This window comes from Nonomuraea mesophila, assembly GCF_004352805.1.
GTDB lineage: Bacteria > Actinomycetota > Actinomycetes > Streptosporangiales > Streptosporangiaceae > Nonomuraea > Nonomuraea longispora.
Genome location: NZ_SMLD01000016.1, coordinates 1 through 95,620 on the forward strand (window position 1 = coordinate 1; position 95,620 = coordinate 95,620).

76 protein-coding genes and 1 pseudogene are annotated in these 95,620 nt (G+C 72.2%); 38 read left to right on the top strand and 39 right to left on the bottom strand.

All coding sequences use genetic code 11. The features are described 5' to 3' along the window. Window positions 1-101: 101 nt before the first annotated feature. A complete protein-coding gene (locus E1295_RS08930) occupies window positions 102-1,640 on the bottom strand; it encodes an AMP-binding protein (protein WP_132629474.1) in 1,539 nt (512 codons plus the stop codon). Between the two features lie 416 nt (window positions 1,641-2,056). Between E1295_RS08930 and E1295_RS08935 the strand changes: the two genes are divergently transcribed. Then, a complete protein-coding gene (locus E1295_RS08935) occupies window positions 2,057-2,941 on the top strand; it encodes an alpha/beta hydrolase (RefSeq protein ID WP_246079930.1) in 885 nt (294 codons plus the stop codon). Between the two features lie 68 nt (window positions 2,942-3,009). On the opposite strand, the gene E1295_RS08940 is transcribed toward E1295_RS08935, so the two are convergent. From E1295_RS08940 to E1295_RS08975, 8 genes are all read right to left on the bottom strand, one after another. Further along, entirely contained in the window at window positions 3,010-4,152 is a 1,143-nt protein-coding gene (locus E1295_RS08940; protein ID WP_132629476.1) for an NAD(P)/FAD-dependent oxidoreductase, read from the bottom strand. A gap of 11 nt (window positions 4,153-4,163) precedes the next feature. Beyond that, entirely contained in the window at window positions 4,164-4,970 is an 807-nt protein-coding gene (locus tag E1295_RS08945; RefSeq protein ID WP_132629478.1) for an ABC transporter permease, read from the bottom strand. Further along, entirely contained in the window at window positions 4,967-5,818 is an 852-nt protein-coding gene (locus E1295_RS08950; RefSeq protein WP_132629480.1) for an ABC transporter permease, read from the bottom strand. The genes E1295_RS08945 and E1295_RS08950 overlap by 4 nt, the downstream gene beginning before the upstream one ends. Continuing rightward, on the bottom strand, window positions 5,815-6,939 hold the full coding sequence (locus E1295_RS08955; protein WP_132629482.1) for an ABC transporter ATP-binding protein: 1,125 nt from the start codon (window positions 6,937-6,939) through the stop codon (window positions 5,815-5,817). Before E1295_RS08955 ends, E1295_RS08950 begins: the two co-directional genes overlap by 4 nt. After that, window positions 6,936-7,979, bottom strand: coding sequence for an ABC transporter substrate-binding protein (locus E1295_RS08960; RefSeq protein WP_132629484.1), 1,044 nt, complete (start codon window positions 7,977-7,979; stop codon window positions 6,936-6,938). Before E1295_RS08960 ends, E1295_RS08955 begins: the two co-directional genes overlap by 4 nt. Then, a complete protein-coding gene (locus E1295_RS08965; RefSeq protein WP_132629486.1) occupies window positions 7,976-9,028 on the bottom strand; it encodes an ABC transporter substrate-binding protein in 1,053 nt (350 codons plus the stop codon). The genes E1295_RS08960 and E1295_RS08965 overlap by 4 nt, the downstream gene beginning before the upstream one ends. Then, window positions 9,025-10,155: an N-methyl-L-tryptophan oxidase gene (solA, locus tag E1295_RS08970; RefSeq protein WP_132629488.1), complete on the bottom strand. Its 1,131-nt coding sequence runs from the start codon at window positions 10,153-10,155 to the stop codon at window positions 9,025-9,027. Before solA ends, E1295_RS08965 begins: the two co-directional genes overlap by 4 nt. A gap of 80 nt (window positions 10,156-10,235) precedes the next feature. Next, a complete protein-coding gene (locus tag E1295_RS08975; RefSeq protein ID WP_132629490.1) occupies window positions 10,236-10,970 on the bottom strand; it encodes a GntR family transcriptional regulator in 735 nt (244 codons plus the stop codon). A gap of 126 nt (window positions 10,971-11,096) precedes the next feature. Between E1295_RS08975 and E1295_RS08980 the strand changes: the two genes are divergently transcribed. Beyond that, window positions 11,097-12,140: an aminotransferase class V-fold PLP-dependent enzyme gene (locus E1295_RS08980; protein WP_132629492.1), complete on the top strand. Its 1,044-nt coding sequence runs from the start codon at window positions 11,097-11,099 to the stop codon at window positions 12,138-12,140. A 10-nt stretch (window positions 12,141-12,150) separates the two neighbouring features. On the opposite strand, the pseudogene E1295_RS52375 reads toward E1295_RS08980, so the two are convergent. After that, window positions 12,151-13,529, bottom strand: a pseudogene (locus tag E1295_RS52375) (serine hydrolase domain-containing protein). 79 nt (window positions 13,530-13,608) lie between these two features. Here E1295_RS52375 and E1295_RS08995 point away from each other — a divergent pair. The 14 genes from E1295_RS08995 (at window position 13,609) to E1295_RS09060 (ending at window position 31,748) form a co-directional block, all read left to right on the top strand. Further along, the gene (locus tag E1295_RS08995; RefSeq protein WP_132629498.1) at window positions 13,609-14,613 is read left to right on the top strand and encodes a LacI family DNA-binding transcriptional regulator; all 1,005 of its coding nucleotides are present in this window, start codon (window positions 13,609-13,611) and stop codon (window positions 14,611-14,613) included. Window positions 14,614-14,799: 186 nt separating this feature from the next. After that, complete coding sequence (locus tag E1295_RS09000) at window positions 14,800-16,020, top strand: CaiB/BaiF CoA transferase family protein (protein WP_132629500.1); 1,221 nt, start codon at window positions 14,800-14,802, stop codon at window positions 16,018-16,020. Window position 16,021: 1 nt separating this feature from the next. Continuing rightward, a complete protein-coding gene (locus tag E1295_RS09005; protein WP_132629502.1) occupies window positions 16,022-16,924 on the top strand; it encodes a hydroxymethylglutaryl-CoA lyase in 903 nt (300 codons plus the stop codon). Window positions 16,925-17,209: 285 nt separating this feature from the next. Then, the gene (locus tag E1295_RS09010; RefSeq protein ID WP_220448618.1) at window positions 17,210-18,559 is read left to right on the top strand and encodes an ABC transporter substrate-binding protein; all 1,350 of its coding nucleotides are present in this window, start codon (window positions 17,210-17,212) and stop codon (window positions 18,557-18,559) included. A 284-nt stretch (window positions 18,560-18,843) separates the two neighbouring features. Further along, the gene (locus tag E1295_RS09015; protein ID WP_132629504.1) at window positions 18,844-19,797 is read left to right on the top strand and encodes a carbohydrate ABC transporter permease; all 954 of its coding nucleotides are present in this window, start codon (window positions 18,844-18,846) and stop codon (window positions 19,795-19,797) included. Further along, the gene (locus E1295_RS09020) at window positions 19,787-20,584 is read left to right on the top strand and encodes a carbohydrate ABC transporter permease (protein WP_132629506.1); all 798 of its coding nucleotides are present in this window, start codon (window positions 19,787-19,789) and stop codon (window positions 20,582-20,584) included. The genes E1295_RS09015 and E1295_RS09020 overlap by 11 nt, the downstream gene beginning before the upstream one ends. A 13-nt stretch (window positions 20,585-20,597) precedes the next feature. Next, on the top strand, window positions 20,598-21,677 hold the full coding sequence (locus E1295_RS09025; protein ID WP_132629508.1) for a glycoside hydrolase family 172 protein: 1,080 nt from the start codon (window positions 20,598-20,600) through the stop codon (window positions 21,675-21,677). A gap of 96 nt (window positions 21,678-21,773) precedes the next feature. Continuing rightward, complete coding sequence (locus E1295_RS09030; protein WP_132629510.1) at window positions 21,774-22,775, top strand: LacI family DNA-binding transcriptional regulator; 1,002 nt, start codon at window positions 21,774-21,776, stop codon at window positions 22,773-22,775. Between the two features lie 191 nt (window positions 22,776-22,966). Then, the gene (locus E1295_RS09035; RefSeq protein WP_132629512.1) at window positions 22,967-24,382 is read left to right on the top strand and encodes an L-fucose/L-arabinose isomerase family protein; all 1,416 of its coding nucleotides are present in this window, start codon (window positions 22,967-22,969) and stop codon (window positions 24,380-24,382) included. Beyond that, window positions 24,372-26,774 carry a glycoside hydrolase family 172 protein gene (locus E1295_RS09040; RefSeq protein ID WP_132629514.1) on the top strand — a complete coding sequence of 801 codons (2,403 nt, stop codon included), beginning with the start codon at window positions 24,372-24,374 and terminating at the stop codon, window positions 26,772-26,774. The genes E1295_RS09035 and E1295_RS09040 overlap by 11 nt, the downstream gene beginning before the upstream one ends. Then, window positions 26,771-28,279, top strand: coding sequence for a sugar ABC transporter ATP-binding protein (locus E1295_RS09045; protein ID WP_246079932.1), 1,509 nt, complete (start codon window positions 26,771-26,773; stop codon window positions 28,277-28,279). Before E1295_RS09040 ends, E1295_RS09045 begins: the two co-directional genes overlap by 4 nt. Next, window positions 28,276-29,334, top strand: a complete 1,059-nt coding sequence (locus E1295_RS09050; RefSeq protein WP_132629516.1) for an ABC transporter permease — start codon at window positions 28,276-28,278, stop codon at window positions 29,332-29,334. The genes E1295_RS09045 and E1295_RS09050 overlap by 4 nt, the downstream gene beginning before the upstream one ends. Continuing rightward, the gene (locus tag E1295_RS09055) at window positions 29,331-30,308 is read left to right on the top strand and encodes a substrate-binding domain-containing protein (RefSeq protein ID WP_220448619.1); all 978 of its coding nucleotides are present in this window, start codon (window positions 29,331-29,333) and stop codon (window positions 30,306-30,308) included. The genes E1295_RS09050 and E1295_RS09055 overlap by 4 nt, the downstream gene beginning before the upstream one ends. Next, window positions 30,309-31,748 carry an FGGY-family carbohydrate kinase gene (locus E1295_RS09060; protein ID WP_132629518.1) on the top strand — a complete coding sequence of 480 codons (1,440 nt, stop codon included), beginning with the start codon at window positions 30,309-30,311 and terminating at the stop codon, window positions 31,746-31,748. Between the two features lie 49 nt (window positions 31,749-31,797). Here E1295_RS09060 and E1295_RS09065 read toward each other — a convergent pair whose 3' ends face one another. Continuing rightward, window positions 31,798-32,463 (bottom strand): IclR family transcriptional regulator, encoded by a 666-nt coding sequence (locus tag E1295_RS09065; RefSeq protein ID WP_132629520.1) that lies wholly within the window; start codon window positions 32,461-32,463, stop codon window positions 31,798-31,800. Window positions 32,464-32,720: 257 nt separating this feature from the next. Further along, window positions 32,721-33,983 carry a pectate lyase gene (locus E1295_RS09070; protein WP_246079933.1) on the bottom strand — a complete coding sequence of 421 codons (1,263 nt, stop codon included), beginning with the start codon at window positions 33,981-33,983 and terminating at the stop codon, window positions 32,721-32,723. 261 nt (window positions 33,984-34,244) lie between these two features. Between E1295_RS09070 and E1295_RS09075 the strand changes: the two genes are divergently transcribed. Further along, window positions 34,245-34,820, top strand: a complete 576-nt coding sequence (locus E1295_RS09075; protein WP_132629522.1) for a TetR/AcrR family transcriptional regulator — start codon at window positions 34,245-34,247, stop codon at window positions 34,818-34,820. 183 nt (window positions 34,821-35,003) lie between these two features. Beyond that, entirely contained in the window at window positions 35,004-35,372 is a 369-nt protein-coding gene (locus E1295_RS09080) for a luciferase domain-containing protein (RefSeq protein WP_132629524.1), read from the top strand. A gap of 68 nt (window positions 35,373-35,440) precedes the next feature. On the opposite strand, the gene E1295_RS09085 is transcribed toward E1295_RS09080, so the two are convergent. Continuing rightward, the gene (locus E1295_RS09085; RefSeq protein WP_132629526.1) at window positions 35,441-38,836 is read right to left on the bottom strand and encodes an ATP-binding protein; all 3,396 of its coding nucleotides are present in this window, start codon (window positions 38,834-38,836) and stop codon (window positions 35,441-35,443) included. Window positions 38,837-38,946: 110 nt separating this feature from the next. Here E1295_RS09085 and E1295_RS09090 point away from each other — a divergent pair, with 110 nt between their 5' ends. Both E1295_RS09090 and E1295_RS09095 read left to right on the top strand, forming a co-directional pair. After that, window positions 38,947-39,822, top strand: a complete 876-nt coding sequence (locus E1295_RS09090; RefSeq protein WP_132629528.1) for an alpha/beta fold hydrolase — start codon at window positions 38,947-38,949, stop codon at window positions 39,820-39,822. Between the two features lie 91 nt (window positions 39,823-39,913). After that, complete coding sequence (locus E1295_RS09095; RefSeq protein WP_246079934.1) at window positions 39,914-41,965, top strand: alpha-glucuronidase; 2,052 nt, start codon at window positions 39,914-39,916, stop codon at window positions 41,963-41,965. 12 nt (window positions 41,966-41,977) lie between these two features. On the opposite strand, the gene E1295_RS09100 is transcribed toward E1295_RS09095, so the two are convergent. The 5 genes from E1295_RS09100 to E1295_RS09120 are packed head-to-tail and all read right to left on the bottom strand — an operon-like array spanning window position 41,978 to window position 48,698. After that, a complete protein-coding gene (locus tag E1295_RS09100; RefSeq protein WP_132629530.1) occupies window positions 41,978-42,661 on the bottom strand; it encodes a DUF624 domain-containing protein in 684 nt (227 codons plus the stop codon). A gap of 14 nt (window positions 42,662-42,675) precedes the next feature. After that, window positions 42,676-44,310 carry an ABC transporter substrate-binding protein gene (locus E1295_RS09105; protein WP_132629532.1) on the bottom strand — a complete coding sequence of 545 codons (1,635 nt, stop codon included), beginning with the start codon at window positions 44,308-44,310 and terminating at the stop codon, window positions 42,676-42,678. Between the two features lie 46 nt (window positions 44,311-44,356). Further along, a complete protein-coding gene (locus E1295_RS09110; protein WP_246079935.1) occupies window positions 44,357-45,232 on the bottom strand; it encodes a carbohydrate ABC transporter permease in 876 nt (291 codons plus the stop codon). Then, window positions 45,229-46,221, bottom strand: coding sequence for an ABC transporter permease (locus E1295_RS09115; RefSeq protein WP_132629536.1), 993 nt, complete (start codon window positions 46,219-46,221; stop codon window positions 45,229-45,231). The genes E1295_RS09110 and E1295_RS09115 overlap by 4 nt, the downstream gene beginning before the upstream one ends. Further along, window positions 46,218-48,698, bottom strand: coding sequence for a beta-xylosidase/alpha-l-arabinosidase (locus E1295_RS09120; RefSeq protein ID WP_132629538.1), 2,481 nt, complete (start codon window positions 48,696-48,698; stop codon window positions 46,218-46,220). Before E1295_RS09120 ends, E1295_RS09115 begins: the two co-directional genes overlap by 4 nt. A gap of 242 nt (window positions 48,699-48,940) precedes the next feature. Between E1295_RS09120 and E1295_RS09125 the strand changes: the two genes are divergently transcribed. Further along, window positions 48,941-50,185: an endo-1,4-beta-xylanase gene (locus E1295_RS09125; protein ID WP_220448620.1), complete on the top strand. Its 1,245-nt coding sequence runs from the start codon at window positions 48,941-48,943 to the stop codon at window positions 50,183-50,185. 118 nt (window positions 50,186-50,303) lie between these two features. Here the strand turns inward: E1295_RS09125 and E1295_RS09130 are convergent, their stop codons facing one another. From E1295_RS09130 to E1295_RS09145, 4 genes are all read right to left on the bottom strand, one after another. Next, the gene (locus E1295_RS09130) at window positions 50,304-51,074 is read right to left on the bottom strand and encodes a SigB/SigF/SigG family RNA polymerase sigma factor (protein WP_132629540.1); all 771 of its coding nucleotides are present in this window, start codon (window positions 51,072-51,074) and stop codon (window positions 50,304-50,306) included. A gap of 182 nt (window positions 51,075-51,256) precedes the next feature. Next, window positions 51,257-52,975, bottom strand: a complete 1,719-nt coding sequence (locus tag E1295_RS09135; RefSeq protein ID WP_132629542.1) for a heparinase II/III domain-containing protein — start codon at window positions 52,973-52,975, stop codon at window positions 51,257-51,259. Then, on the bottom strand, window positions 52,975-53,982 hold the full coding sequence (locus tag E1295_RS09140; protein WP_132629544.1) for a hydroxyacid dehydrogenase: 1,008 nt from the start codon (window positions 53,980-53,982) through the stop codon (window positions 52,975-52,977). Before E1295_RS09140 ends, E1295_RS09135 begins: the two co-directional genes overlap by 1 nt. Beyond that, window positions 53,979-55,013 (bottom strand): LacI family DNA-binding transcriptional regulator, encoded by a 1,035-nt coding sequence (locus tag E1295_RS09145; RefSeq protein WP_132629546.1) that lies wholly within the window; start codon window positions 55,011-55,013, stop codon window positions 53,979-53,981. The genes E1295_RS09140 and E1295_RS09145 overlap by 4 nt, the downstream gene beginning before the upstream one ends. A gap of 302 nt (window positions 55,014-55,315) precedes the next feature. On the opposite strand from E1295_RS09145, the gene E1295_RS09150 reads away from it, so the two are divergent. From E1295_RS09150 to E1295_RS09190, 9 genes are all read left to right on the top strand, one after another. Next, window positions 55,316-56,599, top strand: coding sequence for an ABC transporter substrate-binding protein (locus E1295_RS09150; RefSeq protein ID WP_132629548.1), 1,284 nt, complete (start codon window positions 55,316-55,318; stop codon window positions 56,597-56,599). Continuing rightward, on the top strand, window positions 56,596-57,576 hold the full coding sequence (locus tag E1295_RS09155; protein WP_132629550.1) for a carbohydrate ABC transporter permease: 981 nt from the start codon (window positions 56,596-56,598) through the stop codon (window positions 57,574-57,576). Before E1295_RS09150 ends, E1295_RS09155 begins: the two co-directional genes overlap by 4 nt. After that, window positions 57,573-58,394, top strand: coding sequence for a carbohydrate ABC transporter permease (locus E1295_RS09160; RefSeq protein ID WP_132629552.1), 822 nt, complete (start codon window positions 57,573-57,575; stop codon window positions 58,392-58,394). Before E1295_RS09155 ends, E1295_RS09160 begins: the two co-directional genes overlap by 4 nt. Before the next feature lie 80 nt (window positions 58,395-58,474). Next, a complete protein-coding gene (locus E1295_RS09165; RefSeq protein ID WP_132629554.1) occupies window positions 58,475-59,464 on the top strand; it encodes a hypothetical protein in 990 nt (329 codons plus the stop codon). Between the two features lie 54 nt (window positions 59,465-59,518). Next, window positions 59,519-60,463: a cucumopine synthase-related protein gene (locus E1295_RS09170; RefSeq protein ID WP_132629556.1), complete on the top strand. Its 945-nt coding sequence runs from the start codon at window positions 59,519-59,521 to the stop codon at window positions 60,461-60,463. Then, window positions 60,460-61,554: an NAD(P)/FAD-dependent oxidoreductase gene (locus tag E1295_RS09175; RefSeq protein WP_166427152.1), complete on the top strand. Its 1,095-nt coding sequence runs from the start codon at window positions 60,460-60,462 to the stop codon at window positions 61,552-61,554. The genes E1295_RS09170 and E1295_RS09175 overlap by 4 nt, the downstream gene beginning before the upstream one ends. 3 nt (window positions 61,555-61,557) lie before the next feature. Beyond that, a complete protein-coding gene (locus E1295_RS09180; protein ID WP_132629560.1) occupies window positions 61,558-62,778 on the top strand; it encodes a cytochrome P450 family protein in 1,221 nt (406 codons plus the stop codon). Window positions 62,779-62,925: 147 nt separating this feature from the next. Then, entirely contained in the window at window positions 62,926-64,116 is a 1,191-nt protein-coding gene (manA, locus tag E1295_RS09185) for a mannose-6-phosphate isomerase, class I (RefSeq protein ID WP_246079936.1), read from the top strand. Between the two features lie 59 nt (window positions 64,117-64,175). Then, window positions 64,176-66,464, top strand: a complete 2,289-nt coding sequence (locus E1295_RS09190; protein ID WP_132629562.1) for an ATP-binding protein — start codon at window positions 64,176-64,178, stop codon at window positions 66,462-66,464. Between the two features lie 93 nt (window positions 66,465-66,557). Here E1295_RS09190 and E1295_RS09195 read toward each other — a convergent pair whose 3' ends face one another. After that, window positions 66,558-68,135: an FAD-dependent oxidoreductase gene (locus E1295_RS09195; protein ID WP_132629564.1), complete on the bottom strand. Its 1,578-nt coding sequence runs from the start codon at window positions 68,133-68,135 to the stop codon at window positions 66,558-66,560. Window positions 68,136-68,225: 90 nt separating this feature from the next. Between E1295_RS09195 and E1295_RS09200 the strand changes: the two genes are divergently transcribed. After that, on the top strand, window positions 68,226-68,807 hold the full coding sequence (locus E1295_RS09200; RefSeq protein ID WP_132629566.1) for a helix-turn-helix domain-containing protein: 582 nt from the start codon (window positions 68,226-68,228) through the stop codon (window positions 68,805-68,807). A gap of 34 nt (window positions 68,808-68,841) precedes the next feature. Here the strand turns inward: E1295_RS09200 and E1295_RS09205 are convergent, their stop codons facing one another. Together E1295_RS09205 and E1295_RS09210 are read right to left on the bottom strand one after the other, a co-directional pair. After that, window positions 68,842-70,329 carry a DUF11 domain-containing protein gene (locus tag E1295_RS09205; RefSeq protein ID WP_132629568.1) on the bottom strand — a complete coding sequence of 496 codons (1,488 nt, stop codon included), beginning with the start codon at window positions 70,327-70,329 and terminating at the stop codon, window positions 68,842-68,844. A 175-nt stretch (window positions 70,330-70,504) separates the two neighbouring features. Beyond that, entirely contained in the window at window positions 70,505-71,086 is a 582-nt protein-coding gene (locus E1295_RS09210) for an Rv1733c family protein (RefSeq protein WP_132629570.1), read from the bottom strand. A gap of 253 nt (window positions 71,087-71,339) precedes the next feature. Between E1295_RS09210 and E1295_RS09215 the strand changes: the two genes are divergently transcribed. From E1295_RS09215 to E1295_RS09225, 3 genes are all read left to right on the top strand, one after another. Then, window positions 71,340-71,612, top strand: a complete 273-nt coding sequence (locus E1295_RS09215) for a TIGR04222 domain-containing membrane protein (protein ID WP_132629572.1) — start codon at window positions 71,340-71,342, stop codon at window positions 71,610-71,612. Continuing rightward, window positions 71,609-71,869: a hypothetical protein gene (locus E1295_RS09220; protein ID WP_132629574.1), complete on the top strand. Its 261-nt coding sequence runs from the start codon at window positions 71,609-71,611 to the stop codon at window positions 71,867-71,869. Before E1295_RS09215 ends, E1295_RS09220 begins: the two co-directional genes overlap by 4 nt. Window positions 71,870-71,950: 81 nt before the next feature. Then, entirely contained in the window at window positions 71,951-72,868 is a 918-nt protein-coding gene (locus tag E1295_RS09225) for an LLM class F420-dependent oxidoreductase (protein WP_132629576.1), read from the top strand. A gap of 61 nt (window positions 72,869-72,929) precedes the next feature. On the opposite strand, the gene E1295_RS09230 is transcribed toward E1295_RS09225, so the two are convergent. The 5 genes from E1295_RS09230 to E1295_RS09250 form a co-directional block, all read right to left on the bottom strand. Beyond that, window positions 72,930-73,799 carry an LLM class F420-dependent oxidoreductase gene (locus E1295_RS09230; RefSeq protein WP_132629578.1) on the bottom strand — a complete coding sequence of 290 codons (870 nt, stop codon included), beginning with the start codon at window positions 73,797-73,799 and terminating at the stop codon, window positions 72,930-72,932. Between the two features lie 72 nt (window positions 73,800-73,871). Continuing rightward, window positions 73,872-77,552, bottom strand: a complete 3,681-nt coding sequence (locus E1295_RS09235; protein ID WP_166427153.1) for a S8 family serine peptidase — start codon at window positions 77,550-77,552, stop codon at window positions 73,872-73,874. 296 nt (window positions 77,553-77,848) lie between these two features. Next, on the bottom strand, window positions 77,849-78,736 hold the full coding sequence (locus E1295_RS09240) for an ABC transporter permease (protein WP_132629582.1): 888 nt from the start codon (window positions 78,734-78,736) through the stop codon (window positions 77,849-77,851). 82 nt (window positions 78,737-78,818) lie between these two features. Beyond that, on the bottom strand, window positions 78,819-79,406 hold the full coding sequence (locus E1295_RS09245; RefSeq protein WP_132629584.1) for a TetR family transcriptional regulator: 588 nt from the start codon (window positions 79,404-79,406) through the stop codon (window positions 78,819-78,821). A gap of 103 nt (window positions 79,407-79,509) precedes the next feature. Then, the gene (locus E1295_RS09250) at window positions 79,510-80,346 is read right to left on the bottom strand and encodes a hypothetical protein (RefSeq protein ID WP_132629586.1); all 837 of its coding nucleotides are present in this window, start codon (window positions 80,344-80,346) and stop codon (window positions 79,510-79,512) included. Window positions 80,347-80,559: 213 nt separating this feature from the next. On the opposite strand from E1295_RS09250, the gene E1295_RS09255 reads away from it, so the two are divergent. Both E1295_RS09255 and E1295_RS09260 read left to right on the top strand, forming a co-directional pair. Further along, window positions 80,560-81,312: an HAD family hydrolase gene (locus tag E1295_RS09255; protein WP_132629588.1), complete on the top strand. Its 753-nt coding sequence runs from the start codon at window positions 80,560-80,562 to the stop codon at window positions 81,310-81,312. Continuing rightward, complete coding sequence (locus E1295_RS09260; RefSeq protein WP_132629590.1) at window positions 81,309-84,215, top strand: pyridoxamine 5'-phosphate oxidase family protein; 2,907 nt, start codon at window positions 81,309-81,311, stop codon at window positions 84,213-84,215. The genes E1295_RS09255 and E1295_RS09260 overlap by 4 nt, the downstream gene beginning before the upstream one ends. 124 nt (window positions 84,216-84,339) lie before the next feature. Here E1295_RS09260 and E1295_RS09265 read toward each other — a convergent pair whose 3' ends face one another. The 4 genes from E1295_RS09265 to E1295_RS09280 form a co-directional block, all read right to left on the bottom strand. Beyond that, on the bottom strand, window positions 84,340-85,227 hold the full coding sequence (locus tag E1295_RS09265; protein WP_132629592.1) for a universal stress protein: 888 nt from the start codon (window positions 85,225-85,227) through the stop codon (window positions 84,340-84,342). A gap of 105 nt (window positions 85,228-85,332) precedes the next feature. Beyond that, the gene (locus E1295_RS09270; protein WP_132629594.1) at window positions 85,333-86,433 is read right to left on the bottom strand and encodes an esterase-like activity of phytase family protein; all 1,101 of its coding nucleotides are present in this window, start codon (window positions 86,431-86,433) and stop codon (window positions 85,333-85,335) included. 214 nt (window positions 86,434-86,647) lie between these two features. Further along, window positions 86,648-88,399, bottom strand: coding sequence for a DUF6528 family protein (locus tag E1295_RS09275; protein WP_132629596.1), 1,752 nt, complete (start codon window positions 88,397-88,399; stop codon window positions 86,648-86,650). A 74-nt stretch (window positions 88,400-88,473) separates the two neighbouring features. Next, entirely contained in the window at window positions 88,474-89,292 is an 819-nt protein-coding gene (locus tag E1295_RS09280; RefSeq protein WP_132629598.1) for a putative protein N(5)-glutamine methyltransferase, read from the bottom strand. Between the two features lie 224 nt (window positions 89,293-89,516). On the opposite strand from E1295_RS09280, the gene E1295_RS09285 reads away from it, so the two are divergent. Beyond that, the gene (locus E1295_RS09285) at window positions 89,517-90,281 is read left to right on the top strand and encodes an NAD-dependent epimerase/dehydratase family protein (protein WP_166427154.1); all 765 of its coding nucleotides are present in this window, start codon (window positions 89,517-89,519) and stop codon (window positions 90,279-90,281) included. Between the two features lie 6 nt (window positions 90,282-90,287). On the opposite strand, the gene E1295_RS09290 is transcribed toward E1295_RS09285, so the two are convergent. The 5 genes from E1295_RS09290 to E1295_RS09310 form a co-directional block, all read right to left on the bottom strand. Further along, entirely contained in the window at window positions 90,288-91,490 is a 1,203-nt protein-coding gene (locus E1295_RS09290; RefSeq protein ID WP_132629602.1) for a cytochrome P450 family protein, read from the bottom strand. A gap of 285 nt (window positions 91,491-91,775) precedes the next feature. Then, the gene (locus tag E1295_RS09295; RefSeq protein ID WP_132629604.1) at window positions 91,776-92,348 is read right to left on the bottom strand and encodes a TetR/AcrR family transcriptional regulator; all 573 of its coding nucleotides are present in this window, start codon (window positions 92,346-92,348) and stop codon (window positions 91,776-91,778) included. 72 nt (window positions 92,349-92,420) lie between these two features. After that, window positions 92,421-93,284: an SMP-30/gluconolactonase/LRE family protein gene (locus tag E1295_RS09300; protein ID WP_132629606.1), complete on the bottom strand. Its 864-nt coding sequence runs from the start codon at window positions 93,282-93,284 to the stop codon at window positions 92,421-92,423. A gap of 72 nt (window positions 93,285-93,356) precedes the next feature. Next, a complete protein-coding gene (locus E1295_RS09305; protein ID WP_132629608.1) occupies window positions 93,357-93,995 on the bottom strand; it encodes an NAD(P)-dependent oxidoreductase in 639 nt (212 codons plus the stop codon). Between the two features lie 5 nt (window positions 93,996-94,000). Beyond that, on the bottom strand, window positions 94,001-94,897 hold the full coding sequence (locus E1295_RS09310) for an EamA family transporter (protein ID WP_132629610.1): 897 nt from the start codon (window positions 94,895-94,897) through the stop codon (window positions 94,001-94,003). Between the two features lie 77 nt (window positions 94,898-94,974). Here E1295_RS09310 and E1295_RS09315 point away from each other — a divergent pair, with 77 nt between their 5' ends. Then, a complete protein-coding gene (locus tag E1295_RS09315; RefSeq protein WP_132629612.1) occupies window positions 94,975-95,478 on the top strand; it encodes a MarR family winged helix-turn-helix transcriptional regulator in 504 nt (167 codons plus the stop codon). Window positions 95,479-95,620 lie beyond the last annotated feature (142 nt).

A 95,620-nucleotide genomic window follows, 5' to 3' on the forward strand; every position in this document is an offset into this window, starting at 1 on the left:
GCCGCCACCCCTGACCGGCCGTCGGCCCGTCGGGTCCGTCCGCCGGTCCGCCCATCCGTTACCGGGCCGGGGCGGGGCCGGCGGGCCGGGCGCCGGCCGGGTCAGGCGCCGGTGAGCCGGGCGCGGTCGACCTTGCCGGTCGGGTTGCGCGGCACCGACGGCACGAACACGATGTCGCGCGGCACCTTGAAACCCGCCAGCTCCGCCTTCACCGCGCTCTTGAGCTCGTCGGCCGACAGGGTGACGCCCTCCTCGGCGACCACGTACGCCGCCAGCCGCTGGCCGTACTCCTCGTCGGGCACGCCCAGCACGGCCACGTCGGCGACGCCCGGCCGGCAGGCCAGGAGGTTCTCGACCTCCTGCGGGAAGACGTTCTCACCGCCGGAGACGATCATGTCGTCGTCGCGGCCGTCGATGAACAGCAGCCCTCGCTCGTCCCGGTGCCCCAGGTCGCCGGTGCTCATCAGCTCGCCCGCCCGCGCGCCGAACGCCAGCCCGCCGCCGACCAGGACCCGCCCCACCTCGCCCGGCGGCAGTTCCTCCCCGTCCGGTCCCGCGATCCGCACGGTGGCGCCGCGCGGCGGGCGGCCGATCGTCTCGGGGGCCTCCCGCAGGTCCTCGGGCGTGGCGAGGGCCGCCCACCCGGCCTCGGTGGAGCCGTACAGGTTGTGCAGCACCTCACCGTAGGCGTCCATGAACGCGGTGGCGAGGTCGGGCCGGAGCGCGGCGCCGCCGGAGACCACCACGCGCAGGGCGGGCAGGTCATGGGGCTCGCGGGCCAGCAGCCGCGCCAGCATGGCGGGTACGGCGACCAGCGCGCCCGCCCGGTGCCTTTCCAGGGCGTCGAGCACGGCGTCGGGATCGAAGCGGCGCATCAGGACGACGGGGCATCCGAGCACGAGCGCGACCGCGTACCAGAGGATGCCGAGCCCGTGGAACAGCGGCGGCGCGATGAGCATCGGCTCGCCGCCGCGCACCGGCACGGTGGCGAGCATCGAGACGAACGGCTCGGCCAGTTCCGCCACCGACAGCCGCCGGGGCGCGCCCTTGGGCAGGCCGGTCGTGCCCGAGGTGAGCAGCACGAGCCGTCCCGGCCGCCTCGGCACCGGAGCGGGCGGGGCGCCGGAACGCATGAGCTCGCCGAGGTCGCCGGCGCGCTGCCCGGCGAAGTCCACCGGCGGCAGGCCGGGCGCGGCGATGAGCACGCCGACCCGTTCGCGGCGCAGCACGTCGCGCAGGGCCGGTCCGGCCAGCCCGGTGTTGAGCAGCAGCAGGTCCGCGCCCAGCCGGGACACGGCCGCGACCGCCTCGGCGAATCCCCGGTGGTTGGGCCACATGACCGCCACCGTGGTGCCCGGCCCCACGCCGAGCCGGTGGTGCAGGGCGCTTGCCAGCGCGGCGGCGCGTTCGTCCAGCTCGGCGAACGTGAGCGCGCCGTCCTCGTCCAGGATCGCCTGCCGGTCCGGCCAGCGCGCCGCCGCCATCGCCAGCCCGGCGGCCGGGGTCACGTGGAAATGCCGGTACGCCTCCACCACCCGGGCCAGCGCGGCAGGGTGGGCCGGGCGCAGCAGCCCGTTGCGGGTGAGGGCGACCGCGGCCTCCGCGCCGAACTCGCCCAGCTCGATCAGCCTCTCGATCATCGATGTACCCCCAGGCCTTTCTCACCGGAGGAAGTACGCGTACCCGCTCAGCCAGTACGGGAACCCCGCGGTGCCGGGATCAGCCGCAGCCGGTCCCGGCGCCGCGGCGTGGCCACGCACCCGGCGCTTGACACCGCACGGACGGCACCGTTGTAATGCTCGACGTGTCGTGTGACGCCGCCAGGTGGACGGCGGCGGGTGGGCGGCACCTGACACCCGGGGGTTGATCTTCATGCGCACGGACCTCACCTGATCCTTCCGCGCTCCGCGTGACGTCTCCGTGCCCCTGACGGCGCCCAGCGCCCGGCACGGACCAGCATGAGCCTCCCCCGGCTCATCCCCGCGTGCCCGCGGCACCGATGCCGCCGCCACGCCATGCTCACCCACGCTCGTCCACCTGATCGAAGGGATCCTTCGTGCAGCTCGCACACGTCTCCATCACGCCCGAAGCCAGGGCCGCCGTACGCGCCCGGCTGGGAACGCTGTTCACCGACCCGCCCACGCTCGACGCCGACGCCGACGTGACCCCCGTCCTGCCGCGGACCGGCGACGTCCCCGGCATGTGGGTCACCGCGCCCGGAGTGACGCTCGATGCGGGCGTCACGATCTACGTGCACGGCGGGGGCTTCTCCCACAGCAACCCGGCCATGGAGCAGATCATGGCCCATCGCCTCTCCCGGGCGACGGGCCGCCCCGCCTTCGCCGTCGACTACCGGCTCGCGCCGGCCCACCCCTACCCCGCGGCCGTCGATGACGTGGTGGCCGTCCACCGGAGCCTGCTCGCCCAGGACGTGCCCGCCGGGCGGATCCTGCTCGCCGGCGAGTCGGCCGGCGGGACGTTGCTGCTGTCGGCGCTCCTGGTTCTCGCCGACGCCGGCGACCCCCTGCCCGCGGGCGCCGTGGCGGTCTCCCCCATCACCGACTTCACGGATTCGAGCCCGTCCATCCGCACCAACAAGGGCCTCGACCTCATCGACCCGGACATCATGGGCCCCATCGGCGAGCAGTATCTCGCGGGGGCCAGTCCCGACCAGGCGCCGCAGTCACCGCTCTACGGCGACCTGCGCGGGCTGCCGCCCCTCCTGATCGTCGCGGGCGGCGACGAGGTGCTCCTCGACGACTCCCGGCACTTCGCCGAGGCCGCCTCCGCCGCCGGCGTCGACACGGCGTTCGACGTCTATGACGGCATGCCGCACGCGTTCCACGCGGTGGTGTTGTCCCCGTACGACGCTCACCTGCCGACCGCGACGACGTTCCTGCGGCGGGTGGCGGACTGGACGGCCCGTCTTCCGGTCGCGTGACCTCCGCGTCCCGGCCCGAACCGGACCCGAACCGGACCTGAACCGGCCGGAACCCGGCCGGGCCCCGGTCACTGCTGGCCGGGGCGGCGGGCCGGAGCCGGGGCGGGACGTACGGCGCCGCCGGCGAAGCGGCCGGGACGGAACGGCGCCAGCAGCGCGGACTCCTCCCCGAACAGCTCGCCCGCCACCTCATCCATCAGCAGCGGCGCCAGCGTCACCCCGCTGTGCGTGGCCACGGTGTACACGCGCCGGCCGGCGTCGGCGAAGCCGGCCACGGTGAGCCCGTCGCCCGGCATCGCCCGCTGGCCGACGACCGCCCGCTCGACCGTGGCGCCCTCGGTGGCGCGCAGCACCTTCGGCAGCAGGCCGAGGATCTCGTCCACGACCTCGCCCGGCACCGGGAGCGCCGGGTCGGCCAGCCCGTCCAGGTGCAGCGCCTGCAGCAGCAGCCGGCCGCCGCCGTCGGGGCGCAGGTTGAGCGCGCCGGTGGTGAGCACCCGGGACAGCCGGGCGGGCACCGGCGACGTGGTGACCAGGAACCCGTTGGTGACGGTCCCGGACACGGCCGGGTCGAGCATGGGCACGTCCACCCCGGCCAGCGCGGCCACCTGCTGCGTCCAGCGGCCGGCGCACGTCACCACCACGTCGCCCGCGAACGTGCGCCCGTCGGCCAGCGTCACCTTGGCGCCCGCGCCGGACGTCTCCACGGCGGTGACCTCGGCCCCGCACTCGACCACCGCGCCCCGGTCGCGGGCCTCGCCGAGCAGCCGGCCGAGCAGCCGCAGCGGCAGCACGTACGCCTCGCCGGGGTAGAACACGTACTCGGCGTCGCCGGGCGGCGGCACCAGGTCGGGCTCCAGCGCCCGAGCCCGCCGGGCGGTCACCCGCTCGACGGGGTAGCCCAGGGCCAGCAGCCGCTGTACGCGCTCCTCCAGCAGGCCCTTGTGCTCGTCGGTGACCGCGCATTCGAGGTTGCCCGTGGGGACGTGCCAGTCGCCGGGCAGCTCGTGGTGCGCCCAGACGGCGGCGTGGTTGAGGTCGAAGTACTCCTTCGGGGTCTTGTTGTTGGCGTTGACCCAGGCGACCGAGGTGGACGTCGTACCGGAGCCCGGGGCCCGGGCCTCCAGCACGGTGACCTGCGCGCCGCGCCGGGTGAGACCGGCCGCGATCGCGGATCCGACCACCCCCGCACCGATGACGACGACTCGCACAGTGGCTCCTCTCACTTGTGGTCGGTGTCGGCGCCGAACAGCCTGGCCACGCCGACGAAACGTTCGATGACGACGACCGCGACCACGGCGAACAGCACCATCAGCGTGCCGATGGCGGTGACGGTCGGGTCGTAGTCGTACTGCATGTAGTTGAAGATGCGCACGGGCAGGGTCTGCAGGTCGGTGGTGACCACGAACAGAGCGACGGTGAGATCGTCAAAAGAAGTAATGAACGCGAAGAACGCGCCCCCGACCAGCGCGCCGCGCACGGCGGGCAGCGTCACGTGCCAGAACACCAGGAACGGCGGCGCGCCCAGCCCGGCGGCGGCCTTCTCCGCCGACCGGTCCAGCCCGGCGAGCCCGGCGAGGACGAGCCGCACCGCGTACGGCACGGTCAGCACGAGGTGGGCCAGGAGCAGCGTGAGCGGGCTCGACGCCAGCCCCATCTGCGCGAACCACTGCAGCAGCCCGATGCCGAGCACGATCGTCGGCACCGCGAACGCGCTGGACAACACCGCCTCCAGCGCGCCGCGGCCGGGGAAGCGGTAGCGGTGGATGGCCAGCCCGCCGGCCAGCCCCACCACCGCGGAGATCGCCGCCGCGGCCAGCGCCACCCCGGCGCTGAGCACGAACGACGACAGGAACTCCGGCTTGCCGAACACCTCCGCGTACCAGCGCAGCGTGATGCCCTGCGGCGGGAACGTCACGTAGGAGGTGGTGGTGAGCGAGGAGGCCACGGTGACGGCGACGGGCGCGATGAGGAACAGCCCGACGAGGACGGCGAAGGCCGTGCCGAGCGCGCGGGTGAGCCGGGTCATCCGAACACCACCTCCCCGCGTCCCCTGCGTAGCAGCCGCGAGTAGCCGAGCAGCAGCCCGGTCGTCACGACGACCAGGACGAACCCGATCGCGGCCGCGTACGGCCAGTCGAGCGTGGTCGTGGCCTGCGTGTAGACGAAGTACGGCATGAGCTTCACCTTCGGGCCGCCGAGGATCGCGGGGGTGACGAAGCTGGACGCGGTCAGGCTGAACACGATCATGGCCCCGGCCAGCATGCCGGGAGCGGACAGCGGCAGCGTGATCCGCCAGAAACAGGTCCAGCCGGACGCGCCCAGCCCCTTGGCGGCGGGCACGAGCGTCGGGTCGATCCGGTCGAGGCTGCCCATCAGCGGCAGCACCATGTACGCCAGCATCACGTGGACCATGCCGATGAGCACGGCCGTGTCGTTGTAGAGCAGCTGGGGCGGGGTGATCCCGAACCACGTCAGCACGCCCGCGACCGGCCCGTTGGGCCCCAGCACCACGAGCCAGCCGTACGCGCGGATGACCATGCTGATCAGCAGCGGCGACAGCAGCAGCAGCGCCAGCCAGTTGCGCACCCGGGATGAGCGGCCGCGCATGTAGAGGGCGAACGGGTAGCCGATGAGCAGGCAGCCCACCGTGGTGAGGGCGGCGACCTTGAGGGTGTTCCACAACACCTCCCGGTAGAAGGGGTCGCCGAGGAAACGTGCGTAGTTGCCGATGGTGAACGCGCCCGTCTGCGTCCTGAAGCTGTTGGCCACCAGCGTGAACAGCGGCGCCACGAACAGCAGCGCGAAGATGACGATGGCGGGCAGCGCGAGCAGCAGGCCCGTACGCCGTCGCGGGCGGCCTGCGGGTCTGCTCACCTGGTCGCCAGTGAGGCGTCCGACGGCCGCCATGCGCAGGTCACCTCCTCCCCTTCCGCGGGCACCCGCGCGTCGAACGGCAGGGCCGCCGTCACGTCGCCCGCCCCGGTGGCGACGACGCAGCGGATGCGCGAGCCGAGGAAGCGGGTCTCCCGCACGGTGCCGGGGAGCCCGTCGCCGCCGGTCCGGACGCGTACGACCTCGGGCCGCACGTAGACGCGCACGCCGGCGCCGGGAGCGGGCGGGTGGCCCACCGGGGTGGCGCCGACCCGCGCCCCCGCGATCTCGCAGGCGTCGCCGCCCGTCGCGGTGCCGTCTAGGGCGTTGACCTCGCCGATGAACTGCGCCACGAAATCCGTGGCCGGCCGCAGGTAGATCTCCCGCGGCCGGTCGAGCTGGTGGATGACGCCGTCGGCCATGACCGCGATCCGGTCGGACACCGCCAGCGCCTCCTCCTGGTCGTGGGTGACGAGGATGGTGGTGGTGCCGACGCGCCGCTGCAGCGCGACGACCTCCTCGCGCAGGCGCACCCGCAGCTGCGCGTCGAGGTTGGAGAACGGCTCGTCGAGCAGGAGCAGGTCGGGCTGGATGACCAGGGCCCTGGCCAGCGCGGCGCGCTGCTGCTGGCCGCCGGACAGCTGGCGCGGGTGCCGGCCGGCCATGCCCTCGAGGCCGACCATCTCCAGCACCTCCTCGACCTGCCTCCTGCGCCCGGCCGCCGGCACCTTCCGCATGCGCAGGCCGAACGCCACGTTGTCGGCGATCGTCATGTGCGGGAAAAGGGCGTACGACTGGAAGACCATGCCCATCGAGCGGCGGTGCGGCGGAGTGCCGGTGACGTCGGTGCCGTCCACCTCGATCACGCCGCCGTCGGCGCTGAGATGCCCGGCCACCATGTTGAGCGTGGTCGTCTTGCCGCAGCCGGACGGCCCGAGCAGGGTGAGGAACTCGCCCGGCTCGGTCTCCAGGTCCACCGCGGAGACGACCTCCTTGCCGCCCAGCACCTTGCGCACGCCGTCCAGGCGCAGCCGCCCGCGCCGGGCGGACGAGTCCGCGGGCGTCCCGGTGGTGCTCGTGCTCATCGAGCGTTCACCGTCCTTCCGGGTGGTGGGGGTCTTCACGACCGCTCAACCTCCTTCGTCCACCGGTCCGTCCACGCGGACCGCGCGTCGTTGACGGCGGTCCAGTCCAGCGGCTTCATCTCGGCCGCCTGCTCGGGGCCGACGACCCGTTCCGCCACCGCCGGGTCGAGCTCGGCGTCGGTGACCGTCGGCCCGTCGTAGCCCTCGGCGGCCAGCTTGCGCTGGATGCCCGGCTGCAGGAGGGCGTTGACGAACTGCTGCGCCAGGTCGGGGTGCGGCGCCTTGTTCACCACGTTCGCGGTGGCCAGCAGCGGGATGGCGCCGCCCTCCGGGTGCACGAACGCGATCGGGAAGTCCTTGTCCGCCAGCGTCTCGACCCGCGACCCGCCCCAGACGGAGGCGACGGCCTGCCCCTGGAGGAAGTAGTTGGACACGTCGGCGGTGGTGTCGAACGTGAACGCGTTGGCCGCCACCTTCTTCACGCCCTCGAAGCCGGGGCCGATGTCCTGCTCGGAGCCTCCGCCGGCACGGGCGGCCAGCATGAGCGCGCCCACGCCGTACGTGTTGCTGATCGACGGCAGCACGACCTTGCCCTTGAGCCTGGGGTCGGCCAGGTCGGCCAGGCGCTTCGGGGCGGGCACGCCGTGCTCGGCGTACCAGTCGCGGTTGTAGGCGAGCCCGGTGGCGGTCAGCGCGAAGCCGACCCCGACGTCCCCGTCGAGCCTGGCCACCTTCTCCACCTTCTCCAGGCGGGTGACCTTGGCCGGGTCGAGCGCGGCCAGCAGCCCGGCCTCGGCCGCCTGGGCCTGCGGCCCGTCGTCGATGAGGGCCACGTCGATCTGCGGCGCGTCCTGCTGCGCCTTGAGCTTGGCCACGGTGTCGGTGGAGCTGCCGGCGATGTAGGTCACCTCGCAGCCGCAGGACTTCTCGAAGCCGGGCAGCACGGCCTGCTCGAAGGCCTCCTGGTACGAGCCTCCGTAGCCGGCCACCACGAGCCTGCCGGGCGAGGCGGCGGGGGTGGGCGGAGCGCAGGCCGCGAGCCCGGCGAGGGCCAGCGCCGCGGCGAGCAGCCTGGTCATGAGGATTCGATCTCCTTGTTCCAGCGGTCGGTCCACGCGGAGCGGCTCTTGTTGATCGTGGCCCAGTCGAGCTTGCGCAGGTCGGCGGCGCGCTCCTGGCCGACGACCTGCTCGGCGAGCGCGGGGTCGAGGGTGACGCCCTCGACGACCGGGCCGTTGAAGTTGGAGGCGGCCATGGCCTGCTGCGCCGACGGTTCCAGCAGCGTGTTGACGAACTTCTGCGCCAGGTCGGCGTGCGGGGCCTTGTTCACCACGTTGACGGTGGCGATCAGCGGCAGCGCGCCCTCCTCCGGGTAGACGAACTTGATCGGGAACCCCTTCTTGGCCAGCGTCTGCACCCGCGAGTTGCCCCACACGGTCGCGACGGCCTGCCCCTGGAGGAAGTAGTTGGACACGTCGGCGGTGGTGTCGAACGTGACGGCGTTGGCCGCCACCTTCTTCACGCCCGTGAAACCGGGGCCGATGTCCTGCTCCGAGCCGCCGCCGACCTTGGCCGCCATGAGCAGCGCGCCCAGGCCGTACGTCTGGGTGATGGACGGCATGACGAGCTTGCCCTTGAGCTTGGGGTCGGCGAGGTCGGCCAGGCGCTCGGGGGGCCGCAGGCCGTGCTCGGCGTAGTAGTCGGTGTTGTAGGCCAGGCCGGTGGCGTTCAGGGAGAAGCCGACGCCGACGTCGCCGGGCAGGCGGGCGAGGTCGATCACCTTGGGCAGGTTCGTGACGGTCTTCGGGTCGAGTTCGGCGAGCAGGCCCGCCTCGACCGCCTGGTTCTGCACGCCGTCGTCGATCAGGGCGACGTCGATCTGCGGCGCCGCCTTCTGTGCCTTGAGCTTGGCCACGGTGTCGGTGGAGCTGCCCGCGATGTAGGTGACCTTGCACGAGCAGCTCTTCTCGAAGCCGGGGATGACCGACTGTTTGAACGCCTCCTCGTACGAGCCGCCGTACCCGGCGATGACCAGCGTGTCGGGTGCGGCGGACGGCGTGGGCGGGCCGCAGGCGGTGAGGGCGAGGGCTCCGGCGAGGAGCACGGCGGTCAGCGATCTGGGTGTCATGGCGACCTCCGCAGGGTGCGGTTCGGGGCTAGGTGGCCGATGTCGCGCGCGGTCGCGCCGGTCTCGACCAGGTCGGCGACGATGTCACCGAGGACGGGGGCGAGCTTGAACCCGTGCCCGCTGAACGCCGCGGCCAGCACGGTGCGGCCGTGTCTGCCGAGCAGTCCGTGCCCGTCGGGGGTGAAGGCGTCGCAGTACGTCGCCACCCGCACCGGGTCGGGGCCGAGCCCCGGCAGCGTCCCGGCGACGGCGCGTGCCACCTGCCGGACGTAGGCGGCGGGCACGCTGCGGGTCAGCGCGGCGGGCGAGGCGATCTCCTGCCAGGGCACGTGCAGGTTGATCTTGACGCCCGCGCCGTCGACCGCGGGGAAGCACGAGTAGGCGGGCTCGCCGACGCGGATGGCGACCGGGCACCGGCCGGGGTCGAACAGGCTCTCGTTCCGGCGCGGGAACCACGTCGAGGTGATGGCCCTGGTGGTCAGGGCGCGGGCGAGCGGCTCGGGCAGCAGGCCGCTCGCCGCCGCCCACGGGCCGGGCGCCAGCACCGCGTGGGTGAAACGGTGCTCGCCGTCCTCGGCCAGGACGGTGACGCCGCCGGCGTCCTCGCGCAGTTCGCGCACGGGCGTGTAGCGGGCCACGCGCGCGCCCGCCCGCTCGGCGGCGGCGGCCGCGGCCCCGACGGCGGGTTCGGGACGCAGGTAGCCGGCGTCGTGGTCGACGACCATGACCTCGCCGTCGCGCAGCGGGTGCTCGGGGACCCGCCGCCGCGCCTGCTCGCCCGCCAGGACCTCGACGGGCAGGTCGTGGGCGCGGGCGGCGTCCAGCACCGCGCGCACCTTGGGGTGCTCGCGGGGCCCCGCCGTGACCCCGCCGACCGGGGTGAGCAGGCGGCGTCCCGCGGATCGCTCCAGCTCGGCCCACAGGCCGCGGGCCTCGCGCAGCAGCGGGACGTAGCGGGGCCCCTCCTTGTAGGCCGTACGGAAGATGCGGGACTCGCCTCCGGCGGCCCCTCGGTCGTGGCCGGGGGCGTAGGCGTCGAAGCCGACGGCGTGGATGCCGCGCTCGGCCAGCCGCCACAGGGCCATCGAGCCGACGGTGCCGGTGCCGACGACGGCGACTGAGGTCATGGCTCCACTCCTTACGGGGGATGGGGGTTTTCCGGCGTGGCGAAGACCAGGCCCGGCGCCGGGCCTGTCAGGGGGATGATTCAGCTGTGGTCGGTGGAGCCGCTCAGGTCCGTCTCCACGTAGAAACGCTCCGAGCGGGGCGGGACGATCATTTCCACGAGCTCCGCGATCTCGCCCTGCCTGGTCCAGGTCTCACGCATCCAGCGGAACGCCGGCGTGCCCGCGGGCAGGCCGAAGGCCTGTGCCTCGGCGCCGCCGAGGACGTACGGTTCGACGTACATCCTGGCCCGCACCAGCTCGGTCCCTCGGTCGCGCAGGTAGGCGTGCGTGGTGAGGGGCTCGAGCGGCTGGTCGAGCAGGTCGGGCGCCAGCCGGAACGGCAACACGTGCAGCTCGGTGTTGATCACCTGGCCGGTCGTGTCCATCTTGTGGCGCTCCATCTGGACGACCGCCTCCTCGTCGGGGACGCCGGGCAGCCGCAACCGCGCCGCCTGCGCGGGCATCACCCGCGCCGAGACGACCTTGTGGTCGCCGTGCGTCTCCGGCCCCTGGATCAGCAGGCCGGTGAAGCGGAGCAGGTTGTGCCGGCCGACGGCCTGGGCGACGAAGCTGCCGCGCCTGCGGAAGCGCACGATGAGCCCCGCGTCGGCGAGGTCGCGGAGGGCCCGCTGCACGGTGATGCGCGAGACCTCGAACTCCTGGCAGAGCTCGGCCTCGGTCGGGATCCGGGTGCCCGGACCCCAGTGGCCGCCGCGGATGCGTGCCTCCAGCGCCCTGCGGATCTGCACATGGAGCAGGAGGTCACGTTCCGACATGCCAAAATACTCGTTGTAGCGTTTAGTTATGTCAATAGAAGATTTGATATAACTTATCCGCGTATCTCGTGGTGAGACGGTCAGTGATTCGTCTGACGGACGGATCGGGCGTCCTACGCTGATCTCATGGACGCCGAACTCATCGCCACGGCCGGCGAACTCTGGGACGCCGATCCCGGCTGGCTCAACACCGCCTCCTACGGCCTGCCGCCGCGACGCGCCGCCGACGAACTCCAGGCGGTCCTGACCGACTGGCGGCACGGCAGCAGCGACTGGGCGCCCTGGGACACCTCCGTCACCCGGTCGCGCACCGCCTTCGCCCGCCTCATCGGCGCCCCCGTGGCCGACGTGTCGATCAGCTCCACCGTCTCCCAGATCATGTCCACGATCGCCACGGCACTGCCGCCGGACGCGCGCGTCGTCGTACCCGAGGTCGAGTTCACCAGCAACCTGTTCCCCTGGGCGGTGGCCGCCCAGGTGGAGACCGTCCCCGCCGACCGGCTGGCCGACGCCGTCGACAATTCCACCAGCGCCGTCGCCTTCAGCCTCGTGCAATCCGCCACCGGCCAGGTCGCGCCGCTCGCCGACATCGTGGCCGCCGCCCGGGACTGCGACGCGCTCGTCATCGCCGACGGGTCGCAGGCCTGCGGCTGGCTGCCGGTGGACGTCACCGGCGTGGACGCGCTGGCCTGCGCGGCGTACAAGTGGCTGATGGCGCCGCGCGGCGCCGCCTTCGGCTACCTGTCACCCCGTCTGCGCGAGCGCATGCGGCCCCTCGCCGCGGGCTGGTACGCCGGCGCGGACGAGGGCGGCTCCTACTACGGCCCGCCGCTGCGCCTCGCGCCCGACGCCCGCGCCTTCGACCTGTCGCCCGCCTGGTTCTCGTACGTCGGGGCGGCCCCCGCCATCGAACTGCTGAACGAGCTCGGCGTCCAGCGCGTGCACGACCACGACGTGGCGCTCGCCAACCGCTTCAGAGCCGGCCTGGGCCTGGCGCCCTCCGACACGGCCATCGTCTCCGTGGACGCCCCGGGCGAGCGGCTACGGGCGGCCGGGGTCCGCGCGGCCGTACGGGCCGGGAAGGTGCGGGCGAGCTTCCACGTCTACAACACCCCCGGTGACGTCGACCGCGCACTCGACGTGCTGACCCAGAGGACCCTGAGCGGATAGGCGGCCCTCGTCATCGCCCTGGGCAGAGCACCGCTTCCGCGGCCTTACCGACCATCGGCCGCACCCCGTCGTTCCGGACGTTGAGCGTGACCGACATGGCGAGCTGCAGGCGGCCATCAGCCGACACGTAGGTGGGCGCGTGGAAGCCGGGCGCGCCTCCGACGATCTCACGCAGCTCGAACAACCCGCCGCAGAGGCGCTCGCCGTCCGGCGGACCGGGGCGCTCGCGCCCGTCGATCACCTCCTGAAGCCGGGGCGGCAGCAACGTGCCCTGCGTGTAGGCGCGGTGGAAGTCGCTGACCTCCTCCGCGGTGGAGACCACGCCACCCGCCGCCCACAGATGGCTGGCGTTGATCCGGTCCACGTCGTGGAGCCGGCCCTGCTCGTCGGGGAGGTAGCCGTGGTTGTGCGGGCCCCTGATCCCCTCGGGAGGTTTGGTGGGCAGGTAGGTACGGCGCATCTCCAGCGGGGTGAACAGCCGGCGGTCGAGCTCGTCGGCCAGGGTGTGGCCGGTCAGCCTCTCGGTGATCATGCCGAGGAGGATGTAGTTGGTGTTGAGTAGGAGGACTTCTCACCGGGCTCCTGCTGCCTGGGCACGCCGCGGGCCAGCCTCACCAGGTCGGCGGGCCGGACGTAGGTCGTGAAGTCGAGGGGGTCGATCTTGCCCGACTCGAAGTAGTTGGGCACGCCGGAGGTGTGGTCGATCAGCTGCCGGACGGTGATCTGGTCGGCCAGCTCGACCAGGTCCTGCTCCGCCGTCTCCGGCAGCACGCCGGCGAGGGTGTCGTCCACGCGCAGTCTGCCCTCGCCGACCAGTTGCATGACCACCGTGGCGACCATCAGCTTGGTCTGTGACCCGATGCGGTAGCGGGCGCCGCTGGGGACCGTCCCGCCCTCGCCGTCCAGCAGGCGTGAGCCCGCGGAGCCCCTGCCCGCCCGCTTGCCGTCGACGTACAGCTCTCCGAGAACGCCCACCACCTCGTCGGCCGCCGCCAGGGTGTTCAGGGCCCGCTGCACGTCCCCGAACCTGGGCCGGCCGTCGGCCGTGGCGGCGGCGGGCGGCACGGCGGCGCCCAGCGCCAGCGCGGCGCACGCCAGGCCGGCTATTCGAGCAACGATCGCACGTTTCATACCGAAGTCCTCTCCGATCGAGCGGTCCCGGGAAGCCCGGCGGCCGCACGCAGATGATGAGGGCCGTTGTAGCGCGAGCGCTGTTTCGGCACCGTTTCCCGCCGTAGCGCGAGGACCCGCACCGGCCGCAGCGCGCACGTCCGCAGGATCGGCGCCCGGTCGGGGATCGGACGGCATGAGGTCGCCGGCCATCGCGCGTCCGGGATCGCGCGGCACTGCGCCCCGCCCGAGGGCATACTTCAAGGAAAGTCGAAGCATGACAAGATGATCAAGGATTCCCCTGTTGGACGCCGAAGGCCCGGGAACAGGGCCCCGGCGCTGGTAGAAACTTGGTGCGATGCCCACTATCTACGATGTCGCCCGCGAGGCCGGCGTGTCCGCGGCCACCGTCTCCCGCGTGCTCAACGGTGCGAGAACGGTCGATCCCGCCATGGTCGCCCGGGTGCTCACCGCGGTCCGCGAACTCGGCTACCGCCCCAACGCGGTGGCCCGCAACCTGCGGCGCAGCCGCACCACGCTCTGGGCCGTGATCATCTCCGACATCGGCAACCCGTTCTTCACCGCCACCGTCCGGGGCATCGAGGACGTCGCCCAGCAGGCCGGCTACTCGGTCGTGTTGTGCAACAGCGACGAAGACCCGGCCAAGGAGGAGACCTACGTCGCGGCGGCGCTGAGCGAGCAGATGGCCGGTGTGATCATCTCGTCGTCGGGGAGCGCCAAGGCGGCCAAGAGCCTGCTCGACTCCCCCATCCCGGTCGTCGCCATCGACCGCCAGCTCCCGCGCGGCGAGGCCGACACCGTCGTGGTCGACAACGAGGCCGGCGCGGGCACGGCCACCCGGCACCTGCTCGACGCCGGCTACCGGCGCGTCGCCTGCATCACGGGTCCTGAGGGCGTGAGCACCGCCGACCTGCGCCTGCGCGGCTACACCTCGGCCCTGTCGGCGTGCCAGCCGCCGGGAGAGCCGCTGATCGTCAGGACCGACTTCCGCGAGCAGGGCGGCTATGACGCCATGGGGTCGCTGCTGTCCTCCGCCGAGCGCCCCGACGCGGTGTTCGTGGCCAACAACCTCATGACGGTGGGCGCGCTGCGGTGCCTGGCCGACCACGACGTACGGGTGCCCGCCGAGATGGGGGTGGTCGGGTTCGACGAGATTCCGTGGGCCGACCTCGTCCGCCCGTCGCTCACCACGGTGGCCCAGCCGACGTACGAGCTCGGCCGGATGGCCGCCCGCCTCCTCGTCGACCGCATCGCCACCCCCGCGGGCCGGCCCGCCAGGGTCGTCCTGCCCGCCGAGCTGCGTCCCCGCCAGAGCAGCGCCTTCCAGCACAACGCCCGCTGACCACCTCGCACCGGCACCCCGCGGTGATGCGGCCCCGCACCCCTAGACCCACCTAAACGCCCGGCCACGGCGACCTTATGGGGCGCGCTCCCCTTGTTTGTCCATATATGGGTCTCTATCGTCGCAAATAGGCTCTCATTCTCGCTAATTGAGCAGTATTACTCATTATTTGAGAAAGGCACTGTTGTGGACGAAGGAGACCAACCGCCGCTCGCCGGGATCCGCGTTCTCGAACTGGGCAGCTTCATCGCCGCGCCGTTCGCCACCCGGATCTTCGCGGACTTCGGCGCCGAGGTCGTGAAGATCGAGCGGCCCGGCACCGGGGACGAACTGCGCGGCTGGCGGCGCGGCAGGGGCCGGACGTCGATGATGTTCCGGACCATCGCCCGCAACAAACGTTCCGTCACCGTGGACCTGAGCACCGGCGAGGGCCGCGACATCGCGCTCGGCCTCGTGCGCCACTGCGACGTGGTCGTGGAGAACTTCCGCCCCGGCACGCTGGAGCGCCTCAGGCTCGGCTCCGACGAACTGACCGCCGCCAACGCCGACGTCGTGCTGGTCCGCATCTCCGGGTACGGGCAGACGGGGCCGTACCGGGACCGGGCCGGCTTCGGCGGAGTGGCCGAGGCGTTCGGCGGCCTGCGGCACGTCACCGGACACCCCGACCGCGAGCCCGTCCGGCCCGCCGCGCCGGTCGGCGACGCCCTGGCCGGCCTGTACGGCGCGATCGGCGCGCTCATGTTGCTGCTGGCCAAGGCACGGGGCCGCCCGCACGAGGGGTCGCGGGTCGTGGACGTGGCACTGTACGAGTCGGTGTTCATGGCCATGGAGTCGCTGGTCCCCGACTACGACGCCTACGGAGTCGTCCGCCGCCGCACGGCCGGCAACCTGCCCGGCGTGGTGCCCAGCGGCATCTATCCCACCAGCGGCGGCGGATCCGTGATCATCGCGGGGAACTCCAGCGGCGTGTTCGGGCGGCTCATGACCGCCGTCGGCCGCCCCGATCTCGGCGCGGACCCCACGCTCGCCGACGGCTCCGCCCGCGACGCCCGCGAGCCCGAGCTCAACGGGGCCATCTCGGCCTGGACCGCCCGCCACACCGCAGCCGAAGCGGTCGACCTGCTCAGCCGTGCCGGGGTTCCCGCCGGGCCCATCTATGACGCCGCCGACATCGCCGACGACGAGCACTACCAGGCCCGCGACATGTTGCGCCCGATCAAGGTGGCCGTCGACGGCGAGGCCGAGGAGATCCGCTTCCCCGGCGTGGTGCCGCGCGTGCCGGGGGCGCCGGGCGACGTACGCTGGCCAGGCCCCGACCTGGGCGCGCACACCGACCAGGTCCTGGGCGACCTGCTCGGCTACACGACCGACCGGCTCGGCGAACTGCGGGCCAGGAAGGTGATCTGACATGCCCTCCCCCGGGCTGCACCAGGAGGGGGACGTGCCGCCTCCCGGCGACGTGACGATCACGGACGTCGTGCTCAGAGACGGGCTGCAGGACGAACCCGTCGTGGTCGCCGTACCGGACCGCGTCGCCGTCGCCGCCGCGCTGGCCACCGCCGGGCTGCGCGCGATCGAGGCCGCCTCCTTCGTCAACCGGGCCAGGGTCCCGCAGATGGCGGGCGCGGAGGAGTTGTTCGCCGCGCTCCCCCGCGGCGGCCGCGTACGTTACAGCGCGCTCGCGCTCAACGCCCGGGGCGTCGCCCGCGCGGTGGCGGTGGACGTCGACGAGATCGTCCTGGTCGTGTCGGCGGGACAGGGGCACAGCCGGGCCAACGCGGGACGCGCGGCCGAGGATGTGCTCGCCGGCTTCCGCGACGCGGTGGCCGGCCACCCGGAGGCCGTGTTCACCGGGGCCGTCTCCACCGCGTTCACCTGCCCGTTCGACGGCGAGATCCCTCCGCACCGGCTGCTCGACGTGGCCCGCGGCCTGGCCGGGATGGGCGTGGCCCGCATGGTCCTGGCCGACACGCTCGGCACGACCGACCCCGAGCGGATCGCCCGTACGCTGGCCACGGTCCAGGAGGCCCTGCCGGACGTCGAGTTCGGGCTGCACCTGCACGACGCCAGGGGCCAGGCGCTCGACACGGTCGACGCGGCGCTGGAACTGGGCGTGACCCGCTTCGACGCCGCCGCCGGCGGTTACGGTGGTTGCCCGTTCGCCCCGGGCGCGCACGGCAACCTCGCCACCGAGCGCCTGGTGGCGCACCTGCACGCCCGCGGGGTGCGTACCGGCATCGACGAGGACGCCCTCGCGGACGCGGTGCGCCTGGTCAGGCAGTGCCTGGCCCGCGGCACGCCCCTGAGCTGAACGGACGACCACCGACGCGGCAGAACCGGCCCGGTCCAGCTCACCCGGCGTCCGGAGGTCCCGGCGAAGGCGCCGGCCGCGCGGGAAACGGGCGGGAAATCGCCCGGGAGGCCGCGGAGCGGACGAACGGCCGTACGGGAGGCGTCCGCGCAGGTCACGCGGAGATATCGATTCCTTTATTCGGCAGGCGGTGACGCAGGGTCCTTGACGCTGGGCAGGCCGACTTCTACATTCTCGGAGAAATCGATTGCTCGTCCTGAGCACTCAACTCCTGGAGGATGCGATATGTCGGCCTTCGCGAGGGTGACCCGCCGATCGCTGCTGCGCGGCGGGGCCGTCATGTTAGGTTCGGCCATGGCGGCGCCGCTGCTGTCGGCATGCGGGGGCGGCGGCCAGGGCGGCAACCCGAAGGAGTTGACGTTCTGGAACTTCTACGGCCCCAACCCGCAGGCCGACGGGCAGAGCAAGTGGTTCACCGACCTCGTCGCGCAGTGGAACGCCAACAACGACGTCAAGGTCAAGCTGCACTACGTCCCCGTGTCGGAATACCTGGCGGGCAGGGCGTTGCAGACCGCGTTCTCCGCCGGGCAGGGGCCGGACATCTTCCTGCTCAGCCCGGGTGACTTCCTGCGCTACTACAACGGCGGCGTGCTGACCGACCTCACGCCGCACCTCAAATCCGACCAGATCGCCGACTTCGCGGACGGCGTGCTCGACACCCGCAAGGTCGACGGCAAGATCTACGGCCTGCCGATGGAGCGCGAGCCGCTGGCGGTCTTCTACAGCGTCGACGCCTTCGAGCAGGCGAAGTTGTCGGAGGGTGACCTGCCGGCGACCTGGGACCAGCTGCTCGACGTCGCCGGCAAGCTGACCTCGAAGGATCGGTTCGGCCTGCTGTTCGAGACGATCCCCGGCTACTACCAGAACTTCACCTGGTATCCGTTCATGTGGATGGCGGGCGGCTCGGCGGTGCCGGAGAACGGCGGGCCCGGCTTCGACTCGCCCGCCGTGCACAGCGCGCTGAAGCTCTGGCAGGACGGCATCAATGCCAAGGTCTGCCCGCGCAAACCGCAGGGCGATGGCGGCACCGACACCCCGGCCAACCTCGGCGCCGGGTTCGCCGCCATGCAGCAGACCGGCATCTGGGGCGTGTCGCAGCTGGCGCAGAACAACAAGGACTTCCGGTACGGCGTCTTCCCGCTGCCCGTTCCCGAGGGCGGCACCTACACGACCTCGGTCGGCGGCTGGGCGTTCGTGGCCAACGCCAAGGGGGCCAACCCCGAGGCCGCGGCCACGTTCATCGCCTGGGCCCTGGGAGCGAACGACGCCGAGGGCGTCGAGCGGGGCCGCCGGTGGAACACGGTCGTCAAGGCGAACCTGCCGGCCCGTGCGTCCGTGCAGGAGGCCGCCAGGTCGGCCGGCGCCTTCGATGACCCCGCGCTCAAGGTCTTCCTGGAGAAGGTCGTCCCCGATTCCCGGGGTGAGCCCCGCTACACCCCGGAGGTCTACAAGGCCGTGTCGGACGCCATCCAGGCCACCCAGCTCGGCGGCATGGATCCGGCGAAGGCGGCGGCCGACGCCGCGGCGAAGATCGACACCTTCCTGAAGGGCTACAAGGGTGCGGCGATGTTGTGACCGGCGTCCGGGGCGCGCGAACGTGCCCGCCCGGACGCCCGGCGATCAACCTGAGAGAGGCGATAGAGCGTGACTCCTCCGCTCCCTGAAGGGAACGGCTTCTCGCCCCGCTTGCGCGGGAGACGACGGCCAAGCCCTGACCGATGCCCGCAAGCACAAGCTCGATCCTATCCTGAGGAGGCGACAATGTCTGAGGTTCTGCCACTGCACGCTCGTGCCTTGGCGACCCTCCCGCTCCCGATTCCCCCACCGTCTGAAGGCGACGGTCCCCTCAGGAGGCTCTGATGGCGACCGTGGCCGACCCGGGCACGGCGGTGCGCCGGCCGTCCGGCGCACCGCCGCCCCCGGTGTGGACCAGGCGCAGGCGCGAGGCGCTGGCCGGCTACGCCTTCGTGGCGCCCGACCTGCTCGGCCTGATGATGTTCGTCGGGCTGCCCATGGTCCTGGCGATCGGCGTCTCGCTGTTCAGCGCGGACGGGTTCGGCGGCTACACCTACGTCGGCCTGGACAACTTCCGGCAGATGGCCGGGGACACCCAGCTCTGGCAGAGCGTCAGGGTCACGGTGACGTACACGGCGGCGTTCGTGCCGATCTGCTTCGTGGTCAGCCTCGGCCTCGCGCTGCTGGTGCGCGACCACTTCCCCGGCGTCGGGCTGGTGCGGACGTTGTTCTTCGTGCCGCACGTCATCAGCCTCGTCGTCGTCGGCATCGCCTGGCAGTTCCTGCTGGTGGACAAGCAGGGCGCGGTGCCCGCGCTGCTGCGGCCCGTGGGGCTGGGCGACACGTCGTTCCTCGGCGATCCGTCGCTGGCGCTGGGGTCGCTGGTGGCGATCAGCATCTGGTTCCTGATGGGCTACAACATGCTGATCCTGCTCGGCGGGCTGAAGGACATCCCGAAGGAGTACGAGGAGGCGGCCGCCATCGACGGCGCCGGCGCGTGGCAGACCTTCCGCCACGTGATCTGGCCGCTGCTCCGGCCCACCAGCTTCTTCGTGCTGGTCAACTCGGTCGTCGGGTCCGTGACCGGGCTGCAGGCCTTCGACCTGGTCTATGTGCTGACCCAGGGCGGCCCCGCGGGCAGCACGTCCAGCGTGGTCTTCTACATCTACCAGCAGGCCTTCACCTTCAACAATCACGGCTACGCGTCGGCTCTGACCACGGTGGTCGTCGGGTTCCTCGTCGCGGCCACGGGCACCATGTTCGGGCTCACGAAGGGAGGCCGGTTCGATGCCGGTTAGGCTGCGCGCGATCGTCGGATACGTGCTGGCCATGGTCACCGTGGCCCCGCTCGTCTGGCTGCTGGTGGCGGTGCTGAGACCGGCCGACGAGCTGTTCGAGGTGACGCTGCCGAGCCGGCTGACCCTGGACAACCTGCTCTACGTGCTGACCGAGGTGCCGATCGGCCGCTACATGCTCAACAGCGCCATCGTCTCCGTGGCGGTGACGGTGATCGCGCTCGTGCTGCACTCGATGGCGGCGTACGCGCTGGCCCGGCTGCGCTTCCCCGGGCGGCAGGTGATCTTCTCGATGATCGTGTCCACGCTGCTGGTGTCGCTGCCGGTGATCCTCGTGCCGTTGTTCCTGGTGGCCAGGGAGCTGGGGCTGCTGGACACGTACGCGGGGCTCATCCTGCCGGCGATCTTCCACGCCTTCGGGATCTTCCTGCTCCGGCAGTACTACCTGACGATCCCGCGTGAGCTGGAAGAGGCCGCGGACCTCGACGGGTGCGGATATCTGCGGCGCTGGTGGCAGGTGGTGGTGCCGCTCAGCCGCCCGGTGCTCTCCTCGCTCGCCGTGCTGTTCTTCCTGGCCAACTGGAACGCCTTCCTCTGGCCGCTGACCGCCACCCGCGACCCCGAGCTGCGCGTGGTGCAGGTCGGGATCTCCACCCTCCAGGGCCAGTACGGTTCGGCCTGGAACTATGTCCTGGCCGCGACGGTGATCGCGGCCGTGCCCACCTTGGTCGCCTTCGTGCTCGGCCAGCGCCGGCTCGTCGAGGCGATCAAGACCTCCGGATTGAAGTAAGGATGGAACCAGCATGACCTATGGCGACTTCGGCAGCAGCCTGCGCGACCTGCCCCGGCTGCGGGCCTCCAGGCGCAGGCGCGTCTCCAGCTATGACCGCACCGGCGGCAACGACGACCGGCTGAAGGTGGAGGCGGGCACCACCGTCACCCTGGCCGACGTCGAGGGCCCCGGCTCGATCAACCACATCTGGTGCACCGTCGCGCTGCCCAAGCAGGACGGGCCGGACGCGGCGGACCTCGACTACCTGCGCCGTCTGGTGTTGAAGATCACTTGGGAGGACCAGGAGCACCCCAGCGTGCTGGTGCCGCTGGGCGACTTCTTCGGCATGGGCCACGCCAGGACGGCGAACTTCGTCTCGGCGCCGCTCCAGATGAGCCCGCAGGACGGCAAGGGGTTCAACTCGTGGTTCCACATGCCGTTCGCGAGCCGGGCGAAGGTGGAGCTGGTCAGCGAGCTGTCGTCCCAGCCGGTCTTCTTCTACTACTACATCGACTACGAGGTGTTCGACTCCGCCGCCGACGACCTCGGCTACTTCCACGCGCAGTGGCGCTGCGAGCGGCCGACGGACGGGATCGAGCAGGGCGCGCAGAGCAACCGCGAGTTCCAGGTGGAGGGCGTCAACGACACCGGTGACGGCAACTACGTCATCCTGGACGCCGAGGGGCGCGGCCACTACGTGGGCTGCGTGCTCAACGTCCGCAACCTGCGCGAGACCAGCGACTGGAACTGGTACGGCGAGGGCGACGACATGATCTTCATCGACGGGGAGCCGTTCCCGCCGTCGTTGCACGGCACCGGGACCGAGGACTACTTCAACACCGCCTGGTGCCCGACGCAGACCTACCACGCCCCGTACCACGGCATCACCATGCCCGGCGGCGACAACTGGAGCGGCGAGATCTCGCTCTACCGCTTCCACGTGGAGGACCCGATCACGTTCACCGAGTCGATCAAGGTGACGATCGAGCACGGCCATGCCAACAAGCGCTCGGACGACTACACGTCGGTGGCCTACTGGTACCAGACGCTGCCGCACAAGCCGTTCGGGATCGCGCCCGTCGAGCAGCGGGTTCCGTTCCCACCCCAGTAGTAATCGATTTCCAAGGCCCGCGCTAGACTGCCGTAGCACAGCCGCCGGGACTTGCCTGCCACGAGCGGGACTTGCCTGCCACGAGATGGGACGAGGTTGCTCAAAATCCAAGATGTCGCGCGACATGCCGGTGTCTCCGCCGCGACGGTCTCCCGCGTGCTCAACGGCCGTTCCACGGTCAACCCCGAGCTCGCGGCCCGCGTGCACGCCGCCGTCAGGGAGCTGGGCTACCGGCCCAACGGCGTCGCGCGCAACCTCAGGCGCCGGCAGACCACGCTGTGGGCGGTGCTCATCTCCGACGTGGGCAACCCGTTCTTCACCTCGCTGGTGCGCGGGGTGGAGGACGGCGGGCGGCAGTTCGGCTACTCGGTCGTGTTGTGCAACACCGACGAGAACCGCGCCAGGGAGGCGGAGTACATCGCGGTGGCGCTGGCCGACAACATGGCCGGCGTGATCATCTCCCCCGCCGACGACTCCACCGACATCAGCGCCCTGGTCGCCGCGGGCACCGCCGTGGTGACCATCGACCGCGAGCTGACCGAGACCGAGGTCGACGCCGTGCTCGTGGACAACGAGAAGGGCGCGGAGATGGCCACGGCCCACCTGCTGGAGTCGGGCTACCGCCGCATCGCCTGCATCACCGGCCCCCGCCGGATGTCCACGGCGATGCGGCGGCTGCGCGGCTACCAGCGGGCGCTGCGCGCCTTCGGGCTGCCGTCGGACCGTTCCCTGGTCCGCCACGCCGACTTCCGCGAGGAAGGCGGTTACTCGGCCATGGCGGCGCTCCTGGACGAGGGGGTGGAGATCGACGCGGTGTTCGCGGCCAACAACCTGATGACCGTGGGGGCCGTGGAGTGCCTCACGGAGCGCGGCGTGGCCATCCCCGCGCAGGTCGGCGTCATCGGGTTCGACGACATCCCCTGGGCGCGGCTGTTCAGGCCAGGGCTGAGCACGGTGCGGCAGCCCACGTACGAGCTGGGGCGGGCGGCCGCGCAGCTGCTCGCCGACCGCATCGACAACCCGGCCAGACCGGCCGCCCGGATGGTGCTGCAGACCGAGCTGCACCCCCGTGAGAGCTCCAGCCCCCGCGCCTGCTGAACCTCCCGAGCCCCTTCGCTCACCCTGCCGCTCGTACGTGGTAGCGCTACCAGAACGCGGCTTCCGACACCGGCCTTCACTGTTGTCATTCTGTGACGTGAAGCGGCATTGACGACCCCCAGGGTGCGATCTAGCTTGGGTGGAAATCGATTTCCGAGCAATCGATTTCCGAACCTGGAGGTCAAACACCCGTGGCACGTATCGGAGTGCTGAGCATCTCGGACGGACGTGACTTCGTCGCCCGCGATCTCGTGGATCACATCGGCACCGCCACCACCGCCCTGGCGGAGGCGTTGCGCAAGGAGGGGCACGAGGTGATCGTGGCTCCGGAGATCGTGTGGACCAGCGAGCTGGCCACCTCGCAGGCCCGCTGGCTGGCGGACCGGCGGCCCGACCTGACGATCTTCAACTACGCGGTCTGGGCCTTCCCGCATTTCACGATGCTCGCCGCCGAGGCCACCGCCGGCCCGCTGCTGCTCATGGCCAACATCGACCCCGCCCAGCCCGGCATGGTCGGCATGCTGGCCGGCGGCGGCGGTCTCGACCAGATCGGCCGGGTGCACGCGCGGGCCTGGGGCGACATCGAGGACCTCGCCGTGCGGAACCGGGTGCTGACCGAGGTGCGCGCCGCCCGGGCCGTCCAGGGGCTGCGCGGATCGACGTTCGGCCGGATCGGCGGCCGGCCCATGGGCATGTACACCGCCGTCGCCAACACCGACCAGTGGATGCGCACCTTCGGCGTGGACGTCGAGGAGATCGACCAGTGGGAGATCGTACGCCGCAGCGAGAACGCGTCGCAGACCCGAGTGAAGGAGGCCCGCGCATGGCTCGAGACCAAGGGCAACGTCCACTACGACGGCAAACAGCTCACACCTGACCTGCTCGAACGTCAGATCCGTACGTACTACGCGATGCGCGAGCTCATCGACGAGTGGCGGCTGGACTTCTCCGGCATCAAGGGCCAGCCCGAGCTGACCACCCACTTCTGCACGATGGACATCGCCGAGGCCTTCCTCAACGACCCCTACGACTGGGAGGGGCCGAAGGAGACCCACGTCTGCGCGACCGAGGCCGACATGGACGGCGCGCTGAGCATGCAGATTCTCAAGCTGCTGAGCGGCGACCCGGTCCTGTTCGCCGACGTGCGCCACTACCACGCCGACAAGGACGTGTGGGACCTGTGCAACTCCGGTCAGCACGCCACCTGGTACGCAGCCCGCTCCGACGACCCCGCCGAGAACCTGGCGAAGACCCACTTCCACCCGGAGGTGTTCTTCTTCCCGGCCGGCGGCGCCAGCGTGCACCATCTGGCCGCGCCCGGCGCCGCCACGTTCGCCCGGCTGACCCGCAGGGACGGCCGCTACCGCATGCACGTGATGCGCGGCGACTTCGAGCTGTACGACGACGCCACGAACGAGGCCATGGCCAGGCAGTCGACGTTCGAGTGGCCGCATGCGTTCACCAGGCTGCACGTGCCGGCCACCGAGTTCCTCGGGCGGTTCGGCTCCAACCACATCCACGCGGTGCCCGGCGACCACGTCGCCGAGCTGCGGGCGGTCTGCACCCAGCTGGGTGTCGAGTTCGAGGGGTTCGGCGATGCGGCTTGACAAGGTTCTGCTGGCGGCCGTCCTGGCGGCCGGGGCGTTAGCGGCACCCGCGCAGGCGCAGCCGGCGACGGGCAAGGGACCGGTCGGGTGGGAGATCTACCGGCGGCTCGACCGGCTGCCGGAGCTGACGACCGGCGTACAGACCAAGCAGTTCTCCAGCTTCGACCGCACGGCCGACAACAACGACGGGTTCGAGGGCACGTACTCGTGCCTGAGCACCTCGGAGAGCGGCTGCGTGATCGCCGAGCACACCGGCGCCGGCGAGGTGCAGGCCCTCTGGTTCACCAGGGACGGCGGCGACGTCACCAGGACCGGCACGATCACCATCGAGCTCGACGGCCGCAAGGTCGTCGAGGCGAGTCTGCAGGACCTGGTGAACGGCGAACTCGGGGCGCCGTTCACCTATCCGCTCGTGGGCAACGCCGACCAGAGCTCCGGCGGCGTCTACGTCGAGGTGCCGATGCCGTACCGCACGTCGATGCGCATCACCACCGAGCACAACCCGCTCTTCTACCACGTCTCCTACCGCACGTTCGCCGACGCCGAGGGCGTGCGCACGTTCGACCCGTCCGACCAGGCGCGCGACGTCATCGACCGGCTCAAGGCCGGCGGCGACCCCAAGCCCGCGCTCCCGGGCGCGCGCACGCAGGACACCGCGATCGACCTGGCCCCCGGCAGGTCGATACGGCTCGCGAGGACGCGGGGCTCCGGCCTGCTGTCGCAGATCAGGTTGCGGCTGCCCCAGGCCGAGCAGGTGCTGCCCGAGACCGAGGCCGACGAGGGGCGGGCGTTCGGCAAGGGAGGCTCCAGCGCGTTCACGGTCGCGATCGACCCCGGCAACGACGGGGTGCGGCTGACCCGGCGCATCGACCCGGCCATCGGCAAGCAGGTCGCCAAGGTGCTGGTGGACGGCGAGGAGGTGGCCCAGTGGCCGCCGAGCACGACCGGCGCCTCGGGGATGTGGGCCGAGGAGTCCGTCGACCTGCCGGCGAGCGCGACCCAGGGCAAGTCGAAGATCACCGTCAAGAACGTGTTCCACTCGTCGGACCTCGACTACAACGAGTTCACGTACTGGGTGGACAGCGGCGGCGAGCGCACGGACACCGTGGACGTCGGTGACGCGGCGGACGAGGCGGCGCACGGCTACACGATCACCGGGCAGACCTGGCAGGGTGAGCGGACCTTCGCCTTCCCGATGGAGGAGGAGCAACTCGCCAGGGTCAAGGCCGCGCAGGAGGTGCTGCAGAAGCTGCGGCTGAGGATCACCTTCGACGGCGAGCGCACCGTGGACGCGCCGGTCGGCGAGTTCTTCGGCAGCGGGCACGCCATGATGCCGGTCAGGTCGCTGATGTACGCCGTCGACGCCGGGACGAGCACGATGTCGGCCTGGTGGCCCATGCCGTACCGGAAGGGCGCGACGGTCGAACTGCACAACGGCTCGGGCCGGGCCGTCGAGGGAGAGGCGTCGGTCACGTCGGCCCACCGCCCCATGGCAGGAAATGTCGGTTATTTCGGTGCGCAGTCGCATGCCGGCGCCACCACGCCCGGCAAGAGCTGGCCCTTTCTCAAGGCCACCGGCCAGGGCAAGTTCGTCGGCGTCAGCCACACCATGCGCGGCCCGACCAACCGCAACTACCTCGAAGGCGACGAGCGCGTCCACGTGGACGGCTCGCGTACCCCGCAGATCCACGGCACCGGCAGCGAGGACTTCTACCAGGCGGGCTGGTACTTCAACCGGGAGACCTTCAACACCCCCTTCCACGGCAATCCCGTGCACCTGGCCCCCGCCACCGGCTGCCCCGGCGAAAGCGACTGCACCAGCGCCTACCGGCTGATGATCGGCGACGCGGTGCCGTTCGGCAGCTCGATCACGTTCGACATCGAGCACGGCTGGACCAACAACGTCGAGGGTGTCTACTCCTCCACCGCCTACTGGTACGGCTCGGGCAGGGCCTCCGCCAGGCGGACCGACGCGCTGACGGTCGGCGACCCGGCCAGCGAGCGGGCGCACCGCTACACCGGCGAGGGCGAGGTCACGACGCTGGAGTCCGCGTTCGAGGGCGACCTGGACAACGCGGACACGATGAAGGCCACCCAGCGCGTCACCGAGCGGCCGCTCACCTTCCGGCTGCGCATCGAGCGCGGCAACCACGGCGTCGAGCTGCGGCGTACGAGCGACCAGAGCCTCGCCGGCCAGCGCGCCGAGGTCACCGTCAACGGACGCCGGCTGCCCGACTGGGTGCAGCCGCTCGGCAACGACAACCGCAGGTGGCTGGAGGACACCTACCAGATCCCGGCGAGCGCGACCCGGGGCGAAGGCGAGATCACGGTCCGGCTCACGCCGAGGACGCCCTGGTCGGCCGCCTCCTACACCGCCTGGAGCCTGCGGTGACCGTGCTGGCGATGCGGGCCATCGGCAAGTCCTTCCCCGGTGTGCGGGCCCTCGACGGGGTCTCGCTCACCGTGGCGGAGGGCGAGGTGGTGGCCCTCCTCGGAGAGAACGGCGCCGGCAAGTCGACGCTGATGAACATCCTGGCCGGCGTGTTCAAGGACTACGAGGGCGAGATCGAGATCGGCGGGCGGGTGGCGCACATCCACTCGCCCAAGGACGCGCGCCGGCACGGGATCGCGATGATCCACCAGGAGCTCAACCTCGTGCCGGAGCTGTCCATCGCCGACAACATCTTCCTCGGCAGGGAACGCGCGATCCTCGACAGGAAGGCCATGGAGGCGCGGACCGCGGAGCTGCTGCGCGGTCTCGGCCTCGACCTGTCGCCGCGCCGGCTCATCAAGCAGTGCAAGATCGCCGAACGCCAGCTCATCGAGGTGGCCAAGGCGCTGTCGCAGAACGTGCGCGTCCTGGTCATGGACGAGCCGACCTCGGCCCTGGCCGACGCGGAGGTGCGGCGGCTGTACACGGTCATCCGCGACCTGACCGACCGCGGCGTGGCCGTCATCTACATCTCGCACCGGCTGGAGGAGCTGGAGGAGATCGCGGACCGGGTGGTGGTGCTGCGTGACGGCGCCTACATCGGCGAGCGCTCGGAGGTCGACCGCGACGAGCTGATCCAGATGATGGTCGGCCGCCCGCTGGGCGAGCTGTTCCCGCGGGCGGACGGCGGCGGGAGCGGCGAGGAGCTGCTGAAGGTCGAGGGGTTGTCGGTGCCGGGCGAGCCTGGCTCAGGGCGTACCCCGCTGCGGAGGATCAGCCTGTCCGTGCGGGCGGGCGAGATCGTCGGCGTGGCCGGCCTGATGGGCGCGGGCCGCAGCGAGCTGCTGGAATCGCTCTTCGGCCTGCACCGGGCGGCCGCGGGCTCGATGAGCCTGGGCGGCCGGCCCTACCGCCCGCGAAGCCCCAAGGCCGCGATCCGGCGCGGCGTCGCCCTGGTCGCCGAGGACCGGAAGGCGCAGAGCCTGGTACTGAGCGCCAGCATCGCCTTCAACGCCGGTCTGCCCTCGCTCGGGCGGTTCCTGCGCTTCGGGACGGTGGACGCCCGCCGCGAGCACAGGGCCGTCGAGCGGCAGGTGAACGAGCTGCGCGTCAAGGCGCCCGGCATCCGGTTCACCGTCGGGAACCTGTCCGGCGGCAACCAGCAGAAGGTCGTGCTGGCCAAGTGGCTGCTGACCTCGCCGTCGCTGATCCTCATGGACGAGCCCACCCGCGGGATCGACGTGGGGGCCAAGGCGGAGATCCACGCGCTGATGTCCTCGCTGGCCGCCGGCGGCAAGGGCGTGCTGGTGGCCTCCTCGGAGCTGCCCGAACTGCTCGCCATGTGCGACCGGATCCTCGTGTTGTGCGAGGGCCGGATCACCGCCGAGTTCTCGCGGGAGCAGCGGCCCACGCAGGAGGCGATTCTCGAAGCCGCCATGGCACGACACAAGGTGACGACCCTATGACGACCACGACCGAGCCTCCCCCACCCGCTCAGGCTCCGGGCGAGAACCGGCTGCGGCGCACGCTCTCCGCACTCGGCGCGGCGCAGGCCTACATCGGCCTGGTGCTGATCCTCGCGGTCGGGATCGCGACGAAGGGCGAGGTCTTCCTCAACGAGACGAACCTCACCAACGCGGTCGGCGCCTTCGCCTCGCGCGGCATCCTGGCCGTCGGCGTCACGCTGGTGATCCTCACCGGCGGCATCGACCTGTCGGTCGGTTCGCTGCTCGGCATCGCCTCGATGACGGCGGCGATGATGTTGTCGAAGTACTCCCTGGAGCCGTGGCAGATCGTGCCGATCTGCATGGTGGTGGGCGGGTTCTTCGGCTTCCTCAACGGCGCGGGCACGGCCTGGCTGCGCATCCAGTCGTTCGTCATGACGCTGGCCATGCTGTCCGTCGTACGCGGCCTGGACCGGCAGGTCAGCGACAACGTCAGCGTCGGCACCCAGATCGCGGGGCCCGACGGGAAGCTGACGCCGCAGGCGGAGGCTTTCCAGCTGTTCGGCACGCCGGGGCACAACCTGTTCGACCGGATCTACTATCCGGTGCTGGCCTTCATCGTGGTCTGCGTGGTCTTCCACCTGATATTGACGAAGACCCGGTTCGGCCGGCACGTGTACGCGGTCGGCGGCAACCCCACCGCGGCCCGCCTGTCCGGTGTCAACGTCACGGCGATCACGATCGCGGTGTTCACGCTGTCGGGCATGCTCGCGGGGTTCGCCGGGCCCATCGACGCCGCCTACAGCGCCTCTGCCGATCCGCAGGCCGGGCAGTCGTACGAGCTGGACGCCATCGCGGCCGCGGTCATCGGCGGCGCGTCGCTGGCGGGCGGCAAGGGCACCATCGCGGGCACGTTCGTCGGCGCCCTCATCCTGACGCTGCTGGACAACGTGCTGGGGCTCAACGCGGTCAGCGACAACTGGCAGCTCGTCATCAAGGGCCTGATCGTCGTCGTGGCGGTGGTCCTGCAGCGTCCCGATCTCTTCAAGTTCTTCCGAGGAGGGTCTCGATCGTGAAGAAGGCCATCACCGTCGCGCTCTGCGCGGTTCTCGCCGCGGCGTGCGCGTCCAAGGCGCCCGGCCCGTCCACGCCGGCGGACGGCGGTGCGAAGAAGACGTTCGTCGTCGGTTACTCGCAGTCGAACAACGCCGAGCCGTACCGGGCGCAGCTCAACCTGCAACTGCAGCACTATATGAAGAAATATCCGGACATCGAGCTGCTGCCGATCGCCGACGCGAAGCAGTCGAGCGCCACGCAGGTCTCCCAGGTCCAGAACTTCGTCACGCAGAAGGTCGACGCGCTCATCGTCTCGCCCACCGAGCCCGCGCCGCTGACGGCGGCCGTCGAGCAGGCGTGCCAGGCCGGCATCCCCGTCATCATCCTCGACCGCACGGTGAACACCGACTGCTACACCGCCTTCATCGGCGGCGACAACGTGCTCATCGGCAAGAAGGCGGGCGAGGAGGCGGTCAAGCTGCTGCCCGATGGCGGCAACATCGTCGAACTGCGCGGCATCATGTCCAACCAGCCGCAGATCGACCGCGACAAGGGCTTCCGCGAGGCCATCGCGGCCAACCCCAAAATCAAGATCATCGCCGACCGCGAGGGCAAGTGGCTGAAGGAACAGGCCACCCCGATCATGCAGCAGTGGCTGGCCCAGCACGAGAAGATCGACCTCGTGTACGGGCACAACGACCCCATGGCGCTGGGCGCCTACCTGGCGGCCCAGGCCGCCGGCAAGGCCGGGCAGATCAAGTTCGTCGGCATCGACGGGCTGGCCATCCCCGACGGCGGCATCCGCGCCGTGCAGCTCGGCCAGCTCTCGGCCACGTTCATCTACCCGACGGGCGCGGAGGAGGCGGCCGAGACCGTCAACAAGATTCTCCACGGCGAGAAGGTGGACAAGAAGCAGGTGCTCGGCACCACGCAGGTCACCAAGGACAACGCGGCCGAGCTCTACAAGAAGTACGACCTGTCCGGGCAGGGCTGAATGTTCCTCGGCATCGACATCGGCACCTCCAGCTCCAAGGGTGTGCTGGTGACGCCCGACGGGACGGTGGCGGCCACGGCGGTCCGCGAGCACCGCACCGCCACGCCCAGGCCCGGCTGGTTCGAGCACGACGCGGACACGATCTGGCACGCCGACTTCCTGGCCATCACCCGTGAACTGGCCCGCCCCGGCGTCTCCGCCGTCGGGATCAGCGGCATCGGGCCGTGCGTGCTGCCCTGCGACGCCGCAAGCACGCCGCTGCGGCCCGCCATCCTGTACGGCGTGGACACCCGCGCCACCGCCGAGATCGCCGCCCAGACCGAGCGCTACGGCGAAGCCGCGATCATGGACAGGTGCGGGTCGCCGCTCACCTCGCAGGCGGCCGGGCCGAAACTGGAGTGGCTGCGGACCCACGAGCCCGGCGTGTGGGAACGCACCCGGCGGATCTTCATGGCGCACTCGTGGCTGACGTACCGGCTGACCGGCGCGTACGTGCTCGACCACCACGCGGCCAGCCAGTGCACGCCCCTCTACGACACCCGCACCCACACGTGGATCACCGAGTGGGCGGACGACCTCGCGCCGGGCCTCGAACTGCCCGAACTGGCCTGGAGCGGGGAGGTCGCCGGCACGGTCACGGCCGCCGCCGCGGCGGACACCGGGCTGCCCGCCGGCATCCCGGTGGTCGCCGGGACCATCGACGCCTGGGCGGAGGCGTGCAGCGCGGGCGTCACCGCGCCGGGCGACGTGATGCTGATGTACGGGACCACGATGTTCCTCGTCGAAGTGCTCGCCGCCCGAGCCGCCTCGCCGCACCTGTGGGGCACGGTGGGGATCGCGCCGGGGACGTACAACCTGGCGGCGGGGATGGCCACCTCCGGGGCGATCACCGGGTGGCTGCGCGACCTGACCGGCGCGTCGTTCGAGGACCTCACCGCCGAGGCCGCCGCCATCGGGCGTGGCGCGGAGGGTCTGCTCATGTTGCCGTACTTCGCCGGGGAGCGCACGCCCCTTTTCGACCCGGACGCGCGCGGCACCCTGATCGGGATGACCCTGCGGCACGGGCGCGGCCACCTCTACCGTGCGGCGCTGGAGGCCACGGCCTTCGGCGTGCGGCACAACCTGGAGACGATGCGGGCCGCAGGCGGGACGGGCGGGCGGTTGGTGGCGGTCGGCGGCGGCACGCAGGGCGGGTTGTGGACCCGGATCGTGTCGGACGTGCTGCAACAACCGCAGGTGCTGCCCGCGCACACGGTCGGAGCCGCGTACGGCGACGCCATACTGGCCGCCCGGGCGTGCGGCGTGGCGAGCGAGGGGTGGAACCCGGCCGTCGCCACGGTCGAGCCCGATCCCGGCGCGGCCGGTGACTACGACCGGCTCTACCGCCTCTACCGCGATCTCTACCGGTCGACCCGCCACATCGCCCACACACTCGCCTGAGCGGTACGCCCGGCCGGACACGGGCACGTCGGTGAGAGGCCGGCCCGCGTCAGACGGACATGATGAGCTTCTCGATGCGCTCGGCGCCCGCCACGACGAGGTCGCCGTACTGGTGGCCGGGCCCTTCCTTGTCGACCCTTGACAGCGGGGCGGACAGGCACAGGGCCGCCACCACCTCGTCGTTGAGCCGGACGGGCGCGCTGACCGAACTCAGCCCCAGCATGCGCTCGGAGACGCTTTCGAGCCAGCGCCGCTCGGGATGCGCGGGGTCCGGCGGGTCACCGGCCTCCAGGATGCGCGCCGCCGAGCCGCGCCCCGCCAGCGGCACGCGCGAGCCGACGGGAAGAGAGGCGCGCAGCTCGGCCTCGGACTCCGCGCAGGCCACGCAGAGCCGGTGCTCGCCGCGGCGCACCCAGACGGCCGCCGTCTCGCCCGTGCGCGCCCGCAGGTCGTCGAGCACCGGTCCGGCGACCGTGATCAGCCCCGAGGAGGTGAAGCGCCTCCCTACGTGGTAGCGCCCGTGCCGGTCGCGCCGCAGCAACCCGTGCTTGACCATGGACGCGGCCAGCCGCTGCGCGGTCGGGACGGACAGGCCAAGGTGGCGGGCCAGCTCGCTGGCGCCCATCGGGGTGCGCTCGACGGTGTCGAGGATGGCCACCGCCCGGTCGATCACCCCGACCCCTGTGACCAGGTTTCCCTGCTCGTCATCCCTCACGTCACGACCTTAGCCCCGCCGGGCAGGCCGCGCCACGACACCGGCCGGTTCGTGATCCGGTGAGCCGGTGCTCGCCGAGGACGCCCACTCCGGCGTACAGGAACCGTCCGAGCCCTTGGGCGACGAAGTTCCACGGGCGCTGGAGCTCGCCGCCCGCCAAGCGGCGAAGCCCCGAACGCCCGTGACGAGCACGTGGGGCAGGGCACGTGGGACAGGGTGGCTCCGCCGGAGCGTTGATGGCCGGGGTCCCGCGAGAGCTAGCGCCAGGTGATGTCGGAGGAGGAGTAGAGGCAGTTCACGCCGTCGGCGCCCTCGCCGATCTTCTCCGGTTCGTCACCCTTCGGAACGCCCCGGTACTTCTCGCAGATCGTGGTGTCGTCGCCGTACACCGTGATCCTGCTGAAACGGGCCGTGTCGCCCCAGTTCGTGTTGATGCCTGCCAGCACGTCGGTGGAGCGGGCCGTGACGCCGTCCATGACCACGTGGCGCCGGTAGGAGGTGGAGCAGTTGCCGCAGGCGCGGTAGAGCTTGCCCGCGTTGTGCACCTGGAAGTCCCTGATGGTCAGCGTCCCGGCCCCGTTGTGCTGGAACACCTTGTCGGAGGCGGACCTGGCGCCGCCGCCGTCCACCAGGTACGTGGCCGACGAGCTGGACGACCTGAACGTCGCGGCGTCCTCCCCCACGTCGTTCCACCACACGTTACGGATCGTGCACGAGCCCTCGCAGTGGATGCCGTCGCCGGCCGGGGCGTCGATGATGACGTTCTGGATGGTGCCGCCGTTGTCCACCACGAACATCGGGTCCTGGCTCTCGCCCTGGCCGCCGTCGCCGATGCCGTAGTAGCGCTTCATGCCGCCGTCGAAGAACGTGCCGACGTCACGGGTCTCGGTGATGTGCACGCTGCCGGTGTCGGAGGGCCACTCGCCATCGCCGCCACCGTCTCCCCCGCCCAGCTTGACGAGCCGCCACTGCTGGTTGGCGCCGCCGAGGTCGTCCCACTGGGAGATCCTGGCGCCGTCGCCGGTGGCCCACTCCCAGACCTCCAGGGCCTTGCCGCTGTTGCGGTTGATCAGCCGCACGTGGCCGCCGTCGGAGTCGGCCAGGCGGAACTGCTGGTTGGCGCCGTTCAGGTCGGCCCACTGGACGATCTGCGCGCCGCCCTCGGAAGACCATTCGTAGACGTCCAGCACCTTGCCGCTGTGGCGCGATTTGAGCCGGTAGTAGCCGTCGCCGGAGCTGACGAATTGCCACTGCTGCTGGTTGCCGTCGTTGCGGGCCCACTGCACGATCGGCGCGCCGTCGGCGGTCGCGAAGTCGTACAGGTCGAGGGCCTTGCCGCTGTGCCGGTTGACCAGCACGTACCACGCGCCGGTGTCGACGGAGGCCGCCTGCGCGGGGAGCGGAGTCACGGCAATGGCGCCCACGACGGCCGTGAGCATGGCCGTCAGCATGGCCGTGAGCATGGCGGCGAGGGTCGCCGGCGGCCGGCGCCATCGCCTGGAGCGGGGGGTTCGGTTCACGGTCGTTCCTCCTTCTGCGGTAAGCGCTTTCCCGGCGGGTGCGACGCCGCCGGTCCGGCTGAGTTCGTTGGGAGGCCCGCCTTATTCGCAGGCCGGTCGTCGCTGTTCGAGCTTTGATCGCACGTCCGGGAGCCACCGTCAACGGGACTTCTGCAAGCACGCTCGCCGACCTGCGGCTTCCGCCGGTGAAACTTTCATCCCGGCGGTACGCCCGGCGATCGACGGTGAAAAGCATACGAGTGTTGGCCTACAATTGTTGTCATGGCTTTCACCGAACGGTCGGCCGCCACCCGGACCTCCATCCTCACGGCCGCCAGGAAGCTGCTCGTCGAGCGGGGCTTCGAGGGCATGACGATCAGGGCCGTCGCCGAGCGGGTGGGCGTCGACCCGTCGATGGTCATGCGCTACTACGGGAGCAAGGCCGGGCTGTTCAGCGCCGCCGTCGACGTCGACCTGCGGCTCGACCAGGTCGAGCAGCGGCCGCCGCTCGACCGGCTGGGCGAGCTGCTCGTACGCCATTTCCTGGCGCGCTGGGAGGGCGACCTGTCCGACGACGTGCTGATCCTGCTGCTCCGCTCCGCCAGCACCAACCCCATGGCCGCCGAGCGCATGCGCGAGGTGTTCGCCGGTCAGATCGCCGCGCAGGTGGCCCGGCTGACGGGGGCCGGCGACGCGGAGCACCGGGCGGGGCTGGTCAGCACGCAACTTCTGGGGCTGGCGCTCACCCGATATGTCCTGCGATTTCCGCCCATGGTGGAGGCCGACACCGAGACCCTGGTGCGGGAGATCGGCCCGGTGGTGCAGCACTACCTGACGGGGTCGGGCATCACGGCGTGACCTACCGCCAGACATATCACTACTTTCCGTGTATGTATGATGACCTAGTGTGAGCACGCAAGAGACAGAGATTTCCGTTCCGTACGCGCTGCGGGAGCGGTGCGGTGAACGTCCCGGCACCTACCCCGAGATCCCGCACCAGCAGCTCGACCAGATCGCGCCGGTGGAGTTGCAGGAGGAGTTGTGGCGGCGGATGGCCGGGCTCGGCCACGTACGCACACCGGCGCCAGCGTCGTCTCCCTGCCGGAGACACGCGCGCTGCACCTCGACCCCGAGCACGCGCTCGGGCCGGCCACGGCGTTCGTGCGCGACAGCACCGAGTTCGCCCACCTGCACGGCCCGTTCGACGGGAGCCTGCACCTGCTGCTGCCCGAACGTGAGGCGGCCGAGGCCGTGGCGCGGGGCTGGGGCGAATTCCACCCGCTGGTGGTCGAGGGCCGCTGCCCGCCGACCCTGATCATGGTGTACGGCCCGCGCGACGGCGGCGAACTGGAGACGGTGTGGGAGCTGGTGCGCCGCAGCCATGCCTTCGCCTCCGGCCAGATTCTCTGACCGGAGGTGCGGCTCCGCGAGCGGCCCGCCGGGCCCGGCGCCGGGCCGGTGGGATCACGGCGTAGAGGTCAGTCCGGCCGTTCGCCGAGCCCGCGCAGCGCGTCGCGAGCCGCGGCGATCCAGTGCGGCGCCCCCGCCCTGGCGGCCAGCACGCCCGCCTGCCGGTAGTGCTGCGCGGCGGCGTCTGGCCGCCCGAGCGCGCCGGCCAGCCGGCCGAGGAATTGCGCGACGGGGCCGAGCGTGAGCAGGCCGGTGCCGGCTCCGGCGAGCTCTCCCCGGGCGGGGAGCAGCCGGCTGTAGACACGTTCCATCGCGGGCCTGTCGCCGGTCTCGATCGCGGCGAGGGCGTGCAGGCAGCTCCTGGCCTCGAAGAGCAGGTCGCGCGGGGAGCCGGGGACGGCGCGCGCGGCGGCGATCGCCCGGTCGCGCTCGCCACGGGCGAGCAGGGCCAGCGGCCGGGCCCAGCTTTCGTACGGCCCGTGATCGGCGGCGCTCACGCGGGACGGCATGGTGGTGGAGGCGTCCAGGCAGAGCAGGGCGAGCGGGAGGAGGCCCGCTTCCATTCCGGGCATCCCGGCACCCGAGAGCCGGGTCGCCGCCGCGCGGTAGGCGGTGCGCGCCTCGTCCTCGCGGCCGGTGACCGCCAACCGGAGTGCGGCGTACCAGGCGGTGAGGACACCCACGAGCGGCAGGTCGTGGCGGTCGGCGAGCCGGCCGGCCGCGGCGGCGTGCCGGTCCGCGGCCCGCAGGTCGGCGAGCGCGGCGCTGCACTGGACGAGGATCAGGTGCCCCAGCACCTCGAACGTCACCAGGCCGTCGTGGCGGGCGGCCAGGTCGACGAGTTCCTCGCCGAACCGGGCACGCTGCGGGGCGAGGCCCGCCCGCTGGAAGGTCTGCAGGTAGCGGCCGTTGAGCGCGCACGCCAGCAGCACGGGGTCGCCCAGCCTGCGAGCGATGTCCTCCGCCTCGCGCGCCGCCTGGTCCCCCCGCGGTCCCGGGTCGGCCCGGCGTTCCATCGCCACAGTGATCAGCAGGCGGGCGCGCTCGGCGTCATCGCCCGGTGAAAGGGCGGCCAGCGTGCGTTCGGCGGCCGCGACGAGGCGGGCGGACAGGGCCTCGTCGTCGTTCGTCGTCCAGATCGCGGGCACGTCGAACGCGCCGATCACGTGCGCGGCCGGCACGGGATCCCCGAGCTCCTCGGCCGCTCCGGCCGCCTCGGCGCGGTGCCGTCTGGCCTCCCGCAGGTCACCGGTCACCGCCAGCGCCCGCACCATCCCCATGACCGCCTCCAGCCGTTCACGGGCGCCGCCGTCGCGCTGAGGAGCCGCCCCGCCCGCGCGGTCCAGGGCTTCGATCGTCGCCCGCCACAGCCTGGCCGCCTCGCGCGGCGCGAACCGGTGCTCCGAGCGCATGGCGGCGGCACGCGCGTAGTGCGCGGTGCGGGCCGGGGCAGCGCGGCCTCCGGCCTTGAGCAGGTGGTGGGCGATGGCCTCCACGTCGCCGGGGCTCGTCCGCTCGACGATCGCGGCCACGGAGGCATGCCATCGGGCCCGGCGCGGGCTCGCGACGTCGGCGTACAGGCTCTCCTGCACCAGGGCGTGGGCGAAACACAGGCGGTCGGCGTCGCCGTCGACCAGGAAACCTGCGCCCATGCCTTCCTCGACGGAGGCGAGGACGCGCTCCTCGTCGCCGGCGAGCCCGATCAGCACGTCGAGGCCGGGCTCGCTGCCGATGACGGCCGCCTGACGCAGGTGGGTGCGCGCGGTCTCGGAGAGCGCGGCCAGACGGTGGCGGATGACGTCGCGAACGCCCGCGGGCACGGACCGCAGGGCCGCGTCGCCGTCGCTCTCCCAGACCCGGGTGAGTTCCCGTACGAAGAACGGGTTGCCCCCGCTGCGCGTGTGGATCGTGCGCGTGCTCTCCGCCGAGGGCTCCCGGCGGGTGACGGCGCGCACCAGTTCGCGCACCTGGGGCTCGGTGAGGCCGCCCAGATAAATCCTGGCGGGCTCGGCCCGGGCGGCGCGGCCCAGCGTCTGCGCCAGTCCGGCGGAGATCTCGGTCGAGCGGTAGGTGCCGACGATCAGTACGGGGCCGACGTCGAGGTCGGTGGCCGGCGCGGTCACGAGGGCGAGGGTCTCCTCGTCCGCCCAGTGCAGGTCGTCGAAGACCAGCAGGACCGGGCCGTTCGCGGAGACGGCGGCCAGGTGGGCGCCGATCACCCGCTGCCGCCGGAACCGCGCCGTGACGGGATCCTCCCCGGCGGCCTCGTCGTCCTCGTCAGCCGGTTGCGCGGCCGTGGGCACGAGGACGCCCTCGGGGACGGGCACCATCGGGGTGTCCGTCACGGCGTCCTTTCCTCCCGGGGCGGTGTCTTCGGTGCGGGAGGGGAGACGGGAGCGTATCTGTGTCCATGGCCAGGCTGCCGGGGCGCCCGGCGGTTCCGGGCTCGCGCCCCACGCGACAGTCCATCCCGCCTGCGAGAGGCGCCGGGTGAGCGCCCTGGCCAGGGCCGTCTTGCCCGCGCCCGCCTCCCCCGACACCAGCGCCAGCCCGGACTGGCCGACCGCCGCGACGGTCGCCGCCGCCCGCTCCAGCTCGGCCAGCTCACGAGCACGCCCCACGAACGGGTGGCCGGCCACACCCGTGGGGCGGTCCGAGATCAGGACGGCTGGGCCCCGCAGAGGTGTCAGGTGGGGAGCTTGAGCGAGGATGTCGGATTCCAGGGCGCGCAGTTCCGGTCCAGGATCCACGCCGAGCTCGTCGCGCAGGACCCGGCGGGCACGGCGGAGGGTGGCGAGGGCGTCGCCCTGACGACCCGTGCGATACAGGGCCAGCGCCAGCAGCCGCCACCCGTCCTCGCGCAGCGGGTGGGACGCGACGTGCGCCTCCAGATCGGGCACCGGCTCGGCTGCGAACGCTGCGAGCGCTGCGGGGCCTGAGGCCAGGGCCGCTTCGGCCCGGCGTTCGACGGCCAGCAGCCGTAGCTCTTCCAGCCGGGCCGCCTCCCCGCGAGCCCAGGGCAGCTCGGCGAACTCCGCGTACGCCGGCCCCCGCCACCACATGAGTGCGTCGCCCAGGAGACGGCCGGCCTGGCCTGGTTCGCCGGCGGACATCAGGCGGGCGGAGGTGGGGAGGGCCTCCTCGAAGCGCCAGGCGTCCACGGTCTCGGGAGCGGCGCGCAACGCGTAGCCGGGCGCGGCCGTGACCAGCAGCCGGGCGGGCGTGCGGGGCGGGCGGCCCGGCTCGATGGCCTTGCGCAGCGCGCCGACGAAGGTCTGTACGGCGCCCAGCGCGCCCTCTCCCGGGGACTCCCACAGGTCGTCGATGAGCCGGGCGACCGGCACGACCCGGCCTCTGGCGACCAGCAGCCGGGCCAGCACGGCACGGTGCCGCGGGCCTTTGAGGTCGATCGGGCCGCGCTCGTCGCCGGCCTCCAAGGGGCCCAGCACTCCTATCCGCAGCATCGCACCCCAATGTATCCACCCTGGTGAGGCCCGCTGAGCCGGCGCTGATCGGGTGCTGATCGGCGGGCGGGAGGGTGTGGGCGTACGGCAGGACACAGGAGAAGGACGAGATGACACCGACGATCACCGGGTTCGCCCAGCGGCGCATCACCGTCGCCGACGGCGTGGCGCTCAACGTCGCGTGGGGCGGGTCGGGCAGCCCCGTCGTGCTGCTGCACGGCTTTCCGCAGACCCATCTGATGTGGCGGCACGTCGCCGCCGACCTGGCCGCCGACCACACGGTCATCTGTCCCGACCTGCGCGGTTACGGCGCCAGCGACAAGCCCGCGGGCACCGGGGAGGGCTATTCCAAGCGCACCATGGCCGCCGACGTCGTCGCGCTGGCCAGGGCGCTCGGGCATGAGCGGTTCGCGCTGGCCGGCCACGACCGGGGCGCCCTGGTCGCCGTCCGGGCCGGGCTCGACCACCCCGGGACGATCACGCACCTGGCCGCGCTGGACGTGCTGCCGACCCTCGACACGTGGGACGTCATGCACGGCGTCTCGGCCGCCGTCGGCTTCCACCTCTATCTGATGGCCCAGCCGCCGGGCCTGCCCGAAGCCATGATCGGCGCCTCGGCGGACGCGTTCTTCGGCCACTTCCTGGACGTCTGGGCGAACGACCCGCAGGCGATCCCCGCGGACGTGCGCGCCGCGTACCTGAAGGCGTCGCGCGAGGCGGTCCCCTCGATCGTGGCGGACTACCGGGCCTCGGCCACCATCGACATCGAGCACGACCTGGCCGACCAGCGGGCGGGCAGCCGGCTGCGGATGCCGGTGACCGTGCTGCAGCAGGACTGGGGTGCCGCGCTCGGCTTCGACGCCGCCGCCCGGTGGCGGGCGTGGGCGCCGGACCTGGTGCACGAGACGGTGTCGTGCGGGCACTTCATGGCGGAGGAGGCCCCGGCGGAGGTGACGAGGGTGCTGCGGGATCTGCTGGCCAGATAGGCCTGGGCGGGCCGGCCGAAGGGTCCTACGTGATCTGTTTTCGGTAGATTCACGAGAGATCACCCCATCGTCGAGCGGACACGAGGAACACGTGAGCATTCCCGACCTGACCGGCGTCCATCCCGCGTGGCTTCCTCCAGGCGCGTTCCGCGCGATCGGCGCGCGCCGCGTCCTCGTGCTCGGCGACGGGCTCCTCACCGGCACCGTACGCGCGGAGGCCGAGCAGGCGTGTGCCCGGCACGGCGGCGCCCTGGAGCGGGACGGGACGGGATCCCCCGACCTCGTGCTCGCCCTGTCGGCGGCGGCCGGCCAGGCGCCCGCCGCGCGTGAGGTGCTGACCGGGCAGGGCGGCTCCGCCATCGGCGAGGAGGGTTACCTGCTCTCCCGCCGCGACGGCGTCACGGTGGTGCTGGCCGACGACCCCGCCGGCCTGCTCTACGGCTTCTTCCACGTGGTCAGGCTGGGCGAGGAGGCGTTCACCGGCGAGCGCCCCGGCGAGCGGCACCGGCCCGCCGCGCGCCGGCGCATGCTCGACCACTGGGACAACGTCGACGTGCACCCGGTGATGGGCCAGGTCGAGCGCGGCTATTCCGGCGGGTCGATCTACTGGCGGGACGGCGGCCCCCGCGGCGACCTGGCCAGGGTGCGGGCCTACGCGCGGCTGCTGGCCGCGACCGGGGTCAACGCCATCACGGTGAACAACGTCAACGTGCACGCCACCGAGGCGCACCTGCTGACCGACCGGCTCGGCGACGTGGCGGCCATCGCGGACGAGGTGCGCCCGTACGGGATCCGGGTGCACCTGTCGGTCACCTTCGCCTCGCCGATCAGGCTCGGCGGGCTGCCCACCGCCGACCCGCTCGACGAGCGGGTGCGCGCGTGGTGGGCGCGCGCGACCGAGCACGTGTACGCCACGATCCCCGACTTCGGCGGCTACGTCGTCAAGGCCGACTCGGAGGGGCAGCCGGGCCCGTTCGCGTACGGGCGCAGCCACGCCGACGGCGCGAACACGCTCGCCGACGCCCTGGCCCCGTTCGGCGGGGTGGTGCACTGGCGGGCCTTCGTCTACAACCACCGGCAGGACTGGCGTGACCGCTCGACCGATCGCGCCCGCGCGGCCCACGACCATTTCGCGCCGCTCGACGGGCGGTTCAGGGACAACGCGATCCTCCAGGTGAAGCACGGCCCGATGGACTTCCAGACGCGCGAGCCGGTGTCGCCGGTGATCGCGGCCATGCCGTCCACCCGGCTGGCGGTGGAGTTGCAGGTGACGCAGGAGTACACCGGCCAGCAGCGGCACGTGTGCTATCTGGCGCCGATGTGGAAGGAGATCCTCGGGTTCGGGCCGTGGGGCACGGACGGGCGCACGGTGGCCGACGTCGCCACCGGCGCGTCGGGCGACGGCGGCGGCCTGGTCGCGGTCTCGAACGTCGGCGACGACGCCTACTGGACGGGCCATCCGCTCGCCCAGGCCAACCTGTACGCCTTCGGCCGTCTGGCCTGGGACCCGCGGCTGGAGCCCGACGCCCTCCTCGACGAGTGGATCGACCTGACGTTCGCGCCGGCGGCGGGCGGCGACCCCGGGCCGCTGCGGCGCACGCTGCACGCGATGATGGACGGCTCGTGGCGCACGTACGAGCGGTACACGGCGCCGCTGGGCGTCGGGTTCATGGTCCGTCCCGGCCACCACTACGGCCCCGACGTGGACGGCTACGAGTACACGCCGTGGGGCACGTACCATTTCGCCGACCGTGACGGCGTCGGCGTCGACCGCACCCGCGCCTCCGGCACCGGCTTCACCGGCCAGTACCCGCGGCCGTGGTCCGACGTCTACGAGTCACCTGACACCTGCCCCGACGAGCTGCTGCTGTTCTTCCACCACGTCCCGTACGGGCACGTGCTGCACGACGGCACCACGGTCATCCAGCACATCTACGACACCCATTTCGCGGGGGCCGAGGAGGTGGCCGAGAGCCGGCGGCTGTGGGAGCGGGCCGACCCCGGGGATGCGGCGCTGCACGCCCGGGTGCAGGAGCTGCTGGACGAGCAGCAGCGCTGCGCGGAGGAGTGGCGCGACCAGGTCAACGCGTATTTCTTCCGCAAGTCGGGGGTGCCCGACGCCCGGGGGCGGCGCATCCCGTGACGCGCCGGCGCGTCAGGCGGTGAATCTCTCCCTGACCTCGTCGATCACCGGGCGGCTGTTGCGCAGCAGCGCCGCCACGAACACGGCGGCCAGCAGGGTCGGCGCCGCCTCGGTGGCGACCATCGTCAGGCCGGCCGCCACCACGAGGAGGCAGAGGTTGCTCACGGTGACGCCGGGGAAACGTACGAGCGAGTAGGAGGCCAGCCGGGCGACGTCGGCCGCCCGGAACGTGAACAGCGAGGTGATGACCAGCGCGGCGGCGGCCCAGAGCGCCGCCGCCACGGTGACCGCGACGAGCAGCACCGCCCACCAGCCGGGAACGCCGGCGGCCGAGAAGTTCGCCAGGTTCGTCCCGACGATGGCCAGCCCCGCCAGCCACGGCGCCCAGATCTTCAGGACCCCCGCGACGTTGCCCCGGTAACCGCGCCAGAACGCGGCCGCGGGACGCAGGTCCGTCAGGTCGGAGCTCCGGTGACGCAGCGCGTAGAGGGCGGCCGACAGCGCCGGGCCCGCCGGCAGCGCGCACAGCGCGGCCAGCGGGATGTTGCCCGCGTCGCGGTCGAGCAGGACGAGCGCCGCCAGCCCGGGCGCGGCGGTGAGCAGGAACAGCAGCTCGACGACCAGCAGCGTGTAGACGAGCGCGGCGACGCGCGAGAGCGGCCCGGTGCCGAACCGCCCCGCGGTGGCGTCGCTCATCGGGAGCCCTCCACTCAGCCGTGTTCCTTCTTGAACCGGTCGTAGGCGGTGTTGACCAGGTTGATGTAGGAGGCCATGTTATTGCCCTCCAGTTCCTTGACGTAGGCGTCCCATTCGCTGAGGTCGCGCTCGCCGAGGATGAACTTGAGCGTCTGCTGGGTGACGAAGTCCTTCAGCGGCGTCTCCCACAGCGTGGCCTGCTCGCGCTCCTCCTCGTTGAACGGGTGGGGCGGGTCGACCGGCCAGGCCTTCCTGGCGTTCATCACCTTCTGGAACTCCAGTTCCTCCTCGGAGAAGGTGGACTCCAGCAGCTTGGTGGTGCCGCCGTAGGAGAACACGCCGTTCTGGAAGCCGAAGTCCTTCTGCAGGTGCTTGGAGGCGTCGGGGTTGAGCCCGACGAAGTCGACGTCGTCGGCCAGCTTGTAGCCGCCGGAGGCGTCCTTGGTGAACGTCGTGCCTTCGACGCCCCACTTGGCGAACTCTAGGCCCTGGTCGGAGTACCAGAGCCAGTCGACGAACTGCATGAGGGCGACGAAGTTCTTGTGCTCCAGCGCCTGCTTGGAGATCATGACGCCGTTCTCGAGCCGGGTGCCGATCTTGTAGTCGCCGACGGGGCCCATGGGGACGGGGATCTTGGCGATCTTGGCGTCGGGGTTGGCCTTGGTGAGCGGGCCACGGAACTCGTTGACCAGGGTCTGCGCGTTGCAGCTGATGACGAACGACTTGCCGGAGATGAGCTTCTGGTCGGCCTGCTCGTCCTGCTGGGTGAAGGCCTCGGGGTCGAGCAGCTTCTCGCTCACCAGCTTGTGCAGATATTCGATCATCTGCTTGTACTGCGGCATGGCGCCGGTGTAGACGAACTTGCCGGCGGTGGCGTCCCAGAAGGCGTGCTGGTACTCCCAGCCGCCCTTGGTGCCGTACGCCTGGGCGACGAGCTTGAGCAGGTTGCCGCCCGGCGTGGGGATGCCGAACCGGTCGGTCATGGGGTACAGGTCGGGATATTTGGCCTTCATGGCCTTGAGCACGGTGTAGAGCTCTTCCCAGGTCTTCGGGACCTCCAGGTCGAGCTCCTCCAGGATGTCCATGCGCATCGCGAGGGTGTAGTCGACCCAGACGTTCTCGTGCATGCCGGGCAGCAGGTAGATGCGGCCGTCGGCCTGCCGGAGCGTGTCGAGCTCCGGCTCCATCTTCCACTTGGCGACCTTGTCCTTGAGGTTCGGCATCAGGTCGAAGTACTCGCTGACCGGCAGGACCGCGCCGGAGGCCACGAAGGCCTCCTCCTGCGGGTGGTACGTCTTCGGGATGATGAGCGGGGCGTCCCCTGCGCCGATCATTAAGCTGCGCTTCTTCTCGTAGTCGCTCAGCGGCACCGCGACCGGCTTGAGCGTCACGTTCGTACGCTTGGTCAGCTCTTCCCAGAACAGCCAGTCGTTCTTCAGCGGATAGAACGGGTGGTTGTTGTAGAGCACGTCGAACGACAGGGGTTCGGTGGCCTTGAACTGCTGGGCGACACCGTAGTTGGCCATCGCGCCCGCCTTGTTCGCGGTCTGGGCGGCCTGCTTCGGGGCTTCGTCCTGCCCGCAGCCGGCGAGGACGAGGGTGAACGCACCCAAACCGATGATCGCCTGACGCCGTGAAAGTTCGCGCATTGGGGTTCCTTTGCCGTGTCCGGGGGGTTGTGTAGGCGTGAGGAGGCTAACCCTTGACCGCTCCGAGCATGACTCCGGAGACGAAGTACCGCTGGACGAAGGGGTAGACCGCGAGGATGGGCAGCACGGTGAGCATGATCGTCACCGACTGGATGTTGGCCGCGACCTGCGTGAGATCCGCCGCTCCCGCGCCGGCGTTCTCGGCGCCGGTGGCGCCCGCGATGATGTTGCGCAGATAGACGGTGACCGGGAACAACTCCGTCCTGTTGAGGTAGAGGAACGCCGAGAACCACGAGTTCCAGAACGAGACCGCGTAGAACAGCACCATCGTGGCGATCACCGCCTTCGACAGCGGCAGCACGATCCGCCACAAGATGCCGTAGGTGTTGAGCCCGTCGATGGCGGCGGCCTCTTCCAGGTCGCTCGGCAGGTTCTCGAAGAACGCCTTCATCACCAGCAGGTTGAAGACGCTGATCGCGTTGGGCAGCACGATGGCCCAGAGTGAGTTCGTCAGCCCGAGGCTGTTGACCAGCACGTAGTTGGGGATGAGTCCGCCGTTGAAGAACATCGTGAAGACGGCGACCCAGATGAGGAACGTCCTGCCCTTGAGGTGCCTCTTGGACAGCACGTACGCGTAGCAGGTGGTCAGCACCATCGCGATCGCGGTGGCGACGACGGTGTAGACCACCGTGTTGCGGTAGTTCGTCCAGAACATCGGGTCGGCGACCACGATCTGGTACGTCGTCAGGTTGAACCCGCGCGGGACGAGGTTGACCTCGCCCGACAGGATGTAGCGTTCCTCGCTGAAGGAACGGGCGATGATGTTGACGAACGGATAGAGCGTCACGATGACCACGCCGGTCAGGACGACGGCGTTGACGACCTGGAAGGCGCGGTAGCCCCGGCTCTTGGCGAGTGTCACCACAGGCTCGTCCCTACTGCTCGGCGGGAGATCAGGTTCGCCGACAGGATCAGGGTCAGCCCGATGATGGCCTCGAACAGGCCGATAGCGGCGGCGTAGCTGAAGTTGCTGGACTCCACGCCCATCCGGTAGAGGTAGGTGGAGATCACGTCGGCGGTCGGATACGTCAGGGGGTTGTAGAGCAGCAGCACCTTCTCGAAGCCGACGGCCATGAACGTGCCGATGTTGAGGATCAGCAGGGTGACCGCCGTCGGCCGGATGCCGGGAAGAGTGACGTGCCAGATCTGCCGCCACCGTCCGGCGCCGTCGATCCTGGCCGCCTCGTAGAGCTGCTCGTCGATGGTGGTGAGGGCGGCGAGGTAGAGGATGGTGCCCCAGCCGACGGTCTGCCAGATCTCCGACGAGATGTAGATCGTGCGGAACCACTCGGGTTTCTGCATGAACGCGACGGGATCGTCGCCGAAGGCCCGGACGATCTGGTTGATCGGCCCGTCGATGGAGAGCGTCTGCATGACGATGCCGGCCACGACCACGATCGACAGGAAGTGCGGCAGGTACGACACCGACTGCAGGAACCTCTTCAGGCCGCGGTTGCGGACCTCGTTGAGCAGCAGCGCCAGCACGATCGGCAGCGGGAAGCAGAACAGCAGGGTCAGCCCTCCGAGGATCGCGGTGTTGGTGAAGACGTTCCAGAACGTGGGGTCGTTCAGGAACAACTTCACGTAGCGCAGGCCGACCCATTCCTCGCCCAGCACGCTGCCGCCGGGCTCGAACTTCCGGAACGCGATGATGTTGCCGATCATGGGGGCGTACCGGAAGACGGCGAAGAACACCAGGGGCAGGATGGCCAGCGAATAGAGCTGCCAGTGGCGGCGGAACGCCGCGCTCCAGGAGGTGGCGCTGGGAAAGCGCTTTCTTCGGCGGCGTGCGGACGGCCCGGTTTCGAGGGTGTCCGGTGGGGGGTTCATGGTCGTGGGGGTGGTGCTCATCCTCTGTCCTCCGGTGCGATGCGCTCGATCCGCGCCCGTGGCCGCATCCGTCGTTCGTGGCCCACTTCTCGTACGTCGCCGGTCAGGCGCAGCGGCACGGTCCCGGCCACGTCGGCGCTCGACCGCGCGAAGCGCAGCTCGACCTCGCCCGGCTCGACGATGCGCCGCCCGCGTACGCCGGTGAACGAGGTGAGGTCGGCCGGCACGTCGAACGTCACCCGCGCGGCCTCGCCGGGCTCCAGCGGGACGCGGGTGTAGCCGACCAGGCGGACCACCGGCCGCGTGGTCTGCGCGACCGGGTCGTGCAGGTAGAGCTGGACGACCTCGGTGCCGGGCCGGGTCCCGGCGTTGCGGACGGTGACGGCGACGCTCACCTCGCCGTCGACCGGCCAGTCCGCGCGCTCCCCCGGCTCGCCGGGCCCCGTCACGTCGCTCCAGTCGAACGTCGTGTAGCCCAGCCCGTGGCCGAACGGGAAGGCGGGGGTCGGGTCGACGGAGGACACCTGGGAGCGCCGGCCCAGCCACGGCGACAGGTACGTGGCCGGCAGGCCGCCCGCGTCGCGCGGCACGCTGACGGGCAGCCGTCCCGACGGGTTCACCGCGCCGGTGAGCACCTCGGCCAGGGCCTGGCCGCCGCGCTGGCCGGGGAAGAAGGCGTAGACGATGGCGGCGGCGTCGTCGACCTCCTGGCCCAGCGCGTACGGCCGCCCGGCCAGCAGCACGAGCACCACGGGGGTGCCGGTGGCCAGCACGGCCCTGACCAGCTCGGGCTGCACGCCCGGCAGGCGCAGGTCGGTGGCGTCGCAGCCCTCGCCGGAGGTGCCGCGGCCGAACAGCCCGGCCCGGTCACCCACGGCCAGCACGCACACGTCGGCCGCGGCGGCCGCGGCGGCCGCGGCCTCGATGCCGGAGGTGTCGTCGCCGGTGATGTCGCAGCCGGGCACGTGGGCGAGGCCGGGGACCAGCGCGCCGAGCGCTTCGCGCAGTGTGGGGATCTCCAGCCCGAGCCCGTGCTCGGGGTGCGCGCCGACGTGCGCGGGGAAGGCGTAGCAGCCGAGCATCGCCATCGGGTCGTCGGCGACCGGCCCCACGAGAGCGACCCGCCGGCCGGGGGCCAGCGGCAGGATGTCCGCGGTGTCGCGCAGCAGCACCACCGATTCGCGGGCCAGCCGCAGGGCGATGTCCCGGCTCTCGGCGTCGTCGAGGCGCAACCGGCCGGCACCGCCGGAGGAGCCGCCTGGGGAGTCATCGGAGGAGTCGCCGGCGAAGTCATCGCAGGAGTCACCGGAGGAGTCGCCGGACGCGGGATCGGGCAGGCTCTTGGACAGGCCCTCGGGGATGCACTGCCAGCCTTCGTCGAGCAGGCCGAGCTCGGCCTTCTGGGTCAGCACCCTGCGCAGCGCGCGGTCGACGAGCTTCTCGTCGACCGCGCCCGCCTTGACCGCCTCGACCAGCGGCTCGCCGAAGGTGTCGACGGTGGGCAGTTCGACGTCGATGCCGGCGCGCAGGGCGAGCCCGGCGGCCTCGGCGCCGTCGGCGGCCACGGCGTGCAGTTTCTGCAGGAACCGGATCGCGAAGTAGTCGGCGACCACCGTGCCGGTGAAGCCCCACTCCTCGCGCAGCAGCCCGGTCAGCAGGCCGTCGTCGGCGGCCACGGGCACGCCGTCGATCTCGGCGTAGGAGTTCATCACCGAGCGGGCGCCGCCCAGGCGCAGCGCCATCTCGAACGGCGGCAGGACGACGTCGGCCAGTTCCCTGCGGCCCATCGGGACGGGGGCGAGGTTGCGGCCGCCGCGCGAGGCGGAGTAGCCGGCGAAGTGCTTGAGCGTGGCGACGACGCCGGCGCCCTCCACCCCGCGCACGTAGGCGGCGCCGATGGTGCCGACGAGGTAGGGGTCCTCGCTGATCGTCTCCTCGGTGCGGCCCCAGCGGTAGTCGCGGGTCACGTCGAGCACCGGGGCCAGGCCCTGGTGCACGCCGGCGGCGCGCAGGGAACGGCCGATCCGCCCGGCCATCTCCTCGACCAACCCAGGGTCGAACGTCGCGCCCCAGCTCAGCGGCGCCGGGTAGACGGTCGCCCGCCAGGCGGCGAAGCCGGTCAGGCACTCCTCGTGCACCTGGGCGGGGATGCCGAAGCGGCTGGTCGCGACGATCTCGGCCTGGGAGGCGGCCAGCGACCGGGCCCCGGCGGCGGGGTCGACGGGCGCGGTGCCGTACGGCCTGGTCAGCTGGCCGAGCCCGTGCCGGATGACGCTGCTCCACTCGGTGCCGCCGGCCATCTCGGTCTGGTGCGGGGCGACACCCTCCCCCGAAGCGTCGGCGCCGACCCACACCCCCACCAGCTGGGCGACCTTCTCCTCCAGCGTCATGAGCGGGATGAGGGCCTCGGCCCGCTCCGAGGGAGTCAGCGTTGGGTCCCGCCACCGCGTGCCGCCGTCCGGCGTGGGACTTGTGTCGATCGGTCCGTGGCCCGTCATGCCATCCCTTCGGGGCTTATAACGGCAACATCCCACGCGGATTGCGGTATGTGAAGCCGAAACTTTCAAGGAAAGCCGCTTAATATTGCGGCAACATAAGGCGGTTCACGGAAAGCTGTCAAGAGCGCCTTCAACTGCTATGTTGCAGATCTGGTCGGCGCGCTACGCCCGAGTTCACCGGCTTTGTCGGTCGTTGTGCGACGATAACTTTCCTGAAACTTTCGGCATGACGAGAGGTCGCCGTGACCCTGACGAATCTGGACGCCTCGATCAGGAAGAACCGTACTGCGAATGCCGCGATCACCGTCACCCTGGACGGCGATCCGCTGCCGGATCGGGACGTTCTCGTCGCCCAGCGCGACCACCGGTTCCTGTTCGGCTGCACGGGGTTCGACCTCGTGCCCTTCGCGGGCGGCGAGCTGACGGGCGAGGCCGCCGCCAGGGCCGAGCGGCTGGCCGAGCACTGGCTCGGGCTGTTCAACTTCGTGACGCTGCCGTTCTACTGGGGGCAGTTCGAACCGGTACGCGGGCAGGCCGGGACCGCGCGGCTCAGGAAGGCGGCGGCGTGGTTCCGCGAGCGGGGGCGGCCGGTCAAGGGGCATCCGCTCGCGTGGCACACGGTGACGGCCGACTGGCTGATGGACCTGCCGAACGAGGAGATCGCCCGCGCGCAGGTGGACCGGATCCGGCGCGAGGTAAGCGATTTTTCCGGACTTATCGACATGTGGGATGTCATCAACGAGGTCGTCATCATGCCGATCTTCGACAAGTACGACAACGGCATCACCCGCCTGTGCCGCGAGATCGGGCGCATCCCGATGGTCAGGATGGTCTTCGACGCCGCCCGCGAGGCCGACCCGCACGCGACGCTGCTGCTCAACGACTTCGACATGTCCGCGGCGTACGAGTGCCTCATCGAGGGCCTGATCGAAGCCGGCGTGCGCATCGACGCGCTGGGCCTGCAGAGCCACATGCACCAGGGCTACTGGGGCGAGGAGCGGACGCTCGCCGTGCTCGACCGTTTCTCGCGGTACGGCCTGCCCCTCCACTTCACCGAGACCACCATCCTGTCCGGCGAGCTCATGCCGGGGCACATCACCGACCTGAACGACTACCAGGTGGCGTCCTGGCCGAGCACCCCCGAGGGCGAGGAGCGCCAGGCCGACGAGATCGTACGTCACTACCGGACGCTGCTGTCGCATCCGTCGGTGGAGGCGATGACGTACTGGGGGATGGCCGACGGCGGCTGGCTCGGCGCGCCCGGCGGGTTGGTCCGCGCCGACGGCAGCCCCAAGCCGTCGTACGAGGCGGCGCGGGCGCTCGTCAAGGGCGACTGGTGGTTCCCGCCCACCACCTTGCGCACCGACGCGGAGGGGCGGGTGCGCTTCACCGGGTTCCTCGGCACGTACGAGGTGTCGGCGGCCGGCCGTACGGCGGCCTTCCGCCTGGACAATCCCGGCGAGACCCGGGCCGTCGCCGCGATGTGAGACCGCGACGTGAGGCCGCGATATGACGCCGCCCGGATCCGGCACGTAAGGCCGGGATCCGGGCGGCGTCAGGGCGGGCCAGGTCTGGTCGGGTCGGGGTCTGGTCGGCCGGGTCTGGTCAGTCCTGCAGGGCGGTGCGCAACTTGGTCAGCACGGCGCGCAGGATCCGGGAGACGTGCATCTGCGAGATGCCGAACTCCGTGGCGATCTCCGACTGGGTCATGTTGCCGTAGAAGCGCATGAGCAGGATCGTGCGCTCCCGCTCGGGCAGCGCGTCGATGAGCGGCTTGATCGCGTGCTTGCCGAGCATGTTGTCCAGCGAGTCGTCCTGCGCGGGCAGGAAGTCCCCGAGGTCGGCCGCGTCGTCCTCACCGCCGACGGGCGCGTCCAGCGACAGGGTGCTGTACGCGGCGGAGGCGTCGAGGGCGAGCAGCACGTCCTCCTCGGAAATGCCCATCTTGCCGGCCAGTTCGGCGACCGTGGGGGCGCGGCCGAGGGTCTGGGTGAGCTCGCTGGTCACCTTGTTCAACTCCAGGCGGCGCTCCTGGTAGACGCGCGGCACCCGGATGGCCCAGGTGCGGTCGCGGAAGTGCCGCTTCACCTCTCCGACCATCGTGATCATCGCGTAACCGCGGAAGTCGTGCCCCAGCGTGGGGTCGAATCCGTTGATGGCCTTCATCAGGCCCACGTACGCGGCCTGGCGCAGGTCCTCCATCGGCTCGCCGCGGTAGCGGTAGCGTCGGGTGACCTCGCCCACCAGCGCGTCGTACATGGCCACGACCCGCTCACGGATCCGTACCTTCCGCAGCTCCGGCGTCTCGGGCCGGTTCATCTCGGTGAGCAGCTGCTCGGCGGTCATCTCTTCGAGTGCGATCTCCAGGACGGCCATCTGATGCTCCCAAAGCTCAGTTCATGGCTGCCCCTGCACAGCGAAAAAGCCCAGGCAGAGGCACGCCACGTATAACGCGTGGGTCGAAGCCCTCTGCTGGACTTCTGGATCAGAGTATTCCCCATGACTGGGCATTTATCAACATATCGAGGCACAAATTTCCGCCCTTGCCTCCGCGACCGTCAATCCACGGTGAAGACGAAGGCATGCGGGCCGGACGGTACGGCGGCGCTCAGGCGTACACGGTGCACGGTCTCGGGAACGCCGTCGTGGCCGCGTACCTCAAGGTCCTCGGCCGTGACGCGCCACGGGGGCGGGACCCGCAGCAGGACCGGCCCCCAGCGGACCGAGTCGCGGCGCACCTCGGGGCGCACGCGGGAGACGAACGACTCCGTCACCGGGCACTCGCCTCCCGTGACGTCGAAGGTGTCGGTGAGCTCCAGCCGGGCCGGCCGCCAGGCGAAGGCGCGGGTGAAGCGGACGAGCCGGGGCGCGTCGTAGGCGGCGGTCAGGTCCAGCGTCCACTCCACGGTGCCGCGGCCGGCCGCGTACCGGACGGTCTCGGCGCGGCGGTCGCGGCCGGGGAGTTGCGCGGCGCCGTCGATCAGCGGGACGGAGTGCCACTCCGCCGAGGCCTGCGGCACCGCGTAGCGGCCGGGGCCGAAGTAGTCGCGGGTGTACTCGGGGGCGCCCAGGTCGTCCAGCACCGTTCTGCCGTGGGCGTGCAGGACGAAGTGGCCCAGGTCGAGATGGTTGTGCGGCTCGTCGTTGTGGCCGCCCTTGGCGGCGAAGGCCGTGCCCTCCGCCCTGGCGACCACGATCGCGGCGTCCGGCAGGCGGTCGTGCGAAGCGAGCGGGGCAGGCGGCACCGGCGGCTCCGTGAGCGATGTCGGCGATGTCGGCGATGTCGGCGATGTGGGTGCCGTGGGTGCCGTGGGTGCCGTGGGTGCCGTGGGTGCCGTCCACCACAGGGTGCGGCTCAGGTGCGCCCAGCGGTAGCAGTGGTCGTCGTGGAACGACGGTTCCCGCCGCCGCGGCGGCACGGGCACGCCCAGGCGCTGCGCCAGGCGGTCCAGCAGGCCGGCCGGGTAGGCCCCCGTGCCGGAGGAGTCGGCGAAGGCCGGCCGTGTGCCGTCGCCGAGGTCGATCCTGGCGGGGTAGGCGGCCATCTCGCGGACGTGGGGGTCGTCCAGCATGTCCCTGCCCGTACGCTCGCGCAGCGCCTCGGCGAAGTAGACGAAGTAGCCGAAGCCGTAGGACCAGTAGTCGGGTCCCTCCAGGCAGGCGCCGTCCTGGCCCGCGCCCGCGAGGAACGACCGCAGGGCACGCTCCAGGCGGGGCAGGAGCGCGGGCAGGTGCTCTGAGTCGAGGGCGAGGGCCGCCATCCCGGCCGCGCCGGCGCAGACGGCCGCCCAGTTGTGCCGGGCCGACTCCCACCACAGGGCGGGCGTCGCGGTCCGGAGGGGGCGCAGGACCCTGCGTTCCACCTCCGCGCGCGCCCGGTCCCGTACGCGGGGGTCGAGCCACCCGCCGAGCAGGGCCACGGCCTCCGCCAGCGTGTGCCCGGTCTCGGCGGCGAACAGGTCGACGTACGTGCCGACCGGCCGGTCACGCGGCTCGTGGGCCGGCAGCACCCAGGTGTACTCGTCGCACACCGCCCACAGCAGGTCGTCGAGCGCCGGGTCGGGGCGGCCGTCCAGGTGCGCGGCGAGCATGAGGGCGGCCAGGCGGCGGCGCCGTTCGAAGTAGACGCGCTCGTAGGCCCGGCGGTCGCCGGTGTCGGCGTAGCGGCGCCACAGGGCGAAGGTCAGCGCGGGCAGCGGTTCCGTGCGGGCCCTCGCGGCCTCCTCCCGTACCTGCCGTACCAGCGACGCGGGCGCGGGAGGCCGGCGGGCGGGCATCAGGCGATGCGGTTGAGGTCGGCAGGGCGGACGGCGCCCCGGAGCGGGCGGCCGCGGACCAGGCGCTCCACCTCCGCCACGGCGAACTCCCCCAGCCGCCGCAGCTCCCGTCCCCGCGCGCCGCTGATGTGCGGGGTCACCAGGACGTTGGGCAGGGCCAGCAGCGGATGGCCGGGGGGCAGCGGCTCGGGCTCGGTCACGTCGAGGACGGCGGCGATGCGGCCGCCCGCGCAGTGGCGTACCAGGGCGTCGGTGTCGACGATGGCGCCGCGGGCGGTGTTGACCAGCACGGCCCCGTCGCGCAGGAGCGACAGCCGCCGGTCGCCGAGCAGGCCGCGCGTCTCCGGCAGCTCGGGAGCGTGCACCGTCAGCAGGTCCGCGCGCCGGCACAGCTCGTCGAGGGGGACGAGTCCCGCGCCGAGCGCGGCGGCCTCCTCATGGCTCGTGTACGGGTCGCTGAGCAGGATGTGCGCGCCGTGGGCGCGCAGGCGTCCGATGACCAGCCGGCCCACCCGCGAGGCTCCGACCACGCCGACCACCGCGCCGGTCAGGCCGCCGCGCTCCCCCGGCGTGGCCACGCCCGGCAGCGCGTCGCCCGACCAGCCTCCGGCGGCGTACGCGCGGGCGCGGGCGAAGACCTGCTTGGCCGCCAGCACGAGCATCGCCATCGTGTAGTCGGCCACCGGCACCGCGTTGGCCTGCGCCGCGGAGGAGACGACGATGCCCCGCTCGAACACCTCCGCCGTCACATGGCCCTTCACGCTGCCCGCCGCGTGGACGACCGCGCGCAGCCGGGGCGCGGCGGCCAGCACGCCGGCGTCGATGCGCGGGCAGCCCCAGCCGGTGATCAGGACGTCGGCGTCGAGCGGCTCCTCGAAACGGTCGAAGACGCGCTCGTGCACCCGGGCCACCTGCGACAGCCGGCGCCGCAGGTCCGGCGGGAACAGCTCGGGCAGCAGCGACGGCCGCAGCGCGAAGGCCGCGAGCGGGCCGGCCGGGAGGGTCATCGGGGGCCGAGCTGCCGGACCGAGCCGCGCACCACGATGTGCGTGCCGAGGATCAGCGGGCTGGAGGTCACCCGGCCGAGCGCGAGGCGCACGGCGGCCCGGCCGAGCTCGTCGTGCGGCAGGTGCACGGTCGTCAGGCGCAGGTCCTGGGCCGGCGGTACGTCGTCGTAGCCGACGATCGAGACGTCGGCGGGCACGCGCAGCCCGTGCTCGTCCAGCGCCTGGATCGCGCCCGAGGCCACCAGGTCGTTGCCGGCGAAGACGGCGGTGAAGCCGGGCGGCCCCTCGGCCAGGCGGCGTTTCATCGCGTCGTACCCCGCCTCCCTCGTGAACTCCGCCTCCACCTCCAGCGCCGGGTCGGCGGGCACGCCGTGCTCGGCCAGGGCGCTGCGGTAGCCGGCCACCCGGCTGTCGGAGGTGGTGTGGCCGGGCCGCAGCCCGAGGTAGAGAATCCTGCGGTGGCCGGCGGAGAGCAGGTGGGCGGTCACGGCGTGGGCGCCGCCGGTGTTGTCGTAGCCGACGACCAGGGCCGGCACGCCCTCTCCCAGCGGCGGGCGGCCGCACAGCACCAGGCGCGAGCCGGCGGCGGCCAGCGCGTGCGCGTACTCGGTCATCCGCTTGCGGTATTCGTCGTCGAGGACCACGCTGCCGACCAGGATGACGGCCTCGGCCCGCTGCTCGCGCAGGAGCTGCACGATCGACAGCTCGCGGCCGGTGTCGCCGCCGGTGGTGCAGATCAGCGACAGCCGGCCTTCCTGCGCGGCCTGTTCCTCCACGCCCTGGGCGATGTAGGCGTAGTAGGGCATGGCGACGCTGTCGACGACGATCGCGATGGCGCCGGGGCGGGCCGCCGACAGAGCCCTGGCGTGGGCGTTGGGGACGTAGTCGAGCTCGCGTACGGCCCGCATGACCTTGTTGCGGGTGACGGCCAGCACGGGGTAGCCGCCGGCCAGCACCCGGGAGACGGTGGCCACGGACACTCCGGCCCGCCGCGCCACGTCGCGGATGGTGACCCGGCCCGGCGTGCTCACCGGGCACCTTCCGGGGTGGCGGGCTCCCGGGGAGGGCCGGTGCGCGCGGAGGCGGCCCGATCGGCAGGCGGCAGTCTCACGGCTGGCCTCCAGGAAGGTAACCGGTTACATGGTGAACGCCCTGGACGCTAGGAGATCTGTTACGGCCCGTCAAGACCGGATTCAGCGGCTTTGTAACGAAAAGTTAACAGCGCATTGACGGCACCTGCCGGGCGCGTCTAACGTCCGCCTCACGACGTCAGAAGTAACCGGTTACCTCGCATCGGCACCGATCTCACCCCCCTGAACGAGAGGTGGCCCCGATGGACAGACCACTCAGCCGCCGCGGACTGCTCAAAGGCTCCGTGCTCTTCGTCGCCGGCGCCGCCGTCTCCGCGTGCGGCGGCGACCCGCTGGCCAAGACGAAGACCGCACCCGCCGCGGGCACCGCCAAGATCACCCTGAACCACTGGTACCACGAGTACGGCGAGGAGGGCACGCAGCAGGCGGCCCTGCGCTACGCCGCCGACTTCACCAAGGCCAACCCCGACATCGCGGTCAAGGTGTCCTGGATACCCGGCGACTACGGCACCAAGTGGACGGCCGCCGTGCTGACCCCCGACGGCCCCGACGTCTACGAGGTCAACGACGTCAGCCCCGACATGGTCAAGGCCGAGCAGGTCACGCCGCTCGACGACGTCCTCGGCGCGGAGAAGTCCGACTTCGACGCCAAGGTGCTGGAGCCGTACACGTGGGGCGGCAAGGTCTACGCGGTGCCCATGGTCGTGGACCCGATGCTGGTGTTCTACCGCCCGTCGCTGTTCCAGAAGGCCGGCGTGGCGGTGCCGACCAGCTTCGCCGAGTTCGCCGCGGCGGCCAAGACGCTCACCGCGGGCAAGCAGAAGGGCCTGTTCGCCGGCAACGACGGCATCGGCGACCTGGGGATGCTGGTGTCCTGGTCCAACGGCAACCTGCTGGTCGAGGACCGCGAGATCGTCTACGACGACCCGAAGGTGGTCGAGGCGCTGACCGCGCTCAAGGGCCTGCACGACAGCAAGGTCACCCTGCAGGGCTACTCCACCGACTGGTGGGACCCGGGCGCGCTGATCACCGGCGCGGCGGCCATGCAGTGGGTCGGCATGTGGGCCGTCCCCGGCATGGTCGCGGAGCTGGGCGACGACTTCGGCTCCTTCCCCCTGCCGGCCTTCGGCCCCGGCGGCCGTCAGGTGGTCAACATGGGCGGCTGGGTGCAGGTCGTCAACGGCAAGAGCGCCCACCTGGAGGCGGCCAAGAAGTACGTACGCTGGTTGTGGGTGGAGAACACCGCGGCGCAGACCGACTGGAACCTGGGCTACGGCTTCCACATCCCGCCCCGCACCAGCGCCGCCAACGCCGCGGACAAGCTGCGCACCGGCCCGGCGCAGAAAGTGATGGAGGCCGCGAACGCCCACGGCGTCAAGCAGCCCGCCCTGTGGACCCCCGAGGTGCGCCAGCCCTACACCGACGCCGTCACCGCCATCGTCAAGAAGGACGCCGACCCGGCCAAGACCCTGGCGGAGGCGGCCAAGCGGTCCCAGGACATCCTGGACAAGGTGCCCACGCTATGACGACCGCCGCGCCCGCCCGCCCTCGCGCCGGCGGGCCGCACCGGGCCCCCGCCCGGTGGGCCTCCCGGTGGCCGGCCTGGCGCGCGTTCCTCCTCCTCACCCTGCCGATGGTGGCCGGGCTGCTGCTGTTCAAGTACATCGCCATCGGCTGGGGCCTGCTGCTCAGCTTCAACGACGCGCGCGGCACCATCAGCCTCGGCTCGTGGAACGGCCTCGACAACTACCGGCGGCTGCTGGGGGACCCGGCCTTCACCAGGTCGCTGGTCACCATCCTGGTGTTCACGCTCTTCATCGTCCCGGTGACGTTCGCGCTGGCGCTCGGCCTGGCGACGCTGGTCAACCGGCTGCGCGGCGGCCGGGCGATCTTCAGGACCACCTTCTTCATCCCCACGGCCGTCTCCTACGTGGTCGGGGCGCTGGTGTGGAAGATGAGCCTGTTCAGCGGCACACCCTCGGGCGTGGCCAACAGCCTGGCCTACCTGCTCGGCTACGAGGAGAGCATCGGCTGGGTGGCGACCGTGGACCCGCCGCTGTACTGGATCGTGCTGGTCACGGTCCGGCTGTGGCTGCAGACGGGCTTCTACATGATCCTGTTCCTGGCCGGCATGCAGCAGATCCCCGCCCAGCTGTACGAGGCGGCGCGGGTGGACGGCGCGCACAGCGAATGGCAGCTGTTCCGGCACATCACCTGGCCGATGCTGCGCAACACCTCGGTCGCCGTGACGCTGCTGCTGATCATCAACGCGTTCCAGGCGTTCGACGAGTTCTACAACATCCTCGCCTCCAACCTGTCGGGGCTGGGCGGCGCCGACGGCAGGACCCCGCTGATCTACCTGTTCCAGACGGCGCTCGGCGAGCAGAACTACGGCGCCGGCTCCGCGGGCGCGTTCGTCGTCACCGCGCTGATCGTGGTGTTCACGCTGCTGCAGGGCCGCTTCGCCGGGTTCGGCAGGACCGAAGAGGAGGAGGGGCGATGAGGAAACGGCACCTCGGCTCGTACGCGGCGGCCATCGTCTTCGCGGTGCCGTTCCTGCTGCCGTTCTACCTGCTGATCCGCAACGCCTTCATGACCAGGCGGGAACTGGGCTCGCTCGAATGGCAGTGGTGGCCGGAGGAGATCAGCTTCCAGGGCTTCGCCGACGCCTTCGGCAACGAGGCGGTGCCGCTGGCCAACGCCCTGTGGAACTCCACGCTCATCGCCACGATCTCGGCGCCCCTGTCGACGCTGCTGGCCTCGATGGCCGGATACGCGCTCGCCCGCATCCCCGTGGCGGCGTCCAAGCCGGTGTTCTACTTCGTCATCGCCACGATGATGGTGCCGGGCGCGGCCACGTTCATCCCGACGTTCGTCGTGGTCGGCTCGATGGGAGGGGTGAACACCCTGTGGGGGCTGATCGCCCCCGGCCTGTTCAGCGCGTTCGCCGTGCTGCTGTTCCGCGGCTTCTACCTGCGGTTCCCCCGCGAGCTGGAGGACGCGGGCCGCGTGGACGGCCTGAGCCACCTGGGCCTGTACGCGCGCCTGGCGCTGCCCAACTCCGGCGCCCTGTTCGCCTCGCTCGGCATCCTGTCCTTCATCGAGCACTGGAACGCCTTCCTGTGGCCGCTGGTCATCGGCCAGGACCCGGAGTACTGGACCGTGCAGGTGGCGCTGTCCACCAACCTCAACCAGCAGGCGGTCAACCTTCCCGCGCTGTTCGCCGGCGCGCTCGTGGCCATCCTGCCCCTGGTCGCCCTCTTCCTCATCGCCCAGCGCTGGATCGTCAGGGGCGTCCTGCTCTCCGGCATCAAAGGCTGACCGGCCCCGGCCGGGGGTTCTCGCCCGGCCGCCCGAAATCGCCTCGCGGGTGGGGCGGGGCGTTCGTTACATTTGCGTACGTGCCGGAATCTCCCGAAGTGACGTGCGACGAGTCCGGCGCGGAGGGCGAGAAGCTCGTCGGCGGCAACACCAACGTGTTCGCCCACGCCGCCATCCTGATGAGCCGGCGGGCAGCCGAAGAGTGCATCGGCGAGCTGCGCGCGAGGGCGCCCACCCCGGCCGGCCAGTACGCGGCCTGCCACGTCCTGCGCGGCAAGCACCGGGCCACGCTCACCTGGCTGCTCGGCCCGTCGGGGCCGCTGCTCGGCCGCGCCCACGTGTTCCTGGCCGACAAACCCTTCCTCGCCGTACGCAAGATCGTCGCGCTGATCGACGACGGCCACGTGCCGGGCATCGGCCTCGACCTGGACCCGCGGACCAGCGCCAGGGCGCTCACCCTCTACCGCGAGGGCCCGCGCGCGTTCGGGCCCGCACGGTGGACGGCCTTCCTCGACTCCTTCAACTACCTGCTGCGCGCCAAGAACGGCCAGGGCGTCACCATGTCCGTCGACGACGCCTTCCTCCTCGTCGACGAGCTGCGGGGACCTGGGCCCGCGGGCGAGGTCATGGAGCTGCTGTGGCAGGCCAGGCCGCAGGTGGCGGCCTTCAGGGAGCGGCTGCTGCGGACCCCGCACGTCTTCCCCGCCCTCGACCCCCTCATCCCGGCCATCGTGCGGGCCGTGCAGTTCTGGGACCGCGGCGAGCCCGTCAGGATCGTGCACGACCGGCAGACCACGCTCACCGACGAACGCATCGCCCGGCTGCGGCAGATCCTGGACGGCCGGCTCGCCGCGCTGCGGCCGGCCGAGTCGTCCCTCGACCTGCGGGTCCAGCTCGCCGACGTCGTCGTGGGCCTGGCCCGCAGGATCGCCGAGGACGAGCTGACAGGGCAGGGCGATCCGGTGCTCACCGCGCTGCTGCGGCCGTACGTCGACGAGCGCTCGATCTGGGGCGACGCCCGGAGCGGGGCGATGCTCGGGCAGCACCCAGATGCGGTCATGTCCGGGTAAATACCCTGACCACGGCCTGTATCGCCACAAAACGCGACGATACAGTGACGTACTGTGAACGAGACCAAGCGTGTGGAAATAACCTGGCCCAGCCTCGGCATCACCGTCGCGGCCCAACTCGACGAGCGCAACCCCGCCCTGGCCCAATGCCTGTGGGACGCGCTCCCCTACCGCAGCCTGCAAGGACACGCCCTGGTGGCGGGATACCACCTCTACCACGTGGCCCCGGTCCACTCGCTGCTGCACGCCCCCGCGGAATACCGCGTGGACCGCCGCACCGTGCCCGACGGCACCCTGTTCTGCTCGCGCCTGCAACACCTGGGCATCAAGTACGGCGAACTCACCGAACCCATGACCGCCACCCCCGTCGGCCAGGTCGCGGAGGAGGACCTCGACGCCCTCATCCAGGCCGGCCACGACGTCTGGAACGCCGTCTACACCACCAAAGAGCCCGTCATCGCCGAAGTACGCCGCGCCGGCCAGGACAGCGGCCACGTCCTGCCCCGCCTGCCCATCGGCGACCCGCAGCTCAACGAACTCGTCAAGGACGTCCACGCCGAGACCGAACGCATCTGGCTCGACCCGCCACGCGAGCTCGTCGCCCTGCACGAGGGCCGCATCCCCTCCGGCGCGGGCAGCTACGAGACGGTCCTGACCACACTCCTGTTCGTCAACGGCGAGACCCGCCCGCTCGGCTACAGCTGCTACGGCGGCCTCGTCCGCGCCGCCCTCGACGGCATGCCCATGCCGTGGCTGCGCCAGATGACCCGCCAGCTCGCCGCCACCCCCGCCGAGTTCCTCGGCTACTGCGGCCTCGACACCCTCTGGGACTTCACCCAGCGCCTCCTGTCGGGACTCGAACGCCTCGACAGCCACGAGGACTTCATCTCCGTCATGGCCCACATGGCCCTCTACTGCAACTGCCTGGGCGGCTGGAACCTGCACCTGTTCCCCTGGCAGGCCGGCGAGAGCCTGCGCGCCGTACGGGAGCCGGCGTGAGCGGCGGCTCCCGGGTGGTGGTGGTCGGCGGCGGAGTCATCGGCCTGTCGATCGCCTACCACCTGGCCGAAGCCGGCGTGGACGTCACCCTCCTCGAACGCGGCACCCTCGGCTCCGGCGCCTCCCGCGCCACCGCCGACGTCGTCCGCTCCTACTTCGCCGGCAACCCCGTCAGCTCCGCGCTGGCCGTACGGAGCCTGCGGGCCTACCACGCCTTCCCTGACCGGCCAGGCATCGACCTGCCCCTGCGGCAGGTCGGCTACCTGATCCTGTTCACCGAACCCGAGCAGCTGTCCACCTTCCAGGCCGACCTGCCCGCCCAGCACGCCGCCGGCGTCGACGTCCGCCTCATCACCGCCGAGGAGGCGCGCGAGCTCAACCCGCTCGTCGGCGACGACACACCGCTGCTGGCCGCCGCGTACTCGCCGCAGGCCTACATCTCCGACACCACGGCCATCGTCACCGCCTACGCACAGGCCGCCGAGAAGGCCGGCGCCGTCCTGCGCACCGGCTGCCCGGTCACCGGCATCGACGCGCAAGCCGGCCGCGTCCGCACGGCCAGCGGCGAGATCGGCGCCGACGCGATCATCTGCGCCGCCGGCGCCTGGTCCGCCTCGCTCGTCCGCTGCGCGGGCGTCGACCTGCCGCTCACCGAACCCATCGAGCAGGAACTGCTCACCACCGACCCGCTGCCACCCGGCACACCCGACGTCCCGGTCACCCTGCACGCCGCCACCGGCCTGCTCATCCGGGTCCGCGACCACCGCATGCTGATCGGCATGGGCTACCCGGGACCCGACCGGGAGGCCTGGCGGCGCGACGTCGCCCGGCGGGTCTCCGAGGTCTACCCGAGCCTCGCCGAGCTCACGCTGCACACCGCCGTCACCGGCCTGCGCGACGCGAGCCCCGACCGCACCGCCTTCATCGGCCACCAGCCGGGCCCGCCCGCGTTCCTGTACGCCACCGGCTTCTCCGGCCACGGACTGTGCAACGCGCCCGCCGCCGGCGAGCTGGTCCGCGACCTCTACCTCGACCAGGACCCCGGCTTCGACGTGACCGCGCTCGCGGTCAGCCCACGACGAACGGGATGACCCATGACCGACCACAGCCGCTTCATCCTCGACCCGGCCACCAGCGACCTGCACGGCGACGACGACAGGCTGCGCGCCGCGGGACCGCTCGTCCCGGTGACCGCCGAAGGCGTGCACACCTGGGCCGCCACCCGCTACTCCACGCTGCTGGCCGTACTGACCCACCCGGACCTGTCCAGGGAACTGCGCTACTGGAAGGACCGCGACAGCGCCCCGCCGGGCACCGCCATCACCCGCATCGTCACCGACACCTCGCTGCTCAACGCGGAAGGCGACGAACACCGCCGGCTACGCGCCCCGCTCACGCCCGCCTTCACCCCCCGCCGGCTCAAAGGGCTGCGCCCGAGGATCGAGGAGCTCACCGCCGCCCTCATCGACCGGCTCGCCGCCATGCCGCCCGACCAGCCGGTCGACATGCGCAAAGAGTACGCCTACCCGCTGCCCCGCGACGTCATCTCCGACATGATCGGCATCCCGGTCGCCCACCAGGACAGACTCCACGAGCTGACCGACGCCGTCGCCCAGGTCGGCGGCAGCCTCGACGACACACCCGACGTGCGCCAGGCCCTGCACGTGCTGCTCGGCCGGATCATCGACGAGCGCCGCGACAGCCCCGGCGAGGACCTCATCACCGACCTCATCACGCTGCGCGAGCAGGACGGCGGCAGGCTCACCAACGAGGAGCTGTTCGCCACCATCGAGCTGCTGTTCATCGCCGGCCACGTCACCACGGTCAACCTCATCACCAACGCCATCGGCGCCCTGCTCCACGTGCCCGACCAGGTCGAGCTGCTGCGCGCGGGCAAATGCCCCTACAGCGCGGCCGTCGAGGAGACCCTGCGCTGGGACTCGCCGATCGCCTACTTCCCCATGCGCTACGCCCGGCGCGACGTCGAGATCGACGGCGTACGGGTGCGCGCGGGGGAACCCGTCCTGGCCTGCTTCGCCTCCGCGGGACGCGACCCCGGCCAGTACGGCGAGGACGCGCACCTGTTCGACCTCACCGACCCGCCGGCCGGCCACCTGTCCTTCGGGCACGGCCCGCACTTCTGCCTCGGCGCGCCACTGGCCCGCCTCGAGGCCGAGGTGGCGCTGTCGGCGCTGTTCGACGCGTTCCCGGAGATCGCGCCCGCCGTATCGGCGGAAGAACTGCGCCCGCTGGACACCCTGCTCGGCAACAGCACCCGCACCATGCCCGTGCTGCTCGGGCCGCGCGCACAGTGATCCCAGCAGCAGCGACCCGAGCAACAGTGACCCGCCGCGGGCCCGCCTGAACAGGCGGGCCCGCCGCCACGACGCGGAACGGCACCCGGGTACCCACCGCCGCCGGTCGCGTTCTAATCTCCATGGACGACGATTGGAGCCGACGCCGTGCCACACCCCGACCTGCCACCGACCGACGCGCCCATGCGCCTGGTCACCACCATCCGCCCCTACGACTGGGGTTCGGTCACCGCCCTGCCCGAGCTGTTCGGGACGGAACCCACCGGCCGGCCGCAGGCCGAACTCTGGATGGGCGCCCACCCCGGCGCCCCCTCGACCGTCGCCGGCATCCCGCTCAACGACCTCATCGCCCGCGACCCCGCCGCCACCCTCGGCGAACGGTCCACCGCCCGGTTCGGGCCCGCACTCCCCTACCTGCTGAAGGTCCTCGCCATCGAGCGGCCGCTCTCCCTCCAGGTCCACCCCACCACCGCGCAGGCCGAGGCCGGGTTCGCCGACGAGAACGCCCGCGGCATCCCCCTCGACGACCCTGCCCGCACCTACAAGGACACCTCGCACAAACCCGAGATGGTCTGCGCCATCACCCCCTTCCACGGCCTGTGCGGGTTCCGCGACCCCGCCGCCACCGCCGGCCTCCTCGACCGCCTCCACCTGCCGGACCTGCGGTCCTGGACCACCGCCCTCCGCTCCGCCGAGCCGCGCACCGCCCTGCGCACCGTGTTCGCGCAGATGCTCGACGACGCCTCCCGGCCGCTGCGCGACCAGGTCGAACAGGCCCTCCTCAGTACGGACGACGACGAACTTGCCCCCTACGCCGGCATCGCCCGCGCCTGCCCCGGCGACCCGGGCATCGTCGCCGCCCTCCTCCTCAACCACATCGACCTGCTGCCCGGCCAGGCGCTCTACCTCGGCGCAGGGGTGCCCCACGCCTATCTGGGCGGCATCGGGGTGGAGATCATGGCCAACTCCGACAACGTGCTGCGCTGCGGCCTCACCACCAAGCACGTCGACGTCCCCGAGCTCATGCGCGTCGTCGAGTTCACGCCGGCCGCCCCGCACGTCGTCCACCCCGGGGACGACACCGCGGGCGAGCACCACTACCGGCCGCCCGCCCTCGAGTTCGCGCTCAGTCGCTACGACCTGACCGGCGAAGCCGCCCACACCCTGCCCGGCGGCGTGCCGCAGATCGTGCTCTGCCTCGACGGCGAGACCCGCCTCGGCGACGACCTCGTCCTGCGGCCGGGGCAGTCGGCATTCGTGCCGGCCGCGGCCGCGCCGGTGCGGGTTTCCGGCAAGGGGATGGCCTATCGCGCCGAGCCCGGCGCCTTTACATTGTAGATTCATATCGGAGGCATGGGCGGCCGAGCCCGGCTTGACCTGGCACGTTATCGTGAACCATGGTGCCGAAACGGACCGACGGCAACCTGCCGCTCGAACTGTCGAGCTTTGTCGGCCGCCGTCACGAACTCGCCGAGGCGCGGCGGCTCATGACCCAGACCCGCATGCTGACGCTGACCGGCGCCGGCGGCGTCGGCAAGACCAGGCTCGCACTGCGCCTCGCCGCCGACACACGCCGGGCGTTCCGTGACGGCGTGTGGCTGGTCGACCTCGCCCCCCTCCACGACGCCGAGTATCTCGCGCCCACCGTCGTCGACGCCCTCGGGTTCCGCGACGAATCGCCGCGCCGGCCCGACTCCGGCCTGGTCGAACTGCTGGAGTCCCGACAGCTCCTGCTCGTGCTGGACAACTGCGAGCACATGCCGCTGGCGGTGGCCGTACTGGCCGGCAAGCTGCTGGGCGCGGCCCCTGAGCTGCGGGTCCTCGCGACCAGCCGGGAGACCCTCGGCGTGGAGGGCGAGTGTGTGTTCACCGTGCCACCGCTCACTCTCCCCCTGCCCGGGCAGTCAGCGGACCTCAGCGAGGCGGTGACCATGTTCGCCGAACGGGCCGCGGCCGTACAACCGGGTTTCACCCTCGGGGACGACGGCGAGCGGGTCGCCGAGCTGTGCCGGCGGCTGGACGGCCTCCCGTTGGCCATCGAGCTCGCCGCGGCGCGGCTGAGAGTGCTGCCCGTGGCCCAGATCCTCGACCGGATGGACGACCGGTTCCGGCTCCTCACCGACCGCCGGCAGACCGCCGTGCCCAGGCACCGGACGCTGCGCACAGCGATCGACTGGAGCTACGACCTCTGCGAGCCCGCCGAACGCGTTCTGTGGGCCCGGTTGTCGGTGTTTCCCGGCGAGTTCGGCCTGGAATCCGCCGAGCAGGTCTGCTCCAGCGACGAGATCGCCGCGGACGAGGTGTTCGACCTGCTGGGCGGGCTGCTGGACAAGTCGGTCCTGACGCGGACAGAGCGGGCCGGACGCGCGCGCTACCGTATGCTCGGCAACATCCGGGAGTACGGTCAGGACATCCTGGCCGGCTCCGGCGAGCAGCCCGCGCTGCGCAGGCGGCACCGCGACCACTATCTGAGCCTGGCGCGACGGGCGCGGCAGGAGTGGTTCGGGCCCGACCAGGCGGAGTGGGTCGCCCGGCTCCAGTGCGACCAGGACGGGATCAGGGCCGCCCTGGAGTTCAGTCTCGGCGAGCCCGGCGAAGCGCCCGCCGCGCTGGAGATCATCAGCTCGCTGTGGAACTACTGGCTCTTCACCACCGGCTCGTTCGGTGAGGGCCGCCGCAGGCTCGCCCAGGCCCTGGAACTGGCTCCCGAGGCCACCCCGATCCGCGCCGACGCGCTGTGGGTGGCCGCCTGGTTCGCCCTCAGGCAGGGCGATGTGGACGCGGCCAAGCCCCTGCTCAGCGAGGGCCGCGACCTCGCGCAGCGGCTGGACCTCCCGGCCGCGCTCGCGAGCGTCACCCATTTCTCCGGGCTGGCCGCCCATCTGGGAGGCGAGCACCAGGAGGCGCTGGCGCTCCTGTCGGAGGCGCGCGAGCGCTACCTCGCCACCGGCGACCAGGCCGGGATGTGGATGACCCTGTTCCACCTGGTCATCGTCTGCTCGGCGTCGGGCGACAGTGATCAGGCCGCTGCTCACGCGGCGGAGTGCCTGGCGATGTGCGAGGGCCGCAGCGCCTACCTGTCCAGGTCCAACGCCCTGTGGGTGGCCGGCCTGGCGCACTGGTTCCAGGGAGCGCAGGACCAGGCGGCGGCGCTGGTCAAGAAGGGGCTCGACGTCATGCGCCGCCACGACGACCGGTGGGGCGTCGCCGAGAGCCTGGAGGTGCTGGCCTGGATCGAGGCGGCGCACGGCCGGGAGGAGCGGGCGGCCACCTTGTTCGGCGCCGCCTCCGTGGCCTGGCGGTCGATCGGCACGGCGACGCCCGGGCTGCGGCCCTTCACCGACTTCCACAACCTCTGCGAGACGCGGGTGCGCGGCGCCCTGGGCGTGGACGCGTACGTGAGCGCCTTCCACCGGGGCGCCGGCCTGTCCCTCGACGAAGCCGTCGACCACGCGCTCGACGTCGACCGGAGCCCGCCGGCGCAACGCCGGCGGCCCTCCGTCCTGACTCCACGCGAGCAGGAGGTCGCAGAACTCGTCGCACAAGGGCTGAGCAACAAGGAGATCGCCGCCCGGCTGGTCATCGCGCAGCGGACCGCCGAAGGGCACGTCGAGCACATCATGACCAAGCTGTCTCTGTCCTCCCGGGTGCAGATCGCGACGTGGTTCACCACCCACGGCCGTTAGGCGGCACGCCGGCCCCGTGAGCCGATCACCTCCGGGCGGGTCAGGGTCACCTCCACCCCTGCGGGACCGGCCTCCTCGCCGTGCGCCGGCCGGTCAGCGAAGGCGGCGGACCTTCAGCACGTTGTCGGTGCGGGTGCCCGGCCGGCCCTCGTGGTCGTGCTGGCTGCGCTCGTACTCCTCGCTGCGCAGCACCTCCCACTCCCCCTCGGGCAGTTCGAGCGCGTCGAGCACCTCCTGCGTGGTCGGGAAGTGCACGCCGGGCATCGGATCGTGCTCCCAGCTCGGCCAGCCGCCGTGCCCGAGGACGATCAGCACCCCGCCGGGCGCGACGGCCGCCGCGGCGGAGCGCAGGATCTTCTCGCGCGGCAGCTCGCTCTTCGAGTGCAGGAACGAGGCCGAGACCAGGTCGTAGCGCCCGTCGGGGAACGTCCGGCCCAGGTCGTGGCGTTGCCAGTCGATGCGGTCGGCCACCTCCGCGGCCTTGGCGTGCTCGGCCGCCCGGTCGAGCGCGACGCCGGAGATGTCGGTGGCCGTCACCTGCCAGCCCCGTTCGGCGAGCCAGATCGCGTCGGCGCCCTCGCCGCACCCGAGGTCGAGCGCACGGCCCGGCTCCAGGTCGGCGGCCTCGCGCACGAGCATGACGTTCGGCTTGCCGCTCCAGATCTGCGGGCGCTCACGGTAGAAACCGTCCCAGTACTCCTCCGGGGGCAGCTGGCCGGCCGCGTGCGCCCGCTGTACGGCGACGGCCCGGCGGGTCTCCCCTGCGATCAGGTCGGCGTTGATGGCCGCGCCCGCCCTGACACCCGCCGCCGCCGAGCCGATGACCTGCTCGACCAGGTTGGTCACGTTCCCCGCCACCCAGACGCCGGGCACGCTCGTCGCGCCCGTCGGGTCGGCGGGGACGTGGGTGCCGATCACGTGCCCGAGGGATTCCTGCTCGGCCGTCTCCACCCCCAGCCCGGCGAGCACGGCCGAGCGGGCCATGAGCCGGGTGGAGACGGTCAGGGCCCGCCGCGGCACGACCAGGTCGCCGACGCGCACGCCGCTGAGCCGGCCCTCGGTCAGCTCCAGCCCGGTGATCCGCCCTTCCACGACCGTGATGTTTCTGGCGACGAGCTGCTCGACCTCCTCCTCGCCGAACTCGGGCGCGGTGTGGCGGAAGAGCGTCACGTCCTCGCTCCACTGCCGCCACAGCAGCGCCTGGTGCACGGCGAGCGGGCCGGTGGCGATGACGCCGATCGCCTGGTCGCGCACCTCCCAGCCGTGGCAGTACGGGCAGTGCAGCACGTCGCGGCCCCACAGCCCGGCCAGCCCTGGGATGTCGGGCAGCTCGTCGACCAGGCCGGTGGTCACCAGCAGCCGGGCGGCCTCGACCTGTGACCCGTCGGCGAGCCCGAGCCGGAAACCCTTGCCGATGCGCTCGGCGGTCTCGACGGTGCCGGTGACGATCTCGCCGCCGTACCCGGCCACCTCCTCGCGGCCGGCCGCGAGCAGCTCGTGCGGCGGCACGCCCTCGCGCCCCAGGTAGACGTGCACGCCGTCGGCGGGCGCGTTGCGCGGCCGGCCCTCGTCGATCACCAGGACCCTGCGGCGCGCCCTCGTCAGCGTGAGCGCCCCGCTCAGCCCGGCAGCGCCGCCTCCGATGACCACCACGTCATATCTCGTGTCCATTGCCGCTCCTCTTGTCCGTGTGGTGCGGCCACTGTCCGCGACACGACGCCAACTTGACAAATTTCATTGCCGAAGTGGCAAAGTGGGGCCATGGAACTCGATGAAGTGCTGCAGGCGGTGGGGCCGCGGCTGCGGGCGCTGCGGCAGGAGCGCGGCGTGACGCTGGCGCAGTTGTCGACGAGCACGGGCATCTCCGTCAGCACGCTCTCGCGCCTGGAGGCCGGGCAGCGCAAGCCGACGCTGGAGCTGCTGCTCCTACTGGCCAGGGCCCATCAGGTGCAGCTCGACGAGTTGATCGACGCGCCCGTCACCGGCGACCCCCGGGTGCACATGCGGCCGGTCAAGCTCAAAGGGGGCAGGACGTACATCCCGCTGACCCGCCGGCCGGGCGGGTTGCAGGCGTTCAAGCAGATCTACCCGCCGCACTGGCCGGGCTGCGAGCTGGAGCAGCAGGTCCATGAGGGTTACGAGTGGCTGTACGTCCTGTCGGGGCGGCTGCGGCTGCTGCTCGGGCGGCACGACGTGATCCTCACCCCGGGCGAGGCGGCCGAGTTCGACACGCGGACGCCGCACGCCTTCGCCAACCCCACCGACGAGCCTGCCGAGGTGCTGGCCCTGTTCGGCCCCCAGGGCGAGCGCATGCACGTCAGGGCAAAGCCCGCCCCCGCGTGAGGGCGGGCAGGGTCGTCGCCGGCCGGGGGTTGGCTCAGCGCAGGACGCGGATCCTGAAGGACGCCGTGGTGGCGCGCGGCTCGGGGTTGAGGTGGGTACGCTCGACGGCCACGCGGAAACGGTGGCTGCCCGGGGCGGCGTCGCCGGCCGCGATCCGCAGGTTGAGCTCGACCGTCTGGCCCGGGTAGATGGCGTCGATCATGCAGGTCACCTCACCGCGCGAGCCTTCGCAGTCCGACTCCGGGTCGGGCACCAGGCGGAACCCGCGCGGCAGCCAGACGGTGACGGGCACGCCCGCCGCGCCGCTCAGCCCGCGCATGGCGACCGTCAGGGTGGCCGTGGTGCTCTCCCCCTGCTCGATCGTCCCCTCCGCCACGTCCGCGCTGATCGACAGCTGGTCGTAGACGCCGTGAGGGTCGGCCGCCCGCACGACGGCGCCGTAGGAGTCGATGCCCATGGCCGTGGCGGTGGTGCTGCCGTTGTCGCCGTGGTGCGACCGGCCGGTCGAGGTCACGCCGACCAGGCCGCTGCCCGGGGCGCGCACCATCCACGGTCCGCCGTTGTCGCCGTCGGCCGACTGGCAGTTGTGGGTGGTCAGCCCGCCGAACCGCACGTCGTGGCGGCGCGGCTCGTAGGGGCGGGACGGCCGGGTGCGGCCCAGGCACCACAGCTGGTCCTTGCCCTGGTAGCCGTGGTCCTCGTGCACGGCGGGGTAGCCGATCATGTTGACCTTGAAGGCGCCTCCCTGGTTGCGCAGCACGGTGTAGGCGCCCACCCGGTCCTGCAGCGTCTGGTCGGTGTAGACGTTCTCCACCCGCACCAGCGCGAGGTCGTACGGGGAGTTGGCGTCCCCGCCCTCGTGGCCGGTGTAGGCACTCGGCTTCCACGCGCGCACCGCACCCCAGCGGCTGTAGGGCTCCCTCTCCCCGTCTCCGTCGTAGCCGGGCACGAACAGCAGGTGGTGGTGCCAGCCGTGCCCGTGCGGATCGCGGCGGTCCGCCCCTTCGTGATGCTCCTCGGGGGTGCCGTACACGCACTGGGCAGCGGTGGCGATCAGCGACTCGTCGCGCGAGCGCACCACGGAGGCCGTGCAGGACCTGAGCTTGCCGTGGGTGTCGACGAAGAACAGCCGGCCGGTCGCGCGGGTGTGCGGGAGCTTGCCGTAGGGACGCCGGACCTTGGCGTAGCCGTTGCGGTCACCGCCGGGCGTCAGCCGCTGCGACGAGGGGACTCCGGTGACCCGCGCCGCCCCCTCCCCGTGGGGCGGATCCAGCTCGGTCTCCGGCAGGGGCGCGCCGAGCGCGGCCTTCATGCGGGCGGGCGTCCAGAATTCGCTGGACGTGTGGGCGTCCATCCGCGGCGACTCGTCCGCGCCGTGCGGCCACCGCGGGCGTGTGTCCGCGGGTGCCCCCGCCACGGGCGAGGCGGCCCGCCCGGCCCCCGACGCGGCGGCCACCGGCACCGTGAGGCCGGCCAAGGCCAGGGCGGCCGCCGCCGTGATCGGGATGGTCCGTGTTCTCATCTGTCCCCCTGAACAGGTGATGACTGAAAATGATGGGGAAACTGTAAGTCATCGCCACGACACCCTCCGTGCATGCCGCCGGGCCCACGCGACACCTGCGCCGGTTACGGCGGTTGCGCGGTGCCGGGCGTGTCGGCACCCGGTGGAGGTCAGAGACCTCGGCCCCTTGCCGGGCTCATGAGCGGCGGCGGCGCCGGCGTTCGTCGGCCAGCGACCAGGCGTCCTCCCACGCGCGATACCTGACCCGGTCCACCAGCCACCGGAAGGCCGCCAGCGCGATCAGCACGGCGCTCACCGCGCCCAGCATGACGAGCAGCCCCGTCACCACGCCCGTGATGCGGACCTCCAGTGCGCTCGGCGGCGGGAGAGCCGGCCGGCCGGTCTCGTCGACCCAGATGCGCACCGTGGTGCCCGACTTGGCGAGGGCGGGAGCGCGTACCTGGCCGGTGTGCTTCTGCCCTGAGGGCATCGTCCACCGTGCGTCGACCGGACCGCCCCTGGACATCGCGCCGAACGACGTCGGGCTGACGGGCGCGTCCGCCAGCAGCGTCGCGTCCACCTGCAGCCGCCCCCCGGTGCCCGCGCTCTCGGCGCCCTGGTACGCCTGCCGCCCGGCCGCCACCGCCGGCCACGCGCTGAGGAGCACCAGCAGCACGGCCACCAGCAGCGCGAGACTTTCCAGGCGGTCGGATCGGCGGCGCAGCGGATTGCGGTCGAACCGGTATCTCCGCACTTGTCGCATCACCGAGTCGCGCATCACGAACACCCCCTGACGGCTCTCCCCGGGTGGCGCCATCATGTCCGGCAGAGGCTTGGCTCTCTCTTAGGTCCCTGCCCGCCCGAGCCCCGCCATACCAGGATATTTCCAGGTCAAACCCCCTTTAGGGTGCGCCGGCGGCGGCACTTCTGCTCGTTCTGCCAACTCCCGGGGAACCGCCGGGCCGACCGGGAACGTCTTCCAAGCACAGGGGGCCGCCTGTTTCATCATTTCTCTGCACAAGAGGAGACACATGGACGGGGTTTCCTACACGATCGCCCTCTCACTGGTCGCGCTCATCGCGCTCGTCGCCACGCGCGCCCACCTGGCGTTGTCCTCCGCGCGATCGCGGTCGACGTCCGCCGCAGGCCCAGGACTCGACCTCTACGAGGCCGCCTGTCTCGCGGGCGGGCCGCGCCGGGTGATCAACACGGCGCTGGTGTCCCTGGCCGCTCAGGGCGGGGTACGGGTGTCCGGGCGCGGCGGCGTACCGGCCTGCTGGTCCTGCTCACCGCGCTGGCGATGATCGCGGCCGCCGCGGGCGGAGCCCTGCACGGCCCCGACGGCGCGATCGCGATCGCGGCCGTGGCGGCCGTGGTCGCGTACGTCTGCTCCTACGTGCTCCGCCGGCGGCTGGCCGACCCGCTCACCATGGCCGGACGGGTGGCGCTGGAGCGGGCGGACACCGGCATCCTCGCGACGGGCGAGTGGCACAGTTCCGAGGACCTCGGCCCCGGGGCGGGGGCACAGCGTACGGATGGCCGGGAACTCGGCAAGTCATGAATCGGGCCTTGCGCTATGCGGACGATACGCCGCATAGCGTGGTGGCCTGGGTGACAGGTGACGACCAAGGTGGTGACTCCGATGCCGGAGGCGAGCATCGACGTGGCGGCGCTGAAGCGGCGCATGGGGCGGGTAGGCGTCTGGAACTCGACGCTGACCTCGGAGTCGGCCCCGGTCGAACGTGACGCGGCGGCCGAGATCGAGAGCCTGGGCTTCGGGACGTTGTGGTTCGGCGAGACCCCGGCGGGCAAGGAGTCGCTGGTCCATGCCGCGCTGCTGCTCGACGCCACCCAGAGCTTGATGGTCGCCACCGGGATCGCCAGCATCTGGGCCCGCGACGCCACCGCCGCGGCGAACGGCTCGAACGCGCTCGCCGAGGCGTACGGCGGGCGGTTCGTGCTCGGGCTGGGCGTGAGCCACGCACCCGCCGTGGAGATGCGCGGCCACGACTACAGCAGGCCGGTCTCGGCGATGCGCGACTATCTCGACGCCATGGACGCGACCCAGTACAGCGGCCCGCTGCCCGCGCCGCCGCCGCGCGTGCTGGCGGCGCTGCGGCCCCGGATGCTGGAGCTGGCCGCCCAGCGTACGCAGGGGGCGCACCCCTATTTCGTGCCCGTGGAGCACACCGCCCGCGCCCGCGCCGTTCTCGGCCCCGACCCCGTGCTGGCGCCGGAGCAGACGGTCGTGCTCGACACCGATCCGGAGCGGGCGCGGCAGATCGCCCGCCGTTTCATGTCGATCTACCTCGGCCTGCCGAACTACGTGAACAACCTGCTCGACCTGGGTTGGAGCGAGGACGACGTCAAGGACGGCGGCAGCGACGCGCTGGTCGACGCCATCGTCGCGTGGGGCGACCCGGAGACGATCATCGAGAGGGTGCGCGACCACCTCGAGGCGGGCGCCGACCACGTCTGCGTCCAGCCGCTCGCCGCCACCCCCGACGATCTGCTGGAGCACCTGCGCGTCCTGGTCGGCGCCGGCCTGGCCTCGATCTGACGGGCGGGGTCGGCTCGCCCGGTCACCCCGAGTGCGACGGCCCTCGATCTGACGGGCGGGCTCAGCTCCCGCCGAGCCCGAGTGCGACGGCCGCGGTGGCCAGGGCGGCGATGTGCTCGTCGACCGAGCCCAGCCCCGCGTTCATGGTGTTGACCGCCAGGTGCGTGGCTCCGGCCTCCCGCCACCGGGCGGCCAGCGCGCCCACCTCGTCGGCGTCGCCCTTCCAGCTGACCCGGCCCTCCATGCCGAGGCCGGCGGGGTCGCGTCCCGCCTGCGAGGCCGCCTCCTCGACGATGGCCCTCGCCTCGTCCAGCTTCGGGCCGGGGGACATCTGCGGGAACCACCCGTCGGCCAGCCGGCCGGCGCGGCGGTAGGCCGGAGGCGACTGCGCGCCGAACCAGAGCGGGATCGGCCTGCTCACCGGCAGCGGCGCCAGGCCCGCCCCGGTCACCCGGTCGAAGGCGCCCTCGAACGTGACCGACTCCTCCGTCCACAACCGGCGCATCAGCGCGACCTGCTCCTCCATGCGCCTGCCCCGGGTGGTGAAGTCCTGGCCGAGGGCTTCGTACTCGACCTGGTTCCAGCCCAGCCCCACGCCCAGCCGGAAGCGGCCGGCGGTCAGCAGGTCGACCTCGGCCGCCTGCTTGGCCGCCAGGACCGTCTGCCGCTGGGGCAGGATGATGATGCCGGTGACCAGTTCGAGCGTGGTCAGCGCGGCGAGATAGCCGAACAGCACCATCGGCTCATGGAACGTGCTGCGCAGGTCGTAGGGACCCTGCCAGCCCTGATGCACGGCGGGGTCGGCGCCGACCACGTGATCGTAGGCCATCACGTGCCGGAAACCGAGCTCCTCCACCGCCTGCCCGTAGGCGCGCACCGCGCCCACGTCCCCGCCCATCTCGATCTGCGGAAAGACGACACCGATTCGCATGCATGGCTCCTGTTCGACCTCAGAGGGCGCCATCGCGCGGGGGCGGCGCCGGCGGCCGCCCCCGCGGAGCGGTCACTTCAGCGCGTACGCCCGCTTGATGGTCTGCGTGACCGTGGCCCCCGCCTTGTTCGAGGCGGTGACCCGCAGGGAAACGTACCCGCTGGTGGCGCGGAGCGGCGGATGCATCACCAGGGCCTGGTAACGGTCCTTACCGCGTTTCCCGGTGATCGCCGGCAGCCAGGTGGCGCCGTCGTCGACGGAGTACTCGGCCTTGAGCTGCTTGACCGCGTGCTTCTTCGGGATCGACTCGTGCGGGCCCGCCGCGATCTCGAACGTGAACGGCAGCCCGGCCCGTGCCCGGTTCAGCAGGTCGAGCGGGAGGTCGTAGCCGAGCAGGATCGCCGGCTGGACGGCGCACGACGGCCCGTACGAGCAGGTCGTCCCGCCCGGCGTGCCGGACGGCGGCGACGAGTCGAACGACCACGTGGTGCTCACCTCGGGCGACAGGGTGCGCTTGGTGGTGTCGACGCTCTCCAGCCGGTATTTCCGGCTCCCCTCCGGGACGGCGAAGGAGCGGGGCGCACGGCCCTCCACCGGGATCTCCTGGTCACCCGCGAACAACCGTGGCGCGGACTTGACCTCGGCCGTGCTGAGGTTGGTGAAGTGGCGCGGATCGGAGTCGGACCACCGGTCCAGCGGCACGAACCGGTCGCCGTCGCGGCACATCACGCACGGCACGCCTGCCGGTTGACCCTTGGGCTGATCGACGGCGCCCGGAGCCAGGGGCGCCTTGAACCACTGCTCGCTCTGCCGGCGGTCGTGCCGGGTGAAACGGTCGCTGGCGTGCAGCCGCAGGCTCTGGTTGCTGATCTCGCGGGTCCAGGTGACCCGGTCGTCGACCGGGCCGAAGTACTCGGTGCGGGCGAGCGGCATGGTGAGGGGCTGTCCGTACGAGATCTCGCCGGGCGCCTCGCCCGTGGTGGACGTGCCGAACTCGCGGCCGGAGGTGCCGGGCTGGTCGGCGTGGTACTGCGCGTCGATCCGTACGAGGTCGCGCGTGTCCACCTTGTGGGGCTTGGTGGGGATCCGGCCGCGATCGTCGTAACGCAGGCGGTACACCGCTCCCCCGTCGTCCGGTTCCAGGCGGACGGAGACCGGCCGCGCGTCCACGGCGGCGCGCAGCGCTCGGCCCTGGTCGGCGCTGAGCCCCAGCCCGAGGAACTCCTTGGTGGAGTACGGGACCCTGGCCCGGCCGCCGTCGACGTCGAGGTACCCGGCGAACCCGGCGGCGCCGCGCGCGGCGGCGAGCTTCGCGGCCTGGTTCATCGCGCCGGCCGCGGTGCGGTACGGCAGGGGGCCGTCACCGAGCGGTACCCCGGCCAGGACGAGCTTGCCTGCCACGTCGACGCCTTCGAAGTCGGCCTCCCGGCCCTGTCCTGCGGACACGACCCGGAGGGTGCGGTCCTCGGTCAGGGCGGCCTGCGTGGTGGTGACGTCATAGACGGGGTCGAGCCGGAGCCGGCCCGCTGTCGCGGAGACCAGCGCGGCCGGCTCGAGCCGCCACCCATGGGACAGCCGCATCTCGCCGGCCGTCACCTTGCGGACCGGGGTGACGTAGAACTCGGTGCCGGTGCCGCTGGTGTACACGGAAACGGGATTGTTGCGGTCGGTGAACGTGCGGACGTACCAGAGCTTCCCGTCGCCCTCCGTCTTCTCCTTGGTGACCGGTCCGACCGGCACGGTGTCGCGGGCGTCCAGGGTGAGGGTCTTGTCGCCGTCAAGCGTGACGGTCCCGATCACCATGCTCAGGCGGTTGGCGATCACCGCGTCGTTGATCACCGTGACGACCTCGTACTCGCCCGCGGGGAGCGGCACCTGCCGGTTGCCCTGCGCGTCGGTGCGGGCGGTGTAGTAGCCGGCCGGATAGAAAGGATCCTCGGGGCTGACGTCCCGCTTCGTCGGGATGTAGTAGACGACCGGCTCGGTGCCCACGACACCGCTGCCGAACTCCTTGACGCCGTAGGAGTTGATCAGCGAGACGGTCAGCTGGTGGGTGGGCAGGCCGGTGTAGTAGCTGAACGGCGTGACCAGTTCGGCGCCGCCGCCGCTCGCGGTGATCCAGCCGCCGTACGCGCCGGCCTCCCCCTTGGCGGGGTCGATGGTGAGGTCGACGGTGGCCGAGCCGTTCGCGGGCACGGTGACGGTCCCGGCGCCGAGACTTACGGCCCCTTCTGGCGCGGGCTTGCCGCTCCAGCCGCGGGTCGCGGGCGCGACGGTCAGGGTGACGTCCTCGCTCCCGGTGTTGCGGTACGTGACCTGCCGCGTCGCGGGCTCGCCCTTGAGCACGCCGAAGTCGACCGCCCAGGACGCGAACACCCGCTGGCTGACCGCGCGGGCCACGTCGACCCGGCCGCTGCCCTGCTCGTACCAGTTGTGGCCGTCCTCGCGCGCGGCGGTGGAGGTGAGCGCGTCGCGCAGTTCGTCGGCGTCCCAGCCGGGGTTCTGCTGGGCCAGGAGCGCCGCGGCGCCCGCCACGTGCGGGGTGGCCATCGAGGTGCCGGAGCCGGCGATGTACTGCTCGTTGCCCGGGTGCGGCTTCCCGGAGGAGGTGGAGGAGCGTGCGGCCACGATGCCGTCGCCGGGGGCGACGACGTTCGGCTTGACGGCCGCGTCGTACAGCCGCGGTCCCTTGCTGGTGAAGTCGCTCAGCGACGTGCCGGTCTCCTTGTCCACCGAGCCGACGGCGACGGCCTGGTTCGCGGCGGCGGGGGTGTCGACCGTGAGCGTCTCCCCGGCGTTGCCCGCGGCGGCCACGAACAGCGTGCCGTGCTCCTTGGTCAGCTCGTCGAGGGCCTGGCTCATCGGGTCGCTGCCGTCGCCGCAGCAGCCGCCCAGGCTCATGTTGACCACGTCGGCGCCCTGCCGGGCGGCCCACTCCATGCCGGCGATGGCCCACGACCAGTCGCCCCTGCCGTTGTCAGCGAGCACCTTGCCGATCAGCAGGGAGGCGCCGGGCGCGACGCCCTTGTACGTCCCGCCCGACGCGCTGCCCGAGCCCGCGATGATGGAGGCGACGTGGGTGCCGTGGCCCTTCTTGTCGGCCATGTCCGGGGACGTGGTGAAGTTCTCGCTGGCGGTGATCTTGCCCCTGAGGTCCGGGTGCTCGGCGTCGATGCCCGTGTCGAGCACGGCGACCTTGGCGCCGGTGCCGTCGAGGCCCTTCTCCCAGGCGGCGGGCGCGCCGACGAGCGGCACGCTCTTGTCGAGCGACGCGGTGACCTGCCGGTCGAGCCAGATCTTGGCGATGCCGCCCGCCGACCTTTCCAGCGCGGGCCGCTCGCCGAGGAAACCGTTCCAGAACCGTCCCGCGTCGGCCGGCCGCACGGTGAGCGCGGCCCCGTCGATGCTGGCCAGCGGGCGCACGTCCGCTGCCCCGGCCAGGGCCCCCGCGGTCGAGGACAGCGTGGACGCGGCGGGCTCGCCCCGGTAGGTGACCAGCAGGGGGATGCGGTCGGTACGGCCTTCGCGCGCCAGCGTGACGACGTCGAACAGCGTCTCGTCCAGGGTTCCCTCGGAGACCAGCGGCGCGGCGTCGGACGGCAGGACCAGCCAGCCACCGTTCCTGGCCGGCAGGGTCGCGAAGGTGACCTGCGCCCCGTCGGGGCGGGCGGCCTCCTCGATGGAGATCTGGGGGACGCCGTCCTTGACCGGCGTGTACGTGACGACGTCACCGGTGATCAGCGTGATGATCACGGGCGCGGCGGCACCCGTGGCACTGCCGGTACTCGTGGCAGCGCTCGTGACAGTGCTGGTTACAGGGGCCTGGCCGGAGGCGCCGGCGTGCCCGGGGCTCGCCGCAAGGGCCAGGACGAGTGCGGAGCCGGCTAAGAGCGCCGGGAATCTGAGGTGCTGGTGGTGCAAGGGGTTCTCTCTTCAGCTACTGGTGGGAACGCTCCCACATCAGAAGATCTGGTTCGCCTCTCTTGTACCAGCACCGTCAGCGCCTTCCACCGGCGCGGCCCAATTTTCGGTATACCGAATTGCCCGGATCAGCCCCGCCCGTACCGGTCCTCGGCCCGCCAGAAGTACCAGCCTCCGATCATCAGCGCCAGCACCGCCCAGACCGCGCAGGCGGCCGGCACCGTCGGCGGCGGCGTGTGCCCCTCCATGAGGATGTCGCGCATCCACTCGATGTAGGAGGCCGCCGGGTTCAGGTACATCGCGGTCGCCACCCACTCGGGCAGCCCCGCCGTACCCACCACCCTGTCGTTGATCGCGAAGAACACCCCGGACGCGTACAACCACGTGCGCATGATGAACGGCAGCAGCTGGTTGAGGTCGCGCAGCGAGGCGCCCAGCCGGGCCAGGACCAGCCCGGCCCCGACGTTGAAGACGCTCTGCAGCGCCAGCACGACCGGGATCATCAGCCAGTACCACGTCAGCGGCTCGCCGGTGGCGACCACGATGAGCAGCAGCACGCCCATGGAGATGACCAGCTGCTGCAGCTCCTGGATCGTGTACGCCAGCGGCAGCGCGGCACGCGGGAAGTGCAGGGCGCGGATCAGCGACAGGTTGCCGGAGATCGACTTGGCGCCCGCGGTGGCGGTCCGCTGCGTGTACGTGAAGACGAACATTCCGGTCAGCAGGAAGATCGGATAGTTGTCGATGCCCCGGCCCGCGCCCAGGATGAGCCCGAACATCACGTAGTAGATCGCGGCGTTCAGCAGCGGGGTGATGACCTGCCAGAGTTGTCCCAGCGCCGAGCCGGAGTACTTCGAGACGTTCCTGGAGGTGGCGTAGGCGAGGATGAAGTGCCGCCGCTCCCACAGCAGGCGCAGGTAGACGGCGAACGCGGGCCGCGCCACGGCGGGACGCAGGCCGTGCCTCCTCGCGAGCGCCTCCAGCGACTCGGGCGGGCCGTTCTCCGCGTGGCTCATGGCTCCCTCGATGACCGACGTGCGTTCACCATCGATCATCCCCTGACATACGCCGCTCTCATCCTGCGGAGGTCGATGAGGGTCAGGCGTCGTTCCAGGGGCGCAGCGTCTCGTCGAGCGCGTCGCGCACGGCGTCGGCGAGGGAGCCCTCTCCGGTCAGCGCCCACAGGATGAGCACGCCGTTGTAGGTCACCTGCACCGCGCGGGCCAGCCCGGCGACGTCCGTCCCGCCCGTGAGCTCTCCCGCCGCCACCGCCTCGGCCAGCAGCGCGGCGATCTCCTCCCGCGTGCGGCGGGCGTGCTCGGCGGCGTGCCCGCGGAAGTCGGGGTCGGTCAGGTCGAGTTGCAGGAAACCGAGGCTGTTGGCCAGCTCCTGCGGGGTGGCCACGGTCCCCGCCAGGGCGGCCACGGCGGCCCGCAGCGCCTGCAGCGGCGACGTGTGCTCCTGCCGGGCGCGCTCGAACGGCCGCGCCGCGTTCCGCGCCGCCTGCCCGGCGAGCGCGAGCAGCAGGCCGCGCTTGGAGCCGAACCGCTGCACCAGCGTGGCCGGGGACAGTCCGGCCTCCTGGGCGACCACGGCCAGGGTGAGGCTCTGCGGCCCGTGCCGGCCTATCGCGCGCGCGGTGGCCTGCAGGATCGCCTCGTCGCTGGTCGTACGCGGCCTGCCCATGACGCCTCCGCTGGTTTATGAACGGCCATTCAGATTACTCGGTGAGGCCGGGCAGGTGGTGGCGGGCGTGCCGCATGAACCGCCGGACCCGTCACCGGAAGGTCTAGGACGGGACGCTGACGCCGGTCACCGCGAAGCGCTCGACCGTCGCCACGTGACCGCCCGTGGAGGCCACGACGGTGAGCGTCCTGCCGGGCGTGGCCTCGAAGGCGACCCTGGCCGACCAGGGAGCCTTCTCACCGCCCGCGGGCACGCAGCACCGCTCGCCCAGCGGGGCGTCCGTCCCCGGCCGGCGCACGTGGACGGTGATGCTCTCGTCCACGCCCGAGATGCGCCCGCCCACGGTGAGCGGCGAGCTCACGGCCGCGCCGTACGCCGGTCTCGTCAGCGTGAATGAGGTGTCGTCCGTGCCGACGACCTCCCACGGGGCATCCTCACCCGAGCCGTATCTCACCAGGTGCACGACGGCGGCGACCGCCGGCCTGTCGCCCTCCTGGCTGCGGTAGCCGACGTGCACGCGCGCGTGTGCGCCCTCCTGGGAGGTTTCGACTGCCTTGTCGATCTCTTTGAAGCCGAGGTAGTCGCGGGTGAAGGCGAGCGCGGTGCGGGCGGCGTCGAGGTGCCAGGCCTGGTCGTCGTCCTCGCCGTGGGCGCGCCGCCACTCCTCCGCCTCCTCCTGGGTGGAGAACGGCCACAACGGCTGGTAGCGGCCCGCGACGAGGGACTCGCCCGGCGCGGGCGTGCCGGTGACCGGGGTCGAGGCGGACGGGCTGGACGGACTGGGCCCGTCGGTGGGCCCATCGGTGGGCGCAGCGGATGTCGAAGGTGACGCCGAGGGCTGCGTGGTGGCCGTCGTGTCCGTGCCGGCACCGCCTCCGCAGCCGGCGACGGCCAGTCCGAGCGCCGCGAGGAGGGGCGTCAGCACACGGATCACCTTCATGCGGACCTCCTGCGACAGCGCTCACGGTGGCGAACCCAAGGTACCCCGGACGGCTTCTGACCGGGCGAAATCCGCGTCACCACCCTCACGCGAGCCCGTACGAGGGCCTCGTGCGGGGCAGGGACGAAGCCGGACCGCGCGGTCAGGGCCGGCCGGGCGAAGCCGGGGCGCGCGGTCAGGGCTGGCCGGGCCGTACGCGGGTAGCGTCCTGACATGTCCACCTTCGACCTGAGCAAGCTCCGCGCGGTGGTCTTCGACACCGACGGCGTGGTCACCGACACGGCCCGGGTCCACGCGGCCGCGTGGAAGCACGTGTTCGACGCTTTCCTGCGGGGGCGGGGCGCGGAGCCGTTCGACATCCGCGCCGACTACCTGGCGTACGTGGACGGGCGGCCGCGGCTCGACGGGGTGCGGACGTTCCTCGCCTCGCGCGGCGTCACGCTGCCTGAGGGCGGCCCGCACGACGAGCCGGGGGCGCCGACCGTCCACGGACTGGGGCTGGCCAAGGACGCGCTGTTCGTGGAGCAGATCGACAGGCACGGCGTGGCCGCGTTCCCCTCGACCGTCGCGCTGCTGCACGAGTTGCGGCAGCGCGGAGCCCGTACCGCGGTGGTGTCGGCGAGCAGGCACTGCCGCGCGATCGTGGCGTCCGCGGGGCTGCTGCACCTGTTCGACGCGCTGGTCGACGGCAACGACGCGGCCGAGCTGGGGTTGCCGGGCAAGCCGGATCCCGCGCTGTTCCTGGAGGCGGCCCGCCGCCTCCGGCTGCCCGCGGCCGAGGTGGCGGTCGTGGAGGACGCGCTGCCCGGGGTCGAGGCCGGCCGCAGGGGCGGGTTCGGGCGGATCGTCGCCGTGGACAGGAGCGGTTCGCAGGAGGCGGCCATGCGCGCGGCCGGAGCCGACGCGGTGGTGGCGGACCTGGCCGACGCGAGCGTGGCGGGGCGAGTGCCGGTGGGACGGCGATGAACGCCTGGACGCTCGTCTACGAGGGTTTCGATCCCGCCGGCGAAGGGCTGCGCGAGGCCCTGTGCACGCTCGGCAACGGCCGGTTCGCGACGCGGGGCGCCACCCCGGACGGGCGTCCGCGCACGCCGGGCACGTACCTGGCGGGCTGTTACGACCGGCTGGACTCGGTCGTGGCCGGCCGTACGGTGACCAACGAGGACATCGTCAACCTGCCCGACTGGCTGCCGCTGACGTTCGCCACGCCGGAGTCCGGCTGGTTCCGGCCCGAGGAGGCCGAGCTGCTGCTCTACCGGCACGAGCTGGACCTGCGGCACGGTGTGCTGAGGCGGGAGCTGCGCTGGCGCGACGGCGCGGGCAGGGTGACGTACGTACGCCAGCGCCGTCTGGTGTCCATGGCCGACCCCACGCTGGCCGCGCTGGAGACCACGTTCACCGCGGAGAACTGGTCGGGGCCGATGCGGGTGCGCTGCACGCTGGACGGCCGGGTGACGAACTCCGGTGTGGCCCGCTACCGCGACCTGCGCGGCGACCATCTCACCGGGCACGAGACCGGCGCGGACGACGGCCTGGCCTGGCTGACCGTGGTCACGCGCAACTCGCGCGTCATGGTGACGCTGGCCGCGCGGATCGACGGCGACGCGCCGGCCACGCGGCCCGCGCTGTGCGGCGACCACATCACCTCCGACCACGTGCTCGACCTGGCCGAGGGCGAGCCGGCCCGGCTGACGAAGACCGTGGCGCTGACGAGCTCGCGCGACCCCGCCATCCATGACCCCCGCTCGTCGGCGCTGCGTCAGGCGCGCCGCGCGCCGCGCTTCGACGACCTGCTGGCCCGCCACGTGGCGGCGTGGGCCTGCCTGTGGCGGCGGGCCAGGCTCGACGCGGACGGCCCTGAGCTGTCGCAGCTCGTCCACCTGCACATCTTCCACCTGCTGCAGACGCTCTCCCCGCACACCGCCGACCTCGACGCCGGTGTGCCCGCCCGCGGGCTGCACGGTGAGGCGTACCGGGGGCACGTGTTCTGGGACGAGCTGTTCGTGGAGCCGTGGCTGAACCTGCGCTTCCCCGAGACCTCGATCGGCCTGCTGCGCTATCGGTGGCGGCGGCTGCCCGAGGCCAGGGACGCCGCCGCGGAGGCCGGGTACGAAGGCGCGATGTTCCCCTGGCAGAGCGGCAGCGACGGCCGCGAGGAGACGCAGACGCTGCACCTCAATCCCGCCTCCGGCCGCTGGCTGCCGGACAACTCCCATCGCCAGCGGCACGTCGGCCTGGCCATCGCCTACAACGTGTGGCACCACTACCTGGCCACCGGCTCGATGCCGCCGTGGTGCGCCGAGCTGCTGCTCGACATCGCCAGGTTCTTCGGCTCGCTGGCCGAGCTGCGCGACGGCCGCTACGAGATCCGCGGCGTCATGGGCCCCGACGAGTATCACGACGCCTACCCGGACGCCGGCGAACCAGGGCTGGCGAACAATGCCTACACCAACATCATGACCGTGTGGCTGATGGCGCGCGCCCGCGAGACCGCCATCCTGGCGCCGCACCTGGCGCCGCCGGCCGCCGAGCTGGCTCACTGGGCGGACGTCGGCCGCCGCATGCGGGTCGACTTCCACGACGGCGTCATCAGCCAGTTCTCGGGGTACGGGGAGCTGCTGGAGCTCGACTGGGAGCGCTACGGCGGCGTACGCAGGCTGGACCGGGCGCTGGAGGCCGACGGCGACGACGTCAACCGTTACCAGGCCTCCAAGCAGGCCGACACGCTCATGCTCTGCTACCTGCTGAGCGACGAGGAGCTGACCGGCATCCTGAAACGGCTCGGGTACGCGCCCGACCCGGACCTGATCCCCAGGACGATCTCCTACTATCTGCGGCGCACCAGCCACGGCTCCACGCTGAGCGCCGTCGTGCACGCCTGGATCCTGGCCCGCCGCAACCCGGAGCAGTCCTGGGAGTTCTTCACCGAGGCCCTCACGGGCGACCTCGAGGACGTGCAGGGCGGCACGACGGCGGAGGGCATCCACCTGGGGGCCATGGGCGGCACGCTGGACCTGCTGCAGAGCTGCTACCTGGGGCTGGAGCTGGAGCGGGGCGGTCGGCTGCGCCTGGACCCGCAGGTGCCCGACCAGCTCGGCCCGGTGTGGATGCCGCTGCGTTACCACGGGCGCCAGATCTTCGTCGACGCCGACCATCGCGAGGTGCGCATCAACGGCACCGCGCGCCGTACCTATGGGCGAGGAGAAGTGATCATGACAGGCACCGGCGATTTCGGGCGGCGCATCATTCATCATCGCGAACGTCTCGGCCTGACCCGCGAACAGGTCGCCGACAAGGCGGATATGTCACCCGGTTACGTGAAATATCTGGAAGAGCACGCCGACACGCCGGACACCGGCGCCATCTACCGCCTGGCGGACGCCCTGCAGACCACGGTCGAGGAGCTGCTCGGCGGCGGCCAGGACCGTGCGCCCGGACACGGCCCCGCCATGGCCCATCCCACCCTGGAAGTGCTCGACCGGGAGGAGTGCCTGCGGCTGATCGAGGCCGGCGGGATCGGGCGGGTGGCGTTCAACGGCTCGCACGGGCCGACGGTGCTGCCCGTCAACTACAAGCTGCACGACGGCGACATCGTCTTCCGCACCGCGGCCGGCGGCGCCATGGACCAGGACCTGCGCAGCGGCGTGGAGGGGGTCGACATCGTGATCGCCTTCGAGATCGACCGGATCGACGAGGTCAACCGCGAAGGCTGGAGCGTCCTGGTGCAGGGCCCCGCCCACCACGTGCCGGCGGAGGAGGTGTCCGTCGCGGCCGGCTCGGGGGTCACCCCGTGGGCGGGAGGCGAGCGGCACCTCTACGTCCGCATCAGCCCGCGGCAGATCACAGGCCGCCGCATCCACGGCATATAGACCACGCGGACCGCGGCGTCGAACCACAGCGTCGAACCACGGCGTCGAACCACGGCGTCGAACCGCGGCCTCAACCGCTTGCCTGCGGGCCCAACCGGCCTCGGCTGCGGCCCGGAGCGCGGCGTCACGCGTGCCCGCCACCTGGACGATCGGGAGGCTGGGACGACGGGCGCCAGGGGGCGCGCACCACGGCGACCGGGCAGTGGGCCCGCTGGAGCACGCCGTGACTCACCGTGCCGAGCACGGTCGCGGTGAGCCTGCTCAGCCCGCGCGACCCGACCACCGCCAGGTCGGCCCCGCCGGAGGCGCGCACCAGCGCGGTGACCGGGTGCCGGTCGACGAAGGAGTCCTCGATCGGCACGTCCGGGTACATCTCCCGCCACGGCGCCATCGCCGCCTCGAGTTCCCGGCCGAAACCGGCTCCCGGCAGCGGCCCGTACCCCACGGGGTGGGGAGACAACACGGGCACCTGCCGGCCGTACACCACCCGGACCCGGGCGCCGCGCGCGTCCGCCTGCTCCAGCCCGTACGCCAGGGCCGCCTCGGCGTCGGCGGATCCGTCGTACCCCACCACGATCTCGCCGCGCGCGGGCCCGGGCGGCTCGTGCACGATCACCACCGGGCAGCGGACGTGCCCGGCCAGCGCGAACCCGGTGGAGCCCAGCATCAGCCCGGCGATCGCGCTGCGTCCCCTGCTGCCCAGCACCAGGCTGTCGGCGTCGGCGCCCTCGGTGCGCAGCCGCTCGACCACCGCGCCGGTGACGAGCACGGCCGTCGTCTCCACCTCGGGGGCGACGGCGCGTACCCGCTCGACGGCGTCCGACAGCAGCGCCTCGCAGCGTTCACTGAGCGTCAGGCGTGTGCCCGCCAGCGGGCGCTCGGGCTGCCACGGCTCGCGTACGTGCACGATGCGCAGGGGCCGGCCGCGCCGCGCGGCGTCGTCCGCGGCCCACTGCAGCGCGGTCCAGGCCCGGTCCGCCCCGTCGATCCCGACCACGATCGCTCCGCTCATCGCGGCCCTCCCGTCTCGCCTGCCCTGTCCCGCACAGCTACCCCGGAGCGGGAGGTCATCCACCTCAGCGGCCTTCCACGGCCGGGAGGGGGCGGGGCGGGTGCGTCAGCGGCAGCCGGTCGCGCCGAACACCAGGAAGTTGGTCGACTCGCGCTGGTCGAAGTTGTCGTCGGAGGCGACCACGAGCGTGCACTCGCCGCCGGCCAGGCGAGGCCCCCAGGCCAGGCCCTCCCAGTTCTGCACCGGAGGCCGGAAGGTGCCCAGGTCGAAGACCAGGCGCTTGCTCACCGCGCGGTACGAACCCCCGCTCGCCAGCGCGGCCCTGTCCAGCACGTTGGTGGCGCCGCGCAGGTCGATCTCGTAGAGCTTGGCGCGGTAGCCGGTGCCCTCGACCCAGGAGCGCTCCAGCGCCAGGTAGCGGGACTCGTCGATGGGCAGCAGCTCCGACACGCCGGTGTCCGACTGTCCTGACGCGGGGACGGGCGCGGCGGGCAGCGGGTCGAGCGGGTAGGCGTACTGGCCGCGCACGCCGCCTCCGCGGTTCCACACGGTCAGCCGCGCGGGCGCGCCGCGCCCGGCCGTGGGGGGCTCGCCGTCCTCGTAGCGCGGGCCCTCGGTCACGGCGGTGATCGTACGCCTGGAGACGGCCAGCCCTTCGAAGCCTTGGTTGCGCCGCGGCCCCCGGTCGGCCGTGGTGAGCCGCAGGTTCGCCGGCAGCGGCAGGGCGCTCGTGTGGCGGCCGCGCAGGTCCATCGAGCGCACCGCCGGGGGCGAGAGCGGGATATCAGGATTGCGGGTGTCGGGGCGGTCGCCTTCGTCGCCCCAGAGCAGCCGCCGGCTCCACCGGTCGTACCGGATGGACTCCGGGTCGGCCGCCCCCGGCTTGCCGTAGGCGGGGTACGGGGACCCGTCGGCCCGCAACATCGTCGTGACCCCCGTCAGGCGCACACCGTGAAAGGCCCCTGACCGCCGGTCGATGTCGAGCCGCCCGGTGTAGAAGCGGGCGGGGTTGTAGCGCCAGCGGTCGTCGGAGACGAAGTACCACGTGTCGGTGCGGGGGTCGCGGTCGATGCCGGACAGACCGCCCACGGTGGTCCCCGCGAACTGCAGGAGGTGCGGCACCCGCTGCTCGCCCAGGAACCGCGTGATCCGGACGTCCCGCGGCGCGCTCCGGGCGGCCGCGGGTGGTGCGGCGCCGACCACCATCGCGAAACCGATGGTTATTTGTACGATTTTCCGCGTACGACCCATATGATCCCCCGTAATTCCCCTGGCCGCCGAGCGAAATCGACGGCCGATTCGACGGAGGACATGAAATCGCGGATCACCAGGGAAGTCCACGGACGACACCCTCGCACGTCACCCCGGAAATCAGGAGAATTCCCTTTTCCCGGTGCCCGCGCTATATATTTCCCGGTTATTAAGAAATGTCGGGAAGCGTGAAAAGATGCAGGGTGCCGTCCTCCAGCGCCGCGGCCGAGGAGGCCAGCACGCTGGCGTTGCCGTCGGCCTTCACCGCCGCGCCGGCCCAGGCCCCGGCCGCGCTGCGCGAGCGGTTCCACACTCCGGACCCGGGCACCACGGTCTGGACCTGCAGCGTGCCGTCCGGCAGCGCGGCGCCCGACACCGCGCTCACCGACCCGTTGGCGTCGATCTTCACCGAGCTCGCCCACGCCCCGCCGGCGCCGCGCGAGCGGTTCCACACTCCCGCGCCCGGCACCACGGTCTGGACCTGCAGCGTGCCGTCGGGCAGCCCGGCGGCCGACACCTCGGAGACGGACCCGTTGTCGTCGATCCTGACGGAGCTCGCCCACTGACCGCCCGCACTCCGCATACGGTCCCAGACCCCCGCCCCCGGCACCAGCGTCTGCACGTGCAGGCTGCCGTCCGGCAGTGCCGCCGCCGCGATGCGGGAGATCGAACCGTTGTCGTCGATCTTGACGGCCCGCTCGTCCCACTCCCCTGACGAGCTGCGCCCGCGCTCCCAGACCCCGCTGCCCGGCACGAGGGTGAGGACGCGCAGGCTCCCGTCCGGCAGCGCCGCCACGGCCACGTCGGAGACGGCGCCGTTCGCGTCGATCCGGGCCGCGTCGGGCGCCCACGCGCCCGAGGTGCTGCGCGTGCGGTCCCACACCGTGCCGCGCAGGCTCTGGTCGGCGACGCCGTAGTGCGGGCTCCACACCCGCGCCTTGTAGAAGGCCGCGCCGGTGCGCCTGCGCGTCATGGCGGGCGCGAAGAAGTCGACCGTGTCGGTGCACCAGGTGCTGTCGGTGCACGCGCCCGGCGGCGTCTTGACCGCGTCGGGCCTGGTCTGCACGATCTGCCCGGACGGCTGGGCGCCGATGGACTTCACCGCGGACCGGCCGGCTCCGCCCGGCAGATCGCCGTCGAAGGTCTTGGTGGCCTTGTCGTACAGGTAGGCGGCCGAGCCCGTGGTGAGCCAGAGCTTGCCGGTGTCGGTGGCGTGGCCGTACACGTCGTGCCCGCCCCCGGTCGGGAGGACCGCCCTGCGCTGCCTGTCCTCGCGCAGCGAAGGCCGGGCGGGGGTGCCCTCCACGGCGAGCGCCGTCAGGATGTGCTGCCCGGACGCGGGGTCCTGGCCGATGACCCACAACCGCCTGATCGCCGGGTCCCACAGGGCGGCGTGCGCGTCGGTCAGCTTGAACTCGGCGTACGTGGCGGCGTGCGGCCCCTGCGAGGAGGCGTACACCCTGACCCAGCCCCCGGTGGAGGCGGCGACCGCGATGTTGCCGTCGGGCAGCAGCTCGGCGGCGTGCAGGTTGCCCGGCAGGATCCGTGCCCACTGGCGGACCCCGGCGGGGTAGGACACGATGGCGGCGATGCCCCGGCTGCCTCCGGCCGCGACGACGACGCTCTGCGCGCCGGACGGCCTCGTCCGCAGCTTGAAGCCGGCGATCAGGCCGAACGCCGACACCTCGTCGGCGGAGAACCCGCCGGGTGCGACGCTGGGCTCCCATGACCACTTCACGGCCGCGGAGCTGTTCCAGTCGGTGACGGCGGGATCGAAGGCCAGCAGCCTCCTGCCCGTCTGGTCTCCTCCGGCGACCCAGTAGTCGTCCGGGGCCGCGGCGGCGGCATGGACCCCCGTGTCGGCAGGCACGGCGGCCGGCATGCCTGCCAGCAGGACGGCGACCATCGATAACACCCGCACGTTCTTCCTCCTTCGACGGCGACCCACCGATTGTCCGCGGGCGGGCCCGGCCCCCCAACGCCGCCGGCCGGCGGTCAGGGGCGGGTGCCGATGACGGCGGTGGCGTCGAGTTCCTCCGACCACTCCGCGCGAGCGCGCAGCCCGGCCGCCGCCACGGCCGCGGCGGTGGCCTCCGCCTGGCGTTCACCCGTCTCGACCAGCAGGTGGCCGCCCGGCGCGAGCCACCGCGGCGCCTCGGCGATCACCCGCCGCGCGACGTCGAGCCCGTCGCCGCCGCCGTCGAGTGCCATCAGCGGCTCGTGCCGCCTGGCCTCGGGCGGCAGCAGGCGGATCGACTCCGACGGCACGTACGGGGGGCTGGCGATGAGCAGGCCGACGCGGCCGCGCAGCGAGGAGGGCAGCGGCTCGAACAGGTCTCCCTGGTGGACGTGCGCGCCCGGGAGGTTGCGCCGGGCGCAGCGCACGGCGGCCGGGTCGAGGTCGGCGGCGTGCACCTCCGCCCCGGCTCCCCCGGCGCCGAGTTCCTTGACCACCGCGGCGGCCACCGCGGCGGCCATCGCGCCCGTGCCGCAGCACAGGTCGAGGATCACGGGGGGCGGGCCGCCGGCCGCGCGGGCGAGCGCGACGGCACGGCGTACGAGGAACTCGGTACGCGGCCGGGGCACGAACACCCCGGGCTCGACGAAGACGCGCAGACCGCAGAACTCCGCCCGGCCCAGCACGTGTTCGAGCGGCTCGCCGGCGACTCGCCTGGCGACCATGGCGGACAGGACCTCGCGGGTGGACGCGGCGGAGACGAGCAGGTCCGCCTCGTCCTCGGCGAACACGCACCCTGCGGCGCGCAGCCTCGTGACGATCTCAGCGGTGTGGACGGGTGAAGAGAACGCAGACATGGAAGCCTTCCGGGATGCCGATGGGCGCTCCCGCGGTCACCTGGTCCCGGTGGCCCGCCTGGCGGAGAAAGGGAGCACCCAGCCTGTCACAGCGGTAATGGGTCTCACCTCCCTGGCCGATCCGTACGGGGATGGTCACGCTAGCAGATCCCTGTCGCAAAGGTCCTGTCCGTCCCCCGATCACCAGCCTAGATTCGGGAGGAGGAGCGGAACGGGAGCACGACATGGGACCTGTGGTGATCACTGGTGGGTTCGGCCGGGTGGGCAGCCTCGTACGGCCCGCGCTGCTGACCGCGCACCGGCTGCGCGTCGTCGACCGGGTGACCGGGGACACCCTGCCCGGCGAGGAGTCCCTGGTGGCCGACCTGGCCGTGCCCGGGGTGGCGGAGCAGGCGCTGGCCGGGGCGTCCGGCGTGATCCACCTGGCGGGCGATCCCAGGCCGCACGCGACATGGGAGGAGGTCCACCGGGCCAATGTCGGGCTCACCCGCCGCGTGCTCGACGCCGCCGCGGAACAGGGCGTGCCACGGGTGGTGCTGGCCAGCACGGTGCACGCCATGGGCGAGTACAACCGGCCGCGGCACCGTCCCGTCGACCCGGCGTGGGAACCGCGCCCCTGCTGCGCGTACGGGCTCAGCAAGGTCATCGTCGAGTCCCTCGGCCGGCTGCACGCGGAGCTGACGGGCGCCTCCGTGGTCGGACTGCGGCTCGGCTCGACCGGTTACGCGCTGGACGAGGCCCGCTACCTCGGCATGTGGTTGTCCGAACGCGACGCGGGCCCCCTGATGCTGGCGGCGCTGACGGCGGGGCCCGGGTGGAGCGTGCACTTCGGCATGTCGGCCAACACCCGGCGGCACTGGGACCTCTCCTCGGCCAGGAAGCTCGGGTACGAGCCGCGCGACGACAGCGAGCCGTACGCGGCCACCGCCGGACCGCCCACGGCGGTGATCTGCCGCATCTTCGACGGCGAGGACAACCCGCGGGCCTGAGGGCCTTCAGGCGGCCGGGCCCGGCCTCACGGGCAGGCGGGCCAGGCGCAGCGTGCCGGGGTCGGGGGTGTACGCGGTGTCGCCGGCGAGCGCGAGGCCGGGGAAGCGGCGCAACAGCGCCCCGAGCGCGACGCCCGTCTGCACGCGGGCCAGCGAGGCGCCGACGCAGAAGTGCGGGCCGTGCGCGAAAGCGAGGTGGCCGGACGGCTCGCGCCGGATGTCGAACGTGGCGGGATCGGCGAACACGCGCGGGTCGCGGTTGACGGCGGCGATCGCGGCGGTGACGGGCTGCCCCTTGGGGATGGGCACGCCTCCGATCTCGACGTCCTCGGCGGTGAAGCGCGGGATGGTCAGCAGCTGCGGGCCGCACCAGCGCATCAGCTCCTCGACGGCGCGCGGCATGAGCTGCGGGTCGGCGCGCAGGGCGGCGAGCTGCCCGGGGTGGCCGAGCAGGGTGTGCACGGCGTTGGCGATGAGGTTCGTCGGCGTCTGGCCGGCCAGGACCAGCTGCCAGACCATGGTGACGAGCTCGATCTCGCTGAGCCGGTCGCCGTCCTCCTCCAGGATCTGGGCGAGGTCGGAGATCAGGTCGTCGCCGGGGGCGGCGACGCCCCGGGCGACGGCGGCGGCGGCGCCCTCCATGATGGCCGGGATGGCGTCCCGCAGGGCCTGGCCGTGGCCGGAGGCGACGGCGGCTCCGTACTCCCGCCAGCGGGGGCGGTCGGCGGCGGGGATGCCGACCAGCTCGCAGATCACGTCGATCGGCAGGGGCCGCGCGAAGTGCTCCAGCAGGTCGACGGCGCCGTCCTCGCTCTTCGCCGCGAGCCCCGGCAGCTCGTCGAGGAGGCGGCCGACGATCCGTTCCATGCGCGGCCGGAACGCGGCGGCCTTGCGCGGTGTGAACGCGGGCGCGACCAGGCGGCGCAGCCGGGTGTGTTCCTGGCCGTTGAGCACGGACATCGTGCGCATGTAGGGCCGGCAGTGCTCGGGCACGTCGAAGGGCAGGTAGCTGCCGTCGCCGGTCTCCAGACGCGGGTCGCTGAGCATCGTCCTGGCCTCCGCGTGCCGCGTGACCGCCCAGAGCGGCCCGATGCCGGGCGCGGTCAGCCGCACCACGGGCGACTCCTCGCGCACCGCCGAGAACGCGGTGAGCGGGTTTCCCAGCACCGCGGGGTCGGCCAGGTCGATCTCGGGCACCTCGGTCGTCATCGCCACTCCATTCCCATGATGTCAACATCCGAATGTTCACGGTATCTCGATAGGAGAGCGCGCCGCAACAAATCCCGCGCGGAGGGGAACCGAAGGGCAGGTCCGTGCGGTCCAAGCCATGGGCGACGTTCACGCCGGCGACTCGTCGCGCACCGCCCGCTCACGTGGCGGCGGTGGCCGCGACGGGCATCCGGCCGAGGCCGCGGGCGGCCCTTCCCGTCCGCCGGCGAGCGCTGGACGCCGCCCCCGCCAAGTCACGCCGTCCGGGCGTGGGCCGGCGCGGCGCTAGGAGGACACGCGCCAGTGGGTGAGCGCGTTGTCGAGCGCGTCGAGGATCTTCTCCCACGAGGACTGCAGGTCGCGCGGGTGGTCGAACCCGCTGCTCGCCTCGATGGCGAAGAAACCCTGGTAGGTGCTGCGCAGCAGGCGGATGGCGTCGGTCAGGTCGGGCTCGGGCAGCGCGTACGCGCTCAGGTGGGCGTACGTGATGGCCATGATCCGCTGGTGGCCCGGGGACCCGGCGACGATCTCGGGATCGACGGGCATCTGGGTGGCCTGGTAGCGGCCGGGGCATTCGCGCGCGAAGTCGCGCCACGCGTTGGCGAACCCGGTCAGCGATTCCTTGCCCGCCCGGCCCGCCGTGGCCGCCGCGAGGCGGTCGCCCAGCTCGGCCGCGGCACGCACGGCCACGCGGGTGCGCAGGTCACGCATGTTCCTGACGTGGGAGTAGAGGCTCGCGTCGGCGACGCCGAAGCCGCGCGCCAGCGCCGACAGCGTGACGTTGTCGAACCCGACCACGTCGGCCAGGTCGGCCGCCGCCTCCGTCACCCGGTCGGCGGTCAGTCCGGCCCGCGCCATGGCCACCTCCCGTCCGTCAGCCTGTGATTCCCAGGTCTTAGCCTAGGGCGGTACGGTCGCGCAAACCGGAGGTCAGAGGGCCGCGGGCAGAACGGGCCGGCCGCGCACACCGGGGTCGGCGGCGAACAGGGCGCCCGCGGCCGGCTGCTCGGCCCTGTCGACGTCGAGCGCGGAGGTCGTGATGAACAGCCGGTCGAGGCCGTCGCCGCCGAACGCCACCGCCGTGACCTTGCGTACGGGCAGGGTGATGACCGCGTCGAGCCGGCCGCCCGCGTCGTACCGGTGCACGGCCCCGCCCTGCCACAACGCGACCCACACCCCGCCCTCGGCGTCCACGGTCAGGCCGTCGGGCGCGCCCTGATCGGGGTCGACGACGGCGAACGGCCGCCGGCCGCTCAGCCCGCCGTCCGGGGTGTAGTCGAAGACGTCCACGCGGCCGGTCGCGGTGTCGGCGTAGTAGGCCAGGCTCCCGTCGGGGCTGAAGTCGAACCCGTTGGAGATCGTCACCTCGGGCAGCACCACGCTCAGCTCCGCGCCGGGCCCGGCCACGTAGAACGAGCCGCGTCCGGGAGCGGCGTCGTAGGCCATGCTGCCGATGTAGAAGCGGCCGCCGGGGTCACAGCCGCCCTCGTTCATCCGGACTGAGGGGTCGCTCCACGCCTCGCCCAGGGAACTCAGCGGGGCGTCGAGGTCGTCGGAGCCGGACAGGAGCAGCTCACGCTCGGCGGCGACCACGTACCCGCCGGACACACGAGGACGCACGACGGCGGCCAGCGACCCGACGTGCCGGCGGCGTACGCCTCCGCCGGCGTCCAGCGCGAGCACGTCGCCGGCGAGCATGTCGACCCAGCGCAGTCCGCCCCAGCGGCTGGACCAGACGGGCCCCTCGCCATGCTCGGCGATGGGGTCGGTCACGGTGGACGCGGCGATGGTCATGGGGCTCTCCTCAGCGTGGTCCCGGGTGCGTGGTCCACGACTCTAATGGCGGCCGGCGAGAACGCCGCGGCGTCAGTACCCCACCGTGAACCTGCGCCGCCGGTGCCGGGGATGTTCGGCCTCGTCGATGAGCGCCACGGCGAAGTCCTCCAGGGAGATGGCCGACCGGCCGTCCGCGCCGACCAGCAGCTCGTCGGCGCCGAGCCGGTAGCGTCCGGTGCGCTCGCCCGGCTCCAGGAACGCCGGCGGGCTCACGTACGTCCAGTCGGCGTGCGGCGCCGCGCGGCAGGCGGCGAGCTGGGCGTCGCAGGCCAGGGCGATGGGCCGCCAGGAGGGCGGGAACTCAGGGGTCTCGACGAGGGCGAGCCCGCCGGTGCCCGGCACGGTCAGCCCGGCCGCGCCGCCGACGAGCAGGAGCCGCACGCCCGTGACCGAGACCCCGGACAGCAGCGAGCCGGCGGTGGCGACCAGGTCGTCCTCGTGTCCCGGCGCGGGGCGGGTGGCGCTGATGACGAGGTCCTGCCCGGCGCTCAACGCGGTGACGTCGGCGACGTCCGAGGCGTCGCCGCGGCGTATTTTGATGCCGGGGTGCGCCGGGGCCAGGCGGACGCAGTCGCGGACGACCGCGGTGACGTCGTGGCCGCGTGAGAGCGCCTCGGCCAGCGTCCTGCTGCCGACGGCGCCGGTGGCGCCGAAGATGGTGATGCGCATGATGGTCAGGATTCCTTTCCTGCGAGCACGGCCTGCGCCGGCCGCGGCCGGGCGGGGCGGAGCTGGGCGGCGACGAGCGCGGCCAGTACGACGACGGCGCCGAACGCCTGGGCGGCGGTGAGGTGCTGGCCGAGCACCAGCCAGCCGAGTGCGGTGGCGACCACGGGGCTGAGCAGGCCGAGGAACGTCACCTGGGTGGCCGTCAGCCGTCCCAGGCCCCAGAACCACAGGGCGTAGGCGAAGGCGGAGCCGATGACGGCGAGGTAGGCGTACCCGGCGAGGTTGGCGGCGGTGAGGGTGGCCGGCGGCGGCCCTTCGACGAGCAGGGCGACGGGGAGCAGCAACAGGCCGCCCGCGACGAGCTGCCAACCGGTGGTGGCCAGCAACGGTGCCGGCGAACGCCACCGCTTGCTCAGCACGACTCCGGTGGCCATGACGGCGGCTCCTCCGAGCGCCGCGGCGACCCCGAGCGCGTCGAGCCGCGCGTCGGCGCGCAGCACGAGCAGGCCGACCCCGGCCACGCCCGCCACGGCCGACAGCGCGGTGCGCAGGGACAGGCGCTCGGCCAGCAGCCCGGCCGACAGCAGCGCGACCAGCAGAGGCTGGACGGCGCCGACGGTCGCGGCCACCCCGCCGGGCAGCCGGTAGGCGCCCACGAACAGCAGCGCGAAGAACACCCCGATGTTCAGCGCACCCAGCACCAGCGCACGCCACCACCAGATACCCTCCGGCAGGCGCCTGGTGATCGCCAGGAGGAGCAGCCCGGCGGGCAGGGCCCTGATCAACGCCGCCAGCAGGGGCCGGTCAGGCGGCAGCAACTCGGTGGTGACAAGGTAGGTCGTCCCCCAGATGGAGGGGGTCAACGCGGTCAGCAACACGACTCCCGTCTGATTTCTTAACATTGAGACAAAGTAGCTCATCGCTAAGATACTTGCCTAGGTGATGTACCTCACTACTAAGACATCGATAGGCTGAAGCAGTGTCAGATCACGTCGACCTCGTGCTCGAGCAGTGGGCCGCGCAGCGCCCCGACCTGGACGTCTCCCCCATGGCGGTCATCGGCCGCCTGTCGCGGTTGACGCGGCTGATCACCGTGGAGCTGCGCCGTACCTTCGAGGCCCACGGGCTCGACCCCGCCTCCTTCGACGTGCTGGCCACGCTGCGCCGCAGCGACCCGCCGCACCGGCTGACGCCCGCGGAGCTGATGCGCGCGTCCATGGTCACCTCGGGGGCCGTCACGCAGCGGCTCGACCGCCTGGAGGCGCGGGGCCTGGTGACCCGTACGCCGAGCGACTCGGACGGGCGCGGCGTCCACGTGACGCTCACGGACGAGGGGCGCGCGCTGACCGACCGGGTGCTGCCGCACCACCTCGAGACGGAGCAGCGGGTGCTGGCCGCGCTGTCGCAGCGGCAGCGCGACGACCTCGCCGCCACCCTGCGCGACCTGCTGGAGTCCCTCGGCGACACGCCCGGCCCCGCCTGAACGGCTCGGAGGGGACGGCTCGCGTCGCGGGCGCGCAGGAGGGCGGGTTCAGCGGCGGCGGCGGCCGGCGCCGCGCGCCTTGCCTCCGCCCCTGGCGCGGGGGCGGGACGTACGTTCCTGGGGGGCCGCCCAGTGCGCAGGG

Coding starts and splice junctions, on each gene's coding strand:
- E1295_RS09060 (WP_132629518.1), top strand. CDS start 30,309: ATGTTCCTCGGCATCGACATCGGCACCTCCAGCTCCAAGGGTGTGCTG.
- E1295_RS09280 (WP_132629598.1), bottom strand. CDS start 89,292: ATGTCTGCGTTCTCTTCACCCGTCCACACCGCTGAGATCGTCACGAGG.
- E1295_RS09015 (WP_132629504.1), top strand. CDS start 18,844: ATGGCGACCGTGGCCGACCCGGGCACGGCGGTGCGCCGGCCGTCCGGC.
- E1295_RS09135 (WP_132629542.1), bottom strand. CDS start 52,975: ATGCCCGCCCGCCGGCCTCCCGCGCCCGCGTCGCTGGTACGGCAGGTA.
- E1295_RS08945 (WP_132629478.1), bottom strand. CDS start 4,970: ATGACCCGGCTCACCCGCGCGCTCGGCACGGCCTTCGCCGTCCTCGTC.
- E1295_RS09290 (WP_132629602.1), bottom strand. CDS start 91,490: ATGACGACCGAGGTGCCCGAGATCGACCTGGCCGACCCCGCGGTGCTG.
- E1295_RS09285 (WP_166427154.1), top strand. CDS start 89,517: ATGGGACCTGTGGTGATCACTGGTGGGTTCGGCCGGGTGGGCAGCCTC.
- E1295_RS09120 (WP_132629538.1), bottom strand. CDS start 48,698: ATGACGGGCCACGGACCGATCGACACAAGTCCCACGCCGGACGGCGGC.
- E1295_RS09040 (WP_132629514.1), top strand. CDS start 24,372: ATGCGGCTTGACAAGGTTCTGCTGGCGGCCGTCCTGGCGGCCGGGGCG.
- E1295_RS09265 (WP_132629592.1), bottom strand. CDS start 85,227: ATGAGCGGAGCGATCGTGGTCGGGATCGACGGGGCGGACCGGGCCTGG.
- E1295_RS09240 (WP_132629582.1), bottom strand. CDS start 78,736: ATGAGCCACGCGGAGAACGGCCCGCCCGAGTCGCTGGAGGCGCTCGCG.
- E1295_RS09195 (WP_132629564.1), bottom strand. CDS start 68,135: ATGGACACGAGATATGACGTGGTGGTCATCGGAGGCGGCGCTGCCGGG.
- E1295_RS09245 (WP_132629584.1), bottom strand. CDS start 79,406: ATGGGCAGGCCGCGTACGACCAGCGACGAGGCGATCCTGCAGGCCACC.
- E1295_RS09300 (WP_132629606.1), bottom strand. CDS start 93,284: ATGACCATCGCCGCGTCCACCGTGACCGACCCCATCGCCGAGCATGGC.
- E1295_RS09220 (WP_132629574.1), top strand. CDS start 71,609: ATGATCGCGGCCGCCGCGGGCGGAGCCCTGCACGGCCCCGACGGCGCG.
- E1295_RS09050 (WP_132629516.1), top strand. CDS start 28,276: ATGACGACCACGACCGAGCCTCCCCCACCCGCTCAGGCTCCGGGCGAG.
- E1295_RS09215 (WP_132629572.1), top strand. CDS start 71,340: ATGGACGGGGTTTCCTACACGATCGCCCTCTCACTGGTCGCGCTCATC.
- E1295_RS08930 (WP_132629474.1), bottom strand. CDS start 1,640: ATGATCGAGAGGCTGATCGAGCTGGGCGAGTTCGGCGCGGAGGCCGCG.
- E1295_RS09160 (WP_132629552.1), top strand. CDS start 57,573: ATGAGGAAACGGCACCTCGGCTCGTACGCGGCGGCCATCGTCTTCGCG.
- E1295_RS09130 (WP_132629540.1), bottom strand. CDS start 51,074: ATGGCCGTCCTGGAGATCGCACTCGAAGAGATGACCGCCGAGCAGCTG.
- E1295_RS09305 (WP_132629608.1), bottom strand. CDS start 93,995: ATGCGCATCACCATCTTCGGCGCCACCGGCGCCGTCGGCAGCAGGACG.
- E1295_RS09085 (WP_132629526.1), bottom strand. CDS start 38,836: ATGCTGCGGATAGGAGTGCTGGGCCCCTTGGAGGCCGGCGACGAGCGC.
- E1295_RS09255 (WP_132629588.1), top strand. CDS start 80,560: ATGTCCACCTTCGACCTGAGCAAGCTCCGCGCGGTGGTCTTCGACACC.
- E1295_RS09210 (WP_132629570.1), bottom strand. CDS start 71,086: ATGCGCGACTCGGTGATGCGACAAGTGCGGAGATACCGGTTCGACCGC.
- E1295_RS09100 (WP_132629530.1), bottom strand. CDS start 42,661: ATGAGCGACGCCACCGCGGGGCGGTTCGGCACCGGGCCGCTCTCGCGC.
- E1295_RS09190 (WP_132629562.1), top strand. CDS start 64,176: ATGGTGCCGAAACGGACCGACGGCAACCTGCCGCTCGAACTGTCGAGC.
- E1295_RS08975 (WP_132629490.1), bottom strand. CDS start 10,970: ATGTCGGAACGTGACCTCCTGCTCCATGTGCAGATCCGCAGGGCGCTG.
- E1295_RS09310 (WP_132629610.1), bottom strand. CDS start 94,897: ATGTTAAGAAATCAGACGGGAGTCGTGTTGCTGACCGCGTTGACCCCC.
- E1295_RS09270 (WP_132629594.1), bottom strand. CDS start 86,433: ATGGTGGTCGGCGCCGCACCACCCGCGGCCGCCCGGAGCGCGCCGCGG.
- E1295_RS09295 (WP_132629604.1), bottom strand. CDS start 92,348: ATGGCGCGGGCCGGACTGACCGCCGACCGGGTGACGGAGGCGGCGGCC.
- E1295_RS09225 (WP_132629576.1), top strand. CDS start 71,951: ATGCCGGAGGCGAGCATCGACGTGGCGGCGCTGAAGCGGCGCATGGGG.
- E1295_RS09090 (WP_132629528.1), top strand. CDS start 38,947: ATGACACCGACGATCACCGGGTTCGCCCAGCGGCGCATCACCGTCGCC.
- E1295_RS09180 (WP_132629560.1), top strand. CDS start 61,558: ATGACCGACCACAGCCGCTTCATCCTCGACCCGGCCACCAGCGACCTG.
- E1295_RS09260 (WP_132629590.1), top strand. CDS start 81,309: ATGAACGCCTGGACGCTCGTCTACGAGGGTTTCGATCCCGCCGGCGAA.
- E1295_RS09230 (WP_132629578.1), bottom strand. CDS start 73,799: ATGCGAATCGGTGTCGTCTTTCCGCAGATCGAGATGGGCGGGGACGTG.
- E1295_RS09200 (WP_132629566.1), top strand. CDS start 68,226: ATGGAACTCGATGAAGTGCTGCAGGCGGTGGGGCCGCGGCTGCGGGCG.
- E1295_RS09025 (WP_132629508.1), top strand. CDS start 20,598: ATGACCTATGGCGACTTCGGCAGCAGCCTGCGCGACCTGCCCCGGCTG.
- E1295_RS09020 (WP_132629506.1), top strand. CDS start 19,787: ATGCCGGTTAGGCTGCGCGCGATCGTCGGATACGTGCTGGCCATGGTC.
- solA (WP_132629488.1), bottom strand. CDS start 10,155: ATGACCTCAGTCGCCGTCGTCGGCACCGGCACCGTCGGCTCGATGGCC.
- E1295_RS09140 (WP_132629544.1), bottom strand. CDS start 53,982: ATGACCCTCCCGGCCGGCCCGCTCGCGGCCTTCGCGCTGCGGCCGTCG.
- E1295_RS08965 (WP_132629486.1), bottom strand. CDS start 9,028: ATGACACCCAGATCGCTGACCGCCGTGCTCCTCGCCGGAGCCCTCGCC.
- E1295_RS09010 (WP_220448618.1), top strand. CDS start 17,210: ATGTCGGCCTTCGCGAGGGTGACCCGCCGATCGCTGCTGCGCGGCGGG.
- E1295_RS09075 (WP_132629522.1), top strand. CDS start 34,245: ATGGCTTTCACCGAACGGTCGGCCGCCACCCGGACCTCCATCCTCACG.
- E1295_RS09150 (WP_132629548.1), top strand. CDS start 55,316: ATGGACAGACCACTCAGCCGCCGCGGACTGCTCAAAGGCTCCGTGCTC.
- E1295_RS09250 (WP_132629586.1), bottom strand. CDS start 80,346: ATGAAGGTGATCCGTGTGCTGACGCCCCTCCTCGCGGCGCTCGGACTG.
- E1295_RS09005 (WP_132629502.1), top strand. CDS start 16,022: ATGCCCTCCCCCGGGCTGCACCAGGAGGGGGACGTGCCGCCTCCCGGC.
- E1295_RS08980 (WP_132629492.1), top strand. CDS start 11,097: ATGGACGCCGAACTCATCGCCACGGCCGGCGAACTCTGGGACGCCGAT.
- E1295_RS08995 (WP_132629498.1), top strand. CDS start 13,609: ATGCCCACTATCTACGATGTCGCCCGCGAGGCCGGCGTGTCCGCGGCC.
- E1295_RS09115 (WP_132629536.1), bottom strand. CDS start 46,221: ATGAGCACCACCCCCACGACCATGAACCCCCCACCGGACACCCTCGAA.
- E1295_RS09155 (WP_132629550.1), top strand. CDS start 56,596: ATGACGACCGCCGCGCCCGCCCGCCCTCGCGCCGGCGGGCCGCACCGG.
- E1295_RS08960 (WP_132629484.1), bottom strand. CDS start 7,979: ATGACCAGGCTGCTCGCCGCGGCGCTGGCCCTCGCCGGGCTCGCGGCC.
- E1295_RS09205 (WP_132629568.1), bottom strand. CDS start 70,329: ATGAGAACACGGACCATCCCGATCACGGCGGCGGCCGCCCTGGCCTTG.
- E1295_RS09105 (WP_132629532.1), bottom strand. CDS start 44,310: ATGCGCGAACTTTCACGGCGTCAGGCGATCATCGGTTTGGGTGCGTTC.